At 66.3% G+C, this 111,987-nt stretch carries 107 protein-coding genes, 3 tRNA genes and 7 pseudogenes (2 of these 117 cut by a window edge); 70 read left to right on the forward strand and 47 right to left on the reverse strand.

The window, feature by feature from the left end:
- The 4 genes from PL79_RS27160 to PL79_RS27175 form a co-directional block, all read right to left on the reverse strand.
- Positions 1–1,062 carry the beginning of a RelA/SpoT family protein gene (locus PL79_RS27160; protein ID WP_044848534.1) on the reverse strand. The gene continues 1,305 nt to the left of window position 1, outside the view, so the window shows 1,062 of its 2,367 coding nt (coding positions 1–1,062); the start codon lies at positions 1,060–1,062; the stop codon falls past the left edge of the window.
- Between the two features lie 63 nt (positions 1,063–1,125).
- On the reverse strand, positions 1,126–1,329 hold the full coding sequence (gene rpoZ, locus PL79_RS27165) for a DNA-directed RNA polymerase subunit omega (protein WP_044848533.1): 204 nt from the start codon (positions 1,327–1,329) through the stop codon (positions 1,126–1,128).
- A gap of 58 nt (positions 1,330–1,387) precedes the next feature.
- Complete coding sequence (gene gmk / locus PL79_RS27170) at positions 1,388–2,062, reverse strand: guanylate kinase (RefSeq protein ID WP_044848532.1); 675 nt, start codon at positions 2,060–2,062, stop codon at positions 1,388–1,390.
- 6 nt (positions 2,063–2,068) lie between these two features.
- Entirely contained in the window at positions 2,069–2,992 is a 924-nt protein-coding gene (locus PL79_RS27175; RefSeq protein WP_044848531.1) for a YicC/YloC family endoribonuclease, read from the reverse strand.
- Between the two features lie 175 nt (positions 2,993–3,167).
- Between PL79_RS27175 and rph the strand changes: the two genes are divergently transcribed.
- The 10 genes from rph (at position 3,168) to PL79_RS27235 (ending at position 10,811) form a co-directional block, all read left to right on the forward strand.
- On the forward strand, positions 3,168–3,908 hold the full coding sequence (gene rph / locus PL79_RS27180; protein WP_044848530.1) for a ribonuclease PH: 741 nt from the start codon (positions 3,168–3,170) through the stop codon (positions 3,906–3,908).
- On the forward strand, positions 3,901–4,530 hold the full coding sequence (gene rdgB, locus PL79_RS27185; protein WP_044848529.1) for an RdgB/HAM1 family non-canonical purine NTP pyrophosphatase: 630 nt from the start codon (positions 3,901–3,903) through the stop codon (positions 4,528–4,530). Before rph ends, rdgB begins: the two co-directional genes overlap by 8 nt.
- A 34-nt stretch (positions 4,531–4,564) precedes the next feature.
- A complete protein-coding gene (gene hemW / locus PL79_RS27190; protein WP_044848528.1) occupies positions 4,565–5,779 on the forward strand; it encodes a radical SAM family heme chaperone HemW in 1,215 nt (404 codons plus the stop codon).
- Positions 5,780–5,821: 42 nt separating this feature from the next.
- A tRNA-Ser gene (locus PL79_RS27195) sits at positions 5,822–5,909 on the forward strand.
- Between the two features lie 148 nt (positions 5,910–6,057).
- Positions 6,058–6,459 (forward strand): hypothetical protein, encoded by a 402-nt coding sequence (locus PL79_RS27200; RefSeq protein ID WP_044848554.1) that lies wholly within the window; start codon positions 6,058–6,060, stop codon positions 6,457–6,459.
- Between the two features lie 137 nt (positions 6,460–6,596).
- Positions 6,597–6,890, forward strand: coding sequence for a hypothetical protein (locus PL79_RS27205; RefSeq protein ID WP_044848553.1), 294 nt, complete (start codon positions 6,597–6,599; stop codon positions 6,888–6,890).
- 235 nt (positions 6,891–7,125) lie between these two features.
- A complete protein-coding gene (locus PL79_RS27210) occupies positions 7,126–7,617 on the forward strand; it encodes an energy transducer TonB family protein (RefSeq protein ID WP_044848527.1) in 492 nt (163 codons plus the stop codon).
- Positions 7,618–7,748: 131 nt separating this feature from the next.
- Positions 7,749–8,969, forward strand: coding sequence for an ISL3 family transposase (locus PL79_RS27220; RefSeq protein WP_044844855.1), 1,221 nt, complete (start codon positions 7,749–7,751; stop codon positions 8,967–8,969).
- A 248-nt stretch (positions 8,970–9,217) separates the two neighbouring features.
- Positions 9,218–10,528, forward strand: a complete 1,311-nt coding sequence (locus tag PL79_RS27230; protein WP_044849274.1) for an MFS transporter — start codon at positions 9,218–9,220, stop codon at positions 10,526–10,528.
- A 103-nt stretch (positions 10,529–10,631) separates the two neighbouring features.
- The gene (locus tag PL79_RS27235; RefSeq protein ID WP_044849275.1) at positions 10,632–10,811 is read left to right on the forward strand and encodes a hypothetical protein; all 180 of its coding nucleotides are present in this window, start codon (positions 10,632–10,634) and stop codon (positions 10,809–10,811) included.
- Positions 10,812–10,867: 56 nt separating this feature from the next.
- Here the strand turns inward: PL79_RS27235 and waaC (PL79_RS27240) are convergent, their stop codons facing one another.
- Entirely contained in the window at positions 10,868–11,866 is a 999-nt protein-coding gene (waaC, locus tag PL79_RS27240) for a lipopolysaccharide heptosyltransferase I (RefSeq protein WP_044849276.1), read from the reverse strand.
- A gap of 180 nt (positions 11,867–12,046) precedes the next feature.
- Between waaC (PL79_RS27240) and PL79_RS27245 the strand changes: the two are divergent.
- Positions 12,047–13,643, forward strand: a pseudogene (locus PL79_RS27245) (chloride channel protein); the annotation flags it as partial.
- 96 nt (positions 13,644–13,739) lie between these two features.
- On the opposite strand, the gene PL79_RS27250 reads toward PL79_RS27245, so the two are convergent.
- From PL79_RS27250 to PL79_RS27270, 5 genes and pseudogenes are all read right to left on the reverse strand, one after another.
- Entirely contained in the window at positions 13,740–14,141 is a 402-nt protein-coding gene (locus PL79_RS27250; RefSeq protein ID WP_044849297.1) for a YXWGXW repeat-containing protein, read from the reverse strand.
- Positions 14,142–14,298: 157 nt separating this feature from the next.
- Complete coding sequence (gene minE, locus PL79_RS27255; protein ID WP_006486661.1) at positions 14,299–14,553, reverse strand: cell division topological specificity factor MinE; 255 nt, start codon at positions 14,551–14,553, stop codon at positions 14,299–14,301.
- Between the two features lie 12 nt (positions 14,554–14,565).
- Complete coding sequence (gene minD, locus PL79_RS27260; protein WP_044849298.1) at positions 14,566–15,381, reverse strand: septum site-determining protein MinD; 816 nt, start codon at positions 15,379–15,381, stop codon at positions 14,566–14,568.
- Between the two features lie 59 nt (positions 15,382–15,440).
- Positions 15,441–16,201, reverse strand: a pseudogene (gene minC / locus PL79_RS27265) (septum site-determining protein MinC).
- A 167-nt stretch (positions 16,202–16,368) separates the two neighbouring features.
- Positions 16,369–17,022, reverse strand: coding sequence for a GNAT family N-acetyltransferase (locus PL79_RS27270; protein WP_235879340.1), 654 nt, complete (start codon positions 17,020–17,022; stop codon positions 16,369–16,371).
- Positions 17,023–17,565: 543 nt separating this feature from the next.
- Between PL79_RS27270 and PL79_RS27275 the strand changes: the two genes are divergently transcribed.
- Positions 17,566–18,726, forward strand: coding sequence for an alkane 1-monooxygenase (locus tag PL79_RS27275; protein WP_044849215.1), 1,161 nt, complete (start codon positions 17,566–17,568; stop codon positions 18,724–18,726).
- A gap of 81 nt (positions 18,727–18,807) precedes the next feature.
- Here PL79_RS27275 and PL79_RS27280 read toward each other — a convergent pair.
- The 3 genes and pseudogenes from PL79_RS27280 to serS form a co-directional block, all read right to left on the reverse strand.
- Positions 18,808–20,338 (reverse strand): annotated as a pseudogene (locus PL79_RS27280) (methyl-accepting chemotaxis protein).
- A gap of 289 nt (positions 20,339–20,627) precedes the next feature.
- Positions 20,628–20,718, reverse strand: a tRNA-Ser gene (locus PL79_RS27285).
- Positions 20,719–20,849: 131 nt separating this feature from the next.
- Entirely contained in the window at positions 20,850–22,151 is a 1,302-nt protein-coding gene (serS, locus tag PL79_RS27290) for a serine--tRNA ligase (RefSeq protein WP_044849213.1), read from the reverse strand.
- Between the two features lie 251 nt (positions 22,152–22,402).
- Between serS and PL79_RS27295 the strand changes: the two genes are divergently transcribed.
- Positions 22,403–22,669, forward strand: a complete 267-nt coding sequence (locus PL79_RS27295; protein WP_044849212.1) for a DUF2164 domain-containing protein — start codon at positions 22,403–22,405, stop codon at positions 22,667–22,669.
- 43 nt (positions 22,670–22,712) lie between these two features.
- Here PL79_RS27295 and PL79_RS27300 read toward each other — a convergent pair whose 3' ends face one another.
- From PL79_RS27300 to PL79_RS27310, 3 genes are all read right to left on the reverse strand, one after another.
- Positions 22,713–24,023: a replication-associated recombination protein A gene (locus PL79_RS27300; RefSeq protein WP_044849211.1), complete on the reverse strand. Its 1,311-nt coding sequence runs from the start codon at positions 24,021–24,023 to the stop codon at positions 22,713–22,715.
- A 284-nt stretch (positions 24,024–24,307) separates the two neighbouring features.
- Positions 24,308–24,997, reverse strand: a complete 690-nt coding sequence (lolA, locus tag PL79_RS27305) for an outer membrane lipoprotein chaperone LolA (protein WP_044846204.1) — start codon at positions 24,995–24,997, stop codon at positions 24,308–24,310.
- A 46-nt stretch (positions 24,998–25,043) separates the two neighbouring features.
- Complete coding sequence (locus PL79_RS27310) at positions 25,044–27,353, reverse strand: DNA translocase FtsK (protein ID WP_044846205.1); 2,310 nt, start codon at positions 27,351–27,353, stop codon at positions 25,044–25,046.
- A gap of 411 nt (positions 27,354–27,764) precedes the next feature.
- Between PL79_RS27310 and trxB the strand changes: the two genes are divergently transcribed.
- The 3 genes from trxB (at position 27,765) to PL79_RS27325 (ending at position 30,253) form a co-directional block, all read left to right on the forward strand.
- The gene (gene trxB / locus PL79_RS27315; protein ID WP_044846206.1) at positions 27,765–28,727 is read left to right on the forward strand and encodes a thioredoxin-disulfide reductase; all 963 of its coding nucleotides are present in this window, start codon (positions 27,765–27,767) and stop codon (positions 28,725–28,727) included.
- A 136-nt stretch (positions 28,728–28,863) separates the two neighbouring features.
- Positions 28,864–29,643 (forward strand): Smr/MutS family protein, encoded by a 780-nt coding sequence (locus PL79_RS27320; RefSeq protein ID WP_044846207.1) that lies wholly within the window; start codon positions 28,864–28,866, stop codon positions 29,641–29,643.
- The gene (locus tag PL79_RS27325) at positions 29,630–30,253 is read left to right on the forward strand and encodes a trimeric intracellular cation channel family protein (RefSeq protein ID WP_044846208.1); all 624 of its coding nucleotides are present in this window, start codon (positions 29,630–29,632) and stop codon (positions 30,251–30,253) included. The genes PL79_RS27320 and PL79_RS27325 overlap by 14 nt, the downstream gene beginning before the upstream one ends.
- Before the next feature lie 88 nt (positions 30,254–30,341).
- Here PL79_RS27325 and PL79_RS27330 read toward each other — a convergent pair whose 3' ends face one another.
- The 4 genes from PL79_RS27330 to PL79_RS27345 all read right to left on the reverse strand — a co-directional run bounded on the left by PL79_RS27330 (position 30,342) and on the right by PL79_RS27345 (position 34,742).
- Positions 30,342–31,460, reverse strand: a complete 1,119-nt coding sequence (locus tag PL79_RS27330; protein WP_044846209.1) for an ABC transporter ATP-binding protein — start codon at positions 31,458–31,460, stop codon at positions 30,342–30,344.
- Positions 31,461–31,570: 110 nt separating this feature from the next.
- Entirely contained in the window at positions 31,571–32,428 is an 858-nt protein-coding gene (locus PL79_RS27335; RefSeq protein WP_044846210.1) for a carbohydrate ABC transporter permease, read from the reverse strand.
- On the reverse strand, positions 32,418–33,356 hold the full coding sequence (locus PL79_RS27340; RefSeq protein WP_044846211.1) for a carbohydrate ABC transporter permease: 939 nt from the start codon (positions 33,354–33,356) through the stop codon (positions 32,418–32,420). The genes PL79_RS27335 and PL79_RS27340 overlap by 11 nt, the downstream gene beginning before the upstream one ends.
- Positions 33,357–33,494: 138 nt before the next feature.
- Entirely contained in the window at positions 33,495–34,742 is a 1,248-nt protein-coding gene (locus PL79_RS27345; RefSeq protein WP_044846212.1) for an ABC transporter substrate-binding protein, read from the reverse strand.
- Positions 34,743–35,174: 432 nt separating this feature from the next.
- Here PL79_RS27345 and zwf point away from each other — a divergent pair, with 432 nt between their 5' ends.
- From zwf to PL79_RS27375, 6 genes are all read left to right on the forward strand, one after another.
- Positions 35,175–36,644, forward strand: coding sequence for a glucose-6-phosphate dehydrogenase (gene zwf / locus PL79_RS27350; RefSeq protein ID WP_044846213.1), 1,470 nt, complete (start codon positions 35,175–35,177; stop codon positions 36,642–36,644).
- 86 nt (positions 36,645–36,730) lie between these two features.
- The gene (gene pgl / locus PL79_RS27355; protein ID WP_044846214.1) at positions 36,731–37,411 is read left to right on the forward strand and encodes a 6-phosphogluconolactonase; all 681 of its coding nucleotides are present in this window, start codon (positions 36,731–36,733) and stop codon (positions 37,409–37,411) included.
- A complete protein-coding gene (locus PL79_RS27360; RefSeq protein WP_044846215.1) occupies positions 37,389–39,317 on the forward strand; it encodes a bifunctional transcriptional regulator/glucokinase in 1,929 nt (642 codons plus the stop codon). Before pgl ends, PL79_RS27360 begins: the two co-directional genes overlap by 23 nt.
- 574 nt (positions 39,318–39,891) lie before the next feature.
- On the forward strand, positions 39,892–40,323 hold the full coding sequence (locus PL79_RS27365; protein ID WP_044846216.1) for an STM2901 family protein: 432 nt from the start codon (positions 39,892–39,894) through the stop codon (positions 40,321–40,323).
- Entirely contained in the window at positions 40,323–40,679 is a 357-nt protein-coding gene (locus PL79_RS27370) for a DUF1493 family protein (RefSeq protein ID WP_044846217.1), read from the forward strand. Before PL79_RS27365 ends, PL79_RS27370 begins: the two co-directional genes overlap by 1 nt.
- Before the next feature lie 73 nt (positions 40,680–40,752).
- On the forward strand, positions 40,753–41,214 hold the full coding sequence (locus PL79_RS27375; protein ID WP_044846305.1) for a type VI secretion system amidase immunity protein Tai4: 462 nt from the start codon (positions 40,753–40,755) through the stop codon (positions 41,212–41,214).
- A gap of 20 nt (positions 41,215–41,234) precedes the next feature.
- Here PL79_RS27375 and PL79_RS27380 read toward each other — a convergent pair whose 3' ends face one another.
- Positions 41,235–42,452, reverse strand: a complete 1,218-nt coding sequence (locus PL79_RS27380) for a Bcr/CflA family multidrug efflux MFS transporter (RefSeq protein ID WP_044846218.1) — start codon at positions 42,450–42,452, stop codon at positions 41,235–41,237.
- Positions 42,453–42,699: 247 nt separating this feature from the next.
- On the opposite strand from PL79_RS27380, the gene PL79_RS27385 reads away from it, so the two are divergent.
- From PL79_RS27385 to PL79_RS27425, 9 genes are all read left to right on the forward strand, one after another.
- Positions 42,700–43,152, forward strand: a complete 453-nt coding sequence (locus PL79_RS27385) for a hypothetical protein (RefSeq protein ID WP_044846219.1) — start codon at positions 42,700–42,702, stop codon at positions 43,150–43,152.
- A 174-nt stretch (positions 43,153–43,326) separates the two neighbouring features.
- On the forward strand, positions 43,327–44,610 hold the full coding sequence (gene hemL / locus PL79_RS27390; protein ID WP_044846220.1) for a glutamate-1-semialdehyde 2,1-aminomutase: 1,284 nt from the start codon (positions 43,327–43,329) through the stop codon (positions 44,608–44,610).
- A gap of 15 nt (positions 44,611–44,625) precedes the next feature.
- On the forward strand, positions 44,626–45,747 hold the full coding sequence (gene ribD / locus PL79_RS27395; RefSeq protein WP_044846221.1) for a bifunctional diaminohydroxyphosphoribosylaminopyrimidine deaminase/5-amino-6-(5-phosphoribosylamino)uracil reductase RibD: 1,122 nt from the start codon (positions 44,626–44,628) through the stop codon (positions 45,745–45,747).
- A 14-nt stretch (positions 45,748–45,761) separates the two neighbouring features.
- Positions 45,762–46,391, forward strand: coding sequence for a riboflavin synthase (locus tag PL79_RS27400; protein WP_044846222.1), 630 nt, complete (start codon positions 45,762–45,764; stop codon positions 46,389–46,391).
- A 182-nt stretch (positions 46,392–46,573) separates the two neighbouring features.
- The gene (locus PL79_RS27405; RefSeq protein ID WP_044846223.1) at positions 46,574–47,092 is read left to right on the forward strand and encodes a DUF1993 domain-containing protein; all 519 of its coding nucleotides are present in this window, start codon (positions 46,574–46,576) and stop codon (positions 47,090–47,092) included.
- Between the two features lie 187 nt (positions 47,093–47,279).
- Positions 47,280–48,422 carry a bifunctional 3,4-dihydroxy-2-butanone-4-phosphate synthase/GTP cyclohydrolase II gene (ribBA, locus tag PL79_RS27410; protein WP_044846224.1) on the forward strand — a complete coding sequence of 381 codons (1,143 nt, stop codon included), beginning with the start codon at positions 47,280–47,282 and terminating at the stop codon, positions 48,420–48,422.
- Between the two features lie 53 nt (positions 48,423–48,475).
- Positions 48,476–48,991, forward strand: coding sequence for a 6,7-dimethyl-8-ribityllumazine synthase (gene ribH, locus PL79_RS27415; RefSeq protein ID WP_040143614.1), 516 nt, complete (start codon positions 48,476–48,478; stop codon positions 48,989–48,991).
- On the forward strand, positions 48,988–49,425 hold the full coding sequence (gene nusB, locus PL79_RS27420) for a transcription antitermination factor NusB (RefSeq protein ID WP_044846225.1): 438 nt from the start codon (positions 48,988–48,990) through the stop codon (positions 49,423–49,425). Before ribH ends, nusB begins: the two co-directional genes overlap by 4 nt.
- 70 nt (positions 49,426–49,495) lie before the next feature.
- The gene (locus PL79_RS27425; RefSeq protein WP_044846226.1) at positions 49,496–50,692 is read left to right on the forward strand and encodes a pyridoxal phosphate-dependent aminotransferase; all 1,197 of its coding nucleotides are present in this window, start codon (positions 49,496–49,498) and stop codon (positions 50,690–50,692) included.
- A gap of 120 nt (positions 50,693–50,812) precedes the next feature.
- Here PL79_RS27425 and PL79_RS27430 read toward each other — a convergent pair whose 3' ends face one another.
- On the reverse strand, positions 50,813–51,940 hold the full coding sequence (locus PL79_RS27430) for a lytic transglycosylase domain-containing protein (RefSeq protein ID WP_044846227.1): 1,128 nt from the start codon (positions 51,938–51,940) through the stop codon (positions 50,813–50,815).
- Positions 51,941–52,537: 597 nt separating this feature from the next.
- On the opposite strand from PL79_RS27430, the gene PL79_RS27435 reads away from it, so the two are divergent.
- Both PL79_RS27435 and PL79_RS27440 read left to right on the forward strand, forming a co-directional pair.
- Positions 52,538–54,094 carry a UbiD family decarboxylase gene (locus PL79_RS27435; RefSeq protein ID WP_044846228.1) on the forward strand — a complete coding sequence of 519 codons (1,557 nt, stop codon included), beginning with the start codon at positions 52,538–52,540 and terminating at the stop codon, positions 54,092–54,094.
- A gap of 34 nt (positions 54,095–54,128) precedes the next feature.
- Complete coding sequence (locus PL79_RS27440) at positions 54,129–54,803, forward strand: LysE family translocator (protein WP_044846229.1); 675 nt, start codon at positions 54,129–54,131, stop codon at positions 54,801–54,803.
- Between the two features lie 103 nt (positions 54,804–54,906).
- Here PL79_RS27440 and PL79_RS27445 read toward each other — a convergent pair whose 3' ends face one another.
- On the reverse strand, positions 54,907–55,200 hold the full coding sequence (locus PL79_RS27445; protein ID WP_044846230.1) for a hypothetical protein: 294 nt from the start codon (positions 55,198–55,200) through the stop codon (positions 54,907–54,909).
- A 512-nt stretch (positions 55,201–55,712) separates the two neighbouring features.
- On the opposite strand from PL79_RS27445, the gene PL79_RS27455 reads away from it, so the two are divergent.
- Together PL79_RS27455 and PL79_RS27460 are read left to right on the forward strand one after the other, a co-directional pair.
- Positions 55,713–56,642: a Rossmann-like and DUF2520 domain-containing protein gene (locus tag PL79_RS27455; protein WP_044846231.1), complete on the forward strand. Its 930-nt coding sequence runs from the start codon at positions 55,713–55,715 to the stop codon at positions 56,640–56,642.
- Between the two features lie 76 nt (positions 56,643–56,718).
- On the forward strand, positions 56,719–57,282 hold the full coding sequence (locus PL79_RS27460; RefSeq protein WP_044846232.1) for a YggT family protein: 564 nt from the start codon (positions 56,719–56,721) through the stop codon (positions 57,280–57,282).
- 14 nt (positions 57,283–57,296) lie between these two features.
- Here PL79_RS27460 and PL79_RS27465 read toward each other — a convergent pair whose 3' ends face one another.
- Positions 57,297–57,647 carry a DUF190 domain-containing protein gene (locus tag PL79_RS27465; protein WP_044846233.1) on the reverse strand — a complete coding sequence of 117 codons (351 nt, stop codon included), beginning with the start codon at positions 57,645–57,647 and terminating at the stop codon, positions 57,297–57,299.
- A 24-nt stretch (positions 57,648–57,671) separates the two neighbouring features.
- Complete coding sequence (crcB, locus tag PL79_RS27470; RefSeq protein WP_044846234.1) at positions 57,672–58,058, reverse strand: fluoride efflux transporter CrcB; 387 nt, start codon at positions 58,056–58,058, stop codon at positions 57,672–57,674.
- 54 nt (positions 58,059–58,112) lie between these two features.
- Between crcB and PL79_RS27475 the strand changes: the two genes are divergently transcribed.
- Both PL79_RS27475 and PL79_RS27480 read left to right on the forward strand, forming a co-directional pair.
- Positions 58,113–58,331 (forward strand): hypothetical protein, encoded by a 219-nt coding sequence (locus PL79_RS27475; protein WP_135801154.1) that lies wholly within the window; start codon positions 58,113–58,115, stop codon positions 58,329–58,331.
- Positions 58,332–58,468: 137 nt separating this feature from the next.
- Positions 58,469–59,680, forward strand: a complete 1,212-nt coding sequence (locus PL79_RS27480) for a S53 family peptidase (protein ID WP_044846235.1) — start codon at positions 58,469–58,471, stop codon at positions 59,678–59,680.
- 128 nt (positions 59,681–59,808) lie between these two features.
- Here PL79_RS27480 and PL79_RS27485 read toward each other — a convergent pair whose 3' ends face one another.
- Both PL79_RS27485 and PL79_RS27490 read right to left on the reverse strand, forming a co-directional pair.
- Positions 59,809–60,693, reverse strand: a complete 885-nt coding sequence (locus tag PL79_RS27485; protein WP_044846236.1) for an SIR2 family NAD-dependent protein deacylase — start codon at positions 60,691–60,693, stop codon at positions 59,809–59,811.
- 79 nt (positions 60,694–60,772) lie between these two features.
- Positions 60,773–61,378, reverse strand: coding sequence for an NUDIX domain-containing protein (locus tag PL79_RS27490; protein WP_044846237.1), 606 nt, complete (start codon positions 61,376–61,378; stop codon positions 60,773–60,775).
- 71 nt (positions 61,379–61,449) lie between these two features.
- Here PL79_RS27490 and PL79_RS27495 point away from each other — a divergent pair, with 71 nt between their 5' ends.
- The 3 genes from PL79_RS27495 to PL79_RS27505 all read left to right on the forward strand — a co-directional run bounded on the left by PL79_RS27495 (position 61,450) and on the right by PL79_RS27505 (position 63,479).
- The gene (locus PL79_RS27495; RefSeq protein ID WP_044846306.1) at positions 61,450–62,205 is read left to right on the forward strand and encodes a DeoR/GlpR family DNA-binding transcription regulator; all 756 of its coding nucleotides are present in this window, start codon (positions 61,450–61,452) and stop codon (positions 62,203–62,205) included.
- Between the two features lie 129 nt (positions 62,206–62,334).
- Positions 62,335–62,946 (forward strand): chromate transporter, encoded by a 612-nt coding sequence (locus PL79_RS27500; protein WP_044846238.1) that lies wholly within the window; start codon positions 62,335–62,337, stop codon positions 62,944–62,946.
- A complete protein-coding gene (locus tag PL79_RS27505) occupies positions 62,943–63,479 on the forward strand; it encodes a chromate transporter (protein WP_044846239.1) in 537 nt (178 codons plus the stop codon). Before PL79_RS27500 ends, PL79_RS27505 begins: the two co-directional genes overlap by 4 nt.
- An 83-nt stretch (positions 63,480–63,562) precedes the next feature.
- Here PL79_RS27505 and PL79_RS27510 read toward each other — a convergent pair whose 3' ends face one another.
- A complete protein-coding gene (locus PL79_RS27510) occupies positions 63,563–64,723 on the reverse strand; it encodes an enolase C-terminal domain-like protein (protein ID WP_044846240.1) in 1,161 nt (386 codons plus the stop codon).
- Positions 64,724–65,022: 299 nt separating this feature from the next.
- Positions 65,023–65,367 (reverse strand): cupin domain-containing protein, encoded by a 345-nt coding sequence (locus PL79_RS27515; RefSeq protein WP_027783759.1) that lies wholly within the window; start codon positions 65,365–65,367, stop codon positions 65,023–65,025.
- Between the two features lie 318 nt (positions 65,368–65,685).
- Here PL79_RS27515 and PL79_RS27520 point away from each other — a divergent pair.
- A pseudogene (locus tag PL79_RS27520) lies at positions 65,686–66,826 on the forward strand (IS3 family transposase).
- A gap of 161 nt (positions 66,827–66,987) precedes the next feature.
- Here the strand turns inward: PL79_RS27520 and PL79_RS27530 are convergent.
- A complete protein-coding gene (locus PL79_RS27530) occupies positions 66,988–67,212 on the reverse strand; it encodes a hypothetical protein (RefSeq protein WP_044846242.1) in 225 nt (74 codons plus the stop codon).
- Between the two features lie 54 nt (positions 67,213–67,266).
- Here PL79_RS27530 and PL79_RS36770 point away from each other — a divergent pair, with 54 nt between their 5' ends.
- A complete protein-coding gene (locus PL79_RS36770; protein WP_235879341.1) occupies positions 67,267–68,532 on the forward strand; it encodes an HNH endonuclease in 1,266 nt (421 codons plus the stop codon).
- Between the two features lie 5 nt (positions 68,533–68,537).
- Here PL79_RS36770 and PL79_RS27540 read toward each other — a convergent pair whose 3' ends face one another.
- Positions 68,538–68,768: a hypothetical protein gene (locus PL79_RS27540; protein WP_044846244.1), complete on the reverse strand. Its 231-nt coding sequence runs from the start codon at positions 68,766–68,768 to the stop codon at positions 68,538–68,540.
- 156 nt (positions 68,769–68,924) lie between these two features.
- Between PL79_RS27540 and PL79_RS27545 the strand changes: the two genes are divergently transcribed.
- Positions 68,925–70,160: a hypothetical protein gene (locus tag PL79_RS27545; protein ID WP_135801155.1), complete on the forward strand. Its 1,236-nt coding sequence runs from the start codon at positions 68,925–68,927 to the stop codon at positions 70,158–70,160.
- Between the two features lie 5 nt (positions 70,161–70,165).
- On the opposite strand, the gene PL79_RS36940 is transcribed toward PL79_RS27545, so the two are convergent.
- Positions 70,166–70,288: a hypothetical protein gene (locus PL79_RS36940; RefSeq protein WP_021157059.1), complete on the reverse strand. Its 123-nt coding sequence runs from the start codon at positions 70,286–70,288 to the stop codon at positions 70,166–70,168.
- A 392-nt stretch (positions 70,289–70,680) separates the two neighbouring features.
- Positions 70,681–71,364: a hypothetical protein gene (locus PL79_RS27550; protein WP_135801156.1), complete on the reverse strand. Its 684-nt coding sequence runs from the start codon at positions 71,362–71,364 to the stop codon at positions 70,681–70,683.
- 255 nt (positions 71,365–71,619) lie between these two features.
- On the opposite strand from PL79_RS27550, the gene PL79_RS27555 reads away from it, so the two are divergent.
- From PL79_RS27555 to PL79_RS27570, 4 genes are all read left to right on the forward strand, one after another.
- A tRNA-Gly gene (locus PL79_RS27555) sits at positions 71,620–71,694 on the forward strand.
- An 86-nt stretch (positions 71,695–71,780) separates the two neighbouring features.
- Positions 71,781–73,739, forward strand: coding sequence for a site-specific integrase (locus PL79_RS27560; RefSeq protein WP_044846247.1), 1,959 nt, complete (start codon positions 71,781–71,783; stop codon positions 73,737–73,739).
- A gap of 45 nt (positions 73,740–73,784) precedes the next feature.
- Positions 73,785–74,087, forward strand: coding sequence for a hypothetical protein (locus tag PL79_RS27565; protein ID WP_052664715.1), 303 nt, complete (start codon positions 73,785–73,787; stop codon positions 74,085–74,087).
- A 302-nt stretch (positions 74,088–74,389) separates the two neighbouring features.
- Entirely contained in the window at positions 74,390–75,106 is a 717-nt protein-coding gene (locus PL79_RS27570) for a DUF6680 family protein (RefSeq protein ID WP_235879342.1), read from the forward strand.
- Between the two features lie 125 nt (positions 75,107–75,231).
- Here PL79_RS27570 and PL79_RS27575 read toward each other — a convergent pair whose 3' ends face one another.
- The 3 genes from PL79_RS27575 to PL79_RS27585 are packed head-to-tail and all read right to left on the reverse strand — an operon-like array spanning position 75,232 to position 77,009.
- Positions 75,232–76,140, reverse strand: a complete 909-nt coding sequence (locus PL79_RS27575) for a hypothetical protein (protein WP_044846248.1) — start codon at positions 76,138–76,140, stop codon at positions 75,232–75,234.
- A gap of 4 nt (positions 76,141–76,144) precedes the next feature.
- Positions 76,145–76,492 (reverse strand): hypothetical protein, encoded by a 348-nt coding sequence (locus PL79_RS27580; protein ID WP_044846249.1) that lies wholly within the window; start codon positions 76,490–76,492, stop codon positions 76,145–76,147.
- A 10-nt stretch (positions 76,493–76,502) separates the two neighbouring features.
- The gene (locus tag PL79_RS27585; protein ID WP_235879343.1) at positions 76,503–77,009 is read right to left on the reverse strand and encodes a hypothetical protein; all 507 of its coding nucleotides are present in this window, start codon (positions 77,007–77,009) and stop codon (positions 76,503–76,505) included.
- A 114-nt stretch (positions 77,010–77,123) separates the two neighbouring features.
- Here PL79_RS27585 and PL79_RS27590 point away from each other — a divergent pair, with 114 nt between their 5' ends.
- A complete protein-coding gene (locus PL79_RS27590; RefSeq protein WP_044846250.1) occupies positions 77,124–77,825 on the forward strand; it encodes a recombinase family protein in 702 nt (233 codons plus the stop codon).
- An 86-nt stretch (positions 77,826–77,911) separates the two neighbouring features.
- Here PL79_RS27590 and PL79_RS27595 read toward each other — a convergent pair whose 3' ends face one another.
- Positions 77,912–79,489 carry a GmrSD restriction endonuclease domain-containing protein gene (locus tag PL79_RS27595; RefSeq protein ID WP_044846251.1) on the reverse strand — a complete coding sequence of 526 codons (1,578 nt, stop codon included), beginning with the start codon at positions 79,487–79,489 and terminating at the stop codon, positions 77,912–77,914.
- 462 nt (positions 79,490–79,951) lie between these two features.
- Here PL79_RS27595 and trmB point away from each other — a divergent pair, with 462 nt between their 5' ends.
- The gene (trmB, locus tag PL79_RS27600) at positions 79,952–80,719 is read left to right on the forward strand and encodes a tRNA (guanosine(46)-N7)-methyltransferase TrmB (RefSeq protein WP_044846252.1); all 768 of its coding nucleotides are present in this window, start codon (positions 79,952–79,954) and stop codon (positions 80,717–80,719) included.
- 118 nt (positions 80,720–80,837) lie between these two features.
- Here the strand turns inward: trmB and PL79_RS27605 are convergent, their stop codons facing one another.
- From PL79_RS27605 to PL79_RS27615, 3 genes are all read right to left on the reverse strand, one after another.
- Positions 80,838–81,668: an undecaprenyl-diphosphate phosphatase gene (locus tag PL79_RS27605; RefSeq protein WP_044846253.1), complete on the reverse strand. Its 831-nt coding sequence runs from the start codon at positions 81,666–81,668 to the stop codon at positions 80,838–80,840.
- A 78-nt stretch (positions 81,669–81,746) separates the two neighbouring features.
- The gene (locus tag PL79_RS27610; protein WP_044846254.1) at positions 81,747–82,328 is read right to left on the reverse strand and encodes a DUF1439 domain-containing protein; all 582 of its coding nucleotides are present in this window, start codon (positions 82,326–82,328) and stop codon (positions 81,747–81,749) included.
- 149 nt (positions 82,329–82,477) lie between these two features.
- Complete coding sequence (locus PL79_RS27615) at positions 82,478–82,789, reverse strand: YkgJ family cysteine cluster protein (RefSeq protein WP_044846310.1); 312 nt, start codon at positions 82,787–82,789, stop codon at positions 82,478–82,480.
- Between the two features lie 170 nt (positions 82,790–82,959).
- On the opposite strand from PL79_RS27615, the gene hemN reads away from it, so the two are divergent.
- The 16 genes from hemN (at position 82,960) to ureG (ending at position 97,737) form a co-directional block, all read left to right on the forward strand.
- Positions 82,960–84,351 carry an oxygen-independent coproporphyrinogen III oxidase gene (hemN, locus tag PL79_RS27620; protein WP_044846255.1) on the forward strand — a complete coding sequence of 464 codons (1,392 nt, stop codon included), beginning with the start codon at positions 82,960–82,962 and terminating at the stop codon, positions 84,349–84,351.
- Between the two features lie 72 nt (positions 84,352–84,423).
- The gene (locus PL79_RS27625) at positions 84,424–84,681 is read left to right on the forward strand and encodes a hypothetical protein (protein ID WP_044846256.1); all 258 of its coding nucleotides are present in this window, start codon (positions 84,424–84,426) and stop codon (positions 84,679–84,681) included.
- A gap of 104 nt (positions 84,682–84,785) precedes the next feature.
- Positions 84,786–85,442, forward strand: a complete 657-nt coding sequence (locus PL79_RS27630; protein WP_044846257.1) for a protein-L-isoaspartate O-methyltransferase family protein — start codon at positions 84,786–84,788, stop codon at positions 85,440–85,442.
- 11 nt (positions 85,443–85,453) lie between these two features.
- Positions 85,454–85,777: a rhodanese-like domain-containing protein gene (locus PL79_RS27635; protein WP_044846258.1), complete on the forward strand. Its 324-nt coding sequence runs from the start codon at positions 85,454–85,456 to the stop codon at positions 85,775–85,777.
- A gap of 548 nt (positions 85,778–86,325) precedes the next feature.
- A complete protein-coding gene (gene urtA, locus PL79_RS27640; protein ID WP_044846259.1) occupies positions 86,326–87,633 on the forward strand; it encodes an urea ABC transporter substrate-binding protein in 1,308 nt (435 codons plus the stop codon).
- Positions 87,634–87,766: 133 nt separating this feature from the next.
- Positions 87,767–89,386: an urea ABC transporter permease subunit UrtB gene (urtB, locus tag PL79_RS27645; RefSeq protein ID WP_052664717.1), complete on the forward strand. Its 1,620-nt coding sequence runs from the start codon at positions 87,767–87,769 to the stop codon at positions 89,384–89,386.
- 1 nt (position 89,387) lies between these two features.
- Positions 89,388–90,575 (forward strand): urea ABC transporter permease subunit UrtC, encoded by a 1,188-nt coding sequence (urtC, locus tag PL79_RS27650; RefSeq protein WP_044846260.1) that lies wholly within the window; start codon positions 89,388–89,390, stop codon positions 90,573–90,575.
- A complete protein-coding gene (gene urtD, locus PL79_RS27655) occupies positions 90,572–91,429 on the forward strand; it encodes an urea ABC transporter ATP-binding protein UrtD (protein ID WP_044846261.1) in 858 nt (285 codons plus the stop codon). The genes urtC and urtD overlap by 4 nt, the downstream gene beginning before the upstream one ends.
- Positions 91,430–91,433: 4 nt before the next feature.
- Complete coding sequence (urtE, locus tag PL79_RS27660) at positions 91,434–92,126, forward strand: urea ABC transporter ATP-binding subunit UrtE (protein ID WP_044846262.1); 693 nt, start codon at positions 91,434–91,436, stop codon at positions 92,124–92,126.
- A gap of 173 nt (positions 92,127–92,299) precedes the next feature.
- Positions 92,300–93,175 (forward strand): urease accessory protein UreD, encoded by an 876-nt coding sequence (locus PL79_RS27665; protein WP_044846263.1) that lies wholly within the window; start codon positions 92,300–92,302, stop codon positions 93,173–93,175.
- Between the two features lie 236 nt (positions 93,176–93,411).
- A complete protein-coding gene (gene ureA / locus PL79_RS27670; protein ID WP_006406310.1) occupies positions 93,412–93,714 on the forward strand; it encodes an urease subunit gamma in 303 nt (100 codons plus the stop codon).
- A 14-nt stretch (positions 93,715–93,728) separates the two neighbouring features.
- On the forward strand, positions 93,729–94,034 hold the full coding sequence (locus PL79_RS27675; protein ID WP_044846264.1) for an urease subunit beta: 306 nt from the start codon (positions 93,729–93,731) through the stop codon (positions 94,032–94,034).
- A 28-nt stretch (positions 94,035–94,062) separates the two neighbouring features.
- Complete coding sequence (gene ureC, locus PL79_RS27680; RefSeq protein ID WP_044846265.1) at positions 94,063–95,769, forward strand: urease subunit alpha; 1,707 nt, start codon at positions 94,063–94,065, stop codon at positions 95,767–95,769.
- Positions 95,770–95,787: 18 nt separating this feature from the next.
- Positions 95,788–96,408: an urease accessory protein UreE gene (ureE, locus tag PL79_RS27685; protein ID WP_044846266.1), complete on the forward strand. Its 621-nt coding sequence runs from the start codon at positions 95,788–95,790 to the stop codon at positions 96,406–96,408.
- On the forward strand, positions 96,395–97,075 hold the full coding sequence (locus PL79_RS27690) for an urease accessory protein UreF (RefSeq protein ID WP_044846267.1): 681 nt from the start codon (positions 96,395–96,397) through the stop codon (positions 97,073–97,075). The genes ureE and PL79_RS27690 overlap by 14 nt, the downstream gene beginning before the upstream one ends.
- 14 nt (positions 97,076–97,089) lie before the next feature.
- Positions 97,090–97,737: an urease accessory protein UreG gene (gene ureG / locus PL79_RS27695; protein WP_044846268.1), complete on the forward strand. Its 648-nt coding sequence runs from the start codon at positions 97,090–97,092 to the stop codon at positions 97,735–97,737.
- 121 nt (positions 97,738–97,858) lie between these two features.
- Here the strand turns inward: ureG and waaA are convergent.
- The 4 genes and pseudogenes from waaA to PL79_RS27715 form a co-directional block, all read right to left on the reverse strand.
- A pseudogene (waaA, locus tag PL79_RS27700) lies at positions 97,859–99,155 on the reverse strand (lipid IV(A) 3-deoxy-D-manno-octulosonic acid transferase); the annotation flags it as partial.
- 37 nt (positions 99,156–99,192) lie between these two features.
- Entirely contained in the window at positions 99,193–100,077 is an 885-nt protein-coding gene (locus tag PL79_RS27705; RefSeq protein WP_044846270.1) for a Kdo hydroxylase family protein, read from the reverse strand.
- Between the two features lie 52 nt (positions 100,078–100,129).
- Positions 100,130–101,125, reverse strand: a complete 996-nt coding sequence (waaC, locus tag PL79_RS27710) for a lipopolysaccharide heptosyltransferase I (protein ID WP_044846271.1) — start codon at positions 101,123–101,125, stop codon at positions 100,130–100,132.
- Positions 101,126–101,302: 177 nt separating this feature from the next.
- Positions 101,303–102,698 (reverse strand): annotated as a pseudogene (locus PL79_RS27715) (phosphomannomutase/phosphoglucomutase).
- A gap of 242 nt (positions 102,699–102,940) precedes the next feature.
- Between PL79_RS27715 and PL79_RS27720 the strand changes: the two are divergent.
- Genes PL79_RS27720 through PL79_RS27740 form a run of 5 tightly spaced genes read left to right on the forward strand, consistent with a single transcriptional unit; the run spans position 102,941 to position 108,369 of the window.
- Positions 102,941–104,197 (forward strand): oligosaccharide flippase family protein, encoded by a 1,257-nt coding sequence (locus PL79_RS27720; protein ID WP_044846273.1) that lies wholly within the window; start codon positions 102,941–102,943, stop codon positions 104,195–104,197.
- On the forward strand, positions 104,194–105,018 hold the full coding sequence (locus PL79_RS27725) for a glycosyltransferase (protein ID WP_044846274.1): 825 nt from the start codon (positions 104,194–104,196) through the stop codon (positions 105,016–105,018). The genes PL79_RS27720 and PL79_RS27725 overlap by 4 nt, the downstream gene beginning before the upstream one ends.
- A 43-nt stretch (positions 105,019–105,061) precedes the next feature.
- Entirely contained in the window at positions 105,062–106,198 is a 1,137-nt protein-coding gene (locus PL79_RS27730) for a glycosyltransferase family 4 protein (protein ID WP_044846275.1), read from the forward strand.
- Positions 106,199–106,212: 14 nt separating this feature from the next.
- Positions 106,213–107,235, forward strand: a complete 1,023-nt coding sequence (gene galE / locus PL79_RS27735; RefSeq protein WP_044846276.1) for a UDP-glucose 4-epimerase GalE — start codon at positions 106,213–106,215, stop codon at positions 107,233–107,235.
- Between the two features lie 27 nt (positions 107,236–107,262).
- Positions 107,263–108,369, forward strand: a complete 1,107-nt coding sequence (locus PL79_RS27740; protein WP_044846277.1) for an MraY family glycosyltransferase — start codon at positions 107,263–107,265, stop codon at positions 108,367–108,369.
- 82 nt (positions 108,370–108,451) lie between these two features.
- Here PL79_RS27740 and PL79_RS27745 read toward each other — a convergent pair.
- The 3 genes and pseudogenes from PL79_RS27745 to PL79_RS27755 form a co-directional block, all read right to left on the reverse strand.
- Positions 108,452–110,332 (reverse strand): annotated as a pseudogene (locus PL79_RS27745) (polysaccharide biosynthesis protein).
- A 12-nt stretch (positions 110,333–110,344) separates the two neighbouring features.
- Positions 110,345–111,361, reverse strand: coding sequence for an MraY family glycosyltransferase (locus PL79_RS27750; RefSeq protein ID WP_044846279.1), 1,017 nt, complete (start codon positions 111,359–111,361; stop codon positions 110,345–110,347).
- Between the two features lie 5 nt (positions 111,362–111,366).
- A protein-coding gene (locus PL79_RS27755) for a UDP-glucose 4-epimerase family protein (protein ID WP_044846312.1) crosses the window boundary here: on the reverse strand, positions 111,367–111,987 show its 3' portion. 345 nt of this gene lie beyond the right edge of the window; 621 of the gene's 966 nt are visible here — the last part of the coding sequence; its start codon lies off the right edge, out of view; its stop codon occupies positions 111,367–111,369.

The raw sequence follows: 111,987 nt of genomic DNA on the forward strand, positions 1-111,987 counted from the left end.
ATAGCCGTTGATCTTCGGGATCGCGATGTAGTCCTTGAACTTGCCGGGCACGGGCTTGTACAGCGCGTGCAGCGCGCCGATGCACGTGTAGCAGTCGAGCGGGCTCTCGACGACGACGCGAAAGCCGTACACGTCGAGCACCTGCGAGAACGACAGCTGCTTGTCGCGCATCTTGCGATAGATGCTGTAGATCGTCTTTTCGCGGCCGGTGATCTCGGCGTCGAGCTTCGCGTCGCCCATCGCGCGCTGGGCGGCCTCGAGGATCTTGCTGATCACTTCGCGGCGGTTGCCGCGCGCGGCCTTCACGGCCTTCTCGAGCGTCGCGTAGCGATGCGGGTTGAAGTTCGCGAAGCTCATGTCCTGCAGCTCGCGATACGTGTTGTTCAACCCGAGGCGGTGCGCGATCGGCGCATAGATGTCGAGCGTCTCGCGGGCGACGCGGCGGCGCTTTTCCATCGGCACCGCGCCGAGCGTGCGCATGTTGTGCAGACGGTCGGCGAGCTTGACGAGGATGACGCGCACGTCGCGCGCCATCGCGAGCAGCATCTTGCGGAAGTTTTCCGCCTGCGCTTCCTCGCGGCTGCGGAACTCCATCTTGTCGAGCTTCGACAGGCCGTCGACCAACTCCGCGACCTTCGGGCCGAACCGTTCGGCCAGCTCGCTCTTGGTCACGCCCTGGTCTTCCATCACGTCGTGCAGCAGCGCCGCCATCACGGCTTGCGCGTCGAGCTTCCAGCCGGCGCAGATTTCCGCGACGGCGACGGGATGGGTGATGTAGGGTTCGCCGCTCTGGCGATATTGACCGAGGTGGGCTTCGTCGCTGAAATGGAACGCCGCCTTGACCTCTTTGATTTCTTCCGGAGGGAGATACTCGGCAAGCACGCCCGTCAGTTTCGCGATCGAAACGACGCCGTGCTTGCGCGGCTGCTCCGGCGTGGCGGTCGGCCCGAACAGGTGCCGAAAGGACTGTTCGAGGACCGCGTCGATGTACTGGCGCGCAGGCGACTGGGCCGTGGCTTCGGTGGTCGAATCCGCGGAGGCGGACGATGGGGTGGTGCTCATATTCGCCTCCAGGTCGAGTCGTTGCGCGCGTGGACTACATGGCTGGAACGGGCCGGATGCGCGTTACACCGGCACCTTCTTCAGCATCTCGACGCCGACCTGGCCGGAGGCGATCTCGCGCAGCGCGACGACGGTCGGCTTGTCGCGGCTCTCGATCTTCGGCGTATGGCCTTGCGCGAGCTGCCGCGCGCGGTAGGTGGCGGCGAGCGCCAGTTCGAAGCGGTTGGGGATTTGCTTCAGGCAGTCTTCGACGGTAATGCGAGCCATGTTGGAAATTCCTTCTGAATATAGTCGTTATTCTACCTTATGTCCCTCTACCCTCGCGTCATTCCGCGTGGGGCAGATGGATGCCGAGCTCGATGAACAGCTCCGCGTGTCGCGCGTACTGCGAAGCAAAGCGCAGGCGCGTGGCCGCGACGATGCATTCGAGTTCGGCGAGCGCACGATCGAAATTCTCGTTGATCACGACGTATTCCGCTTCCGACGCGTGCGCGATCTCGCTGCCGGCAGCCAGCAGGCGCCGCGTGATCACGTTCGGCTCGTCCTGGCCGCGCTTCTTCAGACGTTCCTCGAGCGCATCGAGCGACGGCGGCAGGATGAAGATGCCGACCGCGTTGCGGAACTGCTTCTTCACCTGTTGCGCGCCCTGCCAGTCGATCTCGAGCAGCACGTCGTGGCCGTTCATCATCTGCTCTTCGATCCAGACGCGCGACGTGCCGTAATAGTTGCCGTGCACTTCCGCGCTCTCGAGGAATTCGTGCGCGGCGTGGCGCGCGCGGAAATCCTCGACGCTCGTGAAGTGATAGTGCTGGCCGTCCTGCTCGCCCGGGCGCGGCTTGCGCGTCGTGTACGAAATCGACAGGCAGATGTCGCTGTCCTTCGACAGCAGCGCGTTCACGAGCGTCGACTTGCCGGCACCCGACGGCGCGATGACCATGAACAGGTTGCCGGGATAGACGCCCGCGTGAAGCGTATGTGCGTCGTGAGTGGGGTGGATCATCTTGCTTTACTCCAGGTTTTGCACTTGCTCACGCATCTGCTCGATCAACAGCTTGAGCGCCATCGATGCGTCGGCGAGTTCCTTCGCCGCCGCCTTCGAGCCGAGCGTGTTTGCTTCGCGATTCAGTTCCTGCATCATGAAGTCGAGACGCTTGCCGACGCGGCCGCCCTTCTCGATCACGTGACGCGTTTCGTTCAGGTGCGCGGTGAGTCGCGACAGCTCTTCCGCGATGTCGATCCGGATGCCGTACATCGTTACTTCCTGACGAATGCGTTCCGCGGCTTCCTCGCGCGTGACGATCGGCGCGCTGCCTTCGGGCGCCGCGATGCCGAGCGCTTCCTGCAGCCGCTCGACGATCTTCTGCTGATGCTTCGCGATCAGCTCAGGCACGAGCGGCGTGATGCGCGCGACGATCGCTTCCATTTCGGTGACGTTCGACAGCAGCATCGTCGCCAGCTGCGCGCCTTCGCGCGAACGCACGACGACGAGCTCGCCGATCGCTTCCTTGCCGCACGCGAGCACCGCGTCGCGGATCGCTTCGGCCGACACGCCGCTCTCGGCGATCACGCCCGGCCAGCGCAGGATCTCGCCCGCGCGCAGGCGGCCGACGCCCGGGAACGAATCGAGCACCGCGCGCTCGAGATCGGCCAGCTGGCCGAGCGCCGACTGGTTCAGCGCGCCCGCGCCGATGCTCTGCTCGCCGCGCTGCAGGTTGATGCGCACGTCGACCTTGCCGCGCGACAGCTTGTTCATCAGCATTTCGCGCAGCGCGGGTTCGCACGCGCGCACATCGTCCGGCATGCGGAAATTCAGGTCGAGGAAGCGCGAGTTCACGGTGCGCAGTTCGACCGACACGCTGGTGCCGCCGTTGCCGGTGGCCGTCGCGAGTTCGCGCGTCGCGCTCGCATAGCCCGTCATGCTGTAGATCATGGTTCGTCTCGCCGTCTGGGTGCCCTTCACGGGCGGGAATATGTCGAGGCGCCCGGCGCATTGCAAGGCGCGGGGCGGGAAGCGCGCATTATCCCATTTTTGCGTCCCACCCCGCCGGGCACGCCTGCCGTTCGGCGCTAAAATCGGGGTTTCCTCTTCCGTCCACGATTCCCCCATGACGTCTTCCCTGTCCCGCCCGAGCGGCCGCCGCGCCGACGAACTGCGCAAGGTCGCCCTCACGCGCCACTACACGAAACACGCCGAAGGCTCGGTACTCGTCGAATTCGGCGATACCAAGGTGATCTGCACCGCGAGCGTCGCCGAGCGCGTGCCCGAATTCCTGCGCGATCGCGGCCAGGGCTGGCTGACGGCCGAATACGGGATGCTGCCGCGCGCGACGCACACGCGCAGCGACCGTGAAGCGGCGCGCGGCAAGCAGACGGGCCGCACGCAGGAAATTCAGCGCCTGATCGGCCGTGCGCTGCGCGCGGTGTTCGATCTGGAGGCGCTCGGCCCGCGCACGATCCACATCGACTGCGACGTGATCCAGGCCGACGGCGGCACGCGCACGGCCAGCATCACCGGCGCCTTCGTCGCCGCGCACGACGCCGTGTCGAAGCTGATCGCGGCCGGCAAGCTCGCGCGCTCGCCGATCACCGACCACGTCGCCGCGATCTCGGTCGGCGTGTACGAAGGCGCGCCCGTGCTCGATCTCGACTACGCCGAAGATTCGCAGTGCGATACCGACATGAACGTCGTGATGACGGGCGCCGGCGGCTTCGTCGAAGTCCAGGGCACCGCCGAAGGCGTGCCGTTCTCGCGCGCCGAGATGAACGCGCTGCTCGACCTCGCGCAAAGCGGGATCGGCCAGCTCGTGCAGCTGCAGAAGGACGTGCTGGGCGCCGGCCATGTCTGATGATCGCACCCTCGCGCCGCTGTCGCGCATCGTGCTCGCGTCGAACAACGCCGGCAAGCTGCGCGAATTCACCGCGCTGTTCTCGACGGTCGGCATCGAGATCGTGCCGCAGGGCGACCTGGCCGTGCCCGAGGCGGAAGAACCGTTCGGCACGTTCATCGAGAATGCGCTGACGAAAGCGCGGCACGCGTCGCGGCTCACCGGCCTGCCGGCGATCGCCGACGATTCGGGCCTGTGCGTGCGCGCGCTGCGCGGCGCACCGGGCGTCTATTCGGCGCGCTACGCGCAGCGCGCGGGCGGCGCCAAGGGCGACGCGGCCAACAATGCGTACCTCGTCGAGCAGCTGCGCGGCGTCGCAGACCGACGCGCATACTATTGCTGCGTGCTCGCGCTGGTGCGCCACGCGGACGATCCCGAACCGCTGTTCGCCGAAGGTCGCTGGGTGGGCGAGATCGTCGACACGCCGCGCGGCGAGCACGGATTCGGCTACGACCCGTATTTCCTCCTGCCGTCGCTCGGCGCGACGGCGGCCGAACTCGAGCCGGCCGTGAAGAACACGCACAGCCATCGCGCGCTCGCGCTGAAGGCGCTGCTCGCGCGGCTCGCGGAGGAACCGGCATGATCGTCCTCGTCACGCATTCGCAACCGGAGGCCGCATGAGCCAGGCGGCGGAAACCGGCGCGCGCGTCGTCGCGACCTTCACGTCGCCCGGGCAGGTACGGCTCACGTCGCTGCCGCCGCTCGCGCTGTACGTGCATTTTCCGTGGTGCGTGCGCAAGTGCCCGTACTGCGATTTCAACTCGCACGAGTGGAAAGGCGAGCGGTTTCCGGAAACCGAGTACCTCGATGCGCTGCGCGCCGATCTCGAACAGGCGCTGCCGCTCGTCTGGGGCCGGCAGGTGCATACGGTGTTCATCGGCGGCGGCACGCCGAGCCTGCTGTCCGCGGCCGGCCTCGACCGGCTGCTGTCCGACGTGCGCGCGCTGCTGCCGCTCGATGCCGACGCCGAGATCACGCTCGAGGCGAACCCGGGCACGTTCGAGGCCGCGAAGTTCGCGCAATTCCGCGCGAGCGGCGTGAACCGCCTGTCGGTCGGCATCCAGAGCTTCAACGAAGGCCATCTGAAAGCGCTCGGCCGCATTCACGACACCGCGCAGGCGCGCGCGGCCGTCGAGATCGCCGCGAAGACGTTCGACAACTTCAACCTCGACCTGATGTTCGCGCTGCCGAACCAGACGCTCGACGAATGCCGGACCGACATCGAGACCGCGCTGTCGTACGCGCCGCCGCATCTGTCGCTGTATCACCTGACGCTCGAGCCGAACACGCTGTTCGCGAAGTTTCCGCCCGCGGTACCCGACGACGACGCGTCGGCCGACATGCAGGAATGGATCCACGCGCGCACGGCCGAGGCCGGCTACGACCGCTACGAAGTGTCGGCGTACGCGAAGCCGAATCATCAGTGCAAGCACAACCTGAACTACTGGCGCTTCGGCGACTATCTCGGGATCGGTGCGGGCGCGCACACGAAGCTGTCGTTCCCGAACCGGATCCTGCGGCAGGCACGCTACAAGCATCCGGCCACCTTCATCGAACAGGCGATGGCCGGCACGCCAGTGCAGGAAGAGCGCGAAGTCGGTGCGCGCGACCTGCCGTTCGAGTTCATGCTGAACACGCTGCGGCTCGTCGAGGGCTTCCCGGTGCACAGCTTCGTCGAACGCACGGGTTTGCCGATCAGCACGATCGAGCCGGCGCTGAAGGAAGCGGAACGGCGCGGGCTGATCACGCGCGATTTCGCGCAGATCGCACCGACGCCGCTCGGCCAGCGTTTCCTCAACGACTTGCAGGAATTGTTCCTGCGTGACGATTGAAGCGGAACGAGGCGGCATTTCGGTTACAATGCCGCCTCGTGTGGAAGCGTGGCCGAGCGGTTTAAGGCACCGGTCTTGAAAACCGGCGACGGGAAACTGTCCGTGAGTTCGAATCTCACCGCTTCCGCCAGGAAGTTCGCCCAACCCCGTCCATTCATCGAATGACGGGGTTTTTGTTTGTCCGCGGCGCGCACGCTGCCCGCCTCCGCCTGCCGACGCATCTCGCCCGATGCCGTTACAATCCGGCGCTCCGATTCGCGAAACGGGAAATCCACGTCATGAAGCCCTTCATCGCCTCGTCGCTCGTCGCACTGCTGGCCGCCGTCGGCACGCACGCAGCGGCCGCCGATTCCGCCTCCGGCACCGACGCGCAAACACCGTCGTGCGCGATCGCGTACGTGAAGGGCGTCGGCGGCTCGCCGCGCGGCCTGCGCGAATATCTCGCGAGCCCGACGCCGTACAACTACCTGAAGGAAAACGAGCTCCAGTGCAAGGTATCGGATGACGGCCGCGCGACGAACTGCACCGGCGTGACCTACATCCGCAACGAGCAGGTCAGCGTGTACGACGATTCCGACCCGGCGACGCTGACGGTCGTCGCGCCGGTGGAACTCGAGCACGGCCAGAAGTATCCGGTGATCCTCGTGGTGCAGCGCAAGGACGCGCGCTGCACGCGGTAACACGCACCGCCTGCGACGCGCGCAGCCCTCACGGGCCGGGCCGCCATCGCCTAGAATTCGATCAGCACGGCGACACGACCGCCGCCGCAATTCGATGCCGCCCGCACCATCCGTGCGTGCGGCACACGGAGACCGCCATGACCGAACTGTCGACAGCGCCCGATCACGTCGATTACGAAGGCTTCGAGATCCATGTGGTGCCGGGCCTCGTCCCCGGCAGCGATGCGCGCTACACCTACACAGGCTATGTCTGCCATCCGGGCGTGAACCCCGCGCTGCCGGATCATGCCGTGCCGTTCCATGCGGACGGCGAAGAAAGCTTCGCGAGCGTCGAGGAAGCGGTGCATGAAGCCGTGCACATCGGCAAGACCATCATCGACGGCACGCATCCGGACCTGTCCGTTCTATCGCTCGTGACACACGGCTACTGAGCCGGTCGAGCACGCCGCTGCCGTTGCGTCCGGCACGCGCCGCGCGTGCGCAATCGTCGTGCCCGCATGGTCACGTGTCATGTCACATCGCGTCGCGATGCGCGCCGGAAGCCCCGCCGAATCGCCATCCTCCGCGAATCGGCACATCGCGCTTCGCGTGCTATGCGTTTGTCCCGATAACGCGCCGCGCGCAGACGCCTATCATTTTTTTATCGTCACCCTCCGGCACTCCCCCATGCCTTCTCTTCCCTGCCCGGGCGTCGACCGGCTGCGCATTGCCGCGCTGGTCGCCGCCGTCATGCTTGCCGCCTGCACGATCACACCGCCCCCGTCGCTGCGCTCGATCCTGACGATTCCGTCGGTCATCCGCAGCGCGAATCGCGACCAGTACCGCGTGGAAGTCGCGCAGTGCGTCGCCGAGCACAATCCGTCCGCCGTGTCGCACGGGATGCCGCAGGCGATGCTGCGCTCGCTCGTCGTCGTCGCGTTCACCGTCGATCGCAGCGGCCAGCTCGTCAACGCATCCGTCTATCGCAGCAACGGCGACAGTGAAGCGGAAGCGCTCGCGCTCGCGTCGCTGCGCCGCTCGGCGCCACTGCCGCCACCGCCGTCGAAACTGCTGGACGGCAATGGCCGGCTCGAGATGATGGAAGGCTGGCTGTTCAACGACGACGGCCACTTCCAGTTGCAAAGCACCGCATCCGCGCAGGCGCAATCGATCGACTGAGCCCGCGCCCGCCCGCGATTGCCGCCATGTCGCGGCGCTGGCTATAATTTGGTTCATCGCAGGAAACCGTGGAGGGTTTGAGAGCGATTGCGTAACCTGACGCCTGACTTTAAGGACGTCAGGAGAGGTAATTGCTCGATCGCAAGGCACTTCAGGCACTGGGCTGCTGGACAGGTTACCGGCTGGAGCGTGTGGAATGGCCGGAAGGCGAAGGTCGTACGCTGTCGCTGTATTTAAAGCCGGTCAGCAAGATCATGTACTGCGAGCAATGTGGGGCACGCTGCCAGCAGATCCACGAGACGACGGTTCGTCGGGTGCGTGACTTGCCGCTATTCGAATACCGGGTGGTGTTGCATGTGCCTCGTCGCCGGGTCTGGTGCGAACGCTGCGGCGGCCCGCGACTGGAGAAGCTGGCGTGGTTGGGCCGTTACCAGCGAGTGACGGAGCGCTTCGCCAAGGCTTGCGAGAAACTGCTGCAAGCGGCCAGCGTACAGGCGGTGGCGGCCTTCTACGATCTGGGCTGGCACACGGTCAAATCGATCGACAAGATGCGCCTGCGGGCGCGCGTGAGCGAGCCCGATTGGTCAACGATCCGCTATCTGGCGATGGACGAGTTCGCGCTGCATAAAGGTCATCGCTACGCCACGGTGGTGGTCGACCCGATCAGCCGGCAAGTACTCTGGATCGGACCGGGACGCTCGCGTGAGACGGCCCGGGCCTTCTTCGAACAGCTTCCCGAAGGCGCGGCCAAGCGTATCGAAGCGGTCGCGATCGACATGACCACGGCCTATGAACTCGAAATCAGGGAACAGTGTCCGCAGGCGGAAATCGTCTTCGACCTGTACCACGTGGTGGCCAAGTATGGCCGCGAAGTGATCGATCGGGTGCGGGTCGATCAGGCCAATCAACTCCGACATGACAAGCCAGCCCGCAAGGTTCTGAAGTCCAGCCGCTGGCTGTTGCTGCGCAACCGCCACAACCTCAAGCCGGATCAGGCCGTGCACCTGAAGGAATTGCTGGCGGCCAATCAGGCGCTGTTATGCGTCTACGTGTTACGCGACGAGCTCAAGCGGCTCTGGTTCTACCGAAAGCCGGCCTGGGCGCAAAAGGCTTGGGAACAATGGTTCGAGCAGGCTCAGCAAAGTGGGATCGCGGCCCTGCAAAAGTTCGCCGAGCGTCTGCAGGACTACTGGCACGGCATCGTGACTCGCTGCCGCCATCCGCTCAATACCAGCATCGTTGAAGGCATCAACAACACCATCAAGGTCATCAAGCGTCGAGCTTACGGGTACCGCGACGACGAATACTTCTTCCTTAAGATTCGCGCCGCGTTCCCCGGTAATCCTCGATGAACCTATAATTTTCCGCAATCGCGCGGCCACCCTCCCGCGCGCGTTCGCGCGCCGCACCCGGCGTGCGAGCCGACCACGCCGGCACCGGGCGGCGGCGACCTATCCGTCTCCATCGTCGACCGGCGGGTGACGTCCGCGCCACGCCGCGCGTCCACGCCGCCGCCTCATCCGCTCGGCCGCTCCCGGCAGGCGTCCGCCTGCCCGAGCGCTCACCCGGCCGACCGCCCAACGACAAAACGGAGACATCCATGTCCGCATCTCCCCCGGCCGTTGCACACGCAACCGGTTCGGCCGGCGCCGTCAGCCACCGGCGCATCGTGTTCGCGAGCTTCATCGGCACCGCGATCGAGTTCTACGACTTCTACGTGTACGCGACCGCCGCGGCACTCGTCATCGGCCCCGTGTTCTTTCCGCACGGCTCCGCGACCGCCCAGGCGCTGTCCGCATTCGTCACGTTCGGCATCGCGTTCATCGCGCGGCCGATCGGCTCGTTCCTGTTCGGCCACTTCGGCGACCGCCTCGGCCGCAAATCGACGCTCGTCGCGTCGCTGCTCGTGATGGGCGTGTCCACCACCGCGATCGGCTTCGTGCCCGGCTACGACACGATCGGTGCGCTCGCACCGGTGCTGCTGTGCGTGCTGCGCTTCGGCCAGGGGATCGGCCTCGGCGGCGAATGGGGCGGTGCGGCGCTGCTCGCGACCGAGCACGCGCCGCAAGGCAAGCGCGGCTGGTTCGGGATGTTCCCGCAGCTGGGCCCGTCGGTGGGCTTCCTGATGTCGAACGGGTTGTTCTTCGCGCTCGCGCTGTCGCTGTCCGACGAACAATTCCGCAGCTGGGGCTGGCGCATCCCGTTCCTCGTCAGCGCGGTGCTCGTCGCGCTCGGCCTGTACGTGCGGCTGAAGATCACCGAGACGCCGGCGTTCCAGGCCGCACTCGAGCGCAACGAGCGCGTGCGCGTGCCGGTCGCGACGCTCGTCTCGCAACACTGGCAGCCGACGCTGCTCGGCGCGCTCGCGATGGTGGTCTGCTACACGCTGTTCTATATCTCGACGGTGTTCTCGCTGTCGTACGGCGTGTCGACGCTGCATATTCCGCGCCAGAGCTTTCTCGGCCTGCTGTGCTTCGCGGTCGTGTTCATGGGGCTCGCGACGCCGCTGTCGGCGTGGGCCTCCGACCGCTTCGGCCGCAGGCCGGTGCTGGTCGTCGGCGCGATCGCCGCGCTCTCGTCCGGCTTCGCGATGGAGCCGCTGCTCGGCAGCGGCTCGATGCCGCTCGTCGCGTTGTTTTTGACGCTGGAGCTGTTCCTGATGGGCGTGACGTTCGCGCCGATGGGCGCGCTGCTGCCCGAATTGTTCCCGACCAACGTGCGCTATACGGGCGCGGGCGTCGCGTACAACCTCGGCGGGATCCTCGGCGCGTCGATCGCGCCGTACATCGCGCAGCTGCTCGCCGCGCGCGGCGGCCTGTCGTGGGTCGGCGGCTACGTGTCGGTTGCGGCGGCAATCAGCCTGGTCGGCGTGCTGCTGATGCGCGAAACCCGCGACGCATCGCTCGTCTGAGCCCTCGGGGCGCCCCGGGTTGTGCGGCGGGGGCCGCCGCTTACGTTCGATCCGGGGGCGCCGTCACGCACCCCGGGCTCCCTCCGCTGAAGGAGCCGCCGCAATGGACCTCCGCCTCGACAACGCCGACCTCGTCCTGATCCTGGCGCTCGCGCCGGGTGGCGCCCTGCTGCTCGCGGCGCGCTTCCGGCCGAAAACCTGGCGCGGCCTCCTGTTCGAGGTGCTTCTCGCCAACCTGGCCGCCGTCGCCGCGGTGATGACGGTCGAAGCGCTGCTCGCCTGAACGCGCGGCCCGCTTCCCCCGGGCCGGTTCATGCCAATAGCGGGCTCGCGCTGGCCCTAGGCCGTCAGCCGGTCACGCAGCGCGCCATAGGCCGGCCCGACCGCATCGATCGCATCGAGTGCCTGCGCAACCGACGGCGGCGCGCCCGGTTCGCCGATCGACAGTGCGTTCGGCGCGCCGCCGATGCCGCAATGGTGACGCGACGTCGCGACGAAAATCATCACGGTCGGCCGCTGCAGCGCGTGCGCCATATGCACGAACCCGGTATCGACTCCCACCACGAGCGCGGCCCGGCCGATGGCCGCACCCAGTTCGCGCACCGACATCGCCGGCAGCACGATCGCGCCCGACGCACGCGCGGCAATGTCCTGCGCAGCGTCGTGTTCGGCTGCCGATCCCCACGGCACGAGCACGCGCACGCCGCGCGCCATCATCTGCGTAGCCAGCGCGGCCCAGTGGTCGGCGGGCCATTGTTTGTCCGGATTGGACGTGGCGTGAAACAGCAGCATGAACGGCGCGCCGTCGGTCACGGCGGGCGGCAGGCTCGCATCCTGCGGCGGGACGATCCCGTAAGCGGCGCTGCCCTCGGGGACATAGCCGAGCGCCTCGCCGGCGCTCACGCGCATCCCGTGCCACGCGTCGCAGTCCGGCCGCGGGCCGAAGCGATGCGAGTAGGCGAAGCGGGCACCCGCCTCGCCGAGATCCTGAGTCTGATAGCCGACGCGGCGCGCGGCACGCGCGAGTGCCGAGATGATCGCGCTCTTGTAGACGCCGTGCAGGTCGATGACCGCATCGTAGCGGTGCGCGCGCAGCGCGCCGATCGACGCCGAGATCGCCTTCAGGTCGCCGCCGTTCCGGAGCTTCTTGAACCGCCGCAACGGCGCGCAAAGCACCTTGCTCACACCCGGATGCCAGCGCACGACCTCGGCGCACGATTCGTCGACGGCCCAGTCGACCGTTACGCCCGGAAAGGCACGGTGGAGGTCCGCGACGACAGGCAGCGTCTGGACGACGTCGCCGAGCGACGTCACTTTCACGATGAGGATGCGTTTCACTTTTCTTATGATGAATGGGGTGGGCCGGCCATTTGGTGATGCTAACGACGGTTGCCGCGTTGATACATTACGCTGACATTACATTTGCAACAAAGTGCGACGCTTTGGTGAGGATTTGTCGAGCCCCGGTTGCATCAGGTTCTTTTTATAATGCGCTCTTTGCCCTCCCGGCTTCCGCCGATGCAACGCCCCGCCCTTCCTCCCCTGCTTTCCGGGTTGTTTCCCGCCCTCACCCGCCGCTCGCTGCGGATCTGGCGCCAGTACGGCGTGTTCTGGCTCGGCGCGATCGCCGTGGGCCTCGCGGCCGTGCTGTACGCGCGGCTGATCGACTGGGGCTACGACACGTTCCGCACGATGCGCGACCACGCCGCGTGGCTGCCGCTGCTGCTGACGCCGTCGATCGCCGCCGCGTCGGCATGGCTCACGCGCCGCTTCTTCCGCGGCGCCGAAGGCAGCGGGATCCCGCAGGTCATTGCGACGCTGCATGCGAGCCCGGGCGCGTTCGGCGCGCGGCTGCTGACCCTGCGCATCCTGTTCGGCAAGGTCCTGATCTCGTTCATGGGCATTCTCGGCGGCTTCACGATCGGACGCGAAGGCCCGACCGTGCAGGTCGGCGCGGCGCTGATGTTCAACCTGCGGCGCTTCTACCCGCGCTCGAACGCGCAGATCGAACGACAGCTCGTACTCGCCGGCGCGGCGGCCGGCCTGTCGGCCGCGTTCAATACGCCGCTCGCCGGGATCGTGTTCGCGATCGAGGAGCTGACCCGCAGCTTCTCCGCCCGCGCAAGCGGCGTGCTGATCACCGCGATCATCCTCGCCGGTGTCGTCGCGTTGGGCCTGAACGGCAACTACACGTACTTCGGCACGATCGACGCCGGCCAGCATTTCCCGAAGATGCTTGCCGTCGCCGTGCTCGTCACCGCGCTCGTGACCGGCGTTGCGGGCGGCCTCTTCAGCTGGCTCCTGCTCAATACCGGGCGCTGGCTGCCCGCGCGCCTGCTCGGCCTGTATCGCGAGCGCCCGATCGCGTTCGCGGCGCTGTGCGGTTTCGTGATCGCCGTCGTCGGTCTCGTGTCGGGCGGGACGACGTTCGGCAGCGGCTATGCCGAGGCGCGCGGCCTGCTCGACGGCCATGAACGGCTGTCGGTGCTCTATCCGTTCCTGAAGATGGTGTCGATGGTCGCGTCGTACCTGCCGGGCATTCCGGGCGGGATCTTCGCGCCGTCGCTGTCGATTGGCGCCGGGTTCGGCAACCTGCTGCACCTCGTGTTCGGCGACATGAGCCTGCCGATGCTGATCGCGCTCGCGATGGTCGGCTACCTCGCGGCGGTCACGCAGTCGCCGATCACGTCGTTCGTGATCGTGATGGAGATGATCAACGGTCACGCGCTCGTGATTTCGCTGATGGCGACCGCGCTGGTGTCGAGCCGGATGGCGCGCTTCTTCGCGCCGCGCTCTACGAAACACCTCGCGCAGCGCTATCTCGGCCGCCGCGGCCCGCTGAACCCGCCGCGGCGCCGCGGTTGCGGCCCGGCGTCGTCGAGCCACAGGAGCGGCGCCGCGGCCCGCCGATCCGCTCGACCGCTGCGCGAACGGGACAGTGGCGAGCCGCAGCCCGGCGGCCGGCAACGCGCCACGCCCACGCCGCGCGACGTCGCACGACGACGGACCCGTCCGCTTCCGGCGCGACCGCTTCCGGCACGACTCCTTCCGGCACGAGCGGCCCGGCGCAGACGGGCCCGCGTACCCCTCAGTAGATCACCACCGGCGCGGGCCGATAGTAGACGGGCCGCGCCGGCACGACGATACAGCCGGCGAGCGTGATCGCGACGAGCACAATGGCAAGGGCGGTTCGTTTCATCGCGCGCCTCCGTCAGGCCCAATGGCCGCGCGTCCAGAACCAGTTCGGGCCGCGCTGATCCCAGTGGCCCGGCACCCAGTGCATGCCGATACGCTCGGTTTCCCAGCGGCCGCCGATCCAGACGTAGCGGCCATGATCCCAGTGCCAGTGACCGCGCTCCCACACATAGCCGACGCGTGCGTCGGGCACGACCTCGTAACGCACCGGCGGCGGCGCGTTCGGCGCGACGACGACGATTTCCTCGGCGGGCGCGGCCACCGGTTCGGCGACGAGCATCCGGCCCGACTGCACCATCACCGGCGTACCGACGAGGATTTCGTCGGCGCGTGCGGCGAGCGGCGCGGCGACGGCTGACAGGCCCGCGGCGAACAGTACGAGCGAAACGATACGGCGTTGAACGGTAGAGACAGCCATCACGACCTCCTGATTGACAAATGACGCGAGCGTATTCGTTCAATGCGGGAGATCGACCAACGGCCGACAGACGCCGTGTTACGGCGCGCCCGAAAGTGCAACAGGGCGTAAGACGCGCACGGCGGCAGGCGCCACCGTGCGGGGGGACAGACAGCGGTCAGGCTTGCGGAATCTCGATCTTCACTTCGAGGACTTCGAGATCGTCCTGGCGCTCGAGGCTCACGCGGATGTCATCGTTCGAAATATGGACGTACTTCGAGATGACCGCGACCAGCTCCTTCTGCAGCGCCGGCAGGTAATCGGCCGGCGGCCGGCCGCCGACCCGCTCGTGCGCGATGATGAGCTGCAGGCGCTCCTTCGCGACCGATGCGGACTTCTTCTTCTCGCCGAGGAGAAACGAAAGGATGGACATGGGCGGCCTCCGTTACTTGCTGCCGAAGAGGCGCTGCAGCAGGCCCGGCTTCTGATAATCGGTGAAGCGCAGCGGCTTGTCCTCGCCGAGGAAGCGCGCGACGACGTCCTTGTACGCTTCCGCGACGTCGGTGCCGTCGATGTGCACGGCCGGCAAACCCTGGTTCGATGCGTGCAGCACGGCTTCCGATTCCGGCACCACGCCGATCAGCTTGATGCGCAGGATCTCGCTGATGTCCTCGAGCGACAGCATTTCGCCTTCGCTCACGCGCTTCGGGCTGTAGCGCGTGATCAGCAGGTGTTCCTTGATCGGATCCTTGCCTTCGGCCGCGCGCTTCGTCTTCGACGACAGGATGCCGAGAATGCGGTCCGAGTCGCGCACCGACGACACTTCCGGGTTCGTGACGATCAGCGCTTCGTCCGCGAAGTACATCGCGTGCAGCGCGCCCGCCTCGATACCGGCCGGCGAGTCGCAGACGATGTATTCGAAGTCCATCGCGACCAGGTCGTTCAGCACCTTCTCGACGCCGTCACGCGTGAGCGCATCCTTGTCGCGCGTCTGCGATGCCGGCAGGATGAACAGGTTCTCGCACTTCTTGTCCTTGATCAGCGCCTGGTTCAGGTTCGCTTCGCCCTGGATCACGTTGACGAGGTCATACACCACGCGACGCTCGCAGCCCATGATGAGATCGAGGTTGCGCAGGCCGACGTCGAAGTCGATCACGGCCGTCTTGTGGCCGCGCAGCGCGAGGCCGGACGCGAAGCTCGCGCTGGTCGTCGTCTTGCCCACGCCGCCCTTGCCCGAAGTCACCACGATGATTTTTGCCATTTACCCAATACCCTGTGTTCGTCAATGAGAGCCGATCGACCCGGAGCGTGCCGCGTGAATCACGTCAGGCGCAGCGGTTCGATCATCAGTTTTTCCTCTTCGAGCCGGATCTGCACCGATTTGCCCAGTATGTCGGCGGGCAACGGGTTCTCGGTCGTTCGATAGATACCCGCGATCGAAATCAGTTCCGGCTCGAGACACGTGCAGAAAATGCGCGCGTCGTGATTGCCGTGCACGCCCGCGAGTGCGCGGCCGCGCAACGGCGCGTAGATGTGGATGTTGCCTTCCGCGATGATCTCGGCGCCGTGACTGACCGGCGCCAGCACCACGAGGTCTCCTTTCGCGTAAATCTGCTGGCCCCGAACGCAGCGGCCGATCGATCACCAGCGTCTGGCCGCCCGCCGCAACCGGTCGTCGGCCAGGTTCCGGCGCCGGTTCGGCTGCCGCGGCAGCGGCGGCGCCGCGACGGGCGCCGGCTCCGCTTCGTCGCCGCTTCGCGGCCGACACGCGGCGATCGCGCGCCTCGAGCAACGGCAGGCCGGCTCCCCCCCAGCCTGCGTGGCCAGCGCGACGACGCCACCGGGCGCATCCGCACGTCGTTCAGCATCTGGCGGATGTCGGCGAGCGCGACGCGTTCGCCGTCCGCGAGGCGGCGGACGTCGATCGCGACGACATCGTCGGCGAAAAACTCGGGAGTCGCTTCGAAGCGCTTGACCAGTTCGGTACGCAACGCGTCGAGATCGGTCGTCTTCACGGTGAACAGCAACGTATCGACCGATCCGCTGCGCAGCTCGAAGAATGGCGATTTTTTAAGCGACATGGACACTCTGCAAAAAATTTTTGCGTATTTTACAGGCGTCCACGCGTGCGGCCATTATTTTTGGGGAGCCGGGGGGGCGACCGTCGCGGCGAGCGCGCAACCGGCAGGCGGGCAGTCGGGCGGGCGGCCGGGCTTTCATCACGCCGTGCGGCCCGCGCATTCATGCGTCAGGGTGTGTTGAAGTGCGACACGAACAACGACTTCATCGCGCCGGGCATCCGCGCGATCGGCGCATGCTCGCCCGTGTTGCCGAAGCCCGCGCGTTCGTAGAACCGGATCGCGTTGCGGTTCGCATCGGCGATCCATGCGTAGACGTCCCGCGCCCCGCGTTCGGCCAGCCACGCGGTAGCCGTTTCCAGCAACAGCACGCCGCCGCGCAGGTGGCGGACCGCGTGCGCGACCCACAGCTCGCTGACGAACGCGCGCCGCTCGGGCGTCGTGTCGAAATACGCGCCGATCATGCCGGCCGGATGGCCTTCGGTGTACAGCAGGAAAGTCGTCGACTCGTCGGACGCGGCACGCAGCGCGGCGATGGCCGCCGCCGCGTCGGAATCGACGTTCAGCAATTCGGCCTCCGGCGCTTCACCGGGCGCGTAGGGCTCACGCAGCGATGCGGCGCGGAGTTCGCGATACACGCCGCCCTGATCGGCAGCGATACGACGAACGGTCAAGGTCGAACTCATGCAGGCACAGCCCCCTTCGGACAGCAAGTTACTAGCTTCAACCGAAAGCGGGGCATGAGTCAAATCGTAATTTTCAAATGCCAGCGCGGATCGAAAGGCAGCACGCGTCGCGCACGCGCGGGTGTGCGGGTGCAGCATCGACGCGTCGACGGGCCGCGACGCATGGCAGTCCGAACGGCGAAGTCGGACGCGTCGCCCCGCTCGCCTTGTCATGCGTGGCATTCATGTGGTCAGGGTCCGACGTTACCCTGCAGCAGCGCCGTAATGATCCGTAATATATGTATCCCAAAAAGCCGCGCCGCCACGCGATGTCGCGTCGCATTTATTGCATTGCAACATTCGTTGCGGACCGCGCCACCGGATACTCGCGCGTGTGGCCTCACGTATTCATCCGACGAGAATACCGGCTGCGCGAGCGGATCGGGCCCGCTCCGGCCTGTTTCAATCACCGTGGCGCAGGCCGCTCCCGGCCCGCGTCCTGCACGGCCTGCCGTTTGGAGTTGCCCGCCTAGCGGCGGGGTTTGGAAAGCGCGCGCGACGGTCGTATAACTGGCACAACCGGACCACCGATCCGGTGCCGCGCGCCGTGCCGCGGACCCACGACGATTCGACCGACGACAAGCGCGTCACTCGGCCGCCGCACCGCACACGCGGGAGCCGGCCCCGAAAAGGAGGGAGACAATGGCAATGACCGACGCATCGGCCTCGGGCTGGTCGGATGGCAAACGTTATCTGTGGCTGCTCGGCGCGGTGACGATCACGCTGCCGATCCTCTCGGCCAAGCTCGCGCTGTCGACGGGCCTCCACGTGTTCTGGTGGTTCGGCCCGCTGTTCGCGTTCGGCGTGATCCCGGTCCTGGACACGCTGATCGGCGACGATCGCGACAATCCGCCCGAAGCCGTCGTCCTGCATCTCGAACGCGAGCGCTACTACCGCTACATCGTCTATCTCGCGACGCTGGTCGAATACATCGCGTTCTTCATGTGCGTGCGGATCGTCGGCACGCATGCGCTCGCGTGGTACGACTACGTCGGCTTCGCCCTGTCGCTCGGCGCCGCGACGGGCATCTCGATCAACACCGCGCACGAACTCGGGCACAAGACCAGCCGCTTCGAGCGCTGGCTCGCGAAAGTCACGCTCGCGCCGGTGGCGTACGGGCACTTCTTCGTCGAGCACAACCGCGGCCATCACGTGCGCGTCGCGACGGCCGAGGATCCGGCGAGCGCGCGCTACGGCGAATCGTTCTGGGCCTTCCTGCCGCGCACGGTGACGGGCAGCATCCGCTCGGCGTGGCGGCTCGAGAAGGCACGCCTCGAGCGGCTCGGGCATTCGCCGTGGACCTGGCGCAACGAGGTGCTGCACGCGTGGGCGATGACCGTCGTCGTGTGGGCCATCGCGATCGCGATGGCCGGCAAGATCGTGATCCCGTTCCTCGTGATCCAGGCCGTGTACGGCGCGTCGCTGCTCGAAGTCGTCAACTACGTCGAGCACTACGGGCTCGGCCGCCGCAAGCTGCCGAGCGGCCGCTACGAGCGCTGCACGCCGCAGCATTCGTGGAACAGCAATCACGTCGTCACCAACCTGTTCCTGTACCAGTTGCAGCGGCACGCCGACCATCACGCGAACCCGACGCGCTCGTACCAGGCGCTGCGACACTTCGACGACTCGCCGCAACTGCCGGCCGGTTACGCGACGATGATCCTGTTCGCCTATGTGCCGCCGCTCTGGTATCGCGTGATGAATCCGCGTGTCGTCGCGCACTATGGCGGCAACATGGCGCAATCGAACATCAAGCCATCGATCCGCGCTCGCGTGCTCGCGCAGTATTCGGCCGCGGGGTGACGCAGGACGGCGCGGTTGCGGTTGCGGTTGCGGTTGCGGTTGCGGTTGCGGTTGCGGTTGCGGTTGCGGTCGGCAATATCGTCACGCGGCCTGCGGCAGCCTGAACACTGCGACCGCGTGCCGCAGCGCGCTCGCCTGCTCGGCCAGCGCCTGCGTCGCCGCCGACGCCTGTTCGACCAGCGCCGCATTGCGCTGCGTCGCTTCATCCATCTGCGTGACCGCGACGTTCACCTGCTGGATGCCGCCGCTTTGCTCCTGCGAAGCGGACGAGATCTCGCCGACGATCGACGTGACCCGCTGCACCGCGCCGACGATCCCGTGGATCGATTCGCCCGCGCGCGCGATCAGCACGGCGCCCTCGTCGACCCGCCGCGTCGATTGCTCGATCAGCGCCTTGATCTCCTTCGCAGCGGCCGCGCTGCGCTGCGCGAGCGTGCGCACCTCCGACGCGACGACCGCGAAGCCGCGCCCCTGCTCGCCCGCGCGCGCCGCCTCGACGGCCGCGTTCAGCGCGAGGATGTTGGTCTGGAATGCGATGCCGTCGATGACCGCGATGATCTCGCCGACCTTCGCCGCGCTGGCGGCAATCCCGCTCATCGTGCCGACCGCGTCCGTCATCACGCCACCGCCCGCGGACGCGATGTCCGATGCGTCGCGTGCGAGCTGCGCCGCATGCTGCGCGTGTTCGGCCGACTGGCGCACGATGCCCGTCAGTTCGGTCATGCTGGCCGCGGTTTCCTCGAGCGACGCAGCCTGCGCCTCGGTGCGCGACGACAGGTCGTGATTGCCCGCCGCGATCTGCGCGCTCGCGGTCGCGACGGCTTCGGCATGCGTACGCACCTCGAGCACGACACCCGACAGGCTCGCCTGCATCGTCTTCAATGCGCGCAGCAGATCGGCGATCTCGTCGCGGCCGGCCGCGTCGACGTCGCGCGTCAGGTCGCCGCCGGCCACCGCCTGTGCACAGGCCACGGCGCGATCGAGCGGCCGCAGGATCGCGCGGCTGAACAGGAACGCACCGATCATCGCGATGCCGAGCACGATCAGCATCAGCACGACGCTCGCCGCGTCGCGTGACGCGCATCGCGGCTCGCTTGCGCCGACACGGCAGCACTCTCGTCGGCGATCGCCTTCGCCGCGCGCTCGAGCAGCGCGGCGGGCGCCCGGTCGACGCCCGCCACGGCCGCGTCCCGGCCGTCGGCTCGAAGCGCGGCCTTGAACGCGTCGAACCCGCGCCGGTAGCCGTCGCCCATCGCCGCATGCGCGGCATGAACTGCTCGACGAGCGTCCGGCTCTCTCCGGGCGGCAGCTCGCCGACGAGTTGCGCGGCCAGCGTGTCTACCGTGCGCTCGCGCGTCTGGAATGCCTGCCAGTACTTGTCCAGCTTGTCGGGCTGCTTGCCGCGCAGCAGCGTGTCCTTCCATTCCTGCACCTGCAGCTTGAACTGCACGAGCGTGGCCGATACGAGCCGTTCGTCGGCAACGTGCGTCTGCACGTCGTTCGCGAACGTGTCGATCGAGCGATTGAGAATGCGGATGCCGTACAGCGCGCCGCAGAACATCAGCAGCAGCGCAATGGCGAATGCGAGGGGAATCTTGTAGCTCAGCTTCATGGGACCTTGGATCGTCGGAGAACGGCGACCGCGCACAAAGCGCGAGCCGCCGACCGCTCTGTTAACGGCGCGCGAGGTCAAGGCTGAAGCGGGCAAACGGCGGCGGGAACCGTGCGGGTCGAGCACGAAGCCCGTGGCGATCCGTGGGCGGCGGGAACCGAGGCAACAACGCCCAAGCGGGTGCCGGCCGATCGGTACGCGCGCGTACCGCACATCGCATCCACGCTCGCCACCGGGCGACCAAAACGAAAAACCCCGTGATCCTTCCGGATCACGGGGCTTCGTATTTTGGCGGAGAGGGTGGGATTCGAACCCACGGTACGGGGAAACCGTACGCCTGATTTCGAGTCAGGTACATTCGACCACTCTGCCACCTCTCCTTCCTTGCTGCTTCATTTCCCGGTTGGTCGTGTCCGGGAAAGAAAAGATTATAGAACGATCTCTTCGGAACTCACAAGCGTTTTTTGCAAAATTTTTTGCGAGCCCGTCGAAGACCGATCGCGCAGCGATCTCACGACGCCTGCGCAGGCGCTTCGATTCGCTCCATGCCGCCCATGTACGGACGCAGCGCCTCGGGCACCGTGACCGAACCGTCGGCATTCTGGTAGTTCTCCAGCACTGCGACGAGCGTGCGGCCGACCGCGAGGCCGGAGCCGTTCAGCGTATGCACGAGTTCCGGCTTGCCCTGCGCGTTGCGGAAACGCGCCTGCATCCGCCGCGCCTGGAACGCCTCGGTGTTCGAGCAGCTCGAGATCTCGCGATAGGTGTTCTGCGCGGGCAGCCACACTTCGAGGTCGAACGTCTTCGCGGCCGAGAAGCCCATGTCGCCCGTGCACAGCGTGATCACGCGGTACGGCAGGCCGAGCTTCTGCAGGATCGCCTCCGCGTGGCCGACCATCTCGTCGAGTGCCGCATACGACGCGTCCGGCGCGACGACCTGCACCATCTCGACCTTGTCGAACTGGTGCTGGCGGATCATCCCGCGCGTGTCGCGGCCATACGAGCCGGCTTCCGAGCGGAAGCACGGCGAATGCGCGGTCAGCTTGATCGGCAGCGCGGAGCCTTCGACGATCGACTCGCGCACGGTGTTCGTCAGCGAAATCTCGGACGTGGAGATCAGGTACTGCGTGATCGTGTTTTCAGCGCCGCCCTTCTCGACGCGGAACATGTCGTCCGCGAACTTCGGCAGCTGGCCCGTGCCGTACAGGATCTCGGGATTCACGATGTACGGCGTGTACGTCTCGCTGTAGCCGTGCTGCAGCGTGTGCGTGTCGATCATGAACTGCGCGAGCGCGCGGTGCAGGCGTGCGATCGAGCCGCGCAGCATCGTGAAGCGTGCGCCGGCGAGCTTCGCGCCGGTTTCGAAATCGAGGCCGAGCGGCGTGCCGACGTCGACGTGATCCTTCACCTCGAAGTCGAACTGGCGCGGCGTGCCCCAGCGGCGCACTTCGACGTTGTCGGCTTCGTCCTTGCCGACCGGCACGCTTTCGTGCGCGATGTTCGGCATGCCCAGCATCAGGTCGGACAGGCGCGTCTGGATCTCGCCGAGCTTGGCCTCCGACGCCTTCATTTCGTCGCCGATCCCGCCGACTTCGGCCATGACGGCCGACGTGTCCTCGCCCTTCCCCTTCATCGCGCCGATCTGCTTCGACAGGCTGTTGCGGCGCGCCTGAAGCTCTTCGGTACGGGTCTGGATCGCACGGCGTTCCGCTTCGAGGGCGGAGAACGCGGCGACGTCGAGGGTGTAGCCGCGATCGGCGAGGCGCTTCGCGACGCCGTCGAGGTCTTTGCGCAGCAACTGGATGTCGAGCATGGGAGGACTTGGAAAATCGTTGTGTAAGACGGGAATTCTAACGCACCGCGGGGCCGCCACGGCATTGGCCGGATGGACAGTGCCGCAAACGCGCGACGGGCGTGGCAGTATCGCATTGCCGGCCTGCGCGCCCGCAGCCGCCGAAGCGCGCTGCGCGACGCCGCGGCGCAGCGCGCGACAGCCGCCCCGGCCGGGCGCAACGCGGCGGGCAACGCACCCGTCTTCGCATCATCATCACCCGAGGGAACCCGATGGCCATCGAACTGGACAAGGATGTCCGCGACCGCGCGATCGCGTCGCTGCAACGCTATTTCACAGAAAACATGAACGAGCCGATCGGCAACATCCAGGCCGGTGCGCTGCTGCATTTCTTCGTCGAGGAAATCGCGCCGGCAATCTACAACCTCGCGATCGCCGATGCGCAGGCGCGCCTGCACGCACGGGTCGCCGAGCTCGACATCGACTGCCACGAGGAGCCGTTCGAGTACTGGAAGAAGCAGCCGGGCCGCCGGCGCTGACACGCCCCCACGCAGCGCCGGCCGTCGGGCCGCGCGCGGCCGGTCAGTCCTTCTTGCCGGCCTCGCGGTCGAGCTCGCGCAGCCACGCGAGCTTGTCGGCGATCTTCGATTCGAGCCCGCGCGGCACCGGCTTGTACCAGCGCGGTTCGCGCATCCCTTCCGGAAGATACGACTCGCCGGCCGCATAGGCATTCGGCTCGTCATGCGCGTAGCGATACGCGTGGCCGTAGCCGAGTTCCTTCATCAGCTTGGTCGGCGCATTGCGCAGATGCACGGGCACCTCGCGCGACTTGTCCTGCTTCACGAACGCCATCGCCTGGTTGAACGCGTTGTAGCCCGCGTTGCTCTTCGCCGCGCACGCTAGATAGATCACCGCCTGCCCGAGCGCCAGCTCGCCTTCGGGCGAGCCGAGCCGCTCGTAGGTCTCGGCCGCGTCGTTCGCCACCTGCAGCGCGCGCGGATCGGCGAGGCCGATGTCTTCCCACGCCATCCGCACGATGCGCCGCGCGAGATATTTCGGATCCGCGCCGCCGTCGATCATCCGGCAGAACCAGTACAGCGCACCGTCCGGGCTCGAACCGCGCACCGACTTGTGCAGCGCCGAGATCTGGTCGTAGAAGTTGTCGCCGCCCTTGTCGAAGCGCCGCGCGTTCAGCGTCATCGCGCTGCTGACGAACTCGGCATCGATGGTCGTGACCTTGGCGGACGCTGCGGCCGTCTGCGCCTGCTCGAGCAGGTTCAGGAAGCGCCGCGCGTCGCCGTCCGCATAACCGATGAGCGTATCGATCGCCTTGTCGTCGAACGCGAGCCCGTCGAGCGCGATTTCCTGCGCGCGCTTGAGCAGCTGACGCATCTCGTCGTCGTTCAGCGACTGCAGCACGTACACCTGCGCCCGCGACAGCAGCGCCGAGTTGACTTCGAAGCTCGGGTTCTCGGTCGTCGCGCCGATGAAGGTCACGAGCCCCGACTCGACGAACGGCAGCAGCGCATCCTGCTGCCCCTTGTTGAAGCGGTGGATTTCGTCGACGAACAGGATCGTGTGGCGGCCGGTGCGATTCAGCGTGTCCTTCGCCTGCTCCATCGACTCGCGGATGTCCTTCACGCCGCCGAGCACCGCGGACAGCGCGATGAACTCGCAGTCGAACGCGAGCGCGGTGAGGCGCGCGAGCGTCGTCTTGCCGACGCCGGGCGGCCCCCACAGGATCATCGAATGCGGCTTGCCGGATTCGAACGCGAGCCGCAGCGGCTTGCCTTCGCCCAGCAGATGCGTCTGGCCGATCACCTCGGCGAGCGTCTTCGGCCGCAGCGCCTCGGCGAGCGGCCGGCGCGGCTCGACTTGAAACAGGTCGGACATGAACCCTCGCTCCAGATCAAACGATGGCGGCCGAACGGGCCGCCGGACCTGACATTATGACAGCCGCGCGACTGCACCGCCGCGCCTGGTGCTTGGTGCTTGGTGCTTGGTGCTTGGTGCTTGGTGCTTGGTGCTTGGTGCTTGGTGCTTGGTGCTTGGTGCTTGGTGCCTAATGCTTAGTGCCCGCGCCTGCGCCCGATGCCCGCGCCCGATGCCCGCGCCCCAAAACAACACGGGCCTGCCGTCGCCGGCAGGCCCGTGTCGGGAAAACGGCGTGGTGCCGGTCAGCCGTTGATCACGTCCGCGCCCTTCGGCACGACGAACTTGAACGTATCGCTCTTGAGCGGCGGGTTCGTCTGGATGTTCGTGAACGTGAGCAGCGTGACGTTGCCGAACACGTCGTGCAATTCCATCGCCGCGAGCGTGCCGTTGCGGAAGCCGATGCCGATCCGCTGGAATTGCGTGTCCTGCGCCTTCGGCAGCATCTCGAGCCACTCGATGCCGCCCTTCTCGCCGGCATCGCGCAGCGTGTAGTTCTTGTCGAGATCGTTGCTGCCGAACAGGATCGCGGCCGGGCTCGCGCCCAGCGCGCCGTTCAGCTTGCGTTCGGTGACCTGGTTCAGGTCGCGGTCGTACACGTAGAGCTTGTCGCCGTCGGCCTGCAGCACCTGCTGGTACGGCTTCTGGTACGTCCAGATGAACTTGCCCGGACGCGAGAACACGAACGTGCCGCTCGAATTGTCGTTCGGCTTCGGCGCGGCCTGCACGGCGCTCGCGCCCTTGGCCGGTGCCTTGACGATCTGCTGCGTGAAATCGCCTTTCGCCGAGCGCACCTGCGACACGAAGGCCTTCAGCTGCTCGGTGCCGCCCGCGAACGCGTGCGTCGCCGCGAGCATCAGCGATGCGCCGGCGAGCGCCGCGCCGAGCCAGCGCCGCGTCGAACGAAGGGACACTGCGAACGAATGTTGCTGCATATTGCGGTTTTCTCCCTGGGTGGCCGGCGCTGCGGGCGCCGCGGACTCATTCCGCGTCGCGCGCCGGCACAAGAATTTCGCGGTTGCCGCTCGACGACATCGCCGACACGAGCCCCGATTGTTCCATCTGTTCGAGCAGCCGCGCCGCGCGGTTGTAGCCGATCCGCAGATGGCGCTGCACGAGCGAAATCGACGCGCGGCGGTTCTTGATGACGATCTCGACCGCCTGGTCGTACAGCGGATCAGACTCCTCGCCGCCTTCGCCGGTTCCCGCGCCGGCCGAGCCCTCGTCGCCGTCGGCCGTGCCGCCTTCGAGCAGCCCTTCGACGTAGTTCGGCTCGCCCTGCTCCTTGAGCTTCTCGACGACGCGATGCACTTCGTCGTCGGCGACGAACGCGCCGTGCACGCGCACCGGCAGCCCGGTGCCCGGCGGCAGGTACAGCATGTCGCCCATCCCGAGCAGCGATTCGGCGCCCATCTGGTCGAGAATCGTGCGCGAGTCGATCTTCGACGACACCTGGAACGCGATCCGCGTCGGCACGTTCGCCTTGATCAGGCCGGTAATCACGTCGACGGACGGACGCTGCGTCGCGAGGATCAGGTGGATGCCGGCCGCGCGCGCCTTCTGCGCGATCCGCGCGATCAGTTCCTCGACCTTCTTGCCGACGACCATCATCAGGTCGGCCAGCTCGTCGATCACGACGACGATGTTCGGCAGGCGGCCGAGCGGTTCAGGATCGTCCGGCGTCAGGCTGAACGGATTCGGAATCTTTTCCTCGCGCTTCGCCGCGTCGTCGATCTTGTTGTTGTAGCCCGCGAGGTTGCGCACGCCGAGCTTGCTCATCAGCTTGTAGCGGCGCTCCATCTCCGCGACGGTCCAGTTCAGCGCGTGGCCGGCCTGGCGCATGTCGGTGACGACCGGGCACAGCAGGTGCGGAATGCCTTCGTAGACGCTCATTTCGAGCATCTTCGGATCGATCAGGATCAGGCGCACCTGCTCGGCGGTGGCCTTGTACAGCAGCGACAGGATCATCGCGTTGATCCCGACCGACTTGCCCGAACCGGTCGTGCCGGCCACCAGCAGATGCGGCATCTTCGCGAGGTCCGCGCATACCGGCTTGCCGCCGATGTCCTTGCCGAGGCTCAGCGTCAGCGCCGACGACGCGGCCGCATAGACTTCCGAGCCGATGATCTCGGACAGGTGGACCGTCTGGCGGCGCTGGTTCGGCAGCTCGAGCGCCATGTAGTTCTTGCCGGGGATCGTCTCGACCACGCGGATCGACACGAGCGACAGCGAACGCGCGAGATCCTTCGCGAGGTTGACGATCTGGCTGCCCTTCACGCCGGTGGCCGGCTCGATCTCGTAGCGGGTGACGACCGGGCCCGGATACGCAGCGACGACGCTCGCCTCGACACCGAAGTCCTTCAGCTTTTTCTCGATCAGGCGCGACGTGAATTCGAGCGTATCGGCGGAAATCGCTTCCTGCGTCTTCGGCGCGGGATCGAGCAGCGACACCGGCGGCAGCGTCGAATCGCCCGGCAGGTCGGTGAAGAGCGGCACCTGGCGCTCGCGCTCGACACGCTCGGACTTCGCCGGCGTGACGACCGGCGGCACGATCGTCACGGGTTCGTGATCCTCGATGCGCACACGCTCCTCTTCGACCTTGCCTTCGCGGCGCACGGCCGCGGCCTCGCCGAGCTTGCGGTCGCGCTCGGCCTCGCGGCGCAGCTTAGCGACGTTGACGGCGGACAGGATCGCCCCGCCCACGCGCTCGGCGACCGACAGCCACGAGAAGCGGAAATACAGCGACAGGCCGATCGCGAGCAGGATCAGCAGCAGCAGCGTGCCGCCGGTGAAGCCGAACGCGTGCGACATCGCGCCCGCCACGGCCTCGCCGATCACGCCGCCCGGTGCGCGCGGCAGCTGCACCTTCAGCGACCACATGCGCAGCGCCTCGATGCCGTCGCACGCGAGCACGACGAGCACGAACGCCAGGATCTCGGTGAGCCAGCCGATCGGCCGCTCGGGTTCGTCGGCGACCGCCTCGTGGCGCGTGATGCGCCGGTAGTTGACCGCGATGCGCCGCCCGAGCGGCACGATCAGCCAGTAGGCCGACAGGCCGAACAGCAGCAGGATGATGTCGGCCGTCCACGCGCCGACGCGGCCCGCCCAGTTCGAGATGTGGTCCACCTGCGCGGCGTGCGTCCAGCTCGGATCGCGCCGGCTGTAGCTCAACAGGGCCATCACCAGAAAAGCGCAGAGCGCGACCTGGAGAATCCAGCGGATCTCCGTGAGGAGCTTCGACATCCGGTGCGGCAACGCCTGTGCCTGGGCGGAATAAGGAGCTTTTGCCATGAATCCGTATAAAGAGGACGGGCCGCGCGCCCGCCTGTCGTTCGATCGCGCTTATTGTAAACGCTGCACCGGGGCGCCAAGTGTAAATGACGGTTACATAAGAGGGTCGGGGCGGCCGAAGTCGATACCCGCGCATGCGATCCGGCCCGCCGGTCGGCCCGTGACGCCGGGCCGCGGCAATGCGCCGCCACGGGCCGCAGCCGCCCGCGCCCCGCCCGCCCAACCTGCCCCGCGGCTGCGGGCGCCCCACCGAGAAACGCTATCGCCACGATTGAAACTCTCGTTCGGCAGCGCAGCAACGGGGCCTTTATAATGCGCGTCTGATACCCATCTACGACGGCATCCCGGTCAACCCAGACCGTCCGGCGAGCCTTACCCCGCCCGCCGCGGCCGCCCTTTACGGATTCGCACATGTCCACGCCCAAACACGCCAAAGTCCTGATTCTCGGTTCCGGCCCCGCCGGCTACACGGCTGCCGTCTACGCGGCTCGCGCCAACCTGTCCCCGGTGCTGATCACCGGCATCGCGCAGGGCGGCCAGCTGATGACCACGACCGACGTCGAAAACTGGCCGGCGGACGCGAAGGGTGTGCAAGGCCCGGAACTGATGGCGCGCTTCCTCGAGCACGCCGAGCGTTTCAACACCGAAATCGTCTTCGACCACATCCACACCGCGAAACTGCACGAAAAGCCGATCCGGCTGATCGGCGATTCGGGTGAATACACGTGCGACTCGCTGATCATCGCGACCGGCGCATCCGCACAGTATCTCGGCCTGCCGTCCGAAGAATTGTTCATGGGCAAGGGCGTGTCGGCCTGCGCGACCTGCGACGGCTTCTTCTACCGCAACCAGGAAGTCGCGGTGATCGGCGGCGGCAACACGGCGGTCGAGGAAGCGCTCTACCTGACGGGCATCGCGAAGAAGGTCACGGTGATCCATCGCCGCGACAAGTTCCGCGCCGAGCCGATCCTGATCGACCGCCTGCTGGAGAAGGAAAAGGAAGGCGTCGTCGACATCAAGTGGGATCACGTGCTCGACGAAGTGACGGGCGAGGATTCGGGCGTCACGGGCCTGCGCATCAAGAACGTGAAGACCGGTGAGAAGCAGGACCTCACCGTGCAGGGCGTGTTCGTCGCGATCGGCCACAAGCCGAACACCGACCTGTTCCAGGGCCAGCTCGAGATGAAGGACGGCTACATCCTGACGAAGAGCGGCCTGCAGGGCAACGCGACGTCGACGAGCGTGCCGGGCGTATTCGCCGCCGGCGACGTGCAGGACAACGTGTATCGCCAGGCGATCACGAGCGCCGGCACGGGCTGCATGGCCGCGCTCGACGCGCAGCGCTACCTCGAAAGCCTGCACGACAAGAAGTAAGCGTCGAGCCTTCGCGCGCCGGGCGCTACAATGGCGTCCGCTGCCGCGAAGCGGGCTTGACCGGAAAGCCGCTGCCGTCGCGCAGCGGCTTTTTTTGTGCCCGCGCGCCCGAACGCGCCTGCCCGGTTACCGAATCATGGCGAAGAACCAGCCCCATCCGAGCGATCCCGCGAAGCGGAAGATCGCCGCCCGTCCCGCGACCCCCGCGCCGGCCGCCCCGCCGCCCGCGCCCGATCCGGCCGCATTGCGCGGCCAGGGCCTGGCCGGCCTCGGCGCGTTGCGCAAGGCGCTGCAAGGCGAAGCCGATCGCCGCGACCGCGAGCGCATCGAAACCGCGAAGGCCGAACGCAAGGCCGAAGCCGACGCGAACCTGTTCCGCAACGAAATCGGCGCGATCCAGCCGCTGAACGCGCCGCCGCGCGCGAAATCCGGCCGTACGCCGCCCGACCCGGTGCCGAAGCAGACGCAGCGCGACGAGGAAGCCGTGCTGAACGCGACGCTGTCCGACGAATTCGATCCCGAGACGCTGCTCGACAGCGACGAATCGCTGTACTACCACCGCCCCGGCATCAGTCGCGACGTCGTGCGCAAGCTGAGGAGCGGCGCGTGGATCGTGCAGGCGCAGATCGACCTGCACGGGATGCGACGCGACGAGGCGCGCGATGCGCTCGCCGAATTCATCCGCGAAGCCGGCAAGAAGGGGCTGCGCTGCCTGCGCGTGATCCATGGCAAGGGGCTCGGCTCGATCGGCAAGGAACCCGTGCTGAAAGGCAAGGTGCGCGCGTGGCTCGTGCAGAAGGAAGAAGTGATCGCGTTCTGCGAGGCGCGCAGCCACGACGGCGGCGCGGGCGCGGTGCTCGTGCTGCTGCAGCCGCTCGCGGCGCCCGCCGATCGGGGGCCGCGTGCCGCATCCTAGGCTGACGCTCGCGATCGCGGTACTGGAGGCGATCGCGACGCTGGCGTTCGCGATCTCGGGCTTCATCGAGGCGCGCAAGAACCGTCTCGACTCGGTCGGCACGTTCGTCGTCGCGCTCGCCACCGCATTCGGCGGCGGCACGCTGCGCGACATCCTGCTCGAACGCCGCCCGTTCTACTGGGTCGTGCACGACGACTACGTGATCGCGATCTTCGTGCTCGCGCTGTTCGCGCCGTTCGTGTTGCGGATGCTGTCGCGGCTGTCGGCCGAGCGGCTCTTGCTGGTGGCCGACGCGATCGGGCTCGGCATCTTCAGCATCTCGGGCACCGCGATCGCGCTCGATGCCGAGATGCCGCGCTTCATCGCGGTGATGATGGGCGTGATCACGGGCGTGGTCGGCGGGATCATCCGCGACGTGCTGTGCAACGACATCCCGCTGATCCTGCGCGATTCGCGGCCGTACGCGACCTGCGCGTTCGTCGGCTGCTGGTTCTACCTGCTGCTCGCGTGGCTGCAGTTCGACTCGGTGTACAGCGTACTGCTCGCGACCGGCTTCATCCTCGTCGCACGGCTCGCAACCTTCAAGTTCGACGTGCGGTTGCCGCACTGAGCGCCGCCGCGACACCAGACGCACCGCCAGAAACAAAAGGGGCCGCTCCTTCGAGACGGCCCCTTCTTCATTCAGCGCAACCGCGGCCTCACGCGATCCGCTCTTCCGACGCCGGATCGAACAGCACCGCCTTCGACACGTCGAACAGCAGCGACTGCGTCTGCCCCGGCTGCGGGTTCGCGGCCGGATGCACGCGGCTCACGATCCGCTTGCCGTTGACCTGCGCGAACACGTGCGTGTCCGGCCCGGTCGGCTCGGTCACGTCGACGCGCACGTCGATCGGCTGCAGCTTCGACGCCTCGCCGTGGTGCGCATTGCGCGCGTCGGTGATGCGCTCCGGACGCAGGCCGAGGATCACCTCGCGGCCCACGTGGCCGTTCATCCGCTTCGCGTCGAACGGCAGGTTCAGCGCGCTGCGCGCGAGGCCCGTGTCGATCTCAAGCGCGATCCCGCTGCCCTGCTCGACCAGCTTGCCATTGATGAAGTTCATCGGCGGCGCGCCGATGAAGCCCGCGACGAACAGGTTCGACGGCGAATCGTAGATTTCCTGCGGCGCGCCGAACTGCTGGACCACACCGTCCTTCATCACCGCGATCCGGTCGCCGAGCGTCATCGCCTCGATCTGGTCGTGCGTCACGTAGACGATCGTCGTGCCGAGGCGCTGGTGCAGCAGCTTGATTTCCGCGCGCATCTCGATGCGCAGCTTCGCGTCGAGGTTCGACAGCGGCTCGTCGAACAGGAACAGCGACGGATCGCGCGCCAGTGCGCGGCCCATCGCGACGCGCTGGCGCTGGCCGCCCGACAGCTGGCCCGGCTTGCGGTCGAGCAGATGCTGGATCTGCAGCATCGCCGACACGCGCTCGACGATCTGCTGCTGCTCGCTCTTCGGCACCTTGCGGATGTTCAGGCCGAACGAGATGTTCTCGCGCACCGTCATCGACGGGTACAGCGCGTACGACTGGAACACCATCGCGATGTCGCGATCCTTCGGCGACAGGTCGTTGACGACCTTACCGTCGATGCAGATCTCGCCGCTCGTCACGGTCTCGAGGCCGGCGATCATGTTGAGCAGCGTCGACTTCCCGCAGCCCGACCCGCCGACCAGGATCAGGAACTGTCCGTCCTCGATCTCGATATCGACACCCTTCAGGACCGGCACCCCGTTCGGGTAGGTCTTGTACACGTCACGGATGGAAAGGCTTGCCATGCTGTGAATCCTCTGTCTCGTCTCGCGCGGCGCTACGGCGCCGCGTCGGGTTCGTTTCGATGCGCCGCGCGTCGTGCGCGGCCGGTTCGTCGTGTCGGATGAAGCCGCGCTTACCCCTTCACCGCGCCCGCCGTGAGCCCGCGCACGAAGTAGCGGCCGGCGACCACGTAGACGAGCAGCGTCGGCAGCGCGGCGATGATCGCGCCGGCCATGTCGACGTTGTATTCCTTCACGCCCGTCGACGTGTTGACGAGGTTGTTCAGCGCAACCGTGATCGGCATCGAGTCGACGCCGGAGAACACGATCCCGAACAGGAAGTCGTTCCAGATCTGCGTGAATTGCCAGATCAGGCACACCATGAAGATCGGCAGCGACACCGGCAGCAGGATCTTCGTGAAGATCGTGAAGAAACCCGCGCCGTCGATGCGTGCGGCCTTCACGAGCTCGGCCGGCACGCTCACGTAGAAGTTGCGGAAGAACATCGTCGTGAACGCGATGCCGTACACGACGTGCACGAACACCAGGCCCGGAATCGTGTTGGCGAGGCCGAGCATCCCCTGCAGGCGCGCCATCGGCAGCAGGATCACCTGGAACGGGATGAAGCAGCCGACCAGCATCATCGTGAACAGCGCATCCGCGCCGCGAAAGCGCCAGTGCGTGAGCACGTAGCCGTTGAACGCGCCGATCAGCGACGAGATCAGCACGGCCGGAATCACCATCTGCAGCGAGTTCAGGAAGAACGGCTTCATGCCGTCGCAGCGCACGCCGGTACACGCGCCGCTCCACGCCTTCACCCACGGATCGAAGGTCCAGTGCGTCGGCGGCGTCAACAGGTTGCCGGTGCGCAGCTGGTCGAGGTCCTTGAAGGAGGTCGACAGCATCACATAGATCGGGAACAGGAAATACAGCGCGAACAGGATCAGCGCCGCATAGATCACTGCCCGGCTGATCGTCACTTTAGGCTGCATTGCGGGTGCTCCTCGATTCCATATACATCAGCGGCACCAGCACCGCGACCACGGTCGCGAGCATCATCACCGACGACGCCGCGCCGAGCCCGAGCTGGCCGCGGTTGAACGAAAACGTGTACATGAACATGGCCGGCAGCGACGACGACGTGCCGGGGCCGCCGGCCGTCAGCGCGACGACTAGGTCGAAGGTCTTGATCGTGATGTGGCAGAGGATCAGCAGCACCGAGAAGAACACCGGGCGCATGCTCGGGATCACGATCTTGCGGTAGATGGTCGGCAGCGTCGCGCCGTCGACCTGCGCGGCCTTGAAGATCTCGCCGTCGACGCCGCGCAGCCCGGCGAGGAACAGCGCCATCACGAAGCCGGTCGACTGCCACACGGCGGCGATCACGATACAGAAGATCGCCTTGTCCGGGTCGTCGAGCCAGCCGAACGAGAAGCTCGTCCAGCCCCAGTCGTGCATCACCTTCTCCAGGCCGAGGCCCGGGTTCAGGATCCACTGCCATGCGGTGCCCGTGACGATGAACGACAGCGCCATCGGATACAGGAAGATCGCGCGCAGCGCGCCTTCGTTGCGGATCCGCTGGTCGAGCAGGATCGCGAGGAACAGCCCGAGCGCGACGCAGATCGCGATGAACGGAATCCCGAACCAGCCGAGGTTCGCGGCGGAGGTCCACCACACGTCGTTCTGGAACAGGTCCGAATAACGGCCGAAGCCGTCGAATTCGTAGTTCGGCAACAGCCGCGAATTGGTCAGCGACAGATAGCCGGTAATCAGGATGAAGCCGTAGATGAACACCACGGCGATCGCGAGGCTCGGCGCGAGCACGAGCTTCGGAATCCAGCGATCGGCGAAGGCCGACATCGGCGACGTGCGCCGTGCGGCGGCAGCGCCGGATCCGTTTCCGCTAAGAGGGGCAGCCACTTGATTCGACTCCTGGAACGAGGGTGACGCAGGCCGGGCCGGCGCCGGGTACGGCACGGGCCCGCGCGCGAGCCCGTTTGCTGCACATGCAGGAACGCCCGGCCGATCCTGCGTTTCCGGCCGGGCGCCTGTCGCGCTTTACTTCACCTTCGCGGCCTTCGCGAGCGCGGCGACCGCGCTCTTCGAATCCTGCTGCGAGTTCATGAACTTCGTCACGACGTCGGTGATCGCGCCGGCCGTTGCATCGCCCTGCGCCATCCCGTGCGCGAGCGACGGCACGAAGCCGCCCGACTTGATCGCGGTCTGCTCGTCGGCATACGACTTCTTCGCGCAGTCGTCGAACTTGTCCATTTTCACGCCGAGGCGCACCGGCACCGAGCCCTTCAGCAGGCTGAACTGCTCCTGGAAGTCCGGCGTCATGATCGTCTTCGCGAGTGCGACCTGGCCCGGCGTCGCGTCCTTCTGCCCCTTCTGCTGGAAGAACACGAACGAGTCGACGTTGAACGTGTACGAATTCGCGGTGCCCGGCACCGCCGCGCAGATGTAGTCCTTGCCCGCCTTCTTGCCGGCGTTCTCGAACTCGCCCTTCGCCCAGTCGCCCATGAACTGCATGCCGGCCTTGCCGTTGATCACCATCGCGGTCGCGAGGTTCCAGTCGCGGCCGTTGCGGCCCGTGTCGAAGTAGCCCTGGATCTTGCGGACCGTGTCGAACACCGACAGCATCTGCGGCGACGTCAGCGTGGCCTGATCGAGATCGGCGAGCGCCTTCCTGTAGAACGCCGGACCCTGCGACAGCACGACGTCTTCCCACAGCGTCAGGTCCTGCCACGGCTGGCCGCCCATCGCGACCGGCTGGATGCCGGCAGCCTTCAGCTTGTCGGCCACCGCGAAGAATTCGGGCCAGGTGGTCGGCACCTTCGCGCCGACCTTGTCGAGCGCGGCCTTGTTGATATAGAGCCAGTTCACGCGGTGCACCGAGAACGGCGCGGCGACGGTGTGGCCCTTGTACTTGATGATCTTGTCGATTTCCGGCGGCAGGTTCTGCTTCCAGTCGCCGGCGGCGGAATCGATGTTGACGAGCACGCCCTGGTCGGCCCAGTCCTGGATCAGCGGGCCCTTGATCTGAGCGGCCGACGGTGCGTCGCCGCTGATCACCTTGGTCTTCAGCGCGGTCATCGCCGCGGCGCCGGCGCCGCCCGCGACCGCGAAGTCCTTCCACACGTAGCCCTGCTTCTGCACGTCGTCCTTCAGCACGCCGACGGCCTTCGACTCGCCGCCCGAGGTCCACCAGTGCAGCACGGTTACGTTCTCGGCCGCCTGCGCCGCCACGGCGCCAGCCATCAGACCCGCGGCGCAGAGCGCGCCCATGATCGAGCGAACTTTCATTACTTATCTCCTCCAGACTGAATCAACTCGTGAGGTTCCCTGACGGGGAACCGGCTTCTTGATAAACGACGGGGAAATCGAGCCGCGGGACGCATTGCAGCGTACGGGGCCGATGACCGGCCGGGCTCTTACAGAAAGCGTGAATCGAGATTCAACGGCGTGTCTCCTCTTTGTGTTTCTGGCCCGCCGCGATGCCGCGGCGCGAGCCCGGGGGCGACGATGCGCGGACGATGCGCACCGTCAATGTCCGATAACATTCGGCACAAGGCGCTCCCGAAGGCGAAGCTCGCGCAGTTCATCGACCGCGCTTCTTTTTTTCTTCGCCCAGGTGCTACCCCTTGCGGCGGATTGTAGTTAAACTACAATTCAGTGTCAAAAATATTTTTATCGCACTACGGATCGCTTCCCAGCACCCCCAATCGGCGGAGACACATGCATACCGATTCCAGCTTTACCTTCGTACTTTTCGGCGGCACCGGCGACCTGTCGATGCGCAAGATCCTGCCCGCGCTGTTCGAAGCGCACCGCGGCAACATGCTTGCGGACAGCGGCCGGATCGTTGCCGTCGCGCGGCACGAATCGGATCGGGCCGGCTATCTCGAGTGGGTCGACACGCACGTGAAGCCGCATGCGGCGAAGGCGGCCGGCAAGGCATTCGACGAAAGCGTGTGGAAATCCTTCCTCGAGCGCATCGAATACGTGAAGCTCGACCTCGGCCGCGCGGAGGATTACGTCGTGCTGCGCGACGCGGTCGCGCAGCTGTCCGGCATCCGCGTGTTCTATCTCGCCACGGGGCCGTCGCTGTTCGTGCCGATCTGCAAGGCGCTCGCGTCGGTCGGCCTGAACGAAGGCGCGCGCATCGTGCTGGAGAAGCCGCTCGGCTACGACCTGAAATCGTCGAACGCGATCAACGACGCGGTCGGCGAGATCTTCGCGGAAGACCAGATCTACCGGATCGACCACTACCTCGGGAAGGAGCCGGTACAGAACCTGCTCGCGCTGCGCTTCGGCAATGCGCTGTTCGAGCCGCTGTGGCGCCGCGAATGGGTCGAGAGCATCCAGATCACGATCGCCGAGGAGCTCGGCGTCGAGGCGCGCGGCGATTTCTACGACAATACGGGCGCACTGCGCGACATGGTGCAGAACCACCTGCTGCAGCTGCTGTCGATCGTCGCGATGGAGCCGCCGCATTCGATGGATTCCGACGCGGTGCGCGACGAGAAGCTGCGCGTGCTGCGTGCGCTGAAGCCCATCGATCCGCGCGACATCGGCAAGGTCGCGGTGCGCGGCCAGTATCATGCGGGCGTGATCAAGGGCGCACAGGTGCCGGCCTATGCCACCGAGCCCGGCGTGAAACCCGACAGCCCGACCGAAACCTTCGTCGCGCTGAAGGTGGAGATCGAGAACTGGCGCTGGGCCGGCGTGCCGTTCTTCCTGCGCACCGGCAAGCGTCTGGCCGACCGCGTCGCGGAGATCGTCGTGAACTTCCGGCCGGTGCCGCACTCGGCGCTGGGCCCGACCGCGCTGCGCCCCGGTTCGAACCGGCTCGTGATCCGGCTGCAGCCGAACGAGACGATTCGCCTGTACTGCCTCGCGAAGCAGCCCGGCGAAGGAATGAACCTCGCGAGCGTGCACCTCGACCTCGCGTTCGACCAGTTCTTCAAGGAAGGGCAGATGGAGGCGTACCAGCGCCTGCTGCTCGACGTGATCAACGGCCGCCTCGCCCTCTTCGTGCGTCGTGACGAGCAGGAAGCCGCGTGGCGCTGGGTCGAGCCGATCCTGAACGAATGGGCACGCTCGCTGAAGCCGCCGAAGCCGTACGCGGCAGGCACGTGGGGGCCGGCCGCGGCGAGCGCGATGCTCGCGCAGCACGGCACCTGCTGGCTCGAAGAAGAAAACTGATGCAAACCGTTGTCGTGCGCGCCAGCGCGCGGCAACGTGCCCCACGATTCGCACGAATTGAACAGACAAAGCAGTCCGGAGGAGATGTGATCGAGATCCACGCTTTCGACACCCAGGAAGCGCAAAGCGAAGCGCTCGCGCGCGCCGTCGGCGATGCGCTGCGCGCCGCGCTCGCCGGCCCCGCGCGCCCGACGCTCGCGGTGTCCGGCGGCACGAGCCCGCGCCCGTTCCTGCACACGCTGTCGCACGCAGCGCTCGACTGGGCCGGCGTCGACGTCACGCTGGTCGACGACCGCTGGGTGCCGGAGAACGATGCGGCCAGCAACGCGCAGCTCGTGCGCGACACGCTGCTGCAGCACGCGGCGGCCCCTGCCCGCTTCCTGCCGCTCGTCGACACGCGCGCATCGCTCGATGCGCACGTCGCCGCGCTCAACGCCAACGCCGACTACCGCGTGCCGAACGTCGCGGTGCTCGGCATGGGCGAGGACGGCCACACGGCGTCGATCTTCGCGGACGCGCCCGAATGGGACCATGCGATCACGACGCCCGAGCGCTTCGTCGCCGTGCATCCCGGCGCCGCGCCGCATGCACGCGTGAGCTTTTCGCTCGATGCGCTGAAGCGCGTCGACCGGCTGTTCCTGTTGATCGCGGGCACCCGCAAGCGCGACGTCCTCGACGCCGCGGCCGCGACGCTGCAGAAGAACGCGATTTCCCAACTGGCCAACGACAAGGGGACCCAGCTCGATGTCTACTGGTGCGCAAAGTAAGGCTGTCGTCGCGGGCCAGCATGCCGACGGCCCGCGCCTGCTCGCGGACGTCGGCGGCACCAACGCGCGATTCGCGCTGGAAACCGGCCCCGGCGAGATCACGCAGATCCGCGTCTATCCCGGCGCCGACTACCCGACGCTCACCGACGCGATCCGCAAGTATCTGAAGGACGTGAAGATCAGCCGCGTGAACCACGCGGCGATCGCGATCGCGAACCCGGTCGACGGCGACCAGGTGACGATGACCAATCACGACTGGAGCTTCTCGATCGAGGCGACGCGTCGCGCGCTCGGCTTCGACACGCTGCTCGTCGTCAACGACTTCACCGCGCTCGCGATGGCGCTGCCGGGCCTGACCGATGCGCAGCGCGTGCAGATCGGCGGCGGCGCGCGCCGCCAGAACAGCGTGATCGGGCTGCTCGGGCCCGGCACCGGGCTCGGCGTGTCCGGCCTGATTCCGGCGGACGACCGCTGGATCGCGCTCGGCAGCGAAGGCGGCCACGCGTCGTTCGCGCCGCAGGACGAGCGCGAGGATCTCGTGCTGCAGTACGCGCGCAAGAAGTTTCCGCACGTGTCGTTCGAGCGCGTCTGTGCCGGCCCCGGCATCGAGATCATCTATCGTGCGCTCGCCGCGCGCGACAAGAAGCGCGTCGCCGCGACCGTCGACACGGCCGAGATCGTCGAGCGCGCGCATGCGGGCGACGCGCTCTCGCTCGAGACGGTCGAATGCTTCTGCGGGATCCTCGGCGCGTTCGCGGGCAGCGTCGCGCTGACGCTCGGCGCGCTCGGCGGCGTGTACATCGGCGGCGGCGTCGCGCTGAAGCTCGGCGAACTGTTCACGCGCTCGTCGTTCCGCGCACGCTTCGAGGCGAAGGGCCGCTTCACGCAGTATCTCCAGAACATCCCGACCTACCTGATCACCGCCGAATATCCGGCGTTCCTCGGGGTATCGGCGATCCTCGCGGAGCAGCTGTCGAACCGTTCGGGCGGTGCGTCGTCGGCCGTGTTCGAGCGGATCCGCCAGATGCGCGACGCGCTGACGCCGGCCGAGCGCCGCGTCGCCGATCTCGCGCTGAACCATCCGCGCTCGATCATCAACGACCCGATCGTCGACATCGCGCGCAAGGCGGACGTGAGCCAGCCGACGGTGATCCGCTTCTGCCGCTCGCTCGGCTGCCAGGGGCTGTCGGACTTCAAGCTGAAGCTCGCGACCGGCCTCACCGGCACGATTCCGATGAGCCACAGCCAGGTCCATCTCGGCGACACGGCCACCGACTTCGGCGCGAAGGTGCTCGACAACACGGTGTCCGCGATCCTGCAGTTGCGCGAACACCTGAACTTCGAGCACGTCGAGAACGCGATCGAGATCCTGAACGGCGCGCGCCGCATCGAGTTCTACGGGCTCGGCAATTCGAACATCGTCGCGCAGGACGCGCACTACAAGTTCTTCCGCTTCGGAATCCCGACGATTGCGTACGGCGACCTGTACATGCAGGCCGCATCGGCCGCGCTGCTCGGCAAGGGCGACGTGATCGTCGCGGTGTCGAAGTCGGGGCGCGCGCCGGAGCTGCTGCGCGTGCTGGAGGTCGCGATGCAGGCCGGCGCGAAGGTGATCGCGATCACGTCGAGCAACACGCCGCTCGCGAAGCGCGCGACCGTCGCGCTCGAGACCGATCACATCGAGATGCGCGAATCGCAGCTGTCGATGATCTCGCGGATCCTGCATCTGCTGATGATCGACATCCTCGCGGTCGGCGTCGCGATCCGTCGCGCGTCGACCAACGGCGAGCTGCCGGAGGCCGTCGCGCAGGCGCGCGCGCGGGCGAGCGACGACGAAACGGCCGACGTGCTCGACTGGCTGAGCCACGGTGCGTCGCCGGCGGCGAAGGACGTCGCGCGGGATTGACGCTTCGGCGAAACGCCGTCGATACACGACACCCCGAATGCTGGATTCAAGCCCGGCGTTCGGGGTGTTTCGCATGTGCGGTACCCCCCCGCACCACAGCGGCCCGGCAGGCATCGACGATGCCGTCTGCCGAGGGCTGCGCGTGACGTCATACGTTCGTACACGCCCCCATTTTCGAACAAGTCCAATTGTCAGCAGTTGCCCAGGCTCGGTAACTTCCTTCGCTCCGCGTGATGCGGCCATCCCGGTTCGACGCGAGAAATGACGCGTTTCTCGCAGAACCCCGATTGGCATCGACAGCATCACGTTCATCCAGTTTGCGGAGAGGGATATGCCTAGACCACGCTTTTCAGCCGCATGGGCAGCAGCAATGCGCATTTATGCGCCGATAAATTCCACGGAGAAAATTGCGCGAACGATTGGGGGCAACGTGGCCACCAATATCCAGCGATCGGGCAAAGCAGAAGTGATCAAATCCCCGCCTTCGCTGGGAGGCAGCACCCGAGACGATAGGCAGGGGATCGTTCTCTTCGAGGTTTCAGCCTCGTCGATAGCCTGAGAGAGGAATACTATAATGAACAATACCTATGCCTTTGGTACACATCGAGATCTCACGCCGATGGAGCTGTTTTTCCTTGTCTTTATCGATGAGACATGCAAGGAGCTTGGTGTTGACGATGTAGCAGCGGTGGTTGCCATTGTGGCCGGTCAAAATTGGATGCCAACACGAGCAAAGCCTTTTGGTACCACGCCGGGTACTTCTGTTGCGTCGATATTGAGTCGCAAGTATCTGGACTACGATTTGAAGAAGAAGATCCTCCCAACGCTGACCAACGCCAGCGTTAAGCGCTTGAGGTTCATTCTGGTGAGAAACATTGGGGTTTTCGTTGGGCGCGCGGTTCCTGTCGTTGGCTGGGTCATTGCTGCCAACGATGTCACGATGATCAGCATTCGTTCCGTGTCGCGCTATAACGCGCTTGTTAAACCTGAGGACAAGGTGTTCTGATGAGCCAATTTACATGGAACGAGTTTGAGGATTTTGTGAGAAGGGAGACCGGTGCTAGTCCCCAAAAAATTCTCACAAAAGGTCATGACGTCGAGGGTGATTTGGATATCACTGGCGACGATGCGATCGAGTTTATGGAGAGCTTCTTCGATAAGTTTCCGGTGCAAGTTGGAGATTTTGAGTTCAATCGCTACTTCTCAGGAGAGGGCTTCAGCTTGATTGAAGTGGCGCGGATGGCTTTCTCCAGAAAACGCCGAGAAAAATATGACAAAGTGCCACTGACTCTAGGCATGCTCTATCAGGCTATTTTGGATGGAGAGTGGAACAATCAGCGCTTGGAAAGTCTGCCGCGCTGATCGTACCTCGCCAAATAGACCGGTTTATTTTTTAGGCGATGTGTTGGATCTGTGCACGCCTCTGGAGGCCGCCATGAGACAAAATCCGCTGCTCCGGCGTGTGATATTTTCGGCACTGACGCTGGCGGCACAATCGGGCCATGCAACGGATACGACATCGTCGCCACAAGCCGGCGCCCGAACCTACGCGCAGAACTACAAGGACATGGTGCTCGCCGAATGTATCGCGACCGCTTATCGGAATGCACCATCCGCTGCGATGGACGCGGGAAGCAGCGCCAGTGCATTAATGGATTGGACCAGCTTCGATCTGGAACGGAACCCCGACGCGGGCAAATCGCTGGTCAATCGTTTTCTTGCACGCGACTATCGCAATCCGATCGTCGAATCCGAAATCAAAGGCATGAGGTTTGATTTTCTGAAATGCCTGGACCTGTACCACAGCAAGGAACTCGACGCTCAGGTCAAACGGTTTGTCATCAACCCGAAGCGCAGCTATCGACTCGATAATCGCTCGTCAGACCGCTCCAGGTGAGGCCGATCCTCCCGCACCGCTCAAGCCCCCGCTTTCACCGGCCGGCCATGCCAGCGCAGCACGAGGTAACGCCCGACGAAACACAGCACACCGCAGACGCCGATCGTCACGCCCATCGCGAACGGCGTGCCGTCGGCGAGTGCGCCGATCGCGACGCTCGCGAGCGCGCCGAGCGCGAGCTGCATCGCGCCGAACACGGCCGCCGACGCGCCCGCGTTGTGCGGATAGCGGTGCATGAGATCGGTCGTGCAGTTCGCGGACAGGATCCCGACCACGCCGACGACGAAGAACAGGCACACGACGATCGACCAAAGCCCGCCCCACCCCGTCAGCGCGACCAGCGCGACCGCGAGCGACGCGACGCAGCTCACGAGCGACGCGGTCGCGATGAGGCGCAGCGAGCCGACGCGGCCCACGAGCCGCGTGTTCGCGAAGTTGCCGATCATGATCCCGACGACGTTCAGGCCGAACAGCAGCCCGTAATGCTGCGGCGACACGTGGAAATACTCGATGTACACGAACGGCGTCGCGGTGATGTACGAGAACATCGACGCGAACGCCATCCCGCCGCACAGCATGTGCCCCCATGCGACCGGATCGGACAGGATGCGCCCGTACGACGCGAACGACGCGAGCACGGCCGTGCTCTTGCGCCGCTCCTTCGGCCAGGTTTCGGGCACGCGCAGGTACGCGGTCGCCGCGCACAGCGCACCGAACGCGGCCAGCACGACGAACACGCCGCGCCAGCCGGCGAAGCGCAGGATCTGGCCGCCGATCAGCGGCGCGAGCAGCGGCCCGACCGCGGTGACGATCGCGACCATCGACAGTACCTTCGCCGCATCGGTCGGCTCGTGCGCGTCGCGCGCGATCGCACGGGCGAGCACCGACGCGGCGCCCGCGCCGAGCGCCTGCAGGAAGCGCACGAGGATCAGCATGTCGATCGAGCCCGACACGAAGCAGCCGACACTCGCGAGCGTGAACAGCGCGATGCCGCCGAGCAGCACGGGCCGGCGGCCCCACGTGTCGGACAGCGGACCGTACAGCAGCATGCCGATCGAGAAGCCGGCCATGAAGCTCGTCAGCGTGCGCTGCGCGGCGCCGGGGCTCACGGAGAAGCCGTCGGCGATCGACGGCAGGCTCGGCAGGTACATGTCGGTGGCGATCGGCCCGCAGGCCGCGAGCGCACCGAGCAACAGGATCAGCCGGGCATCGGGCCGGCGCCGGACGACGTGGGACATGGGTATCCGCAATGGAGGCCCGCGCGCATCGGGGCACGCGTGGCGGTGAAGACGGGAGGCTACGCCGCAAGCGGCGCGTTCAAGCACATGATTGTACGCGCAACTTTTTCGCGTGCCGCGCGCGGTCTGCCGCGCCAGGCTGGAACACGCGCGAATGACCGGCGTCGCGGCAGACCGCGCGCGGATTCGATTAAGCTTGCTGCTCCCCGCCTCTCTTGTCTGATCAATCCGACGCACGACCGACCCGATGACCGCCTTCCTGCTGATCTGGAGCCCCAAGAAATGGCCGTGGCCCGAGCTGCCCGACGTCGCCGCGCGCGTGAAGGCCGGCGAGGCCGTGCACGACGTGTGGGGCTGCGGCTTCGCGCGCGGCATCCTGCCGGGCGACCGTGTGTTCCTGCACCGCGTCGCGCAGGAGCCGAAGGGCGTGTTCGGCTCGGGCTACGTGACGCGCGCGCCCTACGAGGTGCCCGACCCGGCGACGAAGCGCGGCTACCGGCTGTGCATCGATTTCGTCTACGACTGGCTGGTCGACGCCCACCAGGACGTCGTGATCCCGCGCGACGCGCTGCGCGCGCATCCGTACTCGGTGCAGACCTGGGACGCGCAGTCCTCCGGCACGTCGATCAAGCCGATGGTCGAAGGCCCGCTCGAGAAGCGCTGGGCCGAGCTGACCGGCAAGCGCCGGTCGCCACAATAAGCGGGCCGGATCGGCCGCGCGCCGTTCGCGCCGGCCAATCTCCCACGCGCGCAAAGGCCGCAGACCCGGCCGCGGGCCCGCCGGGCGCGTCTCCGGTACAATCAGACGATCGTTCCGCTCAGGCGCCGCGGCCCGTGCACAGGCCCCCGCGCCCTTCTCTCGCAGGTTTCGCACATGTCCAACAATCAGATCCTCTTCGAACGCGCCCAGAAGACCATCCCGGGCGGCGTCAACTCGCCGGTGCGCGCCTTCCGTTCGGTCGGCGGCACGCCGCGCTTCGTGTCTCGCGCGCAAGGCCCGTACTTCTGGGATGCCGACGGCAAGCAGTACATCGACTACATCGGCTCGTGGGGCCCGATGATCGTCGGCCATGTCCATCCGGAAGTGCTGTCGGCCGTGCAGAGCGTGCTCGCCGACGGCTTCTCGTTCGGCGCGCCGACCGAAGCGGAAATCGAGATCGCCGAGGAAATCTGCAAGCTGGTGCCGTCGATCGAGCAGGTGCGGATGGTGTCGAGCGGCACCGAGGCCACGATGAGCGCGCTGCGTCTCGCGCGCGGCTTCACGGGCCGCAGCCGCATCGTCAAGTTCGAGGGCTGCTACCACGGCCACGCGGACAGCCTGCTGGTCAAGGCCGGCTCGGGCCTGCTGACGTTCGGCAACCCGACGTCGGCCGGCGTGCCGGCCGACATCGCGAAGCACACGACCGTCCTCGAATACAACAACGTCGCCGCGCTGGAAGAAGCGTTCGGCGCGTTCGGCGACGAGATCGCCGCGGTGATCGTCGAGCCCGTCGCGGGCAACATGAACCTCGTGCGCGGCACGCCCGAGTTCCTGAACGCGCTGCGCGCGCTGTGCACGAAGCACGGCGCCGTGCTGATCTTCGACGAGGTGATGTGCGGGTTCCGCGTCGCGCTCGGCGGCGCGCAGGCGTACTACGGGATCGCGGCCGACCTCACCTGCCTCGGCAAGGTGATCGGCGGCGGGATGCCGGCTGCCGCGTTCGGCGGCCGCCGCGACATCATGGCCCACCTCGCGCCCCTCGGCGGCGTGTACCAGGCCGGCACGCTGTCGGGCAACCCGATCGCGGTCGCCGCGGGCCTGAAGACGCTGCAGCTGATCCAGGCGCCCGGCTTCTACGACGCGCTCACCGCGCAGACGAAGCGCCTCGCCGACGGCCTCGCGGCCGAAGCGCGCGCGGCCGGCGTGCCGTTCGCGGCCGACTCGATCGGCGCGATGTTCGGCCTGTACTTCGCCGAGCGCGTGCCGACCAGCTTCGCGGAAGTCACGAAGAGCGACACCGAGCGCTTCAACCGCTTCTTCCACCTGATGCTGGACGAAGGCGTGTACTTCGCGCCGTCCGCGTACGAGGCCGGCTTCGTGTCGAGCACGCACGACGACGCGGTGATCGACGCGACGCTCGCGGCCGCGCGCCGCGCGTTCGCGGCGCTGGCCGCCTGACCCGGGTCCGCACGCATGTTCTCGGATACCGATTTCGCCCACATGCAGCGCGCGCTGACGCTCGCGGCGCGCGGCATGTATACGACCGCGCCGAACCCGCGCGTCGGCTGCGTGATCGTCAAGGACGGCGACGTGATCGGCGAAGGCTTCACGCAGCCGGCCGGCCAGGACCACGCGGAAGTGCAGGCGCTGAAGGACGCGCGCGCGCGCGGCCACGACGTCGCCGGCGCCACCGTGTACGTGACGCTCGAGCCGTGCAGCCACTTCGGCCGCACGCCGCCGTGCGCGAACGCGCTGATCGACGCGCGCGTCGCGAAGGTCGTCGCGGCGATGGAAGACCCGAATCCGCAGGTGTCCGGGCGCGGCCTCGGAATGCTGCGCGACGCGGGCGTCGACGTGCGCTGCGGGCTGCTCGCGCATGAAGCGGGCGAACTGAACATCGGCTTCGTGTCGCGGATGACGCGCGGCCGCCCGTGGGTGCGGATGAAGACGGCCGCGTCGCTCGATGCACGCACCGCGCTGCCGTCCGGCGAAAGCCAGTGGATCACCGGCGAGGCCGCGCGCCTCGACGGCCACGCATGGCGCGCGCGCGCGTGCGCGATCCTCACCGGGATCGGCACCGTACGCGAGGACAACCCGCTCCTGACCGTGCGCGGCATCGACACGCCGCGCCAGCCGCAGCGCGTGCTGGTCGACAGCCGCCTCGACCTGCCGCTCGATGCGCGCCTGCTCGAGGGCGCGCCGTTGCTGATCTTCTGCGGCCGGCTCGATGCCGCCGGCGAAGTGCGCGCGAACGTGCTGAAGTCGCGCGGCGCGGAAATCGTGCCGCTCGCGAATGCGCACGGCAAGGTCGACCTGCCCGCGATGCTGGCGGCGCTCGGCGCGCGCGGCGTCAACGAGCTGCACGTCGAGGCCGGCCACAAGCTGAACGGCTCGCTGCTGCGCGAGCAGTGCGTCGACGAGCTGCTGGTCTATCTCGCGCCGAGCCTGCTCGGCAGCGACGCGGCCGGCATGTTCGACCTCGCCGCACCGGCGAGCCTCGACGCCCGCACGCGGCTCGCGTTCCACAGCGTCGAGCGGATCGGCGACGATCTGCGGATCCTGGCGCGTGTCGCGCCGCCCCCTGCCACGCATTGAACGGAGCCGTCACGATGTTTACCGGAATTGTCGCGGCCGTCGGCCGCATCGAATCGATCACCCCGCTCGGCGCGTCGCCCGACGCGGGCGTGCGGCTGACCGTACAGGCCGGCGGGCTCGACCTCGCCGATGTCGCGCTCGGCGACAGCATCGCGATCCAGGGTGCGTGCATGACGGTGATCGCCAAGACCGGCACCGGATTCGACGTCGACGTGTCGCGCGAAAGCCTGAACCGCACGGTCGGGCTCGCGCAACCGGGCGAAGTGAACCTCGAGAAGGCGCTGCGCGCGCACGACCGCCTCGGCGGGCACATCGTGTCGGGCCACGTCGACGGCCTCGGCACCGTGACGCGCTTCGCGCCGGTCGGCGAATCGCACGAGCTGCGCATCGTCGCGCCGCGCGAGCTCGGCCGCTATCTGGCGTACAAGGGCTCGATCACGGTCAACGGCGTGAGCCTGACCGTCAACACGGTCGACGATCGCGCCGACGGCTGCGAATTCTCGATCAACCTGATCCCGCATACGGTCGATGTCACGACGCTGCGCCACGTGAAGGCCGGCGACAAGGTCAATCTCGAAATCGACATGATCGCGCGGTATGTCGAGCGGATGATGTCGGCATCGCAGGGCGTGCATCAAGACTGATCGGGCGGTTCCGCCCTCCGGGCAGGGATTGGCGGCCGGCGGCTCGGCGCGGCACCTGGCCTGATGGCCAACGACGCGCACGCGCCATCCCGTCGCGCTAAGATGCAACGGCAGCGTTTTCGGCGCCGCGACGCACGGTGCGCCGCGTACCGGCTGCCCCTTTTCCTCCAGGAGTCGTCCCCATGTCCATCTCGATGTACCAGGCTTCGCTGCCCGTCCTGATCCGCGGCCTGACCAACCTGCAGCACATCCTCGGCAAGGCGCAGGCGCACGCGGCCGAGAAGCAGATCGACCCGTCGGTGTTCATCGGCGCACGCCTCTATCCGGACATGCTGCCGCTCGTCCGCCAGGTGTACATCGCGACCGACACGGCCAAGGGTTGCGCCGCGCGGCTCGCCGGCGTCGACATCCCGAGCTTCCCCGACGTCGAGCAGACGTTCGACGAACTGCATGCGCGCATCCAGAAGACGATCGACTACCTGAAAGGCTTCGACGCCGCGCAGATCGACGGCAGCGAAGCGCGCCAGGTCGTGCTCAAGATGCGCGTCGGTCCGATCGAGTTCACCGGGCAGTCGTACCTGCTGAACTTCGTGCTGCCCAACTTCTTCTTCCACGTGACGACGGCGTACGACATCCTGCGTCACAGCGGCGTCGAACTCGGCAAGCTCGACTACCTCGGCGGCCGCAACGATCACGCGTGACGCACGGCCGGGTCCCGGCCAGCCTGCGGCTGCCTGACATCGGGCGGGCCGCGGCGGCCCGGGCAGGCCCGCCTCGCAGGCCGGTCGCACCGCGTTTCGGCGCGCTCGCCGGCCGCGCGCAGCCGGTGCCAGCCGAAACGCGGTCCGGCTGGCGTAAAATACGCACTTTCCTCTTTCTCGCCCCCTTATGACGCTCGCCTCCACGCTCGACATCATCGCGGAGTTGAAAGCCGGCCGGATGGTGATCCTGGTCGACGAAGAAGACCGCGAAAACGAAGGCGACCTCGTGATCGCCGCCGAATTCGTCACGCCGGAAGCGATCAACTTCATGGCCAAGTACGGCCGCGGCCTGATTTGTCTGACGTTGACGCAGGAACGCTGCAAGCAACTGCACCTGCCGCTGATGACCTACCGCAACGGCACCCAGTACGGCACCGCGTTCACGGTCAGCATCGAAGCGGCCGAAGGCGTGACGACCGGCATCTCGGCCGCCGACCGCGCGCACACGATCGCCACGGCGGTCGCGCACGACGTCCGTCCCGAGCACATCGTGCAGCCGGGCCACGTGTTCCCGATCATGGCGCAGCCGGGCGGCGTGCTCGTGCGCGCCGGCCACACCGAGGCCGGCTGCGACTTCACCGCGCTCGCCGGGCTCACGCCGGCCGCGGTGATCTGCGAGGTCATCAAGGACGACGGCACGATGGCGCGCCTGCCCGACCTGCTCGAGTTCGCGAAGGAACACGGCCTGAAGATCGGCACGATCGCCGACCTGATCCAGTACCGCAGCCGCACCGAATCGATCATCGAGCGGATCGCCGAGCGCACGATGCAGACCGCGCACGGCACGTTCCGCGCGGTGCTGTACCGCGACCAGCCGAGCGGCTCGCCGCACATCGCGCTGGTGCGCGGCACGCCGTCACCCGACGTCGATACGCCCGTGCGCGTGCACGAGCCGCTGTCGGTCCTCGACCTGCTCGAGACGGGCGTCTCGACGCACTCGTGGACGCTCGACGCGGCGATGCGCGACATCGCGGAACGCGACCTCGGCGTGATCGTGCTGCTCAACTGCGGCGACACGAAGGAACATCTGATCGACGTCTTCAAGGCGTTCGACGAGGAAGAAAAGGCTGCTGCGCTGAAGCGCCGGCCGGTCGATTTCAAGACGTTCGGCATCGGCGCGCAGATCCTGCGCGATGTCGGCGTCGCCAGGATGCAGGTGCTGTCGAATCCGCGCAAGCTGGGCAGCATGTCCGGCTACGGCCTCGAAGTCACGGGCTTCATTCCGATGCCCGGCGGCGAAGCCAAGTCCTGCCCGGCGTCCCACGCGTAACCCGCCACGACGCTTTCGCCCTATAACCGTTCATCCACACCACGGACCAGATCATGGAAATCGGACAATACCAACCGAATCTCGAAGGCGACGGCCTGCGTATCGGCATCGTGCAATCCCGCTTCAACGAACCCGTCTGCAACGGCCTCGCCGATGCGTGCGTCGAAGAACTCGAGCGCCTCGGCGTCTCCGGTGAAGACGTGCTGCTCGTGTCGGTGCCCGGCGCGCTGGAAATCCCGCTCGCGCTGCAGAAGCTCGCGGAAAGCGGCCAGTTCGACGCACTGATCGCGCTCGGCGCGGTGATCCGCGGCGAGACGTACCATTTCGAACTCGTGTCGAACGAAAGCGGCGCGGGCATCACCCGCATCGGCCTCGACTTCAACCTGCCGATCGCGAACGCGGTCCTGACGACCGAAAACGACGAGCAGGCCGTCGCGCGCATGACCGAAAAGGGTCGTGACGCCGCACGCGTCGCGGTCGAGATGGCCAACCTGACGATGGCACTCGACCAGCTCGGCGACGACGAGGACGAAGAAGAAGACGAAGACGACGAAGAGGAGCGCGCATGAAGAAGAGCGCCCGCCGACAATCGCGCGAGCTGGCGACGCAGGGCCTGTATCAGTGGCTGCTGTCGAACGCGGCCCCCGGCGAGATCGACGCGCAGCTGCGCGGCGCGCTCGGTTACGACAAGGCCGACAAGGAGCTGCTCGACGCGATCCTGCACGGCGTGATTCGCGAGCATGCGACGCTCGTCGAAGCCCTCACGCCGTCGCTGGACCGTCCGGTCGACCAGCTGTCGCCGGTCGAACGCGCCGTGCTGCTGATCGCGACGTTCGAGCTCACGCATCATGTCGAAACGCCGTACCGCGTGATCATCAACGAAGCAGTCGAACTCGCGAAGACGTTCGGCGGCTCCGACGGCTACAAGTACGTCAACGGCGTGCTCGACAAGCTCGCCGCGAAGCTGCGCCCCGCCGAAACGCAGGCGCGCCGCAACGGCTGATTCCGCAGGTGGACGGGCGCGCGAGCGCCCGTTTTTCGTTCTCCCTCCCCCTCCCCGCTCCGCCCGACCGATGAATACCACCGCCGATTCGCTCGTCACGCTCGCCGCACGCGTCGACGCGATCCAGCCCTTCTACGTGATGGAACTGATGAAGGAGGCACAGCGGCTCGAGTCCTCCGGGCGCGACGTTATCCACATGGGCATCGGCGAGCCGGACTTCACCGCACCGGAGCCCGTCGTCGAGGCGGCGGCGGCCGCGTTGCGCCGCGGCGTCACGCAGTACACGAGCGCGCTCGGCATCGCGCCGCTGCGCGAAGCGATCGCCGCGCACTACGCGCGCGCGTACGGCCTCACGATCAGCCCCGAGCGGATCGTCGTGACGGCCGGCGCGTCGGCCGCGCTGCTGCTCGCGTGCCTCGCGCTCGTCGGCCGCGACGACGAGGTGCTGATGCCCGACCCGTCGTACCCGTGCAACCGGCACTTCGTCGCGGCGGCCGAAGGCCGCCCGGTGCTCGTGCCGAGCGGCCCGGAAGCGCGCTTCCAGCTCACCGCGGACGACGTCCGCACGCGCTGGGGCAGCCGCACGCGCGGCGTGCTGCTCGCGTCGCCGTCGAACCCGACCGGCACGTCGCTCGAGCCGGACGAACTGAAGCGGATCGTCGCAGCCGTGCGCGCCCGCGGCGGCTTCACGATCGTCGACGAGATCTACCAGGGGCTCAGCTATGACGCGGCGCCCGTGTCGGCGCTGTCGTACGGCGACGATGTCGTCACCGTCAACAGCTTCTCGAAGTACTTCAGCATGACCGGCTGGCGGCTCGGCTGGCTGGTCGTACCGCCCGCGCTCGTGAGCACGTTCGAAAAGCTGTCGCAGAACCTGTTCATCTGCCCGTCCACGCTCGCGCAGCACGCGGCGCTCGCGTGCTTCGAACCGGCGGCGCTCGACATCTACGAGGCGCGCCGCCTCGAATTCAAGCGTCGCCGCGACTTCATCGCGCCGGCGCTCGAACGGCTCGGCTTCACGGTGCCCGTGATGCCGGACGGCGCGTTCTACGTCTATGCGCACTGCGGCGGCGTCGCCCATCCGGCGGCCGGCGACAGCGCGGCGCTCACGCAGGCGATGCTGCACGACGCGGGCGTCGTGCTGGTGCCGGGCATGGATTTCGGCGTGCATGCGCCGCGCGACTATATCCGGCTGTCCTATGCGACCGCCTATTCGCGCCTCGAAGAGGCCGTCGAGCGGCTCGCGACGCTGTTCGGCCAGCACTGAGGTCCGAGCGGCCCTCCCGGCCGGCGTGCCGGGCGCTACCGTCCGCGCCAAAACAAAAAGGCACCCGAATCGGGTGCCTTTTTGCTTGAGTCCTGCCGGAACCGCGGGGCGTTGCGTGACTTACGCGCCGAGCTCCGAATGATCGCCGTGCGCCTGCTTCGCGGTGTCGACGCTTGCGTCGTCCTGCTGCGGCGCGCCCTTCGGCGCCGCCGCGGCCTTCGCGGCGATCGGCTGCGCGGTGTCGAGCGTCGCGTGCACGCGCTTTGTGCTGCCTGCCGCTGCCGTCACGGCCGCGGTGACGATAGGCTTCGACGGCTGGGCCGGCGCCTGCGGCGCATTGACCGGCACGCTGCGGCCGTGCGCGACGTCGCGCAGGCGGCCGCGCTCGGCCATGACCTTCGAGCCGTACACGGTGTCGTCCGGGTTGGTCGAGCCGTTGTACAGACGCAGGCCGTTCGCAAGCGAGCCGCCGCGGGCGATGCAGTCCTTCAGCACGAGCGCGCCGACCTGCAGGTTCGCGAGCGGCTGCAGCGCGGTGTCGGTACCGCCGAAATATTCGAACTTGTCGGAATGGACCTTCGACATGACCTGCATCAGGCCTTGCGCGCCGACGCCGCTTTCCGCGTACGGGTTGAAGCCCGATTCGATCGCCATCACGGACAGCAGCAGCAGCGGATCGAGGCCGACGTCGTGGCCGGTCTGGAACGCGGCCTTGACGAGCTGGCCGAGCGGCTCCTGGGCGACCCGGTAACGGCGCGACAGGTAGGTGGCGACGAGCGCCTGCTGGCGGTTCGACGCGAGCGCACGGTCGTCGCGCGCATCGGCCGGGACCCGCTGGGACGGGATCAGTTTCGCGAGCGCCACAGGCGACGGGCCGTTGCGGGCCGGATCGGACGCATCGCTTTGCGCGGCGGTTTCCGGTGCCACGTCAAGACCGACGGCAAGCGCATCCGTCTCGGGAGCCTCTTCCTGCTGCGGCTGCGCGCCGGCGGGCGCGAAGTTCGGCAGCGGATGGCCGGTCAGCAGACGGGCCGGACCGGCCTGCACGGCCGCGGATACGACCGGCATCAGCTTCGCGGCGAGGTTCCCGCGCACGGTCGGCAGCAGCCACAGGGCCAGTGCGATCGCGACGGCGAAACAGCCGACGACGCTGAATAAATGGTGACTGACACGCGTCCCGCGACGCAGCATGTTGCGCACGATCTGTGCATGCTGCTCACTGGGACGCCACGATAACCAAGCGTTCATTCAGATCATCTCCCATGAACATGACTCGTGCGGCTCGCTCGGCTCGATGGCGAGACAGAAAACGCGCCGCGGAATCACGACGCCGCACGCCTTGGTCGGGGCATGCAGGCATCGGGGAAACGGTATAAGTACCGTTCGAGGCCACGGTATAAGACGGCCGGCACCTTCGCACATTGGGCGAGGCGGGCATACGCGGTGGCACCCACGCAAAAAACCAGCGTCTGGTGGCGCTGGCTGGGACTACGACAAAGGCCGTCGAATACGCCGTGCAGGTTTCGGCGGACGGTGACGCGCTGCGTCAAAGATCGGTGATTGGCGGCTCGAAGCCTTTTACCCTGCAGCCAATGTGAGCGGATTCTAGCAGGGTTTTATAGATCGTCAACACTATAAAACCTCAAAATTATAACAAAAAGTAATTTTGAACCGCCCTTCAGATCGCGAGCCCCCTGCCGTAGGGGCTCTCCGCGCGGTCCACTTTTTTCTCCGCCCGGGCGTGCGCGCGGCGGCCCGGGTAAAATCTGCGCTCGATTCGGGGCCGCAGCCGGCCGCTGCGCCCGCCCATCGCTGCCCGCCTTGCGGGCGGCCCGGACCTTGTTCATGAAATACAAAGACTTACGCGATTTCATCCAGCGCCTCGAGGCGCTCGGCGAACTGCGGCGCGTCACGCAACCCGTGTCGCCCGTGCTCGAAATGACCGAGCTGTGCGACCGCGTGCTGCGCGCCGGCGGCCCGGCGCTGCTGTTCGCCGCGCCGCGCGGCAATGCGTTCCCGGTGCTCGGCAACCTGTTCGGCACACCGCGCCGCGTCGCACTCGGGATGGGCGTCGATGCCGGCGACGACGCCGCGCTCGGCTCGCTGCGCGACCTCGGGCGGCTGCTGTCCGCGCTGAAGGAGCCGGATCCGCCGAAGAGCCTGAAGGACGCCGGCAAGCTGCTGTCGCTCGCGAAGGCCGTATGGGACATGGCGCCGAAATCGGTGTCGTCGCCGCCGTGCCAGGAGATCGTCTGGGAAGGTGCCGACGTCGACCTGCACAAGCTGCCGATCCAGACCTGCTGGCCCGGCGACGCGGGGCCGCTCGTCACGTGGGGCCTCACGGTCACGCGCGGGCCGAACAAGCCGCGCCAGAACCTCGGCATCTACCGCCAGCAGCTGATCGGCCGCAACAAGCTGATCATGCGCTGGCTCGCGCATCGCGGCGGCGCGCTCGACTTCCGCGAATTCGCGCTGAAGAACCCCGGCAAGCCATATCCGGTCGCGGTCGTGCTCGGCGCGGATCCGGCCACGACGCTCGGCGCGGTGACGCCGGTGCCCGATTCGCTGTCCGAGTATCAGTTCGCCGGCCTGCTGCGCGGCAGCCGCACCGAGCTCGCGAAATGCCTGACGCCCGGCGTCGACACGCTGCAGGTGCCCGCCCGCGCGGAGATCGTGCTCGAAGGTTTCATTTATCCGCAGGAAGGCGCGCCCGCACCGGCCCCGGCCGGCGCACCGCCGCGGCCGGCCGGCAACGCGTCGGCCGCTTATGAGCACGCGCTCGAAGGCCCGTACGGCGACCACACCGGCTACTACAACGAACAGGAGTGGTTCCCGGTGTTCACCGTCGAGCGCATCACGATGCGCCGCGACGCGATCTATCACTCGACCTATACGGGCAAACCGCCCGACGAGCCGGCCGTGCTCGGCGTCGCGCTCAACGAGGTGTTCGTGCCGCTGCTGCAGAAGCAGTTCACCGAGATCACCGACTTCTACCTGCCGCCGGAAGGCTGCAGCTACCGGATGGCGATCGTCCAGATGAAGAAGAGCTACGCCGGCCATGCGAAGCGCGTGATGTTCGGCGTGTGGAGCTTCCTGCGGCAGTTCATGTATACGAAGTTCATCGTGGTCGTCGACGAGGACGTGAACATCCGCGACTGGAACGAGGTGATCTGGGCGATCACGACGCGCGTCGACCCCGTGCGCGACACCGTGATGGTCGACAGCACGCCGATCGACTATCTCGATTTCGCGTCGCCCGTCGCGGGCCTCGGCTCGAAGATGGGGCTCGACGCGACCAACAAGTGGCCCGGCGAAACGAACCGCGAATGGGGCCGCCCGATCGAGATGGACGCCGCCGTGAAGGCGCGCGTCGACCGCCTCTGGCAGGAGATCGGACTGTAAGTCCGCGCGTAGAACACACCCGACAAGAACGACGATGAGCTTTCCTCCCGCCTCGATGCTGTCCGACGGATTCTTCCTGTCGCTTTCGCTGTGTCTCGACATCGGCCTCGTCAACGTCGCGATGCTGTCGCTGACGCTGTCGCACGGCTTCCGGCCCGGCTTCTGGCTCGGCGTCGGCTCGTGCGTCGGCGACCTCGTCTACGCGGCGCTCGCGCTCGCCGGCATGGCCGTGCTGCTGCAGTTCGAGGCCGTGCGCTGGATCGTCTGGATCGGCGGCGGTGCGGTGCTGCTGTTCCTCACGTGGAAGATGACGCGTGAAGCGCTCGCGCCGGCCGGCGGCACCGGCGACGGCGATGCGGACGACACGCCGCAGCCGCGTGCCAGTGCGCGGCGCAGCTTCATGCGCGGGATGCTGCTCGCGATGTCGTCGCCGAGCGCGATCCTGTGGTTCGCGGCGGTCGGCGGCGCGCTGATCGCGAAAGCCGGCGCGACCACGCCGGCCACGGCGTCGGTGTTCCTGTCCGGCTTCTTCCTCGGCGGCCTCGCGTGGACGCTCTTCATGTGCACGCTCGCGAGCCAGGGCCGCAAGCGCGCGGGCGCGGGGCTGATGCGCGCATGCCACGTCGCGTCGGCGCTGCTGTTCGCGTATTTCTCGTACAGCGTGATCGTCGGCGGCTATCGCGACCTGATCGCGCACGCCGTGTCGTAACCGGCGCGCACCGGATCGCGCGCCCAATGAAAAACGGCGCAACGCCCCACGCGGGACGTTGCGCCGTTTTGCCGCGCGCGGTCAGGCCGCCGCGCGGAATGCGTCAACGACGCCAGTAGCCGTGGTGGCCCCAGCCGCCGTAACCGTGACGCCAGTACGGACGGCCGTAGTAGCCGCCGACGACCACGGGGGGCGGTGCATAGTAGGCCGGCGCCGGCGCGTAATACACGGGCGGGGGCGGCGGTGCGTAGTACACGGGCGGCGGCGCCGCATACACGGGATACGCAGGTGCGATCGGAACCCCGATGCCGACCCCGATCGACACGTGGGCCTGCGCGGCGCTCGCGGCACCCAGGCCCAGCGCGGCGGCGGCGATGAACGGAATGAGCTTTTTCACTTCGATTCTCCTGCTGGAGCGGTAATTTGTGCGCCCCTGTCGGCAACGGCGGGCATGCACGTCGCATGGATGCAATGTAGCGAAAACCCGCCGCGCGCGTATCGCGCATTTGTTGCAAATTGCAATTCCACCCGGCTGCAAACACCGTGCGGCGTGGCCTTGCGGATCCTCGACATCGCTTGCCGGTCGCGTGATTCCGTCCGACCAGTGAAAGCGCGACACATTGTCCGGTCAGTCTTACCGGATCCGGCAAGCACGGCGGGCACGCTTCCGTAATGAACGATTACAAATTTGAGACAAGACGCCGACAATTCAACGGGGATCTGGCCCCCGCGTGATTCGGGGCCGAATCACGCGATCGTCGCGGACGGCGAAAACGGCCGCGCGAATTTACCGCTACCCCGTGTCGCACGCCGACGTCCAGGTCGTTCTCGCCCGGCGCCGCCCTTGCGCGGCCGCCCCGTCATTCCTGCGATACTGGCGGCTGCTCCGTTTTCGCTTCGTCACCCACCATGTCCCTTCCCGACACGCCCAGCCTCGGCTTCATCGGCGCCGGCCGCCTGGCGCGCTGCCTCGCCCTGCGTTTCGCGGCGGCCGGCTTTCCGGTCGTCGCGATCGCGAGCCGCACGGCGGAATCGGCCACGGCACTCGCCGCGCGCATCGACGGCTGCCGCGCGGTCGACACGCCGCAGCAGGTCGTCGACGCCGCCGACCTGATCTTCCTCACCGTGCCCGACGACCATCTCGCGTCGACCGCCGCGGCGCTGCGGTTCGACGCGGCGCGCGCGGCGAGCCAGGCGCTCGTCCACTGCAGCGGCGCGTCGGCGGTCGAGCTGCTCGATCCGGCCAAGCGGCAAGGCGCGGCCACGGGCGGCTTCCATCCGCTCTACCTGTTCGGCGGCACCGACGCCGATCTCGCCCGCATCGACGGCTGCTCGGTCACGCTCGAAGCCGACGGCGCGCTGCACGCGACGCTGCTGCGGCTTGCTGACGCACTCGGCTGCCATCCGCTGTCGATTCCGGCCGGCGGCCGGATGCTCTATCACGCGGCCGCCCATTACGCGGCGAGCTTCGCGCTGTGCGGGCTGTCGGAGGCGGTCGAGCTGTGGCGCGGCCTCGGCTTCGACGAGGAAGCGGCGCTGCGCGCGCTGCTGCCGATGCTCGCCGGCACGATCGAAACCGCGCGCGACAAGGGCCTCGCGAACGCACTCGCGGGCCCGGTATCGCGCGGCGACACCGGCATCGTCGAGCGGCAGCTCGCGCTGCTCGAGGCGCGCGGCGGCGATCACGCGACGCTGTACGCGCTGATGACCCGCCGCGCGGTCGCGCTCGCGGCGAAGCGCGCCGCGCCGCCGGCCGCGCTGCCGGCGCTCGCGCAGGCCGTCGAAACGTCGCTCGCGCGCACGACCGGGCACCCCTCCCCGCCGCGGGACGAGGCGTGATAAGGTGTCGGCCGATGCGCCGCCATCCGGCGTTGGCGGCCGCACGCTACTCGACTGTATAAAAAGGATGCCAACGATGTTCGGCGAGATCGCCCGTTTTCTGCTCAATACCGTCTTCACGCTGTTCGGCGCCGCGCTGATCCTGCGCGTCTGGATGCAGGCCGTCCGCGTGCCGCCGTACAACCCCGTCACGCAGGCCGTGCTGCAGGCGACCAACTGGCTCGTGCTGCCGCTGCGCCGCGTGATCGCGGGCGTGCGCGGCATCGACTGGGCAAGCGTCGTCGCAGCGCTGCTCACCGCGCTCGTCTATGTGGTGCTGATGGTCGTGATGGCCGGCTTCGACCCGGCCTCGGTGATCGCGACGCTCGTCGTGGTCGCGCTGCTCACCGTCGTGAAGTGGGCGCTCAATCTCGTGATCTGGATGACGATCCTGATGGCGCTGCTGTCGTGGCTCAATCCGCGCTCGCCGGCGATGCCGATCCTCTACCAGCTCACCGCACCGTTTCTGAACCCGCTGCGCCGCGTGATCCCGAACCTCGGCGGCATCGACCTGTCGCCGATCCTGCTGTTCGTGATCGTGCAGGTGCTGCTGATGATCGTCACGCGCGCCGCCGTGTCGCTGACGATCTTCGGCATCTGATCCGACGTGTCGCGCTACGCTGCCGGCCCCTGCGCCGGCGGCGCCTCGAGCGTGTCGATCACGCCGAAATTCGCCGGAATCATCGCGTAGCACACGCGCACTTTCTCGCGCGACACGCGCTCGAGCAGCCGCTGCGCCTCGTCTTCGGTGACGATGAACTCGACCTCGACCGCGAGCGAACCCTGCAGTTCGAAAAAGCGGTCCTCGTGCAGCACCCGATGCCGGCCGAAGCCGGCCATCGCGCGAAACGCCGAACCGCCCGCGACCCCCATCCGGTTTCCCTCCTCCAGCAACCACTCCCACAGCGGCTTCCAGTGCAGCCGGTGCTGCTCGTGCACGTAGAAGCGCAAGAAGACCCTGTCCATCGCGTCCTCCCGGTGCCGGCGCGCTCAGGCCGCCGCGAACCACGCGCGCGCGGTCCACATGCCGAGCGCCGTCAGCGTGAACGATCCAGTCAAGTGTAGGGCAGCCACCGCGAACGCCCATCCGAATTCGCCCTGCACCGCGTGCGTCATCACTTCGACCGAATAGGTCGAGAACGTCGTGAGGCCGCCGAGGAAGCCGGTGATCACGAACAGCCGCCACTCGGGCGGCAGCCCGACGCGGGTGGTAAAAACGACGGCGGCAACGCCGATCACGTAGCCGCCGATCAGGTTCGCGGCGAGCGTGCCGAGCGGCACGGCGGGAAAGAACGCGTTGAGCGCAAGGCTCAGGAACCAGCGCAGCAATGCGCCGAGTCCGGCGCCGACGAAGATCGCGACCATCGAATAGAACAAGGGAACTCCTCGCTGACGAGCCCGCATCGCCGGATGCGGCCTACGCCGAACTGTATGCGCAATCGCGCCGCGGCGGCAATGCCGGAGGACCGGCGGACGGGGCCCGGATCGCGTCGCACCGGCATCACGCATTTCGTTATTCCGGCATCCGTGCCGCAATCGATTTTTTCCAATCGATTACGCCGGACATTACAAATCAAACCGGCGTCGATTATTTATCAGATTTTTAATACCGGAAAGATCAGCTTCATCGGGCGGCACGCCAGCGCTTGAACGCCGCATTCCATTGGTATTTCACGTATTTACCCTCATCAGATATTCCCGTATTCGTTCGATATCCGATGCAATTTACGCAGCCGATTTCGTAGAATTGTTTCGCCCCCTACTCCATCGACATGGAGATTCGAAGAATGAACAATATCCGCCTGTCTTCCATGTTGATACCGGCGCTGTGCGCGTCGCTGCTCGCGTCGAGCGTCGCGCTCGCCGGGGACAACGGGCCGCCGCCCTACGTCGAGGGCGCCCGTGCACCCAAGGGATTCGCCCGTCCGCCGTTCCATACGAAACCCCGCGCAAGCACGGCCACGGTGGCCGGCCTCACGCCGGCGCTCACCCGGCACGCGTACGGATTCGACACGATCGCCAACCAGGGCGACGGGATGGTCGTTGCGATCGTCGACGCGTACGACGACCCGCGGATCGAGTCCGATCTCGGCGTGTTCAGCAACGCGTTCTCGTTGCCGGCCTGCACGACGGCGAACGGTTGCTTCACCAAGGTATATGCACGCGGCGCGCGGCCCAGGGCCGATTCGGGCTGGGCGCTCGAGATATCGCTCGACGTCGAATGGGTGCATGCGATCGCGCCGAAGGCGAGAATCGTGCTCGTCGAGGCCGCGTCGGCCAGCTTCAACGACCTGATGGCCGCGGTCGACGTCGCGGTCAAGCGCGGCGCGTCGGTCGTGTCGATGAGCTTCGGCGGCAACGAGTTCAACAGCGAAACCGGCTTCGACAGCCACTTCAGCGTATCGGGTGTCACGTTCGTCGCGTCGTCCGGCGACAGCGGCACCGGCACCGAGTACCCGGCGGCGTCGCCCTACGTGGTGGCGGTGGGCGGCACGACGTTGTCCACCGACGCGTCCGGCGCCTACGTCGGCGAGGCTGCGTGGAGCGGCAGCGGCGGCGGCGTGAGCTCCGTCGAGGGCGAACCGGCCGGCCAGACCGCCTGGCCGGCGCCGGTCGCCGGCAGGCGCGGCGTGCCCGACGTCAGCTACGACGCGAACCCGTCCAGCGGTTTCGCGGTGTACGACTCGGTCACCTACCAGGGACAGGCGGGCTGGTTCCAGGTCGGCGGCACCAGCGCGGGCGCGCCGCAATGGTCGGCACTCGTCGCGATCGCGAATTCGCTGCGCGCCGCGGCCGGCAAAAGCCCGTTGAGCGGTACCTACAACACGCTCTATACGGTCGGGAAAAACGCCTACGGCAGCGACTATCACGACGTCACGACCGGGTCCAACGGCAGCTGCGGCAGCATCTGCAACGCCGCGGGCGGCTACGACTACGTGACCGGCCTCGGTTCGCCGCAGGCACCGGCACTCGTGCAGGCGCTCGTCGGCCAGCCGTAACGGGTGAACGCAGGCCGTGCCGGGGTGCGGCGTTCAACCGCCGTGCCGTGCGACAAGCCCCGGCGCTCGTGCAGGCGCTCGTCGGCCAACCGCAACGGGCGAACGCAGGCCGTGCCGGGGTGCGGCGTTCAAACGCCGTGCCACGCGCGGTCGAGCGCGGCGAGCGTCGCGAGCGCGCCGCCCTTCAGCCCGATCACGTCCGCGCGGCGCGCATGGGCTTCGCGGGCGTTGATGCGGATCACGTCGGCGCCGAGCCGTTCGCTCAGCAGCCGCACGGTCGGAATCGCGGTGCCCGCGCCGATCTCGACGACGCTCACCCGTCCTGCCTGCGCGATCCAGTCGTGCAGCGCCCGCTCCTGCGCGTCGTAGCGTTCGCCGAGCCAGCCGTGGTCGCCGAACATCAGGATGTTCGGCCGCGCGAGGCCGCCGCACCGCGGGCAGCGCGGCAACTCGCCGACCAGCCGGCACGCGGCCGCGTCGACGTCGGGCGTGAACGGCGCGGCGTCCCACGTGTCGTCCGAGCAGGGTCGCAGGCACTGCATCGAATGAATCGAACCGTGAATCTCGACGACACGCGCCGGATCGAAGCCGGCCTTCTGGAACTGGCCGTCGACATTGCTCGTTAGCACGAAGCCCCCGTTCGGCATCGCGTCCATCCAGCGCCGCAGGATCGCGAAGCCCGCGTGCGGCACCGTGCGACGGTAGAGTTCGAGACGGTGCCCGTAGAAGCCCCACGCAAGCTGCGGATGCGCGCGGAACGCCTGCGGCGACGCGATCTCGTGGAATTCGAAACGCTCGTGGCGCAGCGCCGGATACGCGCGCCAGAAGCCGTCCGTGCCGCGGAAATCGGGCAGCCCCGAATCGACGCCGATGCCGGCGCCGGCCGTCACGAGCAGCGCATCGGCCCGCGCGAGCGCCTCGACGGCGGACGCGACCAGATGTGCCGGCAGTGGCGCGGCAGCGGCGTTGGAATCGGCGGAACCGATGGAGTCGGGCGAATCGGAAATCGGCATGATGGCGCAGCGGTAGCGTCGAACGGTGTACGAATGGCGTCGCGCGATCATACGCCCGTTCGAGTGCCGCGCCGCGGCCTCATCCCGTCGTTGCGCGCCCGCCCGCTGGTTCACGCAGCGCGACGTACTGCAGCAGCATGATCGTCTTCGCGTCGACGATCTCGCCGCGCTCGACGGCATCCAGCGCCGCGTGCAGCGGCATCTCGACGACCTCGAGATCCTCGCCCTCCTCCGCGATCCCGCCGCCGTCGCCCGTGCGCAGCGACGCATCGTATTCGCCGACGAAGAAATGCAGCTTCTCGGTCACCGAGCCCGGGCTCATGAACGCCTCGAACACCTTGCGCACGCCGCGCACGCGATAGCCGGTTTCCTCTTCGGCCTCGGCACGGATGCGTGCGTCGGGCGTCGCGTCGTCGAGCAGGCCGGCGGCGGCTTCGAGCAGCATCCCGTCGTGTCCGTTGACGAACGCCGGCATCCGGAACTGGCGCGTGAGCAGCACGTCGCCCGTCGCCGCGTTGCGCAGCAGGATGGTCGCGCCGTTGCCGCGATCGTAGGTTTCGCGGCTCAGGCGCTGCCACGTGCCGTCGCGGCGCAGGAAATCGAACGTGACCTTCTTCAGCACATACCAGTCATCGGACAGCACCGTCGTATCGACGATGCGGACGCGGTCCCGCGTTGCAGCCATGGCGGCCTCCCATTCGACAAGTGACGGCGCTCATGGTAACGTGCATTTTCAAGAAATTTCGTGCAATCACGATGCTGACGACCCAACGCAAGAAAGCGATCCTCGACGCGCTCGCCCGCGACGGCCAGGTGCTGGCTGTCGAACTGAGCGCGCAATTCGGCGTGTCCGAGGACACGGTGCGCCGCGACCTGCGCGAGCTGGCGGCCGAAGGCCTGCTGCAACGCGTGCACGGCGGCGCGCTGCCGGCGTCGCCGGCCGTCGCGCCGTTCGCGCAGCGCGAGACGCTCGACACGGCGGAAAAGCGGCGTATCGCACGCCGGGCCGCGCAGATGATCGCGCCCGGACAGGTCGTGATCGTCGACGGCGGCACGACCTCGGCCTTGCTCGTCAGCCAGTTGCCGCCCGACCTGCGCGCGACGATCGTCACGCACAGCCCGAGCGTCGCCGTCGCGCTGGCCGCGCATCCGTCGATCGACGTGATCCTGATCGGCGGACGGTTGTACAAGCATTCGATCGTCGCGGTGGGCGCCGCGGCGATGGAAGGCATCGCGCGCATCCACGCCGACCTGTATTTCATGGGCGTCACGGGCGTTCATCCGGTCGCGGGGCTCAGCACCGGCGACTTCGAGGAAGCGGCGATCAAGCGCGCGCTGGCCGCGCGAGCCGGCGAGACGATCGTGCTGGCGTCGCAATCCAAGCTGCGTGCGGCGTCGCAGTTCGTGATCGGCGAGCTCGCGCTCGCACAGGCCATCGTGGTCGAACGGGAAACCGATGCGGCGCTGACCGAGCCGATCGAGGCCGCGGGCGTGACGGTCGTGCGGGCCTAGCCGCGCGCCGGTTTCGGCGGGCGCGCCGACGTCGTTGCGCAAGCATCCTCGCCGGCCCGATGTCAGCGTGCTGACAGGCACCGCTTGCTACCATGGGCGACTGCCCACCCGCCGCGCCTGGTCCGTCCGATGTCTTCGCCCGCCAACCCGATCGCACCCGCGCCGCCCGACGGCGCTGCCCCGCCCCCTGGCGTCCTCGCCCTGTTCATCGCGTTCGCGCAAATCGGCCTCACCAGCTTCGGCGGCGGGCTGAGCGGGCGCATGATGCGCGACTTCGTGCACGAGCGGCGCTGGCTCGACGAAGAGGCGTTCCTCAACGGCCTCGCGCTGTCGCAGGCGCTGCCGGGCGTCAACGTGAAGAATCTCGCGATCTGGATCGGCTACCGGCTGGCCGGATGGCGCGGCGCGGTGGCCGGCTTCACCGGCATCATCGCGCCGCCGGCCGTGCTGATCGTGCTGTTCGGCGTCGCGTTCTCGACGCTCACGCGCTTTCCACTCACGCATGTCGCACTCGCGGGCGCGGCCGCTGCGGCAATCGGGCTGTCGATCTCGATGGCGATCACCGCGGTGCGCCGGCTGCCGCGCCGCGCGCTGCCGTTCGCGGTGACGACGCTCACGTTCGTGTCGGTGGCGGTGCTGCACTGGCCGCTCGTCTGGACCGTGCTGATCGGCGGCACGCTGAGCGTCGCGCTCGAATACCGCCGTGCGGGCGCCGCCACCGGCGGGAGCGCCGAACGATGACTGCCCCGTCACGCTACGCCGCCCTGTTCGGCGTATTCGCGCCGCTGTCGATCGCGACGATCGGCGGCGGACAGGCGATCATCGCCGACATCCAGCGGCAGGTCGTCGACGTGCATCACTGGATGACGGCCACGCAGTTCGTGAACGACTTCGCGATCGCGCGGATGGCGCCCGGCCCCGGCTCGCTGCTCGCGACGCTGATCGGCTGGCAGGTGGCGGGCTTCTGGGGCGCGGTGATCGCGACGCTCGCGCTGTTCGGGCCGACCGCGTTCCTGATCTACGGCGTCGCGCATCTGTGGCGGCGGCACCAGGGCGCACGCTGGCAGATCGCACTCGAAGCCGGCCTGCGCCCGGTCGCGGCCGGCATGATCCTCGCGTCGGTCTGGGTGCTGCTGCGCGCGCTCGACGGCGGCTGGGCCGCGCGGGCGATCGCGGTCGGGTCGACCGTGTGCGTGATGGGCACGCGCATTCATGCGTTGCTGCTGATCGTCGTCGGCGCGTTGCTGCTGGTCGGCGTGCACGCGATCAGCTGACGGCGGCATCGGCGCCAAGCCGGTCCGTCAGCGCATGCACGGCCCGCTTCGCGATCGACGCGCGCTGACACCGGCGGCGCCGATCAGCGGCCCGCGACCGAGCGAAACGCGCGACAGGCATCGGCATGCAGCTCGAAACCGATGCCCGGCGCCTGCGGCACGGGCGTGTAGCCGGCGTCGACCGTTGCGCCGTCCGCCAGGCCGCTGAACGGATGGAACGCGAACGGGCTGACTTCCGCGCCGCCAAGCCCGAGCGCCGACACGACGTGCAGCGAGAACAGATGACCGCCATGCGGCCAGAACGCATCGCGCCGCCAGCCATTCGACACGAAATGGTCGACGATCTGCAGGTAGCCCGGCAGGCCATAGCAATGCACCGGATCGAACACGAGGACGTCGCGGTCCGGGCGCAGGCCGCCGTAGCGCTCGAGCAGCTTCGCTTCCGCGAGCGAGAACAACGCCTCGCCGGCCGCGACCGGCGGCGCGTATTGCGCAGTCAGGTCCGCATGAAGCGGCAGGTCGAGCGGGTCGCACAGATCCTCGAACCACCAGAGTTCGAACGGGGCCAGCCGCGCGGCGGCAGCGGGGCCGCTCGTCGCGTCGTACGCGTTCATCGCGTCGACCGCGAGATGCGAGCTGTCGGCAAGGCAGGCCGCGGCGGCTTCGACGCGGCGTATGTCCTGGTCGATATCCGGGCCGCCGATCTTGATCTTCGCGTGCGTGTAGCCGAGATCGGCGATGCGGCGCATCTCGTCCGACAGGTGCGCGAGATCGTCGTGCGGATAACGGTAGCCGCCGCCCGCGTAGACGCGCACGCGGGGCGCCGCGTCGCGCGCGAGCCGGTCGGCGACGAAGCGATGGAGCGGCAGGCCCGCGATCTTCGCGGCGGCATCCCAGATCGCCATGTCGAGCACGCCGACCGCGACACAGCGTTCGCCGTGCCCGCCGGGCTTCTCGCCCGCCATCATCGCGCGCCATGCGCGAAACGGATCGAGGTTCGTGCCGGCGTCGTCGGCGATGGCGTGCGCGGCGGCCAGCAGACGCGGCGCGAACCGTTCGCGAATCAGCCCGCCTTGCGCATGGCGGCCGACCGACGCGTAGCCATAGCCCGTGACCGGCCGGCCATCGCGCACGACATCGGTGACGATCGCGACGACGCTCGTCGTCAGGCCGCCCGATGGAATCGCCGGATCGGCATAGCGGGAAACCGGGATCGCCTGCTCGCGGATGTCGGTGATGCGCATGGTCGGGGTTCCGGGAAAACGTTCGGCGTTCGCGGGCCATGCACGCGCGGCAGCCGGCGTGACGGGCGGATCGCTGCATCATAGGCGCTTGCGCGATCGCGCGCGATAGTGGAACCGGCCGGGCGTGCGACCGCGCTCGGCGAGCTGTTCCCGAACCGGAACGCGTTTTATTTTATTGGGCCGGAGTCCGCTGCTGGCGATCCCCGGCTGAAACCGCTGTTCGTCGGGATCGGCTGAAGGTGCGGCTCAACGCGTCGGTGCGACCGGCGCGTTGGTGCAGCCCGAACCGATCCACACGCTCACGCGAAGACGAAGTACTTGCGCACCGTCTCCACCACTTCCCACGTTCCTTTCATGCCGGGTTCGATCACGAACACGTCGCCGGCCTTCAGGTGCACCGGCTCCTCGCCTTCCGGCGTGATGATGCAGTAGCCGTCGAGGAAGTGGCAGTACTCCCATTTCTCGTAGTTCACCTCGAACTTGCCCGGCGTGCAGATCCAGGTGCCCATGATCTTGCTGCCGTCCTTGGAGACGTAGGCGTTGAGGTTCACGGTGTGCGGATCGCCGCCGATGCGCTTCCACTTGGTCGCGTCGAGGACCGGGGTCGGGCAGGTTTTGCGCAGAACGGTGATGAAATCGGACATGTCAGCTCCAGACTAACGATCGGGTAAGAGGTCTGTCACGTTAGTTCGAAAGCTGCACCTCAGCTTGTATGCGTCCGACACCGACTCGTCCATTTTCGACACGGGCCCGCATGCGGGCGCGCCGCCAGCGCATTTTCCGGACGGCCTTGCGTTGACGGACCGCCGCAGGCCGATTCTTGACGCTCATTACCGGCGATCGATCGCACCGCCACCGGGCAATGCCGGTTTCAAGGCCGGTGACCCTGACCCAAGAAATAGTCCGGTGCAAAAGTAGAGAAATTCGGCATGATGTGTCCACGCGGACACGAAGGCCATGCCATGAAGACGAGCAAGTTTACGGAAGAGCGGATCGCATTTGCCCTGAAGCAAGCCGAGCTGGGTACGAAGGTCGAGGAGATCTGCCGCAAGCTCGGAATAAGCGAGGCGACTTTCTACAACTGGAAGAAGAAATTCGGAGGGCTGGGGCCTTCTGAGTTGCGCCGCTTGCGCCAGCTCGAAGAGGAAAACACGAAGTTGAAGCGGCTCGTGGCGGACCTGAGCCTGGACAAGGCCATGCTGCAGGACGTACTCGCAAAAAAGCTCTGAAGCCTGCCCGTCGGCGCATGTTGATCGATGAATTGCGTGATCGCTATCGAACCAGCCTGACGAAGACTTGCGCGTTGTTTGGCATGTCTCGTTCGCTGTATCGGTATCAGTCGGTTAGCGTGATTCGTCGGCGCTGCTCATGCGTATCAAGGAAATCACCGCCACGCGCGTGCACTATGGGTATCGGCGCGTTCACGTGGTCCTGCGACGGGAAGGCTGGCGAGATAACTGCAAGCGCGTCTACAGGCTGTATCGGGCGGAGGGCCTTTCACTGCGGCATAAGCGGCCACGACGCAACAAATCGGCTCGGCTGCGACAGCCCAAGCATATCGTGACCGCGATCAACGAAATCTGGAGCACGGATTTCGTTGCGGATGCACTGTTCGACGGGAGACGTCTACGGACACTGACCGTCGTCGACAACTACACCCGGGAATGCCTGGCCATCGAGGTCGGACAAAGTCTGAAGGGGGAGCATGTAGTCGAAGCGCTGACGCGTATTACTGCCATGCGCGGGCACCCCGCCACGATCAAGGTCGACAATGGCAGCGAGTTCATTTCTAAGGCAATGGATCGCTGGGCCTATTAACATGGCGTTGAACTGGATTTCAGCCGACCGGGGAGGCCCACTGACAACGCCAAGGTCGAAAGCTTCAACGGGCGCTTCCGGCAGGAGTGTCTGAACGCACATTGGTTCTTGTCATTGGCCGACGCGCAGAGCAAAATCGACGACTGGCGCACGTACTATAACGAGGTTCGTCCCCACTCCGCATTGCAGTGGATGACACCCGCAGAATTCGCCCGTCAGGCAAGGGAATCCGCCTCGCCTGACAACTCAACCAAGCCGGAAATCTCCACTTCCGACCGGGACTAATTCTGGTTCAGCGTCAGCCCGTGCGTCCTCGGCAGGTACACTACCCCAATCGCCGTGGACATGCCGATCTAGATACAACGCGGCAGCAATGCGGTGTTGCTCAAGATGCGCAGCCACGGCACGCGTCGCAACGACCTGGCCGAGTTGGAATAGTGGTCGGCTCATGAGCGATCGCCGGAATAGATGGCCCATGCCGATTCGATCAATGCCCCAGGGACATCGCCGACCTCGAATCCCGGTACGTCTTCGAGCAGAGTCCGCAGATGGTTCATGAACTCGGCGCGCGAGAAATTGCCGCCGAACGCATCTTGAATAGACTCCACCAACCCCTGAATCTGGTCGGTGGTCAGCGGCGGGAAATCGTCGTGGTGTTTGATGTCGTCCATGCCGCCACCATCTCCTGATATTCGGCGAACGACAACGCAAAGGGAGGGAAACTATTGCCTCCCCAGAACCTACCCTATGGCAAAGCCGAACTGGATTTGCTACCTTCTGGGCGAGCCCCAGATATATATCGTTCTATTCCCAAACGCATCGGCACGTTGGCAGACGGCGCCCCCATTGAACGAAAAATCAAATTGACAAAAGCATTTACGATCTACTGGACCCCGGATGGCTGGACTGCGATTGGCGAGGGCAACCCTATTCGAGCTGCAGGTGGCACGGGGTACAACGGAAAAGTCGAAAGCGGCAGCCGTGTCTATGTAACTAACATCTTGAAGGGACAGCTACGCTTGCTTGGGGCGTTTACGGTGAAAGAAGTAGTCATCAAAGCTGAGCAAGGTAAGCCCGCCGTGGCCACCTGGGATGCGGCTGAATATCTGATTTCTGAAGATGGATCATCCACGCCATTGCTGATCCGGCCAGTGCCGACTGAATTAGCGACCACATTGCGGTTTATCACACGAACCGGCGAGGCCGCGACAATTGCCCTCAACGAGGACGGCACAGTGAACGGTCAAGCGATGCGCACCGTTCGAGAGCTAACTCCCGAGTCGGCTGCGAGTTTGGAAGGCCTGCTGCAAAGCAAACCTGAAGCTGATTGGACGGAGGCAGAATTACGAGCCTCCGTTGCTGCGTACCTCGACATGGCGCGTCGTTTCCGGGATGGGCAATCGGTTGTAAAAAAGCAGATCTACAGAGACCTTTCCAGCCAGATTGGTCGAACAGAAAAATCTTGCGAGTACCGGATGCAGAACATCTCCTATGTCCTGGCACTCATGGGGCGAGACTGGATCAAAGGACTACCCCCGGCAAAGAATGTCGGGGTGAGGGTCGCTGGGCAGATAGAAGCGCTCATCGGGGAATTGGAAGGCCGACATGAATCACCTCGGGCTGCCGAGGCCGTGGTCGTAGCCAAAACCCGCAGGACGCTGAAAAAACGCCCGGACGGAAGCAAGACGCCCGAGAGGACCAATTCGACAACTACCAGCTTCGTCCGGAATCCGCAGGTCAAGGCTTGGGTGCTTGACCGGGCGGAGGCAACTTGCGAGGCGTGTGACCAGCCGGCTCCGTTTATCGGCGCTGACGGCTTCCCATTTCTCGAAGTCCATCATCTCCGAAAGCTGGCGGACGGCGGATCAGATACGGTGACGAATGCGGTTGCCGTTTGCCCAAACTGCCATCGGCGCCTTCACTTCTCGGAAGACGCTTCCGCGCATCGAGAAACACTCTATGGAAAGGTCGCTGAACTGGAACGCGAATAGAAGGTTCAGAATTCGCGCCAACTGCTGGTGTATATCGCCCACGCGGATTCGATGCGCCTCGCATTCACCTGGTCCGTCTCGAATCCTGGGATATCTTCGAGGAGCATCAACAGATTTTCGGTGAAATCTGCTCGAGAAAGATCGCTGTCGAAATCTTCACGAACTGCCATAGCCAGTTCGCGAATCTGCTCGATGGTCAGCGGTGGGAAATCGTCGGGACGTTGAATGTCGTCCATACGACGACTATCCCGGCACCTCCACAATCAGCACAACGGCGGGCAGCTTTCAACTACGGGCAGTTCGCGAAAATGTCAGAACAGGCGGCCGCACGATCTCCAATCTGTTTATCATGAACGTGTAGTCCCATTCGAGCATGTCGACATGCGAACGCGATGAAGACCAGTCCCTCACTCAACCCACCGTTGCGGATCCTGCATAGAAAGCTTAAAGAGCCGAAATCGATCGCGGAGGTACGTCAATACTTCGCCGGAATGACACCTGCGGATGTGCTATGCCAAGCATACCTAAAGGTGCTTGCCCGTGCTCACAATATGTCCGGGGCATCCTTTATCCAGCACACCACGGGACTATCGAGATCGCAGCTGCGGCTAGGGGTGCAGCGTCAGTCCACCCTCGATCGCGCGATGCAACGTCGCATCGCAAATATGCGATCGCAGCTCCGCCGCAAGCAATGGAAATCCGAGGAAATTGCGGAGTTCGAAGCCGGGTTCCCCAGCCTTCGCTCAGACTTTCCGACCGCCTACGCCGATTTTACTTATGCTGTCTTTTACGGATTTGGCGGCGGCGAAGAAGCCATCTCTCATGCCATCGAGATCGACAGACTGATCTGGAATCTGGAACATGCGTATCGCAACGATATGCCGCCTGTCCAAATTGGGCGGATATTACGTGATTGTTCCGTCTTCGACGCTGAGCACTTTGACCGTGCGGAAGGCCAACTCGTGGCAGATTATTCTGAGCGACAAGCGCTTGCGGAACTCGCCCAGACCTCATCGTGGGAGGAGGCAACACCCCTCATCGCTCTGATCGGCGTACATTGCTTAATCTCCCTGCTAGCGATCTTTGATATCTGCATGCAGAGATACCTCGGCCCTGTCTGGTCAGATTCCATCGATGGCTCGGTGGTAACCAGATTGTTTCCGCGCCTGTCCCCTCGTGCCGCCGTCGAGACGGGCCGACCAAGCCGGCGCGGTTTGGTCGAATTGCCAGTAGCGCTGCTGCTGGACTTCAGTGTTCGCCTGATCTACCGCTGGCGTAATGGCCAGTGGCCGCGCAAACGACCGTCCTGGAAGGAGGTGGCGTGCTGGACCACTTCCGTGTCCGCTGGCCTTTTGGCACAGTGGAGATCTGGACAGAAGGCAATGACCGCTGCAGACTTCGCGCGATTTTGGTTGGAGGCATGCTGCACGCCAAAACGCCAGCAGCATCCCCCTCCGATACCCATGCCGCTGTATTTCGCGGCCATCATGCTTGAGACGTGCTGTGTCACTTGGAAGAAGCGAGGACAGCACCGCAGCGTCCTGCTCCTCGACCCAGACGACTACCTGGCCCACCGCCAACGCTTGATGGAAGCCTCGACGGTGGGTGCATCGGGTCAGAGTGCCTAACTTTTTTACTCATCAGCCAAGCGTTCTTCCCAGTCGTCCGGCCGCTCGTCCTCGCCACGAGACTGCCAATAGGCGTCGTTGTTCGGGTTCAGTTGATCGGCGTGGTTGTCGAGATCGTGCTTTTCCATGCTGGATTCCTCCTCGGTTCACCTGCCACATGGCAGTGAGCCGATGGTGCCGCTCAACGCTGACGAAATAATCCCGAATCTTGACGATTTGGATCCGGAGCCTGCTTCACGTCCAAGGAGTTGGTTTCCCGTGAACATCTCGCCGGTGTACTGCCCCACCGATCACCGCGATTTCAGCCCGACGCCCGTGAACGTGATTCCCACTCGGCAAAACCAGCCATTTCGCATCGTGATACATCCGCCAACCACGTGTTGATCACATCCGAGCAAGGGGACTGGGAAACGAAATCGCCGTGGTGTTGAGTATCGCTCATGCACCGACTCTCTCGGCAGTTCCGCAGTCGGCACAGCAAAGAGCCCAACTAAAGACTTGATCGTCTAAACGACGTTGATTACCGTTCGGAACGTAGCCACTCATCACCCCGTTGCAACAAAGCAATCATCGATTCGTGCACCAGCCTATCGCGACTCTTTAATTGATCAGCGTATTGAACAAGTATGGCGTGCTTCCGGCGAATGCGTGCGTCCCGGTCTTGACCATGATAAGACACATCAAAATTCATCAAGTCCGTTACAAGATGATTGTTTAACTGAAAAGAGTAGATCAGCCCCTTGGCCTTAGCGTAGGTCACGATAATCAAGCGTCTGAGTTCTTCATCCGCGATCTTACCAACCTGCGAGGACGCTCGGTTATACACCGTGAATGCTTCCGTGGTGACCGGAAATATTGCGTCGAAGAATCCGCCCTCCGGTACAGCCAGTAGCTGCTGGCGAGCGCCTACGTTGTAGCCTTCCCAAATTGCATTAATCTCTTCTCTGATCGCCTGCACGAAAGCCAGCGTCTCCGCCAACTCTTTCCGGGCGTCGTCGGCCGCATGCCGCACCTCGGCCTCTCGGGTATCTCGATATTGCTTGTTAGCAACCCAGATTGCGATGAGGATCGCGCCGATTGACCCCGCGGCCTGCACCCAAGCAGCCGCACTTGCAGCATCCGTGGCTGGATAGTGACAATACACACTCGCACCGGCTACGGCAGCGAGCGTTAGCAGCGCAATTAGCCATTTGTGGTGTTTCATCGCATTCCCCGTTTTTTTCCGGCGATCCTACCACTGGAGGAGCATTGGAGTAGGGCTGCGCTTGCTGAGGCGCAAATGGCGAGGGCGGAAACCAGTCCGAGCAGCCGGCCCTGGTCATCGTTGCATCTTGCAGCGAATGCAAATACCCGCCAGCGACGCCACCGCTTCGCCGCCGAGCCATGCCAGTTTCGATACCAGCGACCAGAATCACCCGCTTGCCATCCCCACCCAAACCCCTGTAGAATTACGCGTTCTGCGGGCGTCGTATAATGGCCATTACCTCAGCTTCCCAAGCTGATGACGTGGGTTCGATTCCCATCGCCCGCTCCACCTCGAACCTAACCGGTTGATTTTGTTCCGGTTACGGTCCTGACAGCACGAATACTCCGCGAGACTACTACAGTTGGTGGTCCGTCATGCAGGGTATCTCCTGCCTGTATCGCCGTCCAAGCGGCATCTACGCAGTGCGTCTTGTCGTCCCCAAGCGGTTGCGCGAGTTCGTCGGCAGGACGGAAATACACACGTCTACCGGCGTCCGAAGTCTGGCGGTTGCGAAGACTGAGGCGCTTAGAATCCAGCTTCACTGGCGCACACATTTTCAGGCGATGGACGCGGAAAAACTCAGGAACGAAAGCCCGCTGATTGCTGGCGACGGCATGATTTCAATAACGGCGGCGGCGGACGCTATCGGCATCTCACCCGGCGCACTCGCTGGCGAACTGCTCAATGACCGGGCGCAGGTCTATACGCACGTTCAAGGTCTACGCGGTTGGGCGGTTCCTGACTTGAACGACATCGAGCGCGACTATGACGGCGGCCTCGTCCTGAATGACGTTGAGAGCAAAGGCGTCGAGACGACCCATTCCGGTATGGTGCGGTTCCTCGATACGCGCGCCACGCTTGGCCGGTTCGTCGTCGGTGCGAAGTCCATCGAGTCCGTTTTGCGGCACGGTGCGCACGCCGCCGTCATTCTGGATGACGAGCTGGAAGTGTCGCTGTCCGAGTGCGTCACGACCAAGACCGCCATTGCGAAGGTGCGTGCCCGCCTTGCCTTGTCCGTGCCGCCAGCAAGCCCTGTCGTGCCGACTGCCACGACGACGCCGCCGACGCCGTCAGCAAGCCCTGTCGTGACGCCGAGCATAGCGACGCCCATCATCCACGATCCGATCACCGCGCGGCACGGCTCCAAGCGCTTCTCGGAGCTGTTCGAGCTGTATCGGAAAGACCGGGACTGGAGCGTTGGCACGGCGAAACGCAACACGACCGAGGCCGAGCTGTTCGCGGGCCTGATGGGTGATCCAGCGCTAGGCGACATCGAGAAAGAGACCGTGCTGGAATTCGCGCGGCTGCTCGCCCTACTGCCGAGAGACATCTACCAGTCACGGCGCAACTATCGCCGCACGACCGGCGAGACCAAGACCCTCCACGAGCTGATAGAGCTTGCCAAGCGCGACGGGCTGAAACGCAAGAACGAGGATACCGTGAAGCGCCACGTCGGGCACCTGAGCGAGATTCTTGGCTACGGCGTCAAGGCGGGCATGATGCGCTTCAATCCGGCGGCAGACTACAAGCGTGGGCGCAGTGCGGGTGCAGGTTCGCGTCCGCAGGACGACCGGCAGACGTTTGCGCCTGACGAGCTGGACCGCATCTTTTCACAGGACTGGTTCGAGCGTGGTGCGGGAACCGTCAGGGCGAACGGCTTCACGCACTGGCGACCGCACTACTACTGGTTGCCGCTGCTGGGCCTGTTGACCGGTGCGCGTATCAATGAGCTGTCGCAGCTCTACCTAGACGACATACGGCAGTCTGAAGCCGGGGTGTGGTATCTGGATTTCAACCTCGACGGCGACAAGGTAGAGGACGTGCCCGACAAGTCGCTGAAGACGGTCAACGCCGAACGAGTCGTGCCGATACATGCAGAGCTGGTGCGTCTCGGCTTGCCTGAGTATGTCGAGAGGCTAAGGCGGGCGGGCCATACCCGCCTGTTTCCAGAGCTGAAGCGTGACCCCGTGAAGGGCTACGGCAAACCGGCTGGATCGTGGTTCAACGAGCGCTTTCTCGGCAACAGGCTCGGCATCGAGCGGAACGGGATGAAGACTTTCCACTCGTTCCGGCATACGTTCATTACAGCGCTTGAACGGCTTGAGCTGCCTGAACGCGTGATGACGCAATTGGCCGGGCATGAGCGCGGCAAGACGCAGAGCGGGAAACGCTATGCGAAAGACCGCGACGCCGACGAGCTGGCAGAAATTTTTGCCCGGTTGCACTTCCCGGCACTCACTGGCGTAGCGCCGCTCAGGATTGACGATGCTCTGGCCGCCATCAAGTGCGCAGCGCGTCAGAAGGTGGCGGCAGGCCGACGCGAACGGCGTTGAAGATCTAGCACTCGCCGCAATCGCGGCACAAATCGGGGAAACAAAATGAATATCAAAAGAATCGCCGTGCTGTCCCTTGCTTCATTGACGCTGACCGCCTGTATGACTATCGGACATAAGTTCGATCCGAGCGCGGTGGACTCGATGCGTCCGGGCGTGACCACGATTCAGGATGCAGAAACCGCGCTCGGCAAACCCGCATCGTCGTCAGCGGTAGTGAATGGCGGCACTTTGCTGCAATGGATTTATACGCAAGGCTCAGTGGTCGGTGGCTCGTCGGCGCACGTTGCCGTGCTTTTCGACAAGAATGGCAGGATGGTGCGGGTCACGCACCGGAGCCAGATGTAACCGCGCATAGAGCCGCAGGCTTATCGGGAGCGTCCGGGTCCGGGTGCTCCCTCCCGGCGCTCCCTATAAGGTTTCGTCAAAAACCGCTGCCCGTTGAAACACGGTATCCCCTCAAGGTCGGCTCCATCCTCTAAGACTTGCTTACCGTTTCCCGCACGCCATTTTTTGTTGCGTGGTGGCAGTGCTGCGTTTCATTCTCTCGGGGCTGGGTGCTCGCATATCAACTCTTTAACCCCCTCCGTGCATTCACCATCGCCCTGATAGACTGCGGTCCAAGCGGGGACGAGAACGAGGAGAAGAAAATGTGGGGGCTTGAAGCGAAAGATTGGGTAATGGTCGGAGCCACGATCGCCGGGCCGATCTTAGCCGTGCAGGCACAGAAGTGGGTGGAACGAGCGCGCGAAGCAACAAACCGACGAGCACTCGTCTTCACGACCCTAATGGCAACGCGCCAATCACGCATTTCGATGGAGCACGTTCGGGCACTCAACTCTATTGATCTCGCCTTTTATGGTCGTCGCGTGCTTGGTGTCACCGTGCGTCGCAAAGTGCATCAGGCGGTGCTGGACGCGTGGCATGACTATTATGAGCACCTGTGCGTGCCAGAGGAGCGACGGCCGAAGAACGACGCCGAGTTTCGTGATTGGAATGGTCGCGGAGACGAGCTGTTCACAAATTTGCTGGAACGACTCGCGACAGCGACCAACTTCAAGTTCGACCGCAAACAGCTCAAGGCTGGCAGTTATTCTCCCGAAGCGCATGGTGCAGTGGAGCTAGAGCAACAGGCTGTGCGAAGGCTAGCACTCAGCGTGTTGTCGGGTGAAAAGACGTTGCCGATGGAAGTCAGGGCTTGGCCCGTTGACGCCGCCGCTGCACAGCAGCAGCGCGATGCGCAGACGGAGCTGGTCCAAAACCAGAGGGAAATGATGGCCGACTTCAAGCAGATTTTGGAAAGGCTCACCGAGCACGCTGTTGGTGCTCACGAGGAAGCGGTATTGCAGGGTGAACCACGCCGCTGATATGGCTACGGTATGAAAGAGGTATATGTCTACAGTTATTAGGCCGGTTACGCGATTTTCACGCCCGGCAAGGGTTTCACCCGCGTTGACCGGTCCCGTTTGTCCCGATTTTTTGCGAAAGCCGATCAGACCTTTAGACGCCGCAGTGCACCCTTGATTGCGTCTTGAAGCTCGTTGTCAGCTTGCAGGTGACTGCTCTCGCGTCGTAGTTTCTGCCACCTATCGCGCCGCCCCAATGATCGGAAGCTGTGCAGGCCACGTTCGGGCGTTGCGTCGTTCAAGCGCCTGTTTATCGTGATCGCGGCAAGCTTGAACCGGTCGCCTTTGGCTTGCGCTTCAGGGGTAATGGGCGTGCGGAACCGGAAGAAGCGCACAAGGTCCGTGAACTTGTATCCGTCGAGGTCAGCCAGCTTCACTAAGCCGGTGCTCCTGAGTGTATTGCCCTTCAATGTAACTTCGACGCGTGCGCGCCACTCGTTCGGCGGTAACGGTTGCTTATTGTTGTCGGTGCGCTTCCAGTAGCACTGCCACGACACGTCATCGTCCTTGTTGCCTTCACGGTAGTTTAGGAGCGGGTCTAGTCGCCTTCCTGGAACATCCATGAAGCGGTTGACCCAGACTTGAGGATCAAACTGGCGGGGGCGGCTTCCGTCGGTAAGTAGGCTCGACTGAAGGCGGTAGGTCATGGCGCGGGTCGCGACCTCTCGCTCTGCCTCTTCGGTGTGCAAGAAGTCGCACGCGACCTCAATCGCTACGATTTCCGGTTCGTGAGTGAGTGGATACCGCTCGGCGAACTCCGCGAGTGCCTTGCTCAGTGCCGCATAGTGGTTCGCCAGCCGGTCGGTAACGCGCACAACGAACGTATCCGCGACGCCACCGGGGCCATCGTCGATAGCGCGGACGTGGAGCTTCCCGGCACCCGCTGCATCGAGCGCAGATTGGACGTGCTGGAACTGGGTTGGACGTGCGGTGCGAAGCCTCACGTCCAGCCAGTCCACACAAGCCTTTCGCCGGAAGTTCTGAAGCGCGGCCATGATGCTAGGTCCGCGCAGCCAGAGCCGGAGCTTTCGGGATTTTTTGATACCGCCAATGGATGGCATCGTCAAATTCCACAACGAACCCTTTCGGCGCTTGCTTCACGACCGCAAGCTTTGTCGATGCGTGGACGTTCCTGATAAACGCCTTGATCGCACTGAGGGCATACGCTGGACGCCACGCACGCCCGTCGTAATGTTTTGCAGCGGGCGTAAGCACATGGCCGCACACATCGGTTTTCCCCGACCGCATGTCTGCGAGCGCATCATCCCATGACCGCATTGCGCCGAGGAACTGGCGCAGAATCAAGGCGGTTTCGCCCGCCGGATAGATGGTTTCCTTGACCTTCATGCTTTCCCCCTTATGCCGTAGCTCGTTTGCAGGCGTCAACGGCTGCCGACAGTTCTTCCAAGACGGCCACTGCTTCCGCCACTTCGATCCGGTAGACCATCAGAGGGTCATCGGTGATTAGCTGGACATATGGCTTCCCGGCCTCGTCCACCTGCGGGTGGATACCGGACACCTTCAGCTTCCTGCCGGTCGTGCTGCCACCCTTCTCGCCGATGCCATACGCGCGCATGACTTCAGCCGCGCGCCCCGTGAGCGTGACGCTGCCGAGTTGCCGTTGCTTCTCGAACTCGACAAACCGGGCAAGTTCGACCACGTCATAGTGAGCGGCCTTGAAGCCCACTACCGATTGGAACGGAATGCGATACGGCACGCGCCTCGTTTGGCTGCGATTGTTGGTCAGCCAGCGTTGCCAATATCCAACCGACTCCCCCGGCAGAGCCTCATTCAGCCATTCGGCTGCCGCCTTGCTGCTCAAAAGTTCCACGTCCTGCTCCTTCTCAATTTTCGATGGAGTCATTCTACATACCACTCAAAAACTATTCAATATTTGATTTATATAAGTTCTCTTTCGGTTATACTGGCCTCACATTAAACGCTCGTCTTGTCGTGAGGCCAGCATCGAGAGGAACAAATGGCACAAGGTCAGTTCGTCGCTTACTACCGGGTAAGCACTGCGCGTCAAGGCATGTCCGGTCTGGGTCTCGACGCACAGCGCGAGGCGGTCGCCCGCTACCTGAACGGTGGCGATTGGGAACTGGTAGGCGAGTTCACCGAGACAGAGACCGGCAAGGGTGCGAATGCTCTGGAGAAGCGTCCGCAGCTTCGTGCCGCGCTGGAGTTGTGCAAGCGGCGCGGGGCGACGCTCATCATTGCAAAGCTCGACCGGCTCGCCCGCAACGTGCACTTCGTGTCTGGCTTGCTGGAAACCGGATGCGATTTCGTAGCCGCCGACATGCCGCAAGCGAACAAGGTCATGATCCAAATGCACGCCGTAATGGCCGAGTGGGAACGCGATCAGATCAGCAAGCGAACAAAGGACGCTCTGGCGGCAGCAAAGGCGCGTGGCGTGAAGCTCGGGACGGCAGGAGCCGCGAACCTCAAACCGAACGTGGAGGCCCGCCAGCGCGCCGCCGACGCGTTCGCGGGCAAACTGGCAGGCATGGTGGCAGGGTTCCGGGCGCGGAACCTCTCTCAGCGTGGCATGGTGGCCGAGCTGAACGCTCTCGGCATCAGAACGGCGAACGGCGGTCAATGGCACCGAGGCCAGCTCTGCCGACTCTTAGAACGGATTGATGCTGTGCACTGCTCGGAGACCCTGACTCCGACCGCATAATCGACATGCTCTAAGCATCACTTCCGCGGCCGGCAAACCGCGGCACCATTACCGCGGTCCTACCAATGCCGCCGCCCACTATTGGGTTATGCATCGATATTGCACAGCTGCCGGGCTTTCTGTGCGAGCGCGACAGCCCTTAGCTTTACGAAAGCCTCGTAATTGTCATCGAACAGGGCATTTGGACAGTAGTGAGATTCAAGAATCGCCCCCAATTGTTCGGCCGGCATTTTCTGCTTATAAACGCTCGGCGCATCTCCACCGACCGCCCGATTATCTGCACGCGATATAAAGCAGAAGTTCGCCAACACATTCTCGTTGATCGCGGTCTGTCCGCTCGCAGCCAAGAAAGCCTTTGGCATAAGATGATGAAATTCCTTTCTATTGTATCTTTGCAATTTTTTACTCAAATCAACCGAAATTCCACTTACAAAATTCCGCGGCTGGTTTTGCGCAAGAATTGCCACAAAAGTCTTTGTATTAACAGAACTAACAAGAAAGCGATTTTTCACAAAATATGCATCCTGAACCTCAACCGGGAACATCCCCAGTTGCGACTCGCCGCCCGCCTTCAGCTTTCGCATTTCCTCGATGTCCGCATCAAGATGTCGGAGCACACCAGCACTGTATCGCTCCGCGAAAGCAGACCGCCAGAACCACTGACTTATCTGTCGCCTTTGCACGTCATTACATGCGACCTCAGCGTTGTCTGGAGCCGCAAAAAAGACAGATAACGGTATCAAACAATTCTGATACGGAAGATTGTCGATCGATGGCAAATGATATTCCGACGCTATAAAATCAAGGGCACCTTTTATACCATTGACTACCTCTCGGAAGCGCTCCCGGACAACCGCCCCGTTCAATTGGACAAGGCTCTCAGGGCGCGATGACCCAGAAAGGATTGCAGCGGTGCAACGAAGTAACAAGCTTATGTCATTGGACAACTCGGTAAATCCGTAATCGCTGAGTTCGTCGATGAGTTCGTCAAACTCGCTTTGCAGGCGGAAGTCTTCACTCCAGGTCCAAGCCGAGAGAAGTTGAAGCGTGTCGAGCGGCACACCTTGACGATTGATGCGCTCAAAGATGATCGCAACCTTTTCTTTCTCTTCCGTCCGAAAGCTTTGAACCGGGATTCTCGCCTCCTTAAACACTGACTGCATAGCGTCGATCTGCGCCGCCACCTCATCGCTCATACCGCGGGTCAATTTTCGATACTCGGCTGTATCGTAAATCGCACGCAGCGGGAAATGCTTCGTCGGATCGACTTCGTCCGCGCCAAGTGCGAAAAACTGAGATTCTTGCACGTCATGCGCCTGCGTGAAGTCGAAATATACATCCTTCCAAGTTTCGGAATCTTTCTGCAACTCCGTCTGAAAGACGCCAAAAATTGAAGTTACGCGTTGCTGCCCGTCAAGCACATAGTCGATTGGAAAATCGGCTCTTGGCTCAGGCAAATCAAACGGACCAAGCCGGTTTTCCGTGCGCAGCCGTTCGCTCGTCCGCCAAAAGAGCAATGCACCGAACGGATATTTCTTGTAAATGCTATCGATTAAAAAAGCCACTCGATCCGGCTCCCAGACGAACCCGCGTTGAAACGCCGGGATTCTGATTTGGCCTCGATAAACCGAGTCGAGTATTTCTCTTATCGTGAAGGATTCCATTCTCTCGCTACCCCTATGCTGATTTTTTGATGACACCGGTTCCGACAACGCTTGCTGTTACCGCGCTTTGCTTCCAGCAGATGATACTGAACCACCGTTGACGAATGATAACAATGCGACTCGTGCCCTGAAAACGTTGCATCCCGACGATGCCTTTCTGGGAGGAAAGCAAGGACGGACCGCCACCGCGCTCCCGCCGCTCTGCTACAATGCGCTCTAACAAAGTCTGAGTGGGGCAAAGACGCCCTCTCTTTTACGTTTTCAAATCAATGGCTTGCGGATAGATTCTTGCGAGCGTTCGATTCCCATCGCCCGCTCCACCTTCGGCTGCTCGGCAGCCTGCGCAAGAGCCGCCTCGTCGAAGGCGGCTTTTTTGTACCATCTGCCTGTCCATCCGGCAGCACCGCTGCGCGTAGCGGGCGTAACGGGCCCGCGCCCGAACCAAGCCTTTCTCTGTCACCGATGATGCACGACGATCCGAACGAAGCCGGCCTGCCGCCGGACGACGCCGCCCTTCCCGACGAAGCCGCCGACAGCGCCGACGAAGTCAATCCGCTGCACCGACGCCGCATCCGCAGCTTCGTGACGCGCGCCGGCCGCGTGTCGACCGGCCAGCGCCGCGCGCTCGACGATCTGGGCCCGCGCTTCGTCGTGCCGTACGCCGCTGAAATCCCCGACTGGGACGCCGTGTTCGGCCGCCGCGCGCCGCGCATCCTGGAAATCGGCTTCGGGATGGGCGCGTCGACCGCGGAAATCGCCGCGCATCGCCCGGGCGACGACTTCCTCGGCGTCGAGGTGCACGAGCCGGGCGTCGGCGCGCTGCTGAAGCTGATCGGCGAGCAGGACCTGCCGAACATCCGCATCATCCAGCACGACGCGGTCGAAGTGCTCGAGCACATGCTCGCGCCGGAAAGCCTCGACGGCGTGCACATCTTCTTCCCGGATCCGTGGCACAAGGCGCGTCACCACAAGCGCCGGCTGATCCAGCCGCCGCTCGTCGCGCACCTCGCATCGCGCCTGAAGCCGGGTGCGTACCTGCATTGCGCGACCGACTGGCAGAACTACGCGGAACAGATGCTGGAAGTGCTCGGCGCCGAACCGACGCTCGAAAACACGGCCGCCGACTACGCGCCGCGCCCCGACTACCGCCCCGTCACGAAGTTCGAACGGCGCGGGCTGCGGCTCGGCCACGGCGTGTGGGACCTGGTGTTCCGCAAGCGCGCCGGCTGACCACGGCTCGCGGCAGCACGACGCACGCTGCGCGCCGCGCAATGACAAACGGCCCGACCGGCATCTGCTGCCGATCGGGCCGTTTGTCATTGGAAGCGCCCTCGCCCCCGCACCGGCATCACGCCCAGTTCAGCCACCCGCTGTAGCCCACCAGCAGCACGAACAGGCCGAACGCGATCCGGTACCACGCGAACACGGTGAAGTCGTGCGTCGCGACGAAGCGCAGCAGCCAGCGCACGCACACGAACGCGCTGACGAACGCGGCAACCAGCCCGAGCGCGAACAGGCCGAGCGAGTCGACCGTGAATGCCTGCCAGTCCTTGACGGTTTCATAGAGCGTCGCGCCGAAGATGATCGGAATCGCGAGGAAGAACGAGAATTCGGTCGCGACGCGCCGATCGAGGCCGAACAGCATCCCGCCGATGATCGTCGAGCCCGAGCGCGACATGCCCGGCACCAGCGCGAAGCATTGCGCGAGGCCGACCTTCAGTGCATCGAGCGGCGTGAGCGCATCGACCGACTGCACGCGCGGCGGCTCGCTGCGTTCGCGCTGCCGCGCCTCGGCCCACAGGATGATCGCGCCGCCGACGACGAGCGCGAATGCGACCGGCACCGGCGAGAACAGCACGGCCTTGATCTTCTTCTCGAACAGCAGGCCGAGCGCGATCGCGGGAATGGTCGCGATCACGACGTTCAGCGTGAAGCGCTGCGCGTCGGGCCGGCTCGGCAGCCCGGACACGATGGACACGATCCGCTGCCGGTATTCCCAGCAGACCGCGAGAATCGCGCCGAACTGGATCACGACGTCGAAGGTCTTCGCGTGCGCATCGTTGAAATTCAGGAAGCTGCCCGCGACGATCAGGTGGCCGGTGCTCGACACCGGGAGGAATTCCGTCAGCCCCTCGACGACGCCGAGGATCAATGCCTTGCAGATCAGGATCCAGTCCATCCGTGGCCCAACTCCGAAGTAGTCGAAAGAAAGGGCCGCGTCACCGCCGCGGCCCGCCCGGCCGCGCGCGGTGCGCCGTCACTTTTCGACGATCGCCACGCGTATGCCGTTTGTAAGAATCGTAATTGTACCGGGTTCGTAGTTCACGCCGGCAAATTGCAGTTGCTCGGGCTTGAACGTATAGATCGGATAGTTGGTCAGCACCTGCGTCGCGAGCAGGCCGGCGGCCGCGCCGACCTGTTGCGCGTACATCTGCGCGTTGCCGTCGAGCACGAGGCTGTCGACGGCCGGCGCCTTCAGCACGACCGAGCGGCTCGGCGCGTCGTAGGCCAGCTGGCCCGACACGGTGAACTTGCCGCTCACCGGTTCGCTCAGGAACGGACTCGCGAAATGCGCATCGAGCTGCACGGCGACGCGGTTCTGGTCGGGCAGCAGGTTGACGGCCGGATTCGCCAGCGACACGTCGACGACCTGCGCGACCGTCTTCTGGTACGGAAACTTGCGCGCGACGGCCTTCTGCACGTCGCCGCGCGAGAACGTGTAGTGATCGGGAATGAACGGGAACGTCGACGCACAGGCGGCGAGCGATACCGACACGCCGATGGCGCCGGCGCAAGCGGCGAGGAAGCGGCGCCGGCCGGGCGTGCAAGATGCGGTCATGCTGGACAATCTCCTGTATCGGGCGAAGCGGCAGTCCGGTAATCGGCTCCGCCCCATGTGGCGCTGGGGACCGAAGTTAGTGCTTCGACGCGCGTCGCCGGTTCCATGCGCGCGCCGGCAAACGACAGCGCGACAGCGCGGGCAGCGCGTCAGCGGGCCGCGCCGGGCGACGGCTGCGTCGCGATCTCGAGGCGCGTCAGCCACGCGAGCGCGTCGTCGCGCGACGCACCGCACATCTCGGCGGACGGCTGCAGCCCGGAACAGCACGCGGGCCGCTCGGGCCGGCCGAAGATCCGGCAGCGCAGGTCGTCGCCGAGCTGCACGCAGCGCACGCCGGCCGGCTTGCCGTCGGGCATCCCCGGAATCGGCGAGGAAATCGACGGCGCGATGCAGCATGCGCCGCACCCCTCGCGGCACGCATGCGGCGGCGGGACCTCGGCGGGCGCCGGACGGACAGGCATTTCGACGGACACTCGACTCTCTCACGAACAACAAAAAACGGTGCGGCAACCGGACGCAGCGTGCGGCAGCCCACCGCGCATTGTGCCACCGCCGGCTGCGACGTTATTACACAATGCAGCCGAAACGCGCGTTCATATACTCCAAAGCATCCAAAAAGCGCGAGACCATCATGAGTTCCGGTTCTGCCGACACACTGTTCCGTCCCGATTTGCTCGCGAAGTACGGCGCGAACGGGCCGCGCTATACGTCCTACCCCACCGCGCTGCAGTTCCGCGACGAATTCGACCCGGCCGACTACGTGCGCGCCGCGGGCGATCCCGGCGCGTCGGCGAGCGACCTGTCGCTGTACTTTCACATCCCGTTCTGCAACACGGCCTGCTTCTATTGCGGCTGCAACAAGATCGCGACCAACAACCGCCGCCGCGCGCGCCCGTATCTCGAGCAACTGAAGCGCGAACTGGCGCTGCAGGCCGCGCTGTTCGATCCCGCGCGCCCGGTCACGCAGCTTCACTGGGGCGGCGGGACGCCGACCTTCCTGTCCGACGACGAAACGGCCGAGCTGATGGCGGCCACCCGCGAACATTTCGCGCTCGCGCCGGACGCCGACGCCGAGTTCTCGATCGAGATCGACCCGCGCACGGTCACGCCCGCGACGCTCGTCCACCTGCGCAACATCGGCTTCAACCGGCTGAGCCTCGGCGTGCAGGATTTCGATCCGGTCGTGCAGCAGGCGATCAACCGGATCCAGCCGCTCGCGATGACGGCCGACCTGCTGTCGGCCGCGCGCACGACGGGCTTCCAATCGGTCAGCGTCGACCTGATCTACGGGCTGCCGCACCAGACGGTCGCCGTGTTCGCGCGCACGCTCGAGACGATCATCGAGCTCGCGCCGGACCGCCTGTCGGTATTCGGCTACGCGCACATGCCGCACCTGTTCAAGATGCAGCGGCAGATCGACGACGCGACGCTGCCGCCGCCCGCAACGCGCATCGCACTGCTCGGCCTCGCGATCGACATGCTGACGCAGGCCGGTTACGTGTACATCGGGATGGACCACTTCGCGCGGCCGTCCGACGAACTCGTGCGCGCGCAGCGCAACGGCACGCTGCAACGCAATTTCCAGGGCTACAGCACGCGCGCGGATACCGATCTGATCGGCTTCGGCGTGTCGTCGATCGGCAAGGTCGGCGACGTCTACGCACAGAACGCGAAGGACCTGCCGGCCTATGGCGCCGCGCTCGACGCGGGCCGGCTGCCGATCGCGCGCGGCGTGCGGCTCACGCCCGACGACCGGCTGCGCCGCGACGTGATCACGCAGCTGATGTGCAACCTCGAACTGCCGTTCTCGCATATCGAGGCGGCGCACGGGATCCGCTTCGCCGATCACTTCGCGCGCGAGCTCGACGCGCTGCGCGGGTTCGAGCAGGACGGCCTGCTGACCGTCGCCGGCGACCGCCTGACGATCCATCCGGCCGGCCGGATGGTCGTACGCAACATCGCGATGGCGTTCGACGCGTACCTCGGCCAGACGCCGCGGCAACGCTACTCGCGCACCGTCTGACACCGAACGGCCGCATGCGGGCGGCCGGTTTGATAAAGTAAGGGGCTCCACGCCCCTGCAAGAACCCGCACGATGCGCACCACCAAAGCAACCCACGCGGTCGAACGCCTGAAGACCCGTTCCGGCAACCCGCAGTTCGCCGCCGTCGCGATGGCGGGCGGCCTGTTCTACCTGGTCGACCGCTCCGGCGGCACCGCCGAGAAACGCAGCGAGCCGCTGCCGCTCGACGAATTCGTCAGGTTCGTCGACGAATTCGGCCCCAAAAAGCCGCGCAAGGCGAGCAAGCTCGACCTCGCGTTCGAGGCGCAGATCAAGAAGAGCAAGGCGTAAAGGTCTGTTGCAGGCCGTCTGAAGGCTTCGCCGCCGCCCCGTTTGGTACAATCACGAAGTTTCTCTATCCCCGCTGATGGCCGACCTGGCTGCGTGACCACACCATGAATATCGAAAACGCGCGTTTCAACATGATCGAACAACAGATCCGGCCGTGGGACGTGCTGGATCTGGACGTCCTGGGCCTGCTGTCGATCGTCAAGCGTGAACACTACGTGTCGCCCGAACACCGCGATCTCGCGTTCGCCGACCTCGAGCTGCCGCTGCCCGGCGGCCGCAGCAAGATGCTGTTCCCGCGCGTCGAAGCGCGCGTGCTGCAGGAACTGGCGGTCAAGAAGCACGAGAACGTGCTCGTGATCGGCGCGGGTTCGGGCTACCTGGCCGCGCTGTTCGCGCATCGCGCGCAGCACGTGACGGCCGTCGAGATCGATCCGGCCATCGCGAAGTTCGCGGCCGACAACCTGCGCAACGACGGCGTGACGAACGCGGAAGTCGCGCTCGGCGACGGCTCGCTCGGCTGGCCCGACAAGGCGCCGTACGACGTGATCTGCGTCGCGGGCGGCCTGCCGGTCGTGCCGCAGCAGATGCTCGAACAGCTGAAGATCGGCGGCCGCCTGTCGGCGTTCGTCGGCGGCCGTCCGGTGATGAAGGCGCAGGTCATCACGCGCATCGACGACAAGCAGTACCGCGTCGCCGACGTATTCGAAACCTACGTCGACCACCTCGTCAACGCGATCGAACCGTCGCGTTTCAAGTTCTGAGCGGCGGCCCCATGCAGATCCTGACGCCCGCGATGCTCGCGGAATGGCTTCACGATCCGGCGCGCCCCGCGCCGGTCGTGCTCGACGTGCGCGAGCCGTGGGAAATCTCGACCGCGCAGATCGCCGGCAGCGTGTCGATCCCGATGCAGCAGATCCCCGCGCGCAGCGAGGAGCTCGACGACGAAGCGGAAATCGTCTGCGTGTGCCATCACGGGATGCGCAGCGCGCAGGTCGCGATGTTCCTCGAATCGCGCGGCTTCACGAAGCTGTACAACCTGCAGGGCGGCATCGACGCGTGGTCGCGTGACGTCGATCCGTCCGTACCGCGTTACTGACCTTCCCGGCGGCGCATCGCGCGCCGCCGCGGCGACCGGCGAGTAATAGCCGATCGCTCCAGTCCCGCCGAACGGGCGCGCATCGCGCGCCCGTTTGCGTTTCTGCTGCACCGTTCCATCCTCTTTCGTTTGTTTCCGCACGCCGGCCATCCGCGTCCGCTCGATGACGCGAGGCGGCGAGAACCCGGGCAACGCACCCGTCGAGCGGAGCGCCTCGCCCTTCCCCTGGCACTTCATGACCAAGCCGTGTGCACGCGACGCCGACACGACACGCCGGATGCGTGCGCATCGATCACGCGCCGCCCCCCTTCGACGTGCGGCGCACGCGCTCGAACCCGGGCCCCAGCCGTGCACCATTTGCGCCCGCACGAGCGCACCGCAACGGATCGCGCATGCTGCACGACGCGTCATGCGCACCGCGCCGGCGCCCCGCGGCGCCCCGCACAGGCACGCCTGGCGTGCATCGGCGCGACTGGCACATGCCTTGCGTTACTCCGATGCCGGCGCCGCCACGGCGCACGCACATCCAACATGACAAGGGGATCCCGATGAAACGTCGCAGTCTGTTGAAGTTCGGTTCGATGGCCGGTGCACTCGCGCTGGCAGGCAAGAGTCCGTTCGCTCACGCGGCCGATGCGGGCACGGGCCCGATCAAGGTCGGCATCCTGCATTCGCTGTCGGGCACGATGGCGATCTCCGAAACGTCGCTGAAGGACACGGCGCTGATGACGATCGCCGAGATCAACAAGAACGGCGGCGTGATGGGCCGCAAGCTCGAGCCGGTGGTCGTCGATCCCGCATCGAACTGGCCGCTGTTCGCGGAGAAGGCGCGCCAGCTGCTCACGCAGGACAAGGTCGCGTGCGTGTTCGGCTGCTGGACGTCGGTGTCGCGCAAGTCGGTGCTGCCGGTGTTCGAGGAACTGAACGGCCTGCTCTACTACCCGGTGCAATACGAAGGCGAGGAAATGTCGCGCAACGTGTTCTACACGGGCGCCGCGCCGAACCAGCAGGCGATCCCCGCCGTCGAGTACCTGATGAGCGCGGAAGGCGGCGGCGCGAAGCGCTTCTTCCTGCTCGGCACCGACTACGTGTATCCGCGCACGACCAACAAGATCCTGCGCGCGTTCCTGAAATCGAAGGGCGTGAAGGACGCCGACATTCAGGAGGTCTACACGCCGTTCGGCCACAGCGATTACCAGACGATCGTCGCGAACATCAAGAACTTCGCCCAGGGCGGCAAGACGACCGTGGTCTCGACGATCAACGGCGATTCGAACGTGCCGTTCTACAAGGAACTCGGCAACCAGGGGATCAAGGCGACCGACGTGCCGGTGGTCGCGTTCTCGGTCGGCGAGGAAGAGCTGCGCGGGATCGACACGAAGCCGCTCGTCGGCCATCTCGCCGCGTGGAACTACTTCATGTCGGTGAAGAACCCGACCAACACGAAGTTCAAGGACCAGTTCGCCGCGTGGGTAAAGGCGAACAACCTGCCGGGCGGTGCGAAGCGCGTGACGAACGATCCGATGGAGGCAACCTACGTGGGCATCCACATGTGGAAGCAGGCCGTCGAAAAGGCGAAGAGCACCGACGTCGACAAGGTGCGCGTCGCGATGATCGGCCAGACGGTTGCCGGCCCCTCGGGCTTCACGCTCGCGATGGACGGCAACCATCACCTGCACAAGCCGGTGATGATCGGCGAGATCCGCGGCGACGGGCAATTCAACGTCGTGTGGAAGACGAAGACCGCGGTGCGCGCGCAGCCGTGGAGCCCGTTCATCGCAGGCAACCAGGGCAAGCCGGACATCGTCAGCTCGATCCCGGCGTTCCTGCGCCGGCAGCGCGCGGCGCTGGCCTGATGCGATGCGGGGCGCTGCGCACCGGCGTGGCGCTCCGCTTGCAGGATGGTGCGCGAATGCCGGTACTCACCGTAACGCATCGCACGCGCACCGCCGCACGAACCCGCTTTCCCACGCCCGACAGGATCTCCCGATGCCTACACGCTTTCGCCGCGCCGCCGTCGCGGTCGTCGCCTGTGCCGCGCTGGCGGGCGCACTGCCGCGCGCCGCGTTCGCCCTGACGGCCGCCGATACGGCTGCGCTCGCCGGCGACGACTTCGACGCGAAGACGGCCGCGGTCGACCGTCTCGCCGCCGATGCCGACCCGCGCGCCGTCGCGTTGCTCAATGCGCTGTCGAGCGGCGACGCGCTCGCGACCGGCGACGGCCGCCTGCTGATCCAGACCGGCGACACCGCGCACGACGCGCTCACGCAAGCCGCGACGCCGGCCGGCGACGCGCAGCCCGTGATGCTGAACAACCTGCTGCGCACGAAGATCGCCGGCGCGCTGTCGGGCCTCGCACTCGCGTCGCCCGACAGCGCCGCGCGCCGCGACGCGATCGATGCGCTGCTGAAGTCGCCCGACCCGGCGCTCAAGCCGATGATCGATCGCGCGCGCGCGAAGGAAACCGATCCCGCGCTGAAGCGCCGCCTCGACGCACTGTGGGCCATCGCCGCGCTGCACGACGCCGATCCGGCGAAGCGTCTGGAAGCCGTGCAGGTGGTGGCCGCGCGCCGCGACCTCGACATGATCGAGCAGTTGCGCCCGCTCGTCGCGAAGAATGCCGACGGCAGCTACACGGAACCCGACGCGCGCGTGCGCGACGCCGCGCAGCAAGGCCTCGACGCATTGCACGCGCTGCAGCGCCGCGGCGAAATCGCCGGCACCGTGTTCGCGGGCCTGTCGCTCGGCAGCGTGCTGCTGCTCGCGGCGCTCGGCCTCGCGATCACGTACGGGCTGATCGGCGTGATCAACATGGCGCACGGTGAATTCCTGATGATCGGTGCGTACGCAACCTATGTCGTGCAGACGCTGATCCAGCGCTACGCGCCGGCCGCGTTCGACTGGTATCCGCTCGTCGCGGTGCCCGTCTCGTTCGCGGCGGCCGCGCTGGTCGGCGTCGTGCTGGAGCGGCTCGTGCTGCGGCACCTGTACGGCCGCCCGCTCGAGACGCTGCTCGCGACCTTCGGCGTGAGCCTGATCCTGATCCAGGCGACGCGCATGCTGTTCGGCGCGCAGAACGTGCAGGTCGTGAACCCGTCGTGGATGAGCGGCGGCGTCACCGTGATGCAGAACCTGATCCTGCCGTACAACCGGCTCGCGATCCTCGCGTTCGCGCTCGCGGTCGTGTGCGTCGCGTGGGGCGTGCTGACGAAGACGCGGCTCGGCCTGTTCGTGCGCGCGGTCACGCAGAACCGCCGGATGGCCGCGTGCGTCGGCGTGAAGACCGCGCGCGTCGACGCGTATGCGTTCGCGTTCGGCGCGGGCATCGCGGGCCTCGGCGGCTGCGCGCTGTCGCAGATCGGCAACGTGGGCCCCGACCTCGGGCAGAACTACATCATCGATTCGTTCATGGCGGTCGTGCTCGGCGGCGTCGGCCAGATCGCCGGCACCGTGCTCGGCGGCTTCGGGCTCGGTCTCGTCAGCAAGGCGATCGAGCCGTTCTGGGGCGCCGTGCTCGCGAAGATCGCGGTGCTCGTGATGATCGTGCTGTTCATCCAGAAACGTCCGCAGGGCATGTTCGCCCCGAAGGGACGCAGCGCGGAGGCCTGACATGACTTCAATCACCGATTCGTTGTCGAAGCCGATCGCCGACGCGCCGAAGCCCGCTGCCGCCGCGCGTGCGGAAGAAAAATTCGCGCTCGGCCTGCCGCCCCGCCCCGCGCTGCTGTCGCGTCGCGCATGGCTCGCGCTCGTCGCGCTGTGCGTCGCGATCGGCATCGGCGTGCCGCTCGCCGCGCTGGTCGCGCCCGAGTCGAGCGCGTTCCATCTGTCCGCGTATGCGATGACGCTCGCCGGCAAGCTGATGTGCTACGCGATCGCCGCGCTCGCGCTCGATCTCGTGTGGGGCTACTGCGGCATTCTCAGCCTCGGCCACGGCCTCTTCTTCGCGCTCGGCGGTTATGCGATCGGCATGTACCTGATGCGCGAGATCGGCCGCGACGGCAAGTACGGCAGCGACCTGCCCGACTTCATGGTGTTTCTCGACTGGCATCAACTGCCGTGGTACTGGAGCGGCACGCAGCATCTCGCGTGGGCGCTCGCGCTGGTCGTGCTCGTGCCGGCCGTGCTCGCGTGGGTGTTCGGCTTCTTCACGTTCCGCTCGCGCGTGAAGGGCGTGTACCTGTCGATCATCACGCAGGCGCTGACGTTCGCGGCGATGCTGCTGTTCTTTCGCAACGAGACGGGCTTCGGCGGCAACAACGGCTTCACCGACTTCAAGCGCATCGCCGGGTTTCCGATCACGTCGCCCGGCACGCGCACGGTGCTGTTGCTGCTGACCTTCGCGACGCTCGTGCTCGCGTTCATCGTCGCGCGCGCAATCGTCACCAGCAAGCTCGGGCGCGTGGTCACCGCGGTGCGCGACGGCGAGACGCGGCTGATGTTCCTCGGCTACAGCCCGCTAGCGTACAAGCTGTTCGTGTGGACGCTGTCGGCCGTGCTGTGCGGGATCGCGGGCGCGTTGTACGTGCCGCAGGTCGGCATCATCAACCCCGGCGAGATGTCGCCCGGCAACTCGATCGAAATGGCGATCTGGGTCGCGGTGGGCGGGCGCGGTACGCTGATCGGGCCGATCGTCGGCGCGTTCGCGGTGAACGGCGCGAAGAGCCTCTTTACCGCGTACTTCGCCGAATACTGGCTGTTCTTTCTCGGCCTGATCTTCGTGCTCGTGCCGCTTCTGCTGCCGCGCGGCATCATGGGCCTCGTCGACACGCTGCTCGCAAAGGGGAAACGCGGATGAACGGCACCGCCCTCTACCAGTTCACGCCGCCGCCCGAGGACGAGCTGCTGGCCGTCAGCGGCAGCGCATCGATGGGCCGCGTGGCGCCGCCCGGCATCGACACGTCGCACGGCACGATCCTCTACCTCGAGGACATCGAGGTGAGCTTCGACGGCTTTCGCGCGCTGAACAAGCTGTCGCTCGCGATCGACGCGGGCGAGCTGCGCTGCGTGATCGGCCCGAACGGCGCGGGCAAGACGACGATGATGGACGTGATCACCGGCAAGACGCGGCCCGATGCGGGCAAGGTGTTTCTCGGCCAGACCATCGACCTCGCGCGAATGAACGAACCCGCGATTGCGCGCGCGGGGATCGGCCGCAAGTTCCAGAAGCCGACCGTGTTCGAACAGCATCCGGTGTGGGAAAACCTCGAACTGGCGATGCAGACCGACAAGGGCTGGCTCGCGTCGCTGCGCGCGCGGCTCGACCGCGCGGCGCAGGCGAAGATCGAGGAGACGCTCGCGCTGATCGGCCTCGAAAGCGACGCGTATCGCGCGGCCGGCGAGTTGTCGCACGGGCAGAAGCAGCGGCTCGAGATCGGCATGCTGCTGATGCAGCGCCCCGCCCTGCTGCTGCTCGACGAGCCGGCGGCCGGGATGACCGACCACGAGACGATGGAACTCGCGAAACTGCTGAACACGCTGCGCGGCACCTGCTCGATGATGGTCGTCGAGCACGACATGGAGTTCGTCGCGGCGCTCGCGGGCGACACGGGCCGCGTGACGGTGATGGCCGAAGGCGCGGTGCTCGCGCAAGGCACGCTCGACCAGGTCAAGCGCGACGACGCGGTGATCGAGTCTTACCTCGGACGGTGACGCAATGCTGAAGATCGATGCACTGAACCAGTACTACGGCGGCAGCCACATCCTGCGCAACGTGACGCTGGCCGCCGACGACGGCAAGCTCACCGTGCTGCTCGGCCGCAACGGCGTCGGCAAGAGCACGCTGCTGCGCTGCCTGATGGGCGTCGTCGCCGCGAATAGCGGCAGCGTGTCGTGGCGCGGCACCGCGCTCGGCGCACTGCCGCCGTATGCGCGCGTCGCGGCCGGGCTCGCGTACGTGCCGCAGGGCCGCGACATCTTTCCGCGGCTCACCGTCGAGGAGAACCTGCTCGTCGGCGCGGCAAGCCGCAAGGCGCCGTCGAAAGTGCCCGACCGCATCTACGACCTGTTCCCGGTGCTGAAGGACATGCGCGCCCGGCGCGGCGGCGACCTGTCGGGCGGCCAGCAGCAGCAGCTCGCGATCGGCCGCGCGCTGATGAGCGAGCCGCAGTTGCTGATCCTCGACGAGCCGACCGAGGGCATCCAGCCGTCGATCATCCAGGACATCGGCCGCACGCTGCGCCAGCTCGTCGACGAATCGAAGATGACCGTGCTGCTCGTCGAACAGTATTACGACTTCGCGCGCTCGATCGCAGACCATTACTGGGTGATGAGCCGCGGCGAGGTCATCGCCGGCGGCGATGCGCGGGACATGGAAACGAACGGCGTGCGCGAGCTGATCGCGGTGTAGCGCGCCACGCAGCGCATGATTGCGCCCACGCGTGGCGCCGACGGTCGACGCATGTCACGCGATGGCCGGCGCCGTCGCCGCTCCACTTCGCCACGTTCGGCAACCCGAACACCCAAGCGTATAGTGTTGCGGTAGCATCCTCGATCACCGCGCCCGTTCCCTGCTTCCCGCCGATGTCCGCCCTCGATTCCCACGCCCCGCTGTCCCGCCCCGCCGTCGCCAAGTCGTGGCGCGGCCGTCTCGAACTCGGCTTCGAACGGCACGGCGCGCGCACGACGCTCGTCCATCGGCTGCACGACGGCCCGCTGCGCGTGCAGCGGCCGCTGTATCCGGAAGGCGACGCGATCTGCCACGCGGTCATCGTCCACCCGCCGGGCGGCGTCGCGGGCGGCGACCGGCTCGACATCGACATCGCGCTCGGCGACGGCACGCACGCGGTGCTGACGACACCCGGTGCGACCAAGTGGTACAAGTCGAACGGCCTCGACGCGACGCAACGCATCGGCATCACGGTCGGCGCGCACGCGAAGCTCGACTGGCTGCCGCAGAACAACCTGTTCTTCGACGCGGCCCACGCCGCGCTGGACTTCACGGTGACGCTCGGCGCGGGCGCGAGCGCGATCGGCTGGGACGCGACGCAGCTCGGCCGGCAGGCGGCCGGCGAAACGTGGTCGGCGGGCCGCATCGTGTCGGGTTCGGCACTCGTCGACGCCGACGGCCGGCCGCTGTGGACCGAGCGCGCGCTGCTCGACGCACACGATCCGCTACGCGGCTCGCTGCAGGGCCTCGCCGGCTTTCCCGTGTACGGCACGCTGTGGGCGGCCGGCGCCGCGTGCGATGCCGCGCTCGCCGAAACGCTTGCCGCGCGGATGCCGTTCGACGACACGCTGCGCGCGGGCGCGACCTGCGTGACGCCGGGCGTCGTGCTGGTGCGCGCGGTGTCGACGTCGATGGAAGCGCTGCAGCGTCACTTCACCGACTGCTGGCTCCACCTGCGCCCGCTCGTGCACGGCATCGAAGCGCGACCGCTGCGCCTCTGGCAGACCTGAGCACGCGGCCCGGCACGCACCGTTTCGGCGCAGCAGCACCGCCCGCGCTGCCCACGATCCATGCATCGCGCACCACGATCGCGCATCCCCGCACGCCGCACCGACATGGCACGCACCTTGCTGCTTACATATCGGATACACGACGCAGGAACAACGGCGCGGTGCTACGATGAACCGCGCCCCCGCCGGCATCCCGCGCACCGATAAAAATTACGTTTTCCTGAACGACTGCCTTCATGAAACTGACTCCCCGAGAAAAGGACAAGCTGCTGATCTTCACGGCAGCGCTGCTGGCCGAGCGCCGCCGCGCGCGCGGGCTGAAGCTCAACTATCCGGAAGCGGTCGCGTTCATCACCGCCGCGCTGATGGAAGCGGCGCGCGACGGCAAGACCGTCGCCGAGGTGATGCACTACGGCACGACGCTGCTCACGCGCGACGACGTGATGGATGGCGTGCCGGAGATGATCCCCGACATCCAGGTCGAGGCGACCTTCCCGGACGGCACCAAGCTCGTCACCGTCCACCACCCGATTCCGTGACCGAGGTAGCACGCATGATCCCCGGCGAAATCCTCACCGACGACGGCGAGCACGAACTGAACGCGGGCCGCGCGACGATCTCGCTCGTCGTCGCGAACACCGGCGACCGCCCGGTGCAGGTCGGCTCGCACTACCACTTCTTCGAAGTCAACGACGCGCTGTCGTTCGATCGCGCGGCCGCGCGCGGCTTCCGGCTCAACATCGCGGCCGGCACGGCCGTGCGCTTCGAGCCGGGCCAGACGCGCACCGTCGAGCTCGTCGAGCTGGCCGGCGAACGCGCCGTCTATGGTTTTCAGGGCAAGGTGATGGGGCCGCTGTAAGCCGCGCCCCGCTCTTCAGGAACAGCACATGACACTACGCTTGAGCCGCCGCGCGTACGCGGAAATGTTCGGGCCGACGACGGGCGACCGCGTGCGGCTCGCCGATACCGAACTGCTGATCGAGATCGAACGCGACTTCACGACCTACGGCGAGGAGGTGAAATTCGGCGGCGGGAAGGTGATTCGCGACGGGATGGGCCAGTCGCAGCGCGTGGCCGCCGACGTGCCCGACACGATCATTACGAACGCGGTGATCCTCGATCACTGGGGCATCGTGAAGGCCGACATCGCGATCAAGCACGGCCGCATCGCCGCGATCGGCAAGGCCGGCAATCCCGACATCCAGCCCGGCGTGACAATCGCGATCGGCGCGGCGACCGAAGTGATCGCCGGCGAAGGGCTGATCGTGACGGCCGGCGGCATCGACACGCACATCCACTTCATCAGCCCGCAGCAGATCGACGAAGCGCTCGCGTCGGGCGTCACGACGATGCTCGGCGGCGGCACGGGGCCCGCCACCGGCACCAACGCGACGACCTGCACGCCGGGCCCGTGGCACATGGAGCGCATGCTGCAGGCGGCCGACGGCTGGCCGATCAACCTCGGCTTCCTCGGCAAGGGCAACGCGAGCCTGCCGCAGCCGCTCGTCGAGCAGATCGCGGCCGGCGCGATCGGCCTGAAGCTGCATGAAGACTGGGGCACGACGCCCGCCGCGATCGACAACTGCCTGTCGGTCGCCGACGATACCGACACGCAGGTCGCGATCCACACCGATACGCTGAACGAAGGCGGCTTCGTCGAATCGACCGTCGCCGCGTTCAAGGGCCGCACGATCCACACGTACCACACCGAAGGCGCGGGCGGCGGCCATGCGCCCGACATCCTGAAGGTGTGCGGCGAAGCGAACGTGCTGCCGTCGTCGACCAACCCGACGCGCCCGTACACGATCAACACGCTCGACGAGCATCTCGACATGCTGATGGTGTGTCACCACCTCGATCCGTCGATCGCCGAGGATCTCGCGTTCGCCGAATCGCGGATCCGCCGCGAGACGATCGCGGCCGAGGATATCCTGCACGATCTCGGAGCGCTGTCGATGCTGTCGTCCGACTCGCAGGCGATGGGCCGCGTCGGCGAAGTGATCATCCGCACCTGGCAGACCGCGCACAAGATGAAGGTGCAGCGCGGCGCGCTGCCCGAGGACGGCGCGCGCAACGACAACTTCCGCGCGAAACGCTACGTCGCGAAGTACACGATCAACCCGGCGATCACGCACGGCATCGCGCACGAAGTCGGTTCGATCGAACCCGGCAAGTGGGCCGACCTCGTGTTGTGGGAGCCCGCATTCTTCGGGATCAAGCCGTCGATGATCCTGAAGGGCGGGATGATCGCGATGGCGCAGATGGGCGACCCGAACGCGTCGATCCCGACGCCGCAGCCGGTCCACTACCGCGAGATGTTTGCCACGCGCGGCGGTGCGCTCGCGCGCACGTCGCTGACCTTCGTGTCGCAAATGGCGGCCGACGCGGGCATCGCCGAACGCTACGGGCTCGCGAAGCGCGTCGTGCCCGTGCGCAACTGTCGCAACGTGACGAAGGCCGACATGATCCACAACGCATGGCGCCCGTCGATCAGCGTCGATCCCGAAACCTACGACGTGATCGCCGACGGCCAGCTGCTCACCTGCGAGCCGGCGACGGTGCTGCCGATGGCGCAGCGCTATTTTCTGTTCTGATTTCCGGTTTTCCGTTCCATGCGCACCCTCGACAAACGCATTGCCCCGAACGTGAAGCTCGCCGCGTCGCTCGTCGCGCGCGCGCCGACGCTCACGCTCGCCTATGACGCCCGCTGCAAGAGCCGCCTCGCGGCCACGCTCGACACCGGCGAGGACGTCGCGGTCCTGCTGCCGCGCGGCACCGTGCTGCGCGACGGCGACGTGCTCGTCGCCGACGACGGCGCGCTCGTGCGCGTCGCCGCTGCCTCCGAGACCGTGCTGCTGGTGCGCGCGGCCGACCCGCTCACGCTGATGCGCGCCGCGTATCACCTTGGCAACCGCCACACGCCGGTCGAGATCGGCGACGGTTACCTGAAGCTCGAAGCCGATCCGGTGCTCGCGGACATGCTGCGCCGGCTCGGCACGCAGGTCGAAGAAACGAGCGCACCGTTCCAGCCGGAAGCCGGCGCGTACGGCGGCGGCCACAAGCACGGGCACGATGCGACGTTCGCCGAGGACTACGCGCTCGCGCAGCAGGTCTTCGGCGAACACCACGGCCACTCGCACTCGCACTCGCACGATCACGATCACGATCACGATCACGATCATCAGCATGGTCCCGGCTGCTCGCACGGCCACCACGGTCATGACCACCACTGAGCTCGTCGCGCTGCTGCATCTCGCGTCGCCCGCATTGCCGATCGGCGCGTTCAGCTATTCGCAGGGACTCGAAGCCGCGCTCGACGCGAACCTGATCCGCGACGCCGACACCGCGCGCGACTGGATCGCGAGCGGGCTGACCGACGTGCTCGCACACGGCGAGCTGCCGTTCCTCGCGCACCAGCTCGCGCGCTGGCACGCGCACGACGCCGACGCGCTGGCGCGCGAGAACGCATGGTTCGTCGCGAGCCGCGAATCGGCGGAGCTGCGCCGCGAGACCGAACAGATGGGCTGGTCGCTCGCGCAACTGTGCGCGTCGCTCGAATGGGGCGATGCCGCGCGCCGCGCGACGCTCGCATCGCTCACGCCGATCGCGCTGCCGACCGCATTCGCATACGCGGCCGCCGCACACGGTGCCGGCGCCGACGCCACGCTCGCCGCATACGCGTTCGGCTGGGTCGAGAACCAGACGTCGGCCGCGCTGAAAGCGGTGCCGCTCGGCCAGCTCGCCGGCCAGCGCATCATCGTCGCGCTGCGCGGCGCGATCGAAGCGGCCGTGCGCCGCGCGCTCGCGACGCCGCCCGACGCCATCAACACGTTCGCGCCGCAGCTCGGCATCCTGTCCGCGCGGCACGAAACCCAGTATTCGCGGTTGTTCCGCTCCTGAACCCGATCCACGCCATGAACGCACCCGCAACCTCCTCCGCCCGCCGCACCAAGAAACTGCCGCCGCTGCGCGTCGGCATCGGCGGCCCGGTCGGCTCCGGCAAGACCACGCTGCTCGAAATGCTGTGCAAGGCGATGCGCGAGCGCTACGACCTCGTCGCGATCACGAACGACATCTATACGAAGGAAGACCAGCGCCTGCTGACGGTCGCGGGCGCGCTGCCCGAGGAGCGCATCATGGGCGTCGAGACGGGCGGCTGCCCGCACACGGCGATCCGCGAGGATGCGTCGATCAACCTCGAGGCCGTCGACCGCATGCTGTCGCGCTTCCCCGACGCCGACATCGTGTTCATCGAATCGGGCGGCGACAATCTCGCGGCGACCTTCAGCCCCGAGCTGTCGGACCTGACGATCTACGTGATCGACGTGGCCGGCGGCGAGAAGATTCCGCGCAAGGGCGGGCCCGGCATCACGAAGTCCGACCTGCTCGTGATCAACAAGACGGATCTCGCGCCGCTCGTCGGCGCGAACCTCGACGTGATGGCGTCCGACACGAAGAAGATGCGCGGCGAGCGGCCTTACGTGATGACGAACCTGAAGGCGCTCGAGGGCGTCGCCGACGTCGTCGCGTTCATCGAAAGGAAAGGACTGCTGACGGTGTGAGCGACGCGCCGGGGACATGCCGCCGCCACGTCGGCCCGGGGAGGCCTTGCGCCGCCCCGCTCAGTCGTCGGATGCGTCGATGCGTCGGCCGCGCCGTGCATCGCACGCCCGCCGCGCTCGAGGGCGGCAGCAGCGCCGCGAGCACGTCGACCGAGCGCGCGGTCCGCCGCGATGGCGCGACGCGAACGCGCGCCGCCGCGCCCATCCCGCCGCGCCGCGGTGGTCGGCAACAGCGCATCGAGCACGTGCGCGAGATCGAGCGGATCCGCGACCTGCATCGCCGCGCCGGCCGCGACCGCATCGGCGGTCGCCTGCGTGAAGTTGAACACGTGCGGGCCGATCAGCACCGGCACGCCGACCGCACACGCCTCGATCAGGTTCTGCCCGCCGAGCGGCAGCAGGCTGCCGCCGATGAACGCAACGTCGGCGGCCGCATAGTACGCGCCGAGTTCCCCCATCGAATCGCCGAGCAGCACCGTCACGTCGGCCGGCAACGGTTCGGCGGCCGGCCGGCCGGCCGCGAGCGCCGCGGCGTCGGCGCCCCACACCGAACGCCGCACGCACTTGAGCCCATTGCGCGCGACCAGCGCTTCGACTTCGGCGAAGCGCTGCGGATGACGCGGCACGAGAATCAGCAGCGCGCCGGCCGTCTTCATCGCGGCGAACGCCTGCAGCACCAGCGCCTCCTCGTTCTCGCGCGTGCTGGCCGCGACCCACACCGGCCGCGTGCCGATCGCGTCGCGCCATGCGTGGCCGCGCGCGGCCAGCTCCGGCGGTGTCGTCATGTCGAACTTCAGGTTGCCGAGCACCGCCACGTTGCGTGCACCGAGCGACGTCAGCCGCTCCGCATCGGCCGGGCTCTGCGCGAGCACGCGCGAGAATCCGCCGAACACGTCGCGCGTCGCCGCGCCGAACTTCGCCGCGCGCCGATGCGAGCGCGCGGACATCCGCGCATTGGTCAGCACGAGCGGCACGTCCGCGCGGCGGCACTCGTCGATCAGCGTCGGCCACACCTCGGTTTCCATCACGAGGCCGAGCGTCGGCCGCCAGGCGCGCAGGAAGCGCCGCACCGCGCCCGGCATGTCGTACGGCAGGTAGCAGCGCAGCACGCGCTCGCCGAAGATCTGCTCGCCGGTCGCGCGGCCGCTCGGCGTCATGTGCGTGAGCAGGATGCGCGCATCGGGGCGCGCGCGCATCAGCGCGTCGATCAGCGGCTGCGCGGCGCGCGTCTCGCCGACCGACACCGCATGCACCCAGATCAGCGGCGCGCGATCGTCCGGCGAACGGCCGGCGACGTGGCCGAAGCGCTCGCCGATGTGCTCGCGATAGCCGCGCTCCTTGCGCGAGCGCACGAGGAGCCGGATCACCGCGATCGGCGCGACGAGCCACCACAGCGCGCGATAGATCGCCCTCAGCATGCAGCAGCCCTCGTCTTGCGTCGGTGAAAAGGCGCGCTCAAACCAGCGCCCTGCCCTGCAGGCGCTCGAGAATCCCGAGCGGCGCGCATTCGCGACGCACCATCGCGTCGACCGGCAGGAAGAAGGTCTGTTCGAGCATGAACTGGCCGGACATCACAGCGTGCGAAGTCTGATCCGAGAAACATATCCACACGCTGCCCGGCGGAAACGGCATCGTCTGCTGTGGACAAGTCTTCTGGTAGTCGAGATCGGCCTTCATCCCGTCGTGCAGGTTCAGCATCAGGTGGTCGTACGCGCTGCGCGGCGACTTCGTCACGTGCAGCAGGTTCAACAGCCACGCCGAGCCCGGCAACTGCGGCCGGATCTTCGGCAGGAAGCGCTTCGCGACGTCCTCGAACGGCTCGCCGACACGCCACACGCGCGGCTGGCCGGCCGGGTTCACGTTCGTGAACACGCGCAGGATCCGCTCGCCGTAGTTCGGCCGCGACGGGAACGCGTCGACGTGCAGCCGGCTGTCGTCCTTGCGCCAGGATGTCTGGCGCGTCTCGACCTGCATCAGCCGCAGGCTCGTCGGCGCGACGCGCAGCTTGCCGCGGTATTCGGGAAACAGGCCGTCGACGAGCGTGCCGGCCTGCTGCTGGAAGCGCGCGACCAGCGCGCGCACGGCCGATTGCGTGACGCTGTCGCCGAGCACGCCGACGAGCGCGCCGCCGTTCGGCGCGAGGCTGATGTTCTTGCGTTTCGGGTCGGCGAGCGCCGGATCGAGCAACGCTTCCTCGCCGCCTTCGATCGCGAAGCGCAGGTGCGGGAAATACAGCACCTTGCCTTCCTCGACCGCGGCGAGCAGCTGCTCGCGCGGCGTCGACAGGTTGTGTCCGCTCCAGTCGGCAGACGGGACTTCGATGATCTGGGATTCGCTCATGATCGGTTCGCGTGCGTGACAGGCAAGGCAAGCAGGACAGGCAGGACAGGCATCACAGCAGGCCGAAGCCCGCGAGTGCCGCCTTCACCTGCGCGATCGACGGCGGCTGCCCCGCCGTGCCGAGATTGACGACGTTCGGCGACCAGTATCCGCCGGTGCGCCAGGCCGTCGCGAAATTGTACAGTTCGACCGTCGGACGCTTCAGCGCGGCCGCGATGTGAACCAGACCTGTATCAACCCCGACCGTCGCGGCCGCGCCGTCGATCAGGCCGACCACGGCCGGCAGCGACAGCTTCGGCGGCACGATCGCCGCCGCGCCGAACGACTGAGCGAGCCGCTCGCTGGTCGCGCGCTCCGCGTCGTTGCCCCACGGCAGCACGAGCGACGCGCCGCGCCGCACGAGCGCCTGGCCGAGCTCGATCCACGCGGCATCCGGCCACTGCTTGTCGGCGCGCGACGTCGCATGCACGAACACCACGTACGGCACCGGCAGGTTCAGGCCGAGCGTCGCGACCGCGCGCGCCGCCGCGCGCGTATCGAGGCCGAAGTCGACCGGATCGGCCGGCGTCGGCGCCGGGTCGCCCAGCGCGGCCGCGACCAGCTGGCGCGAACGCTCGACGACGTGCGTGCGCGGCGCGATCGGCACGCGCTTGCGATAGAAGAAGCGCACCGGCCATTCGTAGCCGGCGCCGTCGGTGCGATTGCCGAGGCCGGCGAGCGGGCCGCGCGCCCAGCTCGCGACCCAGGCCGTCTTGATGAGCCCCTGGCAATCGATCACGAGGTCGTATTGCTCGGCCGCGAGGCGCTGGCGGAACGCGCGGATCTCGCGCCACGTGGCGCCCGAGAACGGCTTCTTGCGCCAGCGCCGCAACGAAAACGGCAGCACGTTGCGCACGCCGTCGACGAGCTCCACGAGATCGACGAAGCTTTCCTCGACGAGCCAGTCGATCTGCGCGTCGGGATGGCGGCGCCGGATATCGGCGATCACCGGCATGTTGTGCACGACGTCGCCCAGCGACGACACGCGCACGATCAGGATCTTTTGCACGCTGAAAAAACGCCGGCGGACAGCCGGCGACAGGCATAAAGACGCGATTTTATCGCGCCCGGGGAGGCACACAGGCAAAAAGCGGCCGCACGCCGTCAGCGTGCGCCGCTTTTCGGGGATGGCGCGACGATCCTTCTACCGTCGTCGCACCGGCGGCGGCCCGCAGGCCGCCGGGGTTCAGAACGGCAGCTCGACGTCCGGCTTCGCGGCCGTCAGCACGCGGCGGAAGTCCGCCTGGATGCGCTCGAGCCCTTCCTTGGTCTCCGATTCAAAGCGCAGCACGACCACCGGCCGTCGTGTTCGACGAACGCGCGAGGCCGAAGCCGTCCGGGTACTCGACGCGCAGCCCGTCGATCGTCACGACTTCGTCGGCGCCGTCGAACTTCGCTTCCTTCTGCAGCTTCTCGATCAGGCGGAAGTTCTCGCCCTCCTCGAGCTTGAGCTGCAGCTCCGGCGTGCTCATCGCGTCCGGCAGCGCATTGAGCAGCGCGCTCGGATCGGCCGTCTTCGCGAGGATCTCGAGCAGGCGCGCGCCCGTGTAGAGGCCATCGTCGAAGCCGTACCAGCGATCCTTGAAGAACACGTGGCCGCTCATCTCGCCCGCGAGCGGCGCGCCCGTCTCGCGCAGCTTCGCCTTGACCAGCGAATGGCCCGTCTTCCACATCAGCGGCTCGCCGCCCTTCGCCTTCACCCACTGCGCGAGATGACGCGTGCACTTCACGTCGTAGATGATCTGCGCGCCCGGGTTGCGCGACAGCACTTCCTCCGCGAACAGCATCAGCTGACGGTCCGGGAAGATGATCTGGCCGTCCTTCGTGACGACGCCCAGGCGGTCGCCGTCGCCGTCGAACGCGAAGCCGAGTTCGGCGTCGGTGTCCTTCAGCGCCTGGATCACGTCCTGCAGGTTTTCCGGGTGCGCGGGATCGGGGTGATGGTTCGGGAACGTGCCGTCGATGTCGGTGAAGCGCTCGACGAGTTCGCAGCCGAGCGCCTTGAACAGGCGCGTCGCGAGCGGGCCCGCGACGCCGTTGCCGGCGTCGACGACGAGCTTCAGCGGGCGCGCGAGCTTGATGTCGCCAACGATGCGCTCGATGTACTGATCGGCGACGTCGAACTGCTCGAACGCGCCGCTGCCCGTTTCGAAGCGCTCGTCGACGATGCGGCGGTACAGCGCCTGGATCTGCTCGCCGTAGATCGCCGCGCCGCGCAGCACCATCTTGAAACCGTTGTAGTCGGGCGGGTTGTGGCTGCCGGTGACGACGATGCACGAATCGACGCGGCGCTCGCCGTCCTTCAGCGCGAGCGGCACGCTCGCCGCGAAATAGCCGACCGGCGTGGGCACCATGCCGACGTCGACGACGTCGACGCCCGCCGCACGCAGGCCATCGGCGAGTGCGCCGACGAGCTCGGGCCCCGACAGGCGGCCGTCGCGCGCGACGACGACCGCATCGCCGCCCTGGGCGCGCACTTCGCTGCCGAAGGCCCGGCCGATCGCGCGCGCCGTATCGGCGTCGAGCGTCTTGCCGACCACACCGCGAATGTCATATGCCTTGAAGATGGATTGGGAGATCATCGATTCTCTCTGGGTTGCGTGCATGGAAAATAATCTGGCCGCCTTTCGCGCATGCCGGCCATCGTACATGCGGGCCTTGCGGAACAAGGAACGGGACGGCTGGAGCGGCCCCGATCCCACTTATAATCGCGGGTTTTGATGACGCGTATTTTGTCCATTTTAATGCCTAGCCGCTCCGCCGCCGCCAACCCGCCGCCTTCGGGCGCCCTGCCGGCCGCCTCCCGCTCGCGCGGCTGCCCCGCATGCTGAAGCGATTCGGCAACCCGGACGTCGCGAAGGCCGTCGCGAATCTCGTCTGGCTGGGGCTCGAACGGCTCACGCAGATCGGCGTCGCGATCGCGATCAGCGGTCTTCTGGCCCGTTATTTCGGGCCGGACGTGTTCGGCAAATGGCAGTATGCGAATACGCTTCTCCTCGTACTGGCGCCGCTCACCTGGGTGTGCGGCGCCGAAATCCTGGTTCCGACCATCGTCCAGCGCCCGCCCGCGCAACTGGGCGCGGTGCTCGGCAGCGCCTTCGTGCTGCGCATCGGCGTGTCCGCCGTCGCGCTCGTCGCGACCTGGATCGCGATCGGCGCCGGCGCGTTCGACCCGCTCGTCGGCGCGATGCTCGCGGGCCTCGCGGTCACGATGGTGTTCCGCGAGCCGTTCGTCGGCGTGATCAACGCGTGGCTGCAGAGCCTGACCTACAGCAAGCCGCAACTGGTGACCAGCATGCTCACCGCGCTGGCGAAGGCGCTGCTCGTCTGGCTGCTGGTCCGCGCGGCCGCCGGCCCTGCCCGCTTCGCGTGGCTGTGGGCGCTCGAGGCCGCCGTGATCGGCTTCGCGCTGCTGCTCTACTTCCGCCATCGTAACGGCGGCGCGCTCGGCTGGACGTTCGACAAACCGCTGTTCAGGCACTTTGCCACCGCCGGCACCGTGTTCTGGCTCGGCCTGATCTGCATGTACCTGTTCCTGAAGCTCGATCGCCTGATGCTCGAGCGTCACGTGTCGTTCGCCGACCTCGGCCGCTACTCGGCGGCCCAGCAGCTCAACGAGAACTGGATCACGCTCGCGCTGATGCTCGCGCAGACCATCGCGCCCGCGTTCGTGTACCGCGTGCAGGACGTCGCGCGGCTGCGCCGCAACATCGTCCGGCTGATCGCGATGACCGCCGGCCTGATGACGGCCGGCGCGCTGGTGCTGGACGCGGCCGCGCCGCTCATCGTCGGCAAGGTGTTCGGCCGCGGTTACGAGGCGTCGGTCGACATCTTCCGCTGGGCGGTCTGGCTGTCCGTGCCGGCCGGCATCGAGGCGATAGGCAATCTTATCGTTCTCAAATATCAAGCAAAATTCGTGTTGCTGGCGAAATGGGTGCTCGCGCTCGCGATCGCCGCGCTCGTCAACGTGTTCGCCATCCCCCGGCTCGGCCTGTACGGCGCGCTCGTCGGGCTGGCGGCCGGCTATCTCGCCGCCGCCGCCGTTAATTTTTATTACATTCGTTTCAAGCTGCGCCCATGACGTCTCCCGATTGCCCGCCCCCGCTCGACGACGTGGCCGTGCTGATGCCGGCCTACAACGGCCACGACGACGTCGTCCGCACCCTCGCATCGTTTCGCGAGGACGCGCCGGTGCACGTGCTGATCGTCGATGACGGCAGCACGCCGCCGATCGTGGCGCCCGACCTGCCCGGCCTTGCGGTCGAGGTGCTGCGCATGCCGCGCAACGGCGGCATCGAGCGCGCGCTCGAGGCCGGCATCGACGCGCTCGCCGCGCGCGGCTTCCGCTTTGCGGCCCGCATCGACGCCGGCGACCTCGCCGCACCACGGCGCCTCGCGAAGCAGCGTGCGTATCTCGATGCGCACCCGCGCGTGGCCTGCGTCGGCATGTGGACCCAGGTCGTGTCGCGTGCCGGCGAGCCGCGCTTCATGCTGACCCCGCCCGCCGACCCGCGCACGCTGCGCCGCACGCGCTTCCTGCGCTCGCCGCTCGTGCATCCGTCGGTCATGCTGCGCATCGACGCCGTGCGCGAAGTCGGCAATTACCGCGCGAAGTATCGCGCGGCCGAGGATCTCGATCTTTTTTTACGGTTAATGCAACGCTACGATTGCGCGAACCTGCCCGAGCTCGGCCTCTACTACGAGCTCAACGAGGGCGGGATCAGCGCGACCAAGCGCCGCCGCCAGCTGATATCGACGCTATCGCTGCTGCTGCGGCACTTCAACGTGCTGAACCCGTACGACTGGGCCGGCCTCGCCAAGAACCTGCTGCATTTCGTGACGCCGTACCGTACGCTGCAGCGGATCAAGCAGACGCTGTTCGCGGCGCGGCCGTCCGCGTAGCCCGCCTCCGGCATTTTCGACGCTTTATTTTTTGCTTTTTTTCATGTCCGCTACCTCCTCGCTGCGCATCGCGCTCGTCTGCAACACGGCCTGGGCGATCTACACGTACCGCCACGGGCTGATCCGTGCGCTCGTCGCGCGCGGCGCCGAGGTCATCGTGATCGCGCCGCACGACCGCACGGTGCCGCTGCTCGAGCAGATGGGCTGCCGCTACGTCGCGCTCGCCGTCGCGTCGAAAGGCACGAGCCCGCGCGAGGATCTCGGCACGCTTGCCGCGCTGGTGCGCCATTACCGCGCGCTCCAGCCTGATCTCGTGTTCCATTACACGATCAAGCCGAACATCTACGGGTCGATCGCCGCGTGGCTCGCGCGCGTGCCGTCGATCGCGGTCACGACCGGCCTCGGCTACGTGTTCATCCAGAAGAGCCGTGCGGCGAGCGTCGCGAAGCGCCTGTACCGGTTCGCGTTCCGCTTTCCGCGTGAAGTCTGGTTCCTGAACCGCGACGATCTCGCGACCTTCACCGACGAGCAGCTGCTCGCGCACCCCGAGCGCGCGCGGCTGCTGCACGGCGAAGGCGTCGATCTCGACCAGTTCGCGCCGGTGCCGCTGCCCGCCGGCCGTGGCCCCGTGTTCATCCTGATCGGCCGGCTGCTGTGGGACAAGGGCGTGCGCGAATACGTCGAGGCCGCGCGCGTCGTGCGGGATCGCTACCCGGATGCGCGCTTCCAGCTGCTCGGGCCGCTCGGCGTCGACAATCCGAGCGCGATCGGCCGCGCGGACGTCGACGCGTGGGTCGGCGAAGGTGTCGTCGAGTATCTCGGCGAGGCGCACGACGTGCGCCCGCACATCGCGGCGGCCGACTGCGTCGTGCTGCCGTCGTACCGCGAGGGCGTGCCGCGCACGCTGATGGAAGCGTCCGCGATGGGCCGCCCGATCGTCGCGACCGACGTGCCGGGTTGCCGCGACGTCGTCGCCGACGGCGAAACCGGCTTCCTGTGCCGCGTGCGCGACAGTGCGAGCCTCGCGGAGCAGCTGATCCGCATGATCGAACTCGGGACCGCCGGGCGCGACGCGATGGGCGCGCGCGGCCGCCGCAAGGTGAGCGCGGAATTCGACGAGCAGCAAGTCGTCGAACGCTACCGGCAGACCATTCATACATTGACCGGCATCACACTCTGAAGGAGCGCATCAGCATGACCGCTAAAGGCACCATCCTCGTTACCGGCGGAGCGGGCTATATCGGCTCGCACACGGCCGTCGAGCTGCTCGACAACGGCTACGATGTCGTGATCGTCGACAACCTCGTCAACAGCAAGGCCGAGTCCGTCCGGCGCATCGAGCGGATCACCGGCAGGACGCCCGCGTTCCACCAGGTCGACGTGTGCGACGAAGCCGCGCTCGCGAAGGTGTTCGACGCGCATCCGATCACGGGCACGATCCATTTCGCGGCGCTCAAGGCGGTCGGCGAATCGGTCGCGAAGCCGCTCGAGTATTACCAGAACAACCTTGGCGGGCTGCTCTCGGTGCTCAAGATCATGCGCGAGCGCAACGTCCGGCAGTTCGTGTTCAGCTCGTCGGCGACCGTGTACGGCGTGCCGGAGCGCTCGCCGATCGACGAATCGTTCCCGTTGTCGGCCACCAACCCGTACGGCCAGTCGAAGCTGATCGCCGAGCAGGTCCTGCGCGATCTCGAGGTATCGGACCCGTCGTGGCGCATCGCGACGCTGCGCTACTTCAACCCGGTCGGCGCGCATGCGAGCGGGCTGATCGGCGAGGATCCGGCCGGCATCCCGAACAACCTGATGCCGTACGTCGCGCAGGTCGCGGTCGGCAAGCTCGAGAAGCTGCGCGTGTTCGGCTCCGACTACCCGACGCCGGACGGCACCGGCGTGCGCGACTACATCCACGTCGTCGATCTCGCGAAGGGGCACATCGCCGCGCTCGACGCGCTCGCGAAGCGCGATGCGAGCTTCGTCGTGAACCTCGGCACGGGCCAGGGCTACAGCGTGCTGGAAGTCGTGCGCGCGTTCGAGAAGGCGTCGGGCCGCCCGGTGCCGTACGAACTCGTCGCGCGCCGCCCGGGCGACATCGCCGAGTGCTACGCGAATCCGCAGGCCGCGGCCGACCTCATCGGCTGGCGCGCGACGCTCGGGATCGACGAGATGTGCGCCGACCACTGGAAATGGCAGGAGGGTAACCCCCGCGGTTTTGTATAATCCGCTGTCCATTTTTCGAGCGATCCCATGCTCAGCTTCGCGTCCGGCTTCATCGTCTCCCTGCTCGTCACGTTGTTCATCGTGCGCTATGCGCATCTGCACGAGAAATTCTCGGTCGACAGCGACCTGGCCGGCGTGCAGAAATTCCACGTACGGCCGGTGCCGCGTGTCGGGGGCATCGGGATCCTCGCCGGGGTCGTCATTGCCGCACTGCTCGTGTCGCGGCGCTATCCGACGATCGCCGGCAGCATTCTCGGGATCGTCGCGTGCGGGATGCCGGCGTTCCTGTCGGGCCTCGTCGAGGACCTGACCAAGCGCGTGTCGCCGCGCGCGCGGCTGCTCTGCACGATGGGCGCGGCCGCGCTGGCGTTCTGGCTGCTGGGCATCGCGGTCAAGCGGATCAGCGTGCCGCCGCTCGACTTCCTGCTCGGCTACGTGGCCATTTCGGCGTTCATCACGGTGCTCGCGGTCGCGGCGCTGGCCAACGCGATCAACATCATCGACGGCTTCAACGGCCTCGCGTCGATGGTCAGCTTCATGATGTTCGCGTCGCTTGCGTATGTCGCATTCCACGTCAACGACCCGGTCGTGATGTCGGCGTCGATCATCATGATGGGCGCCGTGCTCGGCTTCTTCCTGTGGAATTTCCCCGCGGGGCTGATCTTCCTCGGCGACGGCGGCGCGTATTTTATCGGCTTCATGCTCGCCGAACTCGCGATCATGCTCGTGATGCGCAATCGCGAAGTGTCGGCGTGGTATCCGGTGCTGCTGTTCATGTATCCGATCTTCGAGACGTGTTTCTCGATCTACCGGAAGAAGTTCATCCGCGGGATGTCGCCGGGGATTCCGGATGGCGTGCATCTTCATATGCTCGTGTACAAGCGGCTGATGCGCTGGGCCGTCGGGACGAAGCATGCGCACGACCTCACGCGGCGCAATTCGCTGACGTCGCCTTATCTTTGGCTGCTGTGCCTCGTTGCGGTGATTCCGGCGACGCTGTTCTGGCGGCACACGGTGCATCTGTTCGTTTTTGTCGTGCTGTTCGCGCTGACGTATGTGTGGCTTTATCTCAGCATCGTCAGGTTCAAGGTGCCGCGGTGGATGGTGGTGAGGAAGGAAAGGCGCGGGCAGTGAGTCCAGCACCCAAAACGAAAAAAGCGCCTCGCGGGGCGCTTTTTTCATGCTCGGGGCCAACGTGGGCGGCGTCCGCGAGCGCTCATTCGTTCGATACGGCTCGCGCCATCGGCACGCTCTGCAGCACCGGGGCGACGGTCGTCTGATATTCCGGCACCCAGCGCCGCAGATCCCGACGCACCTCGTCGTCGCTCAGCACGCGGTGCTGCATCAGCCACGGCAGCAGCTCGTCGAGCAGATGGTCTGGCACTTCCCGGGCCCGCGCGATTCGCAGCTTCGGATGCGGCGTGCGCGTGGTCGTCTCGTCATCCGCGAGCAGTTCCTCGTAGAGTTTCTCGCCCGGACGCAGCCCCGTGAATTCGATCCGGATCTGCCCTTCCGAGAAGCCGTAGAGACGGATCAGATCGCGCGCGAGATCCACGATCTTGACCGGCTCGCCCATGTCGAGAATGAAGATCTCGCCGCCGTGCCCCATGCTCGACGCCTGCAGCACGAGTTGCGACGCTTCCGGAATCGTCATGAAGAAGCGCGTGATCTCGGGATGCGTGACCGTCACCGGGCCGCCCTTCGCGATCTGCTGCTGGAACTTCGGGATCACGCTGCCGGCGCTGCCGAGCACGTTGCCGAAACGCACCGTCTCGAACTGCGTGCCTTCGCTCGTCTGCTGCAACGCCTGGCACGCCATCTCGGCGAGCCGCTTGCTCGCGCCCATCACGTTGGTCGGATTGACGGCCTTGTCGGTCGAAATCAGCACGAAATGGCGCACGTTGTGGCGGATCGCCGAGCGGGCGACGCGATAGGTGCCCAGCACGTTGTTGCGCAGCGCCTGCCACGCGTTGTGCTCCTCCATCAGCGGCACGTGCTTGTACGCGGCCGCGTGGAAAACGATATGCGGCGCATAGCGCGACATCACCTGGTCGAGCAGCAGCGAATCCTTCGCGTCGCCGATGATCGGTACGACGGGCTGGTCGGGGAAGCGCTCGCGCAGTTCCTCAGCGAGCCGGTACATCGCATATTCGGAAAGATCGAACGCAACCAGTTGCGCCGGCTTGAAGCGGAGGATCTGCCGGCACAGCTCGGAACCGATCGAACCGCCCGCGCCGGTTACCATCACGACGCGGCCGCGCAGCAGCGCCTCGACGTGCGGCGTGTCGATCGTGACGGCATCGCGTCCGAGCAAGTCCTCGAGATCGATATTGCGCACCTGCGACAGGAACCCCTGCCCCGGCATCAGCGCGGTCAGCGACGGCAGCACCATCGCCTTCACGCCGGCGCGCACGCACAAGGTCGCAACGCGGCGCTGTGTTTCAACGGATGCCGACGGAATCGCGATGATCGCGTATTCGACCTTCATCGCATCGGTCCAGTGCTTCAGGTCGTTGAACGAGCCGAGCACCTTGTACCGTAGATCTCGCGCCCCTGCTTGGTCGGATCGTCGTCGAGGAGGCCCACCAGACGCCATTCCCCGAACGCGACAGTTCGCGCGCGAGGCTCGCGCCGGCCGTGCCGGCGCCGAGCACGAGCACCGGCTTGCCTGCCCGACGAGCCCGCCGTACAGGTAGAACTCCTTCGTTGCGCGGTACAGCGCGCGGGCGCCGCCCATCGCGAGGAACAGCATCAGCGGCGACACGAGCAACACCGAACGCGGGATGATCGGCGACGGCTGGAACATCACGGCGCCGATCATCACGATCACGCCGCCGCCAATCACCGCCTTCGAAATCCGAACCAGGTCCGGAAGGCTCGCGAACACCCACAGGCCGCGATACAGGCCGAACACATGGAACATCAGCGCGTAGACCGGCAGCACCCAGACGAGCGCCGTCAGCGCGCCGCCCATGAAATCGGACGGAACGCTGCCGTTGAATCGGACGAGATAGGCGAACAACCACGCGGCGGTAACCGCCGTCAGGTCAAACAGGAAAGCGCTCAGCGAAAGCCATGATGCTTTGGATCGCAACATCGGCAGGAAACCTCAAGAGTTATTTTCGGCGGCCGACTGAAACCGGCGCCAGCGCATGTCGATTATCAGTCCGATACATGCCAGGACGCCGTACCACGCGAAGAACGACAGCCACTGCTGCAGTTCCGGGCGGCCCTTTGCCCACACGGCGACGATTATGCCTGCGAGCATGATGAGGTACCAATAAAGAGCGGTCCGGCGGTGACCTACGCCCGCCCGGACCATCCTTTGATAATAATGCTCCCGGTGCGCTTGCCAGAACTTTTCGCCACGTAACAGACGTCTCAAAAGTGTTACAGATGCGTCGGCGATAAAGGGCGCGAACACCAGCGCCGGGAACCAGATCGGCCAGACGCCGGCCCGCCAGCCCCAATAGCCGAGCGCACCAGCCAGGAATCCGAGCGGAATCGAACCCGCGTCGCCGAGAAACAGCCGGGCCGGATGGAAGTTCAGCAGCAGAAAGCCGAGTGCGGCGCCGGCGACGGCCGAGCCGGCCACGGCCAGATCCGGTGACGGCATCGGGCCGGTCAGCGCGGCAACCGCATATGCGCCGAAGCCGAACAGCGCCATGCCGCCCGCGAGGCCGTCGGCGCCGTCCATGAAGTTGTACAGGTTCGTCAGCCAGACCATCGCGAAGCCGATGCCGACCAGCAGCCACCACGGTGCGTCGGCCGGGAACACGGCGATCAGCGCGACGACCGCCGCGAGGTGCGCCGAGAACCGCACGCGGGCGGGCAGCCCGCGCCGGTCGTCGATCTGCGACATCGCGGCGAGTCCGGCGGCGGCGATGGCGATCAGCCACAAGTGCGGCGCCAGCGCGAGCAGCGCAACGACGCAAACCGGGACGATGCCCCATCCGCCGACGCGTGGCGTCGGCAGTGTATGGAGCGAACGGTCGTTCGGAATGTCGGTGGCAAGGCGCCACGCGAGGCCGGTCGCGAGCAGCATGCGCAGGATGGCCGTGGACGCGACGGCTGCGGCCAGCGCCACCGCGGCCGCTTCGGGCCACGTGGATATCGGGAGAAACATGGCGATTATTGTTGTGTGTCGCGCGAACGATACCATGCGGCCGTCGCTTCGAGGCCTTGTCTTGTCGTATAAGGCGGATGCCAGTCCAGTACGCGCGTGATCCGGCCCGTATCGAGCTGGAGGCTGCCGGTCAGACGGTCGATCACCGCACGGCGGCCGGTCAGTGCGCCGAGCGCCCGCAGCACGGAAGAAGGGACAGCGATCAGGCGCGCCGGCTTGCCAAGCGCATCGCCGACCAGGCGCAACAGGCCCGTGACCGACGGCGCGTCGTCGTCGGCGACGTGGAAGCATTCTCCGGCCGCGCGCGGATCGATCGCGCATCGCAGCAGTGCGTCGGCCAGGTTGTCGACGTAGACGATGCTGCGGCGTGCCGGGATGGAACCGAGCGGCAGCGGCATCCCGCGCGCAACCGCGTCCATCATGCGCAGGAAGTTGGCGCGGACGGTCGGACCGTAGACGAGCGGCGGGCGCACGACCACGACGTCGAGCCCGTTCGACGCACCGAATTGCGCGAGCTGCCGCTCCGCGCGCAGCTTCGAGCGGCCGTAGGCATCCTGCGGGTCGGGACTCGCCGCTTCCGACAGAGGTACCCCGCCGTCGCTCTCGCCGACCGCCTTGATGCTGCT

Source organism: Burkholderia sp. USMB20, from assembly GCF_000949135.2.
In the GTDB taxonomy this organism is placed as follows: Bacteria; Pseudomonadota; Gammaproteobacteria; order Burkholderiales; family Burkholderiaceae; genus Burkholderia.

Excerpts from the sequence above, each read along its gene's own strand:
- rpoZ (WP_044848533.1), bottom strand. The coding sequence starts at position 1,329 with ATGGCTCGCATTACCGTCGAAGACTGCCTGAAGCAAATCCCCAACCGC.
- gmk (WP_044848532.1), bottom strand. The coding sequence starts at position 2,062 with ATGATCCACCCCACTCACGACGCACATACGCTTCACGCGGGCGTCTAT.
- PL79_RS27175 (WP_044848531.1), bottom strand. The coding sequence starts at position 2,992 with ATGATCTACAGCATGACGGGCTATGCGAGCGCGACGCGCGAACTCGCG.
- rph (WP_044848530.1), top strand. The coding sequence starts at position 3,168 with ATGACGTCTTCCCTGTCCCGCCCGAGCGGCCGCCGCGCCGACGAACTG.
- rdgB (WP_044848529.1), top strand. The coding sequence starts at position 3,901 with ATGTCTGATGATCGCACCCTCGCGCCGCTGTCGCGCATCGTGCTCGCG.
- hemW (WP_044848528.1), top strand. The coding sequence starts at position 4,565 with ATGAGCCAGGCGGCGGAAACCGGCGCGCGCGTCGTCGCGACCTTCACG.
- PL79_RS27200 (WP_044848554.1), top strand. The coding sequence starts at position 6,058 with ATGAAGCCCTTCATCGCCTCGTCGCTCGTCGCACTGCTGGCCGCCGTC.
- PL79_RS27205 (WP_044848553.1), top strand. The coding sequence starts at position 6,597 with ATGACCGAACTGTCGACAGCGCCCGATCACGTCGATTACGAAGGCTTC.
- PL79_RS27210 (WP_044848527.1), top strand. The coding sequence starts at position 7,126 with ATGCCTTCTCTTCCCTGCCCGGGCGTCGACCGGCTGCGCATTGCCGCG.
- PL79_RS27230 (WP_044849274.1), top strand. The coding sequence starts at position 9,218 with ATGTCCGCATCTCCCCCGGCCGTTGCACACGCAACCGGTTCGGCCGGC.
- PL79_RS27235 (WP_044849275.1), top strand. The coding sequence starts at position 10,632 with ATGGACCTCCGCCTCGACAACGCCGACCTCGTCCTGATCCTGGCGCTC.
- PL79_RS27250 (WP_044849297.1), bottom strand. The coding sequence starts at position 14,141 with ATGGCTGTCTCTACCGTTCAACGCCGTATCGTTTCGCTCGTACTGTTC.
- minE (WP_006486661.1), bottom strand. The coding sequence starts at position 14,553 with ATGTCCATCCTTTCGTTTCTCCTCGGCGAGAAGAAGAAGTCCGCATCG.
- minD (WP_044849298.1), bottom strand. The coding sequence starts at position 15,381 with ATGGCAAAAATCATCGTGGTGACTTCGGGCAAGGGCGGCGTGGGCAAG.
- PL79_RS27270 (WP_235879340.1), bottom strand. The coding sequence starts at position 17,022 with ATGCTGCACCCGCACACCCGCGCGTGCGCGACGCGTGCTGCCTTTCGA.
- PL79_RS27275 (WP_044849215.1), top strand. The coding sequence starts at position 17,566 with ATGGCAATGACCGACGCATCGGCCTCGGGCTGGTCGGATGGCAAACGT.
- serS (WP_044849213.1), bottom strand. The coding sequence starts at position 22,151 with ATGCTCGACATCCAGTTGCTGCGCAAAGACCTCGACGGCGTCGCGAAG.
- PL79_RS27295 (WP_044849212.1), top strand. The coding sequence starts at position 22,403 with ATGGCCATCGAACTGGACAAGGATGTCCGCGACCGCGCGATCGCGTCG.
- PL79_RS27300 (WP_044849211.1), bottom strand. The coding sequence starts at position 24,023 with ATGTCCGACCTGTTTCAAGTCGAGCCGCGCCGGCCGCTCGCCGAGGCG.
- lolA (WP_044846204.1), bottom strand. The coding sequence starts at position 24,997 with ATGCAGCAACATTCGTTCGCAGTGTCCCTTCGTTCGACGCGGCGCTGG.
- PL79_RS27310 (WP_044846205.1), bottom strand. The coding sequence starts at position 27,353 with ATGGCAAAAGCTCCTTATTCCGCCCAGGCACAGGCGTTGCCGCACCGG.
- trxB (WP_044846206.1), top strand. The coding sequence starts at position 27,765 with ATGTCCACGCCCAAACACGCCAAAGTCCTGATTCTCGGTTCCGGCCCC.
- PL79_RS27320 (WP_044846207.1), top strand. The coding sequence starts at position 28,864 with ATGGCGAAGAACCAGCCCCATCCGAGCGATCCCGCGAAGCGGAAGATC.
- PL79_RS27330 (WP_044846209.1), bottom strand. The coding sequence starts at position 31,460 with ATGGCAAGCCTTTCCATCCGTGACGTGTACAAGACCTACCCGAACGGG.
- PL79_RS27335 (WP_044846210.1), bottom strand. The coding sequence starts at position 32,428 with ATGCAGCCTAAAGTGACGATCAGCCGGGCAGTGATCTATGCGGCGCTG.
- PL79_RS27345 (WP_044846212.1), bottom strand. The coding sequence starts at position 34,742 with ATGAAAGTTCGCTCGATCATGGGCGCGCTCTGCGCCGCGGGTCTGATG.
- zwf (WP_044846213.1), top strand. The coding sequence starts at position 35,175 with ATGCATACCGATTCCAGCTTTACCTTCGTACTTTTCGGCGGCACCGGC.
- PL79_RS27360 (WP_044846215.1), top strand. The coding sequence starts at position 37,389 with ATGTCTACTGGTGCGCAAAGTAAGGCTGTCGTCGCGGGCCAGCATGCC.
- PL79_RS27365 (WP_044846216.1), top strand. The coding sequence starts at position 39,892 with ATGAACAATACCTATGCCTTTGGTACACATCGAGATCTCACGCCGATG.
- PL79_RS27370 (WP_044846217.1), top strand. The coding sequence starts at position 40,323 with ATGAGCCAATTTACATGGAACGAGTTTGAGGATTTTGTGAGAAGGGAG.
- PL79_RS27375 (WP_044846305.1), top strand. The coding sequence starts at position 40,753 with ATGAGACAAAATCCGCTGCTCCGGCGTGTGATATTTTCGGCACTGACG.
- PL79_RS27380 (WP_044846218.1), bottom strand. The coding sequence starts at position 42,452 with ATGTCCCACGTCGTCCGGCGCCGGCCCGATGCCCGGCTGATCCTGTTG.
- PL79_RS27385 (WP_044846219.1), top strand. The coding sequence starts at position 42,700 with ATGACCGCCTTCCTGCTGATCTGGAGCCCCAAGAAATGGCCGTGGCCC.
- hemL (WP_044846220.1), top strand. The coding sequence starts at position 43,327 with ATGTCCAACAATCAGATCCTCTTCGAACGCGCCCAGAAGACCATCCCG.
- ribD (WP_044846221.1), top strand. The coding sequence starts at position 44,626 with ATGTTCTCGGATACCGATTTCGCCCACATGCAGCGCGCGCTGACGCTC.
- PL79_RS27400 (WP_044846222.1), top strand. The coding sequence starts at position 45,762 with ATGTTTACCGGAATTGTCGCGGCCGTCGGCCGCATCGAATCGATCACC.
- PL79_RS27405 (WP_044846223.1), top strand. The coding sequence starts at position 46,574 with ATGTCCATCTCGATGTACCAGGCTTCGCTGCCCGTCCTGATCCGCGGC.
- ribBA (WP_044846224.1), top strand. The coding sequence starts at position 47,280 with ATGACGCTCGCCTCCACGCTCGACATCATCGCGGAGTTGAAAGCCGGC.
- ribH (WP_040143614.1), top strand. The coding sequence starts at position 48,476 with ATGGAAATCGGACAATACCAACCGAATCTCGAAGGCGACGGCCTGCGT.
- nusB (WP_044846225.1), top strand. The coding sequence starts at position 48,988 with ATGAAGAAGAGCGCCCGCCGACAATCGCGCGAGCTGGCGACGCAGGGC.
- PL79_RS27425 (WP_044846226.1), top strand. The coding sequence starts at position 49,496 with ATGAATACCACCGCCGATTCGCTCGTCACGCTCGCCGCACGCGTCGAC.
- PL79_RS27430 (WP_044846227.1), bottom strand. The coding sequence starts at position 51,940 with ATGAACGCTTGGTTATCGTGGCGTCCCAGTGAGCAGCATGCACAGATC.
- PL79_RS27435 (WP_044846228.1), top strand. The coding sequence starts at position 52,538 with ATGAAATACAAAGACTTACGCGATTTCATCCAGCGCCTCGAGGCGCTC.
- PL79_RS27440 (WP_044846229.1), top strand. The coding sequence starts at position 54,129 with ATGAGCTTTCCTCCCGCCTCGATGCTGTCCGACGGATTCTTCCTGTCG.
- PL79_RS27455 (WP_044846231.1), top strand. The coding sequence starts at position 55,713 with ATGTCCCTTCCCGACACGCCCAGCCTCGGCTTCATCGGCGCCGGCCGC.
- PL79_RS27460 (WP_044846232.1), top strand. The coding sequence starts at position 56,719 with ATGTTCGGCGAGATCGCCCGTTTTCTGCTCAATACCGTCTTCACGCTG.
- PL79_RS27465 (WP_044846233.1), bottom strand. The coding sequence starts at position 57,647 with ATGGACAGGGTCTTCTTGCGCTTCTACGTGCACGAGCAGCACCGGCTG.
- PL79_RS27475 (WP_135801154.1), top strand. The coding sequence starts at position 58,113 with ATGCGCAATCGCGCCGCGGCGGCAATGCCGGAGGACCGGCGGACGGGG.
- PL79_RS27480 (WP_044846235.1), top strand. The coding sequence starts at position 58,469 with ATGAACAATATCCGCCTGTCTTCCATGTTGATACCGGCGCTGTGCGCG.
- PL79_RS27485 (WP_044846236.1), bottom strand. The coding sequence starts at position 60,693 with ATGCCGATTTCCGATTCGCCCGACTCCATCGGTTCCGCCGATTCCAAC.
- PL79_RS27490 (WP_044846237.1), bottom strand. The coding sequence starts at position 61,378 with ATGGCTGCAACGCGGGACCGCGTCCGCATCGTCGATACGACGGTGCTG.
- PL79_RS27495 (WP_044846306.1), top strand. The coding sequence starts at position 61,450 with ATGCTGACGACCCAACGCAAGAAAGCGATCCTCGACGCGCTCGCCCGC.
- PL79_RS27500 (WP_044846238.1), top strand. The coding sequence starts at position 62,335 with ATGTCTTCGCCCGCCAACCCGATCGCACCCGCGCCGCCCGACGGCGCT.
- PL79_RS27505 (WP_044846239.1), top strand. The coding sequence starts at position 62,943 with ATGACTGCCCCGTCACGCTACGCCGCCCTGTTCGGCGTATTCGCGCCG.
- PL79_RS27510 (WP_044846240.1), bottom strand. The coding sequence starts at position 64,723 with ATGCGCATCACCGACATCCGCGAGCAGGCGATCCCGGTTTCCCGCTAT.
- PL79_RS27515 (WP_027783759.1), bottom strand. The coding sequence starts at position 65,367 with ATGTCCGATTTCATCACCGTTCTGCGCAAAACCTGCCCGACCCCGGTC.
- PL79_RS27530 (WP_044846242.1), bottom strand. The coding sequence starts at position 67,212 with ATGGACGACATCAAACACCACGACGATTTCCCGCCGCTGACCACCGAC.
- PL79_RS27540 (WP_044846244.1), bottom strand. The coding sequence starts at position 68,768 with ATGGACGACATTCAACGTCCCGACGATTTCCCACCGCTGACCATCGAG.
- PL79_RS27545 (WP_135801155.1), top strand. The coding sequence starts at position 68,925 with ATGAAGACCAGTCCCTCACTCAACCCACCGTTGCGGATCCTGCATAGA.
- PL79_RS36940 (WP_021157059.1), bottom strand. The coding sequence starts at position 70,288 with ATGGAAAAGCACGATCTCGACAACCACGCCGATCAACTGAACCCGAAC.
- PL79_RS27550 (WP_135801156.1), bottom strand. The coding sequence starts at position 71,364 with ATGAAACACCACAAATGGCTAATTGCGCTGCTAACGCTCGCTGCCGTA.
- PL79_RS27560 (WP_044846247.1), top strand. The coding sequence starts at position 71,781 with ATGCAGGGTATCTCCTGCCTGTATCGCCGTCCAAGCGGCATCTACGCA.
- PL79_RS27565 (WP_052664715.1), top strand. The coding sequence starts at position 73,785 with ATGAATATCAAAAGAATCGCCGTGCTGTCCCTTGCTTCATTGACGCTG.
- PL79_RS27570 (WP_235879342.1), top strand. The coding sequence starts at position 74,390 with ATGTGGGGGCTTGAAGCGAAAGATTGGGTAATGGTCGGAGCCACGATC.
- PL79_RS27575 (WP_044846248.1), bottom strand. The coding sequence starts at position 76,140 with ATGGCCGCGCTTCAGAACTTCCGGCGAAAGGCTTGTGTGGACTGGCTG.
- PL79_RS27580 (WP_044846249.1), bottom strand. The coding sequence starts at position 76,492 with ATGAAGGTCAAGGAAACCATCTATCCGGCGGGCGAAACCGCCTTGATT.
- PL79_RS27585 (WP_235879343.1), bottom strand. The coding sequence starts at position 77,009 with ATGACTCCATCGAAAATTGAGAAGGAGCAGGACGTGGAACTTTTGAGC.
- PL79_RS27590 (WP_044846250.1), top strand. The coding sequence starts at position 77,124 with ATGGCACAAGGTCAGTTCGTCGCTTACTACCGGGTAAGCACTGCGCGT.
- PL79_RS27595 (WP_044846251.1), bottom strand. The coding sequence starts at position 79,489 with ATGGAATCCTTCACGATAAGAGAAATACTCGACTCGGTTTATCGAGGC.
- trmB (WP_044846252.1), top strand. The coding sequence starts at position 79,952 with ATGATGCACGACGATCCGAACGAAGCCGGCCTGCCGCCGGACGACGCC.
- PL79_RS27605 (WP_044846253.1), bottom strand. The coding sequence starts at position 81,668 with ATGGACTGGATCCTGATCTGCAAGGCATTGATCCTCGGCGTCGTCGAG.
- PL79_RS27610 (WP_044846254.1), bottom strand. The coding sequence starts at position 82,328 with ATGACCGCATCTTGCACGCCCGGCCGGCGCCGCTTCCTCGCCGCTTGC.
- PL79_RS27615 (WP_044846310.1), bottom strand. The coding sequence starts at position 82,789 with ATGCCTGTCCGTCCGGCGCCCGCCGAGGTCCCGCCGCCGCATGCGTGC.
- hemN (WP_044846255.1), top strand. The coding sequence starts at position 82,960 with ATGAGTTCCGGTTCTGCCGACACACTGTTCCGTCCCGATTTGCTCGCG.
- PL79_RS27625 (WP_044846256.1), top strand. The coding sequence starts at position 84,424 with ATGCGCACCACCAAAGCAACCCACGCGGTCGAACGCCTGAAGACCCGT.
- PL79_RS27630 (WP_044846257.1), top strand. The coding sequence starts at position 84,786 with ATGAATATCGAAAACGCGCGTTTCAACATGATCGAACAACAGATCCGG.
- PL79_RS27635 (WP_044846258.1), top strand. The coding sequence starts at position 85,454 with ATGCAGATCCTGACGCCCGCGATGCTCGCGGAATGGCTTCACGATCCG.
- urtA (WP_044846259.1), top strand. The coding sequence starts at position 86,326 with ATGAAACGTCGCAGTCTGTTGAAGTTCGGTTCGATGGCCGGTGCACTC.
- urtB (WP_052664717.1), top strand. The coding sequence starts at position 87,767 with ATGCCTACACGCTTTCGCCGCGCCGCCGTCGCGGTCGTCGCCTGTGCC.
- urtC (WP_044846260.1), top strand. The coding sequence starts at position 89,388 with ATGACTTCAATCACCGATTCGTTGTCGAAGCCGATCGCCGACGCGCCG.
- urtD (WP_044846261.1), top strand. The coding sequence starts at position 90,572 with ATGAACGGCACCGCCCTCTACCAGTTCACGCCGCCGCCCGAGGACGAG.
- urtE (WP_044846262.1), top strand. The coding sequence starts at position 91,434 with ATGCTGAAGATCGATGCACTGAACCAGTACTACGGCGGCAGCCACATC.
- PL79_RS27665 (WP_044846263.1), top strand. The coding sequence starts at position 92,300 with ATGTCCGCCCTCGATTCCCACGCCCCGCTGTCCCGCCCCGCCGTCGCC.
- ureA (WP_006406310.1), top strand. The coding sequence starts at position 93,412 with ATGAAACTGACTCCCCGAGAAAAGGACAAGCTGCTGATCTTCACGGCA.
- PL79_RS27675 (WP_044846264.1), top strand. The coding sequence starts at position 93,729 with ATGATCCCCGGCGAAATCCTCACCGACGACGGCGAGCACGAACTGAAC.
- ureC (WP_044846265.1), top strand. The coding sequence starts at position 94,063 with ATGACACTACGCTTGAGCCGCCGCGCGTACGCGGAAATGTTCGGGCCG.
- ureE (WP_044846266.1), top strand. The coding sequence starts at position 95,788 with ATGCGCACCCTCGACAAACGCATTGCCCCGAACGTGAAGCTCGCCGCG.
- PL79_RS27690 (WP_044846267.1), top strand. The coding sequence starts at position 96,395 with ATGACCACCACTGAGCTCGTCGCGCTGCTGCATCTCGCGTCGCCCGCA.
- ureG (WP_044846268.1), top strand. The coding sequence starts at position 97,090 with ATGAACGCACCCGCAACCTCCTCCGCCCGCCGCACCAAGAAACTGCCG.
- PL79_RS27705 (WP_044846270.1), bottom strand. The coding sequence starts at position 100,077 with ATGAGCGAATCCCAGATCATCGAAGTCCCGTCTGCCGACTGGAGCGGA.
- PL79_RS27720 (WP_044846273.1), top strand. The coding sequence starts at position 102,941 with ATGCTGAAGCGATTCGGCAACCCGGACGTCGCGAAGGCCGTCGCGAAT.
- PL79_RS27725 (WP_044846274.1), top strand. The coding sequence starts at position 104,194 with ATGACGTCTCCCGATTGCCCGCCCCCGCTCGACGACGTGGCCGTGCTG.
- PL79_RS27730 (WP_044846275.1), top strand. The coding sequence starts at position 105,062 with ATGTCCGCTACCTCCTCGCTGCGCATCGCGCTCGTCTGCAACACGGCC.
- galE (WP_044846276.1), top strand. The coding sequence starts at position 106,213 with ATGACCGCTAAAGGCACCATCCTCGTTACCGGCGGAGCGGGCTATATC.
- PL79_RS27740 (WP_044846277.1), top strand. The coding sequence starts at position 107,263 with ATGCTCAGCTTCGCGTCCGGCTTCATCGTCTCCCTGCTCGTCACGTTG.
- PL79_RS27750 (WP_044846279.1), bottom strand. The coding sequence starts at position 111,361 with ATGTTTCTCCCGATATCCACGTGGCCCGAAGCGGCCGCGGTGGCGCTG.